This is a genomic window from Frigoribacterium sp. Leaf8 (assembly GCF_001421165.1).
In the GTDB taxonomy this organism is placed as follows: Bacteria; Actinomycetota; Actinomycetes; order Actinomycetales; family Microbacteriaceae; genus Frigoribacterium.
This window is the reverse complement of sequence record NZ_LMKB01000005.1, coordinates 470223-585565: the sequence shown is the minus strand read 5'-3', so window position 1 is coordinate 585565 and position 115343 is coordinate 470223. Positions and strand designations below refer to the sequence as shown.

110 protein-coding genes and 1 tRNA gene (1 of these 111 only partly in view) are annotated in these 115343 nt (G+C 71.4%); 79 read left to right on the top strand and 32 right to left on the bottom strand.

The genetic code is table 11. From position 1 onward, the window contains the following. On the bottom strand, positions 1 to 660 hold the start of the coding sequence (locus ASL10_RS07475) for a cell wall-binding repeat-containing protein (RefSeq protein ID WP_056046028.1). The gene continues 1401 nt to the left of window position 1, outside the view; 660 of the gene's 2061 nt are visible here — the first part of the coding sequence; its start codon is at positions 658 to 660; its stop codon lies off the left edge, out of view. Positions 661 to 912: 252 nt separating this feature from the next. On the opposite strand from ASL10_RS07475, the gene ASL10_RS07470 reads away from it, so the two are divergent. Next, positions 913 to 2163, top strand: a complete 1251-nt coding sequence (locus tag ASL10_RS07470) for an MFS transporter (protein ID WP_235452567.1) — start codon at positions 913 to 915, stop codon at positions 2161 to 2163. A gap of 112 nt (positions 2164 to 2275) precedes the next feature. Here the strand turns inward: ASL10_RS07470 and ASL10_RS07465 are convergent, their stop codons facing one another. From ASL10_RS07465 to ASL10_RS07445, 5 genes are all read right to left on the bottom strand, one after another. Beyond that, the gene (locus tag ASL10_RS07465) at positions 2276 to 2953 is read right to left on the bottom strand and encodes a response regulator transcription factor (protein ID WP_043593728.1); all 678 of its coding nucleotides are present in this window, start codon (positions 2951 to 2953) and stop codon (positions 2276 to 2278) included. A gap of 86 nt (positions 2954 to 3039) precedes the next feature. Next, positions 3040 to 4290, bottom strand: coding sequence for a hypothetical protein (locus tag ASL10_RS07460; protein WP_056046027.1), 1251 nt, complete (start codon positions 4288 to 4290; stop codon positions 3040 to 3042). Beyond that, entirely contained in the window at positions 4287 to 5444 is a 1158-nt protein-coding gene (locus ASL10_RS07455; RefSeq protein WP_056046025.1) for a sensor histidine kinase, read from the bottom strand. Before ASL10_RS07455 ends, ASL10_RS07460 begins: the two co-directional genes overlap by 4 nt. A 175-nt stretch (positions 5445 to 5619) precedes the next feature. After that, positions 5620 to 6819, bottom strand: a complete 1200-nt coding sequence (locus tag ASL10_RS07450) for a homoserine O-acetyltransferase (RefSeq protein WP_056046023.1) — start codon at positions 6817 to 6819, stop codon at positions 5620 to 5622. 102 nt (positions 6820 to 6921) lie between these two features. Next, entirely contained in the window at positions 6922 to 8253 is a 1332-nt protein-coding gene (locus ASL10_RS07445) for a bifunctional o-acetylhomoserine/o-acetylserine sulfhydrylase (protein WP_056046021.1), read from the bottom strand. Positions 8254 to 8437: 184 nt separating this feature from the next. On the opposite strand from ASL10_RS07445, the gene ASL10_RS07440 reads away from it, so the two are divergent. Next, the gene (locus tag ASL10_RS07440) at positions 8438 to 9214 is read left to right on the top strand and encodes an SDR family oxidoreductase (RefSeq protein ID WP_056046018.1); all 777 of its coding nucleotides are present in this window, start codon (positions 8438 to 8440) and stop codon (positions 9212 to 9214) included. Here the strand turns inward: ASL10_RS07440 and ASL10_RS07435 are convergent. After that, the gene (locus tag ASL10_RS07435) at positions 9201 to 9791 is read right to left on the bottom strand and encodes a hypothetical protein (RefSeq protein ID WP_056046015.1); all 591 of its coding nucleotides are present in this window, start codon (positions 9789 to 9791) and stop codon (positions 9201 to 9203) included. The two genes, ASL10_RS07440 and ASL10_RS07435, sit on opposite strands and share 14 nt — an antisense overlap. Before the next feature lie 557 nt (positions 9792 to 10348). Here ASL10_RS07435 and ASL10_RS07430 point away from each other — a divergent pair. The 7 genes from ASL10_RS07430 to ASL10_RS07400 all read left to right on the top strand — a co-directional run bounded on the left by ASL10_RS07430 (position 10349) and on the right by ASL10_RS07400 (position 16095). Then, the gene (locus ASL10_RS07430; protein WP_162234599.1) at positions 10349 to 11341 is read left to right on the top strand and encodes a glycosyltransferase family 2 protein; all 993 of its coding nucleotides are present in this window, start codon (positions 10349 to 10351) and stop codon (positions 11339 to 11341) included. 62 nt (positions 11342 to 11403) lie between these two features. Then, a complete protein-coding gene (locus ASL10_RS07425; protein WP_056046009.1) occupies positions 11404 to 12600 on the top strand; it encodes an FAD-binding domain-containing protein in 1197 nt (398 codons plus the stop codon). 80 nt (positions 12601 to 12680) lie between these two features. Continuing rightward, complete coding sequence (locus ASL10_RS07420; RefSeq protein ID WP_235452558.1) at positions 12681 to 13445, top strand: YqjF family protein; 765 nt, start codon at positions 12681 to 12683, stop codon at positions 13443 to 13445. 34 nt (positions 13446 to 13479) lie between these two features. After that, on the top strand, positions 13480 to 14028 hold the full coding sequence (locus tag ASL10_RS07415) for a phosphoribosyltransferase (RefSeq protein WP_056046006.1): 549 nt from the start codon (positions 13480 to 13482) through the stop codon (positions 14026 to 14028). Beyond that, a complete protein-coding gene (locus ASL10_RS07410) occupies positions 14025 to 14768 on the top strand; it encodes a Type 1 glutamine amidotransferase-like domain-containing protein (RefSeq protein ID WP_233568344.1) in 744 nt (247 codons plus the stop codon). The genes ASL10_RS07415 and ASL10_RS07410 overlap by 4 nt, the downstream gene beginning before the upstream one ends. After that, positions 14765 to 15469, top strand: coding sequence for a uracil-DNA glycosylase (locus ASL10_RS07405; protein ID WP_056046001.1), 705 nt, complete (start codon positions 14765 to 14767; stop codon positions 15467 to 15469). Before ASL10_RS07410 ends, ASL10_RS07405 begins: the two co-directional genes overlap by 4 nt. A 32-nt stretch (positions 15470 to 15501) precedes the next feature. Continuing rightward, positions 15502 to 16095 carry a GNAT family N-acetyltransferase gene (locus ASL10_RS07400; protein WP_056045998.1) on the top strand — a complete coding sequence of 198 codons (594 nt, stop codon included), beginning with the start codon at positions 15502 to 15504 and terminating at the stop codon, positions 16093 to 16095. A 3-nt stretch (positions 16096 to 16098) separates the two neighbouring features. Here ASL10_RS07400 and ASL10_RS07395 read toward each other — a convergent pair whose 3' ends face one another. Together ASL10_RS07395 and ASL10_RS07390 are read right to left on the bottom strand one after the other, a co-directional pair. Beyond that, positions 16099 to 16749 carry a TetR/AcrR family transcriptional regulator gene (locus tag ASL10_RS07395; protein WP_056045995.1) on the bottom strand — a complete coding sequence of 217 codons (651 nt, stop codon included), beginning with the start codon at positions 16747 to 16749 and terminating at the stop codon, positions 16099 to 16101. Positions 16750 to 16753: 4 nt separating this feature from the next. Beyond that, the gene (locus ASL10_RS07390) at positions 16754 to 17092 is read right to left on the bottom strand and encodes a multidrug efflux SMR transporter (protein WP_056045992.1); all 339 of its coding nucleotides are present in this window, start codon (positions 17090 to 17092) and stop codon (positions 16754 to 16756) included. A gap of 121 nt (positions 17093 to 17213) precedes the next feature. Here ASL10_RS07390 and ASL10_RS07385 point away from each other — a divergent pair, with 121 nt between their 5' ends. After that, positions 17214 to 18638, top strand: a complete 1425-nt coding sequence (locus tag ASL10_RS07385; RefSeq protein ID WP_056045988.1) for an amidase — start codon at positions 17214 to 17216, stop codon at positions 18636 to 18638. A 30-nt stretch (positions 18639 to 18668) separates the two neighbouring features. Here ASL10_RS07385 and ASL10_RS07380 read toward each other — a convergent pair whose 3' ends face one another. Genes ASL10_RS07380 through ASL10_RS07360 form a run of 5 tightly spaced genes read right to left on the bottom strand, consistent with a single transcriptional unit; the run spans position 18669 to position 23647 of the window. After that, positions 18669 to 19475, bottom strand: a complete 807-nt coding sequence (locus ASL10_RS07380) for an ABC transporter ATP-binding protein (protein ID WP_192123352.1) — start codon at positions 19473 to 19475, stop codon at positions 18669 to 18671. Continuing rightward, positions 19472 to 20251, bottom strand: a complete 780-nt coding sequence (locus tag ASL10_RS07375; RefSeq protein WP_056045985.1) for an ABC transporter ATP-binding protein — start codon at positions 20249 to 20251, stop codon at positions 19472 to 19474. The genes ASL10_RS07380 and ASL10_RS07375 overlap by 4 nt, the downstream gene beginning before the upstream one ends. Further along, entirely contained in the window at positions 20248 to 21201 is a 954-nt protein-coding gene (locus tag ASL10_RS07370; RefSeq protein ID WP_056045982.1) for an ABC transporter permease, read from the bottom strand. Before ASL10_RS07370 ends, ASL10_RS07375 begins: the two co-directional genes overlap by 4 nt. Beyond that, on the bottom strand, positions 21198 to 22151 hold the full coding sequence (locus tag ASL10_RS07365) for an ABC transporter permease (RefSeq protein ID WP_056045980.1): 954 nt from the start codon (positions 22149 to 22151) through the stop codon (positions 21198 to 21200). Before ASL10_RS07365 ends, ASL10_RS07370 begins: the two co-directional genes overlap by 4 nt. Further along, positions 22148 to 23647: an ABC transporter substrate-binding protein gene (locus ASL10_RS07360; RefSeq protein WP_056045977.1), complete on the bottom strand. Its 1500-nt coding sequence runs from the start codon at positions 23645 to 23647 to the stop codon at positions 22148 to 22150. Before ASL10_RS07360 ends, ASL10_RS07365 begins: the two co-directional genes overlap by 4 nt. A 285-nt stretch (positions 23648 to 23932) precedes the next feature. Here ASL10_RS07360 and ASL10_RS07355 point away from each other — a divergent pair, with 285 nt between their 5' ends. After that, entirely contained in the window at positions 23933 to 24361 is a 429-nt protein-coding gene (locus ASL10_RS07355; protein WP_056045975.1) for an SIP domain-containing protein, read from the top strand. A 12-nt stretch (positions 24362 to 24373) separates the two neighbouring features. Beyond that, a complete protein-coding gene (locus ASL10_RS07350) occupies positions 24374 to 25330 on the top strand; it encodes a siderophore-interacting protein (RefSeq protein WP_056045971.1) in 957 nt (318 codons plus the stop codon). Positions 25331 to 25403: 73 nt separating this feature from the next. On the opposite strand, the gene ASL10_RS07345 is transcribed toward ASL10_RS07350, so the two are convergent. The 3 genes from ASL10_RS07345 to ASL10_RS07335 are packed head-to-tail and all read right to left on the bottom strand — an operon-like array spanning position 25404 to position 27975. Continuing rightward, on the bottom strand, positions 25404 to 26225 hold the full coding sequence (locus ASL10_RS07345; protein ID WP_056045968.1) for an SDR family NAD(P)-dependent oxidoreductase: 822 nt from the start codon (positions 26223 to 26225) through the stop codon (positions 25404 to 25406). Continuing rightward, positions 26222 to 26578, bottom strand: coding sequence for a Fe-S oxidoreductase (locus ASL10_RS07340; RefSeq protein ID WP_235452555.1), 357 nt, complete (start codon positions 26576 to 26578; stop codon positions 26222 to 26224). Before ASL10_RS07340 ends, ASL10_RS07345 begins: the two co-directional genes overlap by 4 nt. Further along, positions 26575 to 27975 carry an NAD(P)/FAD-dependent oxidoreductase gene (locus ASL10_RS07335; RefSeq protein ID WP_056045965.1) on the bottom strand — a complete coding sequence of 467 codons (1401 nt, stop codon included), beginning with the start codon at positions 27973 to 27975 and terminating at the stop codon, positions 26575 to 26577. The genes ASL10_RS07340 and ASL10_RS07335 overlap by 4 nt, the downstream gene beginning before the upstream one ends. 193 nt (positions 27976 to 28168) lie before the next feature. Here ASL10_RS07335 and ASL10_RS07330 point away from each other — a divergent pair, with 193 nt between their 5' ends. Continuing rightward, complete coding sequence (locus ASL10_RS07330) at positions 28169 to 28339, top strand: CsbD family protein (protein ID WP_043595102.1); 171 nt, start codon at positions 28169 to 28171, stop codon at positions 28337 to 28339. A gap of 81 nt (positions 28340 to 28420) precedes the next feature. Here the strand turns inward: ASL10_RS07330 and ASL10_RS07325 are convergent, their stop codons facing one another. From ASL10_RS07325 to ASL10_RS07300, 6 genes are all read right to left on the bottom strand, one after another. Continuing rightward, positions 28421 to 29257, bottom strand: a complete 837-nt coding sequence (locus ASL10_RS07325; protein WP_056045960.1) for a crotonase/enoyl-CoA hydratase family protein — start codon at positions 29255 to 29257, stop codon at positions 28421 to 28423. Beyond that, complete coding sequence (locus ASL10_RS07320) at positions 29254 to 30081, bottom strand: arginase family protein (RefSeq protein ID WP_369794378.1); 828 nt, start codon at positions 30079 to 30081, stop codon at positions 29254 to 29256. The genes ASL10_RS07325 and ASL10_RS07320 overlap by 4 nt, the downstream gene beginning before the upstream one ends. Positions 30082 to 30094: 13 nt before the next feature. Then, entirely contained in the window at positions 30095 to 31201 is a 1107-nt protein-coding gene (locus ASL10_RS07315; protein ID WP_056045952.1) for a DUF418 domain-containing protein, read from the bottom strand. Between the two features lie 29 nt (positions 31202 to 31230). Continuing rightward, a complete protein-coding gene (locus ASL10_RS07310; RefSeq protein WP_056045949.1) occupies positions 31231 to 31953 on the bottom strand; it encodes a PspA/IM30 family protein in 723 nt (240 codons plus the stop codon). 117 nt (positions 31954 to 32070) lie between these two features. Next, positions 32071 to 34080, bottom strand: a complete 2010-nt coding sequence (locus tag ASL10_RS16340; RefSeq protein ID WP_082460261.1) for a TPM domain-containing protein — start codon at positions 34078 to 34080, stop codon at positions 32071 to 32073. A 106-nt stretch (positions 34081 to 34186) separates the two neighbouring features. Continuing rightward, on the bottom strand, positions 34187 to 34594 hold the full coding sequence (locus ASL10_RS07300) for a hypothetical protein (RefSeq protein WP_043596924.1): 408 nt from the start codon (positions 34592 to 34594) through the stop codon (positions 34187 to 34189). Positions 34595 to 34644: 50 nt separating this feature from the next. Here ASL10_RS07300 and ASL10_RS07295 point away from each other — a divergent pair, with 50 nt between their 5' ends. From ASL10_RS07295 to ASL10_RS07285, 3 genes are all read left to right on the top strand, one after another. Beyond that, on the top strand, positions 34645 to 35535 hold the full coding sequence (locus ASL10_RS07295) for a DMT family transporter (RefSeq protein WP_056045943.1): 891 nt from the start codon (positions 34645 to 34647) through the stop codon (positions 35533 to 35535). A gap of 141 nt (positions 35536 to 35676) precedes the next feature. Then, entirely contained in the window at positions 35677 to 35892 is a 216-nt protein-coding gene (locus ASL10_RS07290) for a hypothetical protein (protein ID WP_148053617.1), read from the top strand. A gap of 105 nt (positions 35893 to 35997) precedes the next feature. Next, complete coding sequence (locus ASL10_RS07285; RefSeq protein WP_056045940.1) at positions 35998 to 36582, top strand: recombinase family protein; 585 nt, start codon at positions 35998 to 36000, stop codon at positions 36580 to 36582. 55 nt (positions 36583 to 36637) lie between these two features. Here ASL10_RS07285 and ASL10_RS07280 read toward each other — a convergent pair. Next, a tRNA-Arg gene (locus ASL10_RS07280) sits at positions 36638 to 36712 on the bottom strand. A gap of 77 nt (positions 36713 to 36789) precedes the next feature. Here ASL10_RS07280 and ASL10_RS07275 point away from each other — a divergent pair. Further along, positions 36790 to 37509, top strand: coding sequence for a pyridoxal 5'-phosphate synthase (locus tag ASL10_RS07275; protein WP_056045936.1), 720 nt, complete (start codon positions 36790 to 36792; stop codon positions 37507 to 37509). 101 nt (positions 37510 to 37610) lie between these two features. After that, positions 37611 to 38438: a gamma-glutamyl-gamma-aminobutyrate hydrolase family protein gene (locus tag ASL10_RS07270; RefSeq protein ID WP_235452552.1), complete on the top strand. Its 828-nt coding sequence runs from the start codon at positions 37611 to 37613 to the stop codon at positions 38436 to 38438. Between the two features lie 39 nt (positions 38439 to 38477). Here the strand turns inward: ASL10_RS07270 and ASL10_RS07265 are convergent, their stop codons facing one another. Next, positions 38478 to 39104 carry a hypothetical protein gene (locus ASL10_RS07265; protein ID WP_056045933.1) on the bottom strand — a complete coding sequence of 209 codons (627 nt, stop codon included), beginning with the start codon at positions 39102 to 39104 and terminating at the stop codon, positions 38478 to 38480. 64 nt (positions 39105 to 39168) lie between these two features. On the opposite strand from ASL10_RS07265, the gene argS reads away from it, so the two are divergent. The 21 genes from argS to ASL10_RS07160 all read left to right on the top strand — a co-directional run bounded on the left by argS (position 39169) and on the right by ASL10_RS07160 (position 61481). Further along, positions 39169 to 40830, top strand: coding sequence for an arginine--tRNA ligase (argS, locus tag ASL10_RS07260; RefSeq protein ID WP_056045930.1), 1662 nt, complete (start codon positions 39169 to 39171; stop codon positions 40828 to 40830). Positions 40831 to 40913: 83 nt separating this feature from the next. Further along, positions 40914 to 41693, top strand: a complete 780-nt coding sequence (locus tag ASL10_RS07255) for a DUF2993 domain-containing protein (protein ID WP_056045927.1) — start codon at positions 40914 to 40916, stop codon at positions 41691 to 41693. A 67-nt stretch (positions 41694 to 41760) separates the two neighbouring features. Then, positions 41761 to 43191, top strand: a complete 1431-nt coding sequence (gene lysA / locus ASL10_RS07250; protein WP_056045926.1) for a diaminopimelate decarboxylase — start codon at positions 41761 to 41763, stop codon at positions 43189 to 43191. 69 nt (positions 43192 to 43260) lie between these two features. Next, a complete protein-coding gene (locus ASL10_RS07245) occupies positions 43261 to 44592 on the top strand; it encodes a homoserine dehydrogenase (protein WP_056045923.1) in 1332 nt (443 codons plus the stop codon). Next, on the top strand, positions 44592 to 45674 hold the full coding sequence (gene thrC / locus ASL10_RS07240) for a threonine synthase (protein WP_056045920.1): 1083 nt from the start codon (positions 44592 to 44594) through the stop codon (positions 45672 to 45674). The genes ASL10_RS07245 and thrC overlap by 1 nt, the downstream gene beginning before the upstream one ends. After that, positions 45671 to 46624: a homoserine kinase gene (gene thrB / locus ASL10_RS07235; RefSeq protein ID WP_056045917.1), complete on the top strand. Its 954-nt coding sequence runs from the start codon at positions 45671 to 45673 to the stop codon at positions 46622 to 46624. Before thrC ends, thrB begins: the two co-directional genes overlap by 4 nt. A 290-nt stretch (positions 46625 to 46914) precedes the next feature. Continuing rightward, positions 46915 to 49248, top strand: coding sequence for a transcription termination factor Rho (gene rho / locus ASL10_RS07230; RefSeq protein WP_056045913.1), 2334 nt, complete (start codon positions 46915 to 46917; stop codon positions 49246 to 49248). Between the two features lie 2 nt (positions 49249 to 49250). Next, positions 49251 to 50333 carry a peptide chain release factor 1 gene (prfA, locus tag ASL10_RS07225; protein WP_056045910.1) on the top strand — a complete coding sequence of 361 codons (1083 nt, stop codon included), beginning with the start codon at positions 49251 to 49253 and terminating at the stop codon, positions 50331 to 50333. 29 nt (positions 50334 to 50362) lie between these two features. Continuing rightward, positions 50363 to 51220 carry a peptide chain release factor N(5)-glutamine methyltransferase gene (prmC, locus tag ASL10_RS07220; RefSeq protein WP_056047599.1) on the top strand — a complete coding sequence of 286 codons (858 nt, stop codon included), beginning with the start codon at positions 50363 to 50365 and terminating at the stop codon, positions 51218 to 51220. A gap of 39 nt (positions 51221 to 51259) precedes the next feature. Continuing rightward, positions 51260 to 51937 (top strand): L-threonylcarbamoyladenylate synthase, encoded by a 678-nt coding sequence (locus tag ASL10_RS07215; RefSeq protein ID WP_056045907.1) that lies wholly within the window; start codon positions 51260 to 51262, stop codon positions 51935 to 51937. Continuing rightward, positions 51934 to 53214, top strand: coding sequence for an MraY family glycosyltransferase (locus ASL10_RS07210; RefSeq protein ID WP_056045903.1), 1281 nt, complete (start codon positions 51934 to 51936; stop codon positions 53212 to 53214). Before ASL10_RS07215 ends, ASL10_RS07210 begins: the two co-directional genes overlap by 4 nt. After that, positions 53211 to 53636: a hypothetical protein gene (locus ASL10_RS07205; RefSeq protein ID WP_056045901.1), complete on the top strand. Its 426-nt coding sequence runs from the start codon at positions 53211 to 53213 to the stop codon at positions 53634 to 53636. Before ASL10_RS07210 ends, ASL10_RS07205 begins: the two co-directional genes overlap by 4 nt. Before the next feature lie 182 nt (positions 53637 to 53818). After that, positions 53819 to 54625, top strand: a complete 807-nt coding sequence (gene atpB, locus ASL10_RS07200; protein ID WP_043594504.1) for a F0F1 ATP synthase subunit A — start codon at positions 53819 to 53821, stop codon at positions 54623 to 54625. A 54-nt stretch (positions 54626 to 54679) separates the two neighbouring features. Further along, a complete protein-coding gene (atpE, locus tag ASL10_RS07195; RefSeq protein ID WP_043594505.1) occupies positions 54680 to 54913 on the top strand; it encodes an ATP synthase F0 subunit C in 234 nt (77 codons plus the stop codon). Positions 54914 to 54933: 20 nt separating this feature from the next. After that, positions 54934 to 55494: a F0F1 ATP synthase subunit B gene (locus ASL10_RS07190; RefSeq protein WP_056045898.1), complete on the top strand. Its 561-nt coding sequence runs from the start codon at positions 54934 to 54936 to the stop codon at positions 55492 to 55494. Between the two features lie 2 nt (positions 55495 to 55496). Beyond that, positions 55497 to 56291 carry a F0F1 ATP synthase subunit delta gene (locus ASL10_RS07185; RefSeq protein ID WP_056045895.1) on the top strand — a complete coding sequence of 265 codons (795 nt, stop codon included), beginning with the start codon at positions 55497 to 55499 and terminating at the stop codon, positions 56289 to 56291. 59 nt (positions 56292 to 56350) lie between these two features. Beyond that, a complete protein-coding gene (atpA, locus tag ASL10_RS07180; protein WP_056045891.1) occupies positions 56351 to 57988 on the top strand; it encodes a F0F1 ATP synthase subunit alpha in 1638 nt (545 codons plus the stop codon). Positions 57989 to 58032: 44 nt separating this feature from the next. Continuing rightward, entirely contained in the window at positions 58033 to 58932 is a 900-nt protein-coding gene (locus ASL10_RS07175) for a F0F1 ATP synthase subunit gamma (RefSeq protein WP_056045889.1), read from the top strand. A 41-nt stretch (positions 58933 to 58973) separates the two neighbouring features. Beyond that, complete coding sequence (atpD, locus tag ASL10_RS07170) at positions 58974 to 60434, top strand: F0F1 ATP synthase subunit beta (RefSeq protein WP_043594513.1); 1461 nt, start codon at positions 58974 to 58976, stop codon at positions 60432 to 60434. A 2-nt stretch (positions 60435 to 60436) separates the two neighbouring features. After that, positions 60437 to 60697 carry a F0F1 ATP synthase subunit epsilon gene (locus ASL10_RS07165; RefSeq protein WP_043594515.1) on the top strand — a complete coding sequence of 87 codons (261 nt, stop codon included), beginning with the start codon at positions 60437 to 60439 and terminating at the stop codon, positions 60695 to 60697. A gap of 28 nt (positions 60698 to 60725) precedes the next feature. Next, positions 60726 to 61481, top strand: coding sequence for a YaaA family protein (locus tag ASL10_RS07160; RefSeq protein ID WP_056045886.1), 756 nt, complete (start codon positions 60726 to 60728; stop codon positions 61479 to 61481). Between the two features lie 33 nt (positions 61482 to 61514). Here the strand turns inward: ASL10_RS07160 and ASL10_RS07155 are convergent, their stop codons facing one another. Then, a complete protein-coding gene (locus ASL10_RS07155) occupies positions 61515 to 62075 on the bottom strand; it encodes a methylated-DNA--[protein]-cysteine S-methyltransferase (RefSeq protein WP_082460259.1) in 561 nt (186 codons plus the stop codon). 211 nt (positions 62076 to 62286) lie between these two features. On the opposite strand from ASL10_RS07155, the gene ASL10_RS16705 reads away from it, so the two are divergent. The 9 genes from ASL10_RS16705 (at position 62287) to ASL10_RS07110 (ending at position 78722) form a co-directional block, all read left to right on the top strand. After that, positions 62287 to 62841, top strand: a complete 555-nt coding sequence (locus tag ASL10_RS16705) for an FHA domain-containing protein (RefSeq protein ID WP_056045883.1) — start codon at positions 62287 to 62289, stop codon at positions 62839 to 62841. Then, the gene (locus ASL10_RS07145; RefSeq protein WP_056045879.1) at positions 62838 to 63635 is read left to right on the top strand and encodes a PP2C family serine/threonine-protein phosphatase; all 798 of its coding nucleotides are present in this window, start codon (positions 62838 to 62840) and stop codon (positions 63633 to 63635) included. Before ASL10_RS16705 ends, ASL10_RS07145 begins: the two co-directional genes overlap by 4 nt. A gap of 175 nt (positions 63636 to 63810) precedes the next feature. Beyond that, entirely contained in the window at positions 63811 to 65232 is a 1422-nt protein-coding gene (locus ASL10_RS07140) for a serine/threonine-protein kinase (RefSeq protein ID WP_056045876.1), read from the top strand. Continuing rightward, complete coding sequence (locus tag ASL10_RS07135; protein ID WP_056045873.1) at positions 65232 to 71036, top strand: tandem-95 repeat protein; 5805 nt, start codon at positions 65232 to 65234, stop codon at positions 71034 to 71036. Before ASL10_RS07140 ends, ASL10_RS07135 begins: the two co-directional genes overlap by 1 nt. 34 nt (positions 71037 to 71070) lie before the next feature. Further along, positions 71071 to 72042, top strand: a complete 972-nt coding sequence (locus tag ASL10_RS07130) for a MoxR family ATPase (RefSeq protein ID WP_056045870.1) — start codon at positions 71071 to 71073, stop codon at positions 72040 to 72042. Beyond that, complete coding sequence (locus ASL10_RS07125) at positions 72039 to 73502, top strand: DUF58 domain-containing protein (protein ID WP_235452545.1); 1464 nt, start codon at positions 72039 to 72041, stop codon at positions 73500 to 73502. The genes ASL10_RS07130 and ASL10_RS07125 overlap by 4 nt, the downstream gene beginning before the upstream one ends. Next, positions 73499 to 75871: a transglutaminase domain-containing protein gene (locus ASL10_RS07120; RefSeq protein WP_056045867.1), complete on the top strand. Its 2373-nt coding sequence runs from the start codon at positions 73499 to 73501 to the stop codon at positions 75869 to 75871. The genes ASL10_RS07125 and ASL10_RS07120 overlap by 4 nt, the downstream gene beginning before the upstream one ends. After that, positions 75871 to 77766, top strand: coding sequence for a zinc-ribbon domain-containing protein (locus ASL10_RS07115; protein ID WP_056045865.1), 1896 nt, complete (start codon positions 75871 to 75873; stop codon positions 77764 to 77766). Before ASL10_RS07120 ends, ASL10_RS07115 begins: the two co-directional genes overlap by 1 nt. A gap of 95 nt (positions 77767 to 77861) precedes the next feature. After that, positions 77862 to 78722 carry a hypothetical protein gene (locus ASL10_RS07110; protein WP_157485312.1) on the top strand — a complete coding sequence of 287 codons (861 nt, stop codon included), beginning with the start codon at positions 77862 to 77864 and terminating at the stop codon, positions 78720 to 78722. Here ASL10_RS07110 and ASL10_RS07105 read toward each other — a convergent pair. After that, the gene (locus tag ASL10_RS07105) at positions 78719 to 79735 is read right to left on the bottom strand and encodes an asparaginase (protein ID WP_056047589.1); all 1017 of its coding nucleotides are present in this window, start codon (positions 79733 to 79735) and stop codon (positions 78719 to 78721) included. The two genes, ASL10_RS07110 and ASL10_RS07105, sit on opposite strands and share 4 nt — an antisense overlap. A 69-nt stretch (positions 79736 to 79804) precedes the next feature. Between ASL10_RS07105 and ASL10_RS07100 the strand changes: the two genes are divergently transcribed. From ASL10_RS07100 to rbfA, 20 genes are all read left to right on the top strand, one after another. Continuing rightward, on the top strand, positions 79805 to 80296 hold the full coding sequence (locus ASL10_RS07100; protein WP_056045857.1) for an OsmC family protein: 492 nt from the start codon (positions 79805 to 79807) through the stop codon (positions 80294 to 80296). A gap of 74 nt (positions 80297 to 80370) precedes the next feature. Beyond that, positions 80371 to 80931 (top strand): FKBP-type peptidyl-prolyl cis-trans isomerase, encoded by a 561-nt coding sequence (locus ASL10_RS07095; protein ID WP_056045854.1) that lies wholly within the window; start codon positions 80371 to 80373, stop codon positions 80929 to 80931. 36 nt (positions 80932 to 80967) lie between these two features. Continuing rightward, positions 80968 to 81981: an FKBP-type peptidyl-prolyl cis-trans isomerase gene (locus ASL10_RS07090; RefSeq protein ID WP_056045853.1), complete on the top strand. Its 1014-nt coding sequence runs from the start codon at positions 80968 to 80970 to the stop codon at positions 81979 to 81981. A 74-nt stretch (positions 81982 to 82055) separates the two neighbouring features. After that, positions 82056 to 83132: a 1-deoxy-D-xylulose-5-phosphate reductoisomerase gene (dxr, locus tag ASL10_RS07085; RefSeq protein ID WP_056045850.1), complete on the top strand. Its 1077-nt coding sequence runs from the start codon at positions 82056 to 82058 to the stop codon at positions 83130 to 83132. Positions 83133 to 83216: 84 nt separating this feature from the next. Further along, positions 83217 to 84548, top strand: a complete 1332-nt coding sequence (locus tag ASL10_RS07080; protein ID WP_199736192.1) for an RIP metalloprotease — start codon at positions 83217 to 83219, stop codon at positions 84546 to 84548. A gap of 80 nt (positions 84549 to 84628) precedes the next feature. Next, positions 84629 to 85777: a flavodoxin-dependent (E)-4-hydroxy-3-methylbut-2-enyl-diphosphate synthase gene (ispG, locus tag ASL10_RS07075; protein ID WP_171007237.1), complete on the top strand. Its 1149-nt coding sequence runs from the start codon at positions 84629 to 84631 to the stop codon at positions 85775 to 85777. A 230-nt stretch (positions 85778 to 86007) separates the two neighbouring features. Next, positions 86008 to 86931 (top strand): MetQ/NlpA family ABC transporter substrate-binding protein, encoded by a 924-nt coding sequence (locus ASL10_RS07070; RefSeq protein ID WP_056045848.1) that lies wholly within the window; start codon positions 86008 to 86010, stop codon positions 86929 to 86931. Positions 86932 to 87012: 81 nt separating this feature from the next. Then, on the top strand, positions 87013 to 88074 hold the full coding sequence (locus ASL10_RS07065) for a methionine ABC transporter ATP-binding protein (RefSeq protein ID WP_056045846.1): 1062 nt from the start codon (positions 87013 to 87015) through the stop codon (positions 88072 to 88074). Beyond that, on the top strand, positions 88074 to 88733 hold the full coding sequence (locus ASL10_RS07060; RefSeq protein ID WP_056045843.1) for a methionine ABC transporter permease: 660 nt from the start codon (positions 88074 to 88076) through the stop codon (positions 88731 to 88733). The genes ASL10_RS07065 and ASL10_RS07060 overlap by 1 nt, the downstream gene beginning before the upstream one ends. A 55-nt stretch (positions 88734 to 88788) precedes the next feature. Then, positions 88789 to 89820, top strand: coding sequence for a MoxR family ATPase (locus ASL10_RS07055; protein WP_082460258.1), 1032 nt, complete (start codon positions 88789 to 88791; stop codon positions 89818 to 89820). Positions 89821 to 89825: 5 nt separating this feature from the next. Continuing rightward, on the top strand, positions 89826 to 90713 hold the full coding sequence (locus ASL10_RS07050) for a DUF58 domain-containing protein (RefSeq protein WP_056045840.1): 888 nt from the start codon (positions 89826 to 89828) through the stop codon (positions 90711 to 90713). Continuing rightward, positions 90700 to 91182, top strand: a complete 483-nt coding sequence (locus ASL10_RS07045) for a hypothetical protein (RefSeq protein ID WP_056045838.1) — start codon at positions 90700 to 90702, stop codon at positions 91180 to 91182. Before ASL10_RS07050 ends, ASL10_RS07045 begins: the two co-directional genes overlap by 14 nt. After that, positions 91173 to 92171 (top strand): VWA domain-containing protein, encoded by a 999-nt coding sequence (locus ASL10_RS07040; RefSeq protein WP_056045834.1) that lies wholly within the window; start codon positions 91173 to 91175, stop codon positions 92169 to 92171. The genes ASL10_RS07045 and ASL10_RS07040 overlap by 10 nt, the downstream gene beginning before the upstream one ends. Continuing rightward, entirely contained in the window at positions 92168 to 93262 is a 1095-nt protein-coding gene (locus ASL10_RS07035) for a VWA domain-containing protein (RefSeq protein WP_056045832.1), read from the top strand. Before ASL10_RS07040 ends, ASL10_RS07035 begins: the two co-directional genes overlap by 4 nt. After that, a complete protein-coding gene (locus tag ASL10_RS07030) occupies positions 93259 to 94095 on the top strand; it encodes a hypothetical protein (protein ID WP_056045829.1) in 837 nt (278 codons plus the stop codon). The genes ASL10_RS07035 and ASL10_RS07030 overlap by 4 nt, the downstream gene beginning before the upstream one ends. A gap of 26 nt (positions 94096 to 94121) precedes the next feature. Continuing rightward, complete coding sequence (locus ASL10_RS07025) at positions 94122 to 95882, top strand: proline--tRNA ligase (protein ID WP_056045826.1); 1761 nt, start codon at positions 94122 to 94124, stop codon at positions 95880 to 95882. A gap of 163 nt (positions 95883 to 96045) precedes the next feature. Further along, complete coding sequence (gene nusA / locus ASL10_RS07020; RefSeq protein ID WP_056045823.1) at positions 96046 to 97035, top strand: transcription termination factor NusA; 990 nt, start codon at positions 96046 to 96048, stop codon at positions 97033 to 97035. 4 nt (positions 97036 to 97039) lie between these two features. After that, positions 97040 to 97531, top strand: coding sequence for a YlxR family protein (locus ASL10_RS07015; protein ID WP_369794377.1), 492 nt, complete (start codon positions 97040 to 97042; stop codon positions 97529 to 97531). Positions 97532 to 97619: 88 nt separating this feature from the next. After that, positions 97620 to 100412 (top strand): translation initiation factor IF-2, encoded by a 2793-nt coding sequence (gene infB / locus ASL10_RS07010; protein WP_056045821.1) that lies wholly within the window; start codon positions 97620 to 97622, stop codon positions 100410 to 100412. A 101-nt stretch (positions 100413 to 100513) separates the two neighbouring features. After that, on the top strand, positions 100514 to 101053 hold the full coding sequence (gene rbfA, locus ASL10_RS07005; protein ID WP_056045817.1) for a 30S ribosome-binding factor RbfA: 540 nt from the start codon (positions 100514 to 100516) through the stop codon (positions 101051 to 101053). A gap of 28 nt (positions 101054 to 101081) precedes the next feature. Here rbfA and ASL10_RS07000 read toward each other — a convergent pair whose 3' ends face one another. Further along, entirely contained in the window at positions 101082 to 101951 is an 870-nt protein-coding gene (locus ASL10_RS07000; RefSeq protein ID WP_056045814.1) for an A/G-specific adenine glycosylase, read from the bottom strand. A gap of 68 nt (positions 101952 to 102019) precedes the next feature. Between ASL10_RS07000 and ASL10_RS06995 the strand changes: the two genes are divergently transcribed. The 5 genes from ASL10_RS06995 to ASL10_RS06975 are packed head-to-tail and all read left to right on the top strand — an operon-like array spanning position 102020 to position 105370. Next, positions 102020 to 102574 carry a hypothetical protein gene (locus ASL10_RS06995; RefSeq protein WP_056045810.1) on the top strand — a complete coding sequence of 185 codons (555 nt, stop codon included), beginning with the start codon at positions 102020 to 102022 and terminating at the stop codon, positions 102572 to 102574. Between the two features lie 46 nt (positions 102575 to 102620). Continuing rightward, complete coding sequence (truB, locus tag ASL10_RS06990; RefSeq protein WP_056045807.1) at positions 102621 to 103520, top strand: tRNA pseudouridine(55) synthase TruB; 900 nt, start codon at positions 102621 to 102623, stop codon at positions 103518 to 103520. Next, entirely contained in the window at positions 103517 to 103885 is a 369-nt protein-coding gene (locus ASL10_RS06985) for a hypothetical protein (protein ID WP_043596125.1), read from the top strand. Before truB ends, ASL10_RS06985 begins: the two co-directional genes overlap by 4 nt. 46 nt (positions 103886 to 103931) lie before the next feature. After that, entirely contained in the window at positions 103932 to 104423 is a 492-nt protein-coding gene (locus ASL10_RS06980; RefSeq protein WP_082460257.1) for a hypothetical protein, read from the top strand. Positions 104424 to 104428: 5 nt separating this feature from the next. Next, positions 104429 to 105370: a bifunctional riboflavin kinase/FAD synthetase gene (locus ASL10_RS06975; protein WP_056045804.1), complete on the top strand. Its 942-nt coding sequence runs from the start codon at positions 104429 to 104431 to the stop codon at positions 105368 to 105370. 154 nt (positions 105371 to 105524) lie between these two features. On the opposite strand, the gene deoC is transcribed toward ASL10_RS06975, so the two are convergent. Then, complete coding sequence (gene deoC, locus ASL10_RS06970; protein ID WP_056045801.1) at positions 105525 to 106253, bottom strand: deoxyribose-phosphate aldolase; 729 nt, start codon at positions 106251 to 106253, stop codon at positions 105525 to 105527. A 26-nt stretch (positions 106254 to 106279) separates the two neighbouring features. Between deoC and ASL10_RS06965 the strand changes: the two genes are divergently transcribed. From ASL10_RS06965 to ASL10_RS06945, 5 genes are all read left to right on the top strand, one after another. After that, the gene (locus tag ASL10_RS06965; RefSeq protein ID WP_082460256.1) at positions 106280 to 107884 is read left to right on the top strand and encodes an SDR family oxidoreductase; all 1605 of its coding nucleotides are present in this window, start codon (positions 106280 to 106282) and stop codon (positions 107882 to 107884) included. After that, positions 107881 to 108087, top strand: a complete 207-nt coding sequence (locus ASL10_RS06960; protein ID WP_056045798.1) for a hypothetical protein — start codon at positions 107881 to 107883, stop codon at positions 108085 to 108087. The genes ASL10_RS06965 and ASL10_RS06960 overlap by 4 nt, the downstream gene beginning before the upstream one ends. A gap of 92 nt (positions 108088 to 108179) precedes the next feature. Continuing rightward, a complete protein-coding gene (locus ASL10_RS06955; protein ID WP_056045795.1) occupies positions 108180 to 108764 on the top strand; it encodes a GDSL-type esterase/lipase family protein in 585 nt (194 codons plus the stop codon). Between the two features lie 3 nt (positions 108765 to 108767). Next, a complete protein-coding gene (locus ASL10_RS06950) occupies positions 108768 to 109139 on the top strand; it encodes a DUF6804 family protein (RefSeq protein WP_056045790.1) in 372 nt (123 codons plus the stop codon). Between the two features lie 127 nt (positions 109140 to 109266). Beyond that, positions 109267 to 110922, top strand: coding sequence for a stealth family protein (locus ASL10_RS06945; protein ID WP_235452728.1), 1656 nt, complete (start codon positions 109267 to 109269; stop codon positions 110920 to 110922). Positions 110923 to 111057: 135 nt separating this feature from the next. Here ASL10_RS06945 and ASL10_RS06940 read toward each other — a convergent pair whose 3' ends face one another. Then, a complete protein-coding gene (locus ASL10_RS06940) occupies positions 111058 to 111534 on the bottom strand; it encodes an NUDIX domain-containing protein (RefSeq protein ID WP_056045786.1) in 477 nt (158 codons plus the stop codon). 38 nt (positions 111535 to 111572) lie between these two features. Here ASL10_RS06940 and ASL10_RS06935 point away from each other — a divergent pair, with 38 nt between their 5' ends. Next, positions 111573 to 112406 (top strand): oxygenase MpaB family protein, encoded by an 834-nt coding sequence (locus ASL10_RS06935; protein WP_056045784.1) that lies wholly within the window; start codon positions 111573 to 111575, stop codon positions 112404 to 112406. Between the two features lie 364 nt (positions 112407 to 112770). Here the strand turns inward: ASL10_RS06935 and ASL10_RS06930 are convergent, their stop codons facing one another. After that, entirely contained in the window at positions 112771 to 113739 is a 969-nt protein-coding gene (locus ASL10_RS06930) for a phosphodiesterase (RefSeq protein ID WP_056045780.1), read from the bottom strand. 231 nt (positions 113740 to 113970) lie between these two features. Further along, positions 113971 to 115146, bottom strand: a complete 1176-nt coding sequence (locus tag ASL10_RS06925) for an alcohol dehydrogenase catalytic domain-containing protein (RefSeq protein ID WP_056045778.1) — start codon at positions 115144 to 115146, stop codon at positions 113971 to 113973. Positions 115147 to 115343: the final 197 nt, after the last annotated feature.

Below are 115343 nucleotides of genomic sequence, written 5' to 3'. Positions count from 1 at the left end.
TGAGGGCCTGACCGAGGCGCGGATGCGGTAGCGGCCGGGGTCGACCGCGACCGAGTAGGCGCCTCTCGAGTCGGTCAGGGCCGACGAATGGTCGCCGGTGTCGACGTTGACGACCGAGATGTCGGCGTTGCCGACGGCGGCGAAGTCGTCACGACCCCCGCCGAGCCACACACGCCCCGCCAGGGCCTCCTGGACGACCAGGCGGGCGTCGACGTCGGTGACGGTCTGGCCGTCGGCCACGTCGAACCAGCGGGCTCCGGTGAGATCGTGGGCTCCACCCCAGTACTGGCTCCGGCGCGTGTCGCCGTCCTTGAACAGCACCGTGTAGCGACCGGCGGTCACGACCTCGAGGGTGTAGGCGCCCGTGGTGCGGTCGACGAACTGGGTCGAGCCCACCTCGGCTCCGTCGGGGCGGATCAACCGTGCCTCGGCGATGAAGTCGCTGCGCGAGGGATCGGTCCCCGTCAGGTGCCCGGTCACGTACCCCGTCGTCGCTGCGTGCGCCGGAGGGGGAACCGCCAGGCCGACCAGCGTGGAGACCAACACGAGCGCGACGACCGTCAGGGCCCCGACGAGGGTCCGCGTGGGAGGCCGGATCGGGTCGCCGGAGCCCCCGAGCCCTCGGAGGGTGGCGGCGGGGGAGGAGCCGGGTGTGGACATGCGAGAACCCATCGGGAAGGAACGGAACGCTCGAATCTAGCGGCACGGAGCGGCTCGACGCCAGATCGCTGGATGCGGGTGTTTCGCCGGACGGGTCGGAGTCCCGGCGGACGGTTGGCAACCGCCGGTCGAATCGATACGATCAGGAGGGAGGCGCGACGTGTCGCTCCTCCGCAGATGCCCTGCTCGATGACGAGCGAAGGTCGTTCCTCCCTTCTCCTCTGGCTCTTCTCGATCCGCAAAGGCCCGCTCGTGACCCACCTCTCCCGCCGTCGTCGCACGGCCGCCTTGATCGCCCTCGCCCTCGGCGGGTTCGGAATCGGCTCGACCGAGTTCGTGGCCATGGGCCTCCTGCCGAACATGGCGGGCGACCTGCTGCCCGATCTCTACTCGCGGTCGGCCGACGCCGGCATCGCCCAGGCCGGCTGGTTGATCAGCGCCTACGCCCTCGGCGTCGTCGTCGGGGCCCCGACCATCGCCGCGATGTCGTCGCACTTCCCGAAGAAGAAGTTGCTCCTGGCGCTCCTCGCCGCCTTCACGGTCGGCACAGTCGCGTCGGCCCTGCTGCCGTCGTTCGGCTGGGTGCTGGCCGCACGCTTCGCCGCGGGTCTGCCGCACGGCGCGTACTTCGGCATCGCATCCATCGTCGCCGCGTCGATCATGGGGCCGGGCAACCGGGGCAAGGGCGTCGCGCTCGTCCTCAGCGGCCTGACGATCGCGAACGTCATCGGCGTGCCCTCGATCACCTGGCTCGGCCAGCAAGCCGGGTGGCGCGTCGCCTACCTCGCCGTGGCCCTCATCTTCGCCCTGACCTTCGCCGCCGTCGCCCTCGCCGTGCCCCACCAGGACGGCGACGCGTCCGCCTCGATGAAGCGCGAGCTGCGGGCGTTCAAGCAGCCCCAGGTGTGGCTCGTGATGGGCATCGGAGCCATCGGCTTCGGCGGGTTCTTCGCGGTCTACAGCTACATCGCCAACGCCGTCACCGAGGGCGCGGGCGTCTCCCAGGGCGTCGTGCCCTGGGTGCTCGTCACGGTCGGCGTCGGCATGACCATCGGGAACCTGCTCGGCGGTTGGCTGGCCGACCGGTCGCTCAAGCTCGCCATGTACCTCGGCTTCGTCGGCCTCATCGCCGCGCTCTCGGCCTACGCGCTCACGTCGAGCTCGATCGTCGGCATCTTCGTCAGCACGTTCTTCGTCGGCCTCGTCGGCTCGAGCGTCGGCCCGTCGGTGCAGTCCCGCCTGATGGAGGTCGCAGGCGAGAGCCAGGTCATCGGAGCCGCCCTGAACCACTCGGCCATGAACCTCGGCAACAGCTTCGGTGCGTACCTCGGCGGCGCGGTCATCGCGGCGGGCCTCGGCTTCTCGGCACCCGGGTGGGTCGGCGTCGTGCTCGCCCTGGCCGGGGTCGTCCTGACCATGATCAGCTTCGGCATGCAGCGAGTCGACGACCGGCGCGGAGCGGCACGGGTCACGGCCGCCGACCGCGAGTCGGTCTCGGCCTAGCCCCCCGCGCCGCCGATGCGGGACGACGGGTCCCGAGGAGGCGCGGGTCGGGCAGACGACGAACGGCCCGGCCCCTGAGGGGGTCGGGCCGTTCTCCGCGTGGGGCCGGGCGTCAGAAGCTGGTCTGGGCCGGCGTGTCGGTCTGGAGGAGGATGCCGTCCTGGATGGCGCGCTTCCGGAGGGCGACCTTGGTGCCGACGTCGTAGCCGGCGACGCGGTACTTCTCGCGGATGCGCTTGAGGTAGCTCTTGGCCGTCTCTTCGCTGATGCCGAGCTGGTAGGCGACGGCCTTGACCGGCTCGCCACCGCCGTAGAGAGCCATGACCCGGCGTTCCTGCGCGCTGAGCTTCGGCACACCACCCACCTCGGCGGCGTTGAGGGCCAGGTCGAGTTCGGCCGAGATGTACGACTCTCCCTTGGCGGCCGAGCGGATCGCCTCGACGATCATCTCGGCGTCCTCGCTCTTGACGAGGTACCCCAGGGCGCCGGCGGCGAGGGCCTCGCGCACCACGTTGGGCTCGGAGTAGGTGCTCATCAGCACGGTCTTGACGCCCGTCGTCTTGAGCGTGTTGATCTTGAGCGAGATCGGGATGTTGTCCTTCAGGTCGAGGTCGAGCAGCACGACGTCGACCGGGAACTCGGGGTGCGTGAGCAGCTCGGGCCAGGACGCGACGGCGGCGACCATCGAGATGTCGCTCGCGGCACCACGGATCCACTCGCTGAGGGCGCCCAGGAGCATCTTGTGGTCGTCTACGAGGGCGAGGCGGATGCGGTCGTCGTGGTCTGACACGTCGGGACCTTCTTTCAGGACGGAGTGGGGTTCATGCTACGGGCGGGGGTGGTGATGGGGCCGGGCCACGCGGGGTGCTCGGCGGGTCAGGCCTCGGCGGGGTTGTCGACGATGCAGTTGACCGAGATCTTGACGCTCGACTCGTGGGTCGAGACGACGTACTCACCGGCGCGCTCGAGGGCGTTCCAGGTGGCGGGCGTGACGCGGTTGCGGCGGATGCCCGTGGTCGAGAGCACGACGGGCACGCAGACGCTGCGACCGGCGAAGGACTGGGACGCGGCGGTCACCGGGCCGAGGGTCAGCTGGATCGTCGTGCCCGGTGCGCGGCTCTTCGAGTCGCCGAGCAGCAACCAGACGCCCTGGAGCAGTCCGTCGCGCTGTGCCGGGGCGAGCAGGCCGGCGAGCGACGACGGGTCGACCAGCGCGACCGACCGGCCGAGGTACTCGGACTCGGTGACGGCGTGGTGCAGCCAGGTCTCACGCCGGCCCTCGATGAGGTGCAGGCGCAGTTCGGTGGCGAGCGACGCGGCCTGCGACGCGACCTTGGGCGACAGGGGCAGGGGCACGTCGCCGTTCGCGACGCCGTCGAGCAGTTTCTCGGCCGCGAGGTCGAGTCGTGCCAGTTCGTCGCTGGCGAGCATGCCCACCGCGAAGCGGGGCTGTGACACGTTGCTCTGCACGAGCACCCGGTCGAGTTCGACCTGCACCATGCGACGGAAGCGGTGCACGGCGAACGTGGCGATGGCGCTCGGCAGGACGGCCAGGGCCACGACGGTGATCTGCTGCGGGCCCGAGTCGCTGGTCACGGGGGTCGAGAGCGCCACCATGACGACGAACGCCACGAAGAGCAGGGCGGTGGCCGTGACGACCTCCCGCACGGGCCTGAGGGTGACGATGGGCAGCAGGCCGAAGCCGACGGCGACGCTCGACGTGGCATAGGCGCCCACGTCGTGCAGCGGCCAGATGGCGACGAAGTCCAGCGTGACGACGACGGCCAGGACGACCCCGATCACGGCGAACACGCCCGTGGTCAGCCGCTCGCCCCGGACGGTCACCAGCACGGCCGTGCCGATGAAGGTCGCCACGTAGAGCAGCCACGAGATCAGGACGGGGGCGACGTCGGGGTAGGCCGAGAGGTGGCTGAGGAAGAAGGCGAGGCCGTACACGGCCTGGAGCGCGGCGACCACGGCCGCGCCGACGCCCAGGTACCCGGTGCCGAGGGTGGCACCGGCCGCACGGGCCTGGCGCAGCGAACGCGCACCGGTCGAACTGATCGGCAGGCCGCGAGCGGCTCGGCGGCCCCGGACGATCCCGAAGGTGTTCTCGTCGACGCTCATCGCGGTGCCTCCAGGACGACGGTGGTGCCCGACCCGGGTGACGAGAACAGACGGGCGCTGCCGCCGACCTCGTGCAGGCGGCCGACGACGGACTCCTTGAAGCCCAGGCGCTCTTCGCTGATGCCGGCGAGGTCGAACCCGACGCCCGCATCCGTGACCATGGCACGGACCATCGAGTCGTCGTGGATGATCGTGACGTGGGCCTCGGTCACGCCGGCGTGACGCCGCACGTTCTCGAGGCACTCCGCGAGGGCCAGCAGGAACGCGTCGAGCACGTGGGTGGGCAGCAGGACCTGGCCGGTGCCGTGCCAGCTCACCTCGAGGCCCATGCGGCCGAAGCGTTGCTTGACCGACTCCAGGGTCTGGCCGAGCGGGGACTCCTCGACCGTCTCGAGGCTGTAGTCGCCCGACGCCTGCGGCTGCGGCGTGCCACCGAGACGGAGGTGGCGCAGCAGGCGTGCGTCCTCGGCGGCCTGGTCCTGGAGCGCCTGGGGCGTGACGCCGAACCCCGAGTGGGCGAGCAGGGTCAGCGTGGCCAGCACGGTGTCGTGCAGCAGGCGGGCGCCCTGCCGCCGCTGGGCCTCGGTCTCGCTGGCCTGACGTTCGGCCCGGTGGGCGTTGCCGATGCTGTAGATGCGGCGTGCCGCCAGGGGCACGGCGCGTCCGAGCCAGAGGCCCGTGACGAAGCAGGACACCCAGCCGAGCAGCACGGCCGCGACCGGGAAGGTGAACGGCGAGCCGGTCGCCAGGGCCACCAGGGTCAGTTCGACGACGAAGGCCACGACCGCCGTGGTCAGCCGTGGGCGACTGGACGAGAGCATGAGGCTGAAGGCGGCGGTCGCACCACCGGCCAGGGGGATGATCGCGGTGGCGAGCGGACCGTCGTCGGGGCCACCGGCGGGCAACAGGGCCACCACGGTCGCCGCGATGCCCGAGGCCAGCCCGACCGGGACCCAGACGCGGGCGCGCGGCCCGGTGACGAAGAGCAGCGACACGACGAGCAGAGCGGCGAGCGGGGCGATCGCCGCGAGGTGCAGGGGGTCGGTCACACCGGGGATGGCCAGGGCCACGACCGAGACCGCCGCGCAGGCGAGCCCCAGGGTGCGGGTCGTGCTGCTGAGCAGACGATCGCGCTCTTGGGCGAAGATGTCCATGATTCGTGAGTGGCTTCCGACGGTGGCGTCACGGCTGCCGGGTGGCTGGCGACTCCTCATGTTTTCACACCCAGCCCCCTCTCAGGGGGTCGTGCACGGCCCGAAACGCCGATTGTCGGGGTAACGATCCGGTCGCGATGCGGAACTGTACCCCGTGGTGTCCACCGAACTGGGGTCAGTCGAGCAGACGGCGCAGCTGGGCGCCCACCGCGTCGCCTTCGATGAGGAATCCGTCGTGCCCGTAGGGGCTCTCGACCACGGCCACGCCGTCGCCGTCCAGGCCGTGCCGCAGGTGTCGTGCGATGACCCGCTGGTCGGACACGGGGAAGAGCCGGTCGCTGTCGACGCCGAGCACCAGCGTCGGAGCCGTGATGCGGTTCAGCGCCGCCGCCACGCCGCCCCGGTCCCGCCCGACGTCGTGCGAGTTCATGGCACCGAGCAGGGTCACGTAGCTGCCCGCGTCGAAGCGGCGGGTGAACTTGTTGCCGTGGAAGTCGAGGTAGCTCTCGACCTGGAACCGTCCCGGACCGCCCAGCGGCGAGATCTCGCTCTGCCAGCTGCGACCGAAGCGGGCGTTCAGTTCGTCGGGCGAGCGGTAGTTGAGCAGGGCCATCCGCCGCGCGAGGGCGAGACCGCGGTACGGGCCGTCGACGGCGTCGTAGTAGTCGCCGCCGTCGAAGGCGGCGTCCATCCGGATGGCCTCGTACTGCACCGTGTTCAGGGCGATCTGGTCGGCGCTCACGACCGGCGGGGCGGCCAGCACCGCGAGCCGGGCGACGCGAGAGGGGTGCGTGATCGCCCACTCGAGGGCGTGCATGCCGCCCATCGACCCGCCGACGACCGCGGCCCACCGCTCGATGCCGAGGTGGTCGGCCAACGCCGCCTGGGCGGCGACCTGGTCCCGGATCGTCAGGTGGGGGAACCTCGACCCCCACTCGACGGCGTCCGGCGCGAAGGACGAGGGGCCGGTGCTGCCCTGGCAGCCCCCGAGCACGTTCGGTGCGACGACGAACCAGCGGTCGGTGTCGATCGCGAGTCCCGGGCCGACGACGCCGTTCCACCAGCCCGCCGTGGGGTGGCCGGGGCCGGCCGCGCCGACGACGTGGCTGTCGCCGGTGAGGGCGTGCGAGACGAGCACGGCGTTGCTCCGCCCGGCGTCGAGTTCGCCCCAGGTCTCGACGGCGAGCCGTGGTCGGGGCAGCGTGACGCCGCTCTCGAGCGCGAGGTCGTCCAGGGTCACGAACGACCGCCCGCCGGGGTCGTCGCCGTCCCGCCAGGCGCCGGTGACCGGCGGCCGGCCGAGCATCGCCAGGCGCGTGCGCTCGCTGATGACGCTCGACGGGACGGTGTCCTCGGGTGTGCTCTGCCAGTCCATGTGACGTCCATCCTGGACGAGCCGAGGAGGCGCGGTGCGTTTGTTACGCACACCGCGCCTCCTCGAGTCCACCGCGCAGGCCCCGACCGGCCGCCGCCCGTCCTAGCTGCTGCGGAGCGCCTCCCGGGTGACGGCGCGCGCCGCCTCGAAGCCCGCGTCGAGGTCGGCCTTCAGGTCGTCGACGTTCTCGAGGCCGACCGAGAGGCGGACGAGCCCCGGCGTGACGCCGGTCGTGAGCTGCTGCTCGGGGGTGAGCTGCGAGTGCGTCGTCGAGGCGGGGTGGATCACGAGGCTGCGCACGTCGCCGATGTTCGCGAGGTGGCTGAAGAGCTCGAGCGCGTCGACGAGCGCTCGGCCGGCGTCGACGCCTCCCTTGAGCTCGAAGGACAGCACGGCCCCGACGCCCTTGGGTGCGTACTTGTTCGCCGCCGCGTACCAGGGGCTCGTCGGCAGGCCCGCGTAGTACACCGCGGCGACGTCGTCGCGGGCGTCGAGCCACTCCGCCACCTCTTGCGCGTTCTGGACGTGTCGCTCGATCCGCAGGCTGAGCGTCTCGATGCCCTGGATCAACGAGAAGGCCGTGTCGGGGCTGTTGGATGCCCCGAGGTCGCGCAGCAGCTGCACGCGCGCCTTGATGACGTAGGCGAGAGCGTCGCCGACGGCCTGCGTGTAGACGGCCCCGTGGTACGACGGGTCGGGCTGCGTCAGACCGGGGAAGCGCTCCGCGTGGGACGACCACGGGAAGGTCCCGCCGTCGACGATGAAGCCGCCGATGACGGTGCCGTGCCCGCCGAGGAACTTCGTCGCCGAGTGGACGACGATGTCGGCCCCGTGCTCGAGCGGCCGGATCAGGTACGGCGTCGCGATCGTGTTGTCCACGATCAGCGGGACGCCCTCGGCGTGCGCCACCCCGGACACCTTCTCGAGGTCGAGGATGTTGATCTTCGGGTTGCCGATGGTCTCGGCGAAGAACAGCTTCGTGTTGGGACGCACGGCGCGGCGCCACTCGTCGGCGTCGTCCTGGTTCTCGACGAACGTCGTCTCGATGCCGAGCTTCGCGAGCGTGTACTTGAAGAGGTTGTAGGTGCCGCCGTAGATCGACGACGACGACACGATGTGGTCGCCCGCCTCGGCGATGTTCAGCACGGCGAAGGTCGACGCGGCCTGGCCCGACGACACCAGCAGGGCACCCGTCCCGCCCTCGAGCGCGGCGATGCGCTTCTCCACGACGTCGTGGGTGGGGTTCATGATGCGCGAGTAGATGTTGCCGTTCTCGGCGAGGGCGAAGAGGTCCTGCGCGTGTTGCGCGTCCCGGAAGACGTACGACGTCGTCTTGTAGATCGGCGTGGCGCGGGCATGGGTCGTCGGGTCGGGCTGGGCCCCGGCGTGGATCTGCTGCGTCTCGAACTTCCAGGCGGGCTGGGCGTCGGTCATGGTGTGCTCCTGCGGTCGGGGTGCGTGGGCCGGGGTCGTCGGCGGGGGTCTGCGGTGACAGCCACGGTACGGACCGTGCCCCCGACCGTCCACGATGCCGGACACGGGACGTAACGGGGCCGCTAGCGTGGGGCGGTGCGCCCGCAGCGGGCGCCGACCACGAACGAGGCAACAGGAGGCAGACGTGGCGAAGCGGGTCGTGGTGACGGGAGCGAGCTCGGGCATCGGAGCGGCGACGGTGCGGTCGTTCCGCTCGCGTGGCTGGGAGGTCCTGGCCGTCGCGCGACGCGAGGACCGCCTCCGGGCGCTCGCCGACGAGACGGGGTCGACCTGGTTCCGGGCCGACCTCACCAGCGACGACGACGTGGCCGCCCTGCGGGCCCACGTCGAGGAGACGGGACCGTTGCACGCCCTCGTCAACAACGCGGGTGGGGCGTTCGGACTCGACAGCGTCGAGAACGGCTCGATCGACGACTGGCAGCGCATGTTCGACGTCAACGTGCTGGGCACCAAGCGCGCGGTCACCGCCTTGCTGCCGTCGCTCCGCCGCGGAGCCGAGGAGGCGCGGGGTGCCGACATCGTGACCGTCACGTCGATCGCCGGTCACGTCGCCTACGAGAACGGCGGTGGCTACAACGCCTCGAAGTTCGCCGAGCACGCCCTCGTGGCCGTGCTGCGGCTCGAGCTGGCCGGGGAGCCGATCCGGGTGATCGAGATCGCGCCGGGCATGGTGCACACCGAGGAGTTCTCGCTCGTGCGCTTCGGCGGCGACCAGGACCGCGCCGACGCGGTCTACCGCGACGTCGAGTCGCCGTTGACGGCCGACGACGTGGCCGAGTCGATCGTGCACTCGGTCGAGCTGCCGGCCCACGTCAACCTCGACCTGGTGACCATCAAGCCCGTGGCCCAGGCGGCGACGTACAAGGTGGCCAAGGGCGAGTTGAGGGTCAAGAAGGACTGACCGAGCCGGCCCCGCCGTCCGCGCGGCTCTCGCGCAGGGCCGCGAGGTCGCCCTCGACGAGGTCGCGCAGGCGCTCGTGGCGCCCGTCGTCGTAGTCGTCGGCCGGGCGCGCGGCCCAGCCGAGCCGGTCGACGACCGTCTGCCCGACGTCGTCCCACGCTCGCGACCGGGCGTCCGCGACGACCTCGGCCACGAAGTCGTCGTCCTCCCGGCGGGCGGCCAGCGCCCGGGCCACGCCCTTCGACGCGGCCTCGCGGAGCTTCAGGGCGTCGGCGTCTTCGGGACGGTAGTCGAACTGGTGACGGGACTGACCGTACGACCGGCCGGTCATCCGACGCAGTCTGCGGACGCGCACCGCGGCCGACGTCTGCTCGGCCGTCAGGCGGTCCATCTCGTCGCGGGTGACCCGCGTCGCGACGTCCTCGTCGAACGGGAGGCGCTCTTGCAGGGCACGGCGGATGATCTGGTTCGTGACGGCCACCACCAGGGCCGCCCGGACGATCAACAGGCCTTCGTCGACCGCGCGCTCGAGCGCCGTACGTTCCGCGCGACGGCGCGTTCCCGGTCCGTGGGGCACTGGTCGACGTCCTCTCGTGGTGGCGGGTCAGGCCCCGACCCTACCGGCGCGCGGGGGAGCGACGACCGGGTGGGCGGCCCGCGCGACGGGTGGGCGGACGACGCGTCACACGGGTCACCAGCGGGTGGTTCCGGCGGGGGACGACCCGCTCGGCGACCGGGGGGACGTCGCCGACGGTGCCCGCGCCTCCTGCCGTGAGGGGCCCGGAGGGCCGCAGAACCGCGCGGGACGGCGAGCCTCACCCGGGGGGAGCCGACGCGGACCGGCCCCCACCCGGCCGCCACCCGGACGTCACCCGGACGAGGCCCCCTCGAACGGGGGACCCCCTCGTTCTTCGTCTTCCCAGGAGGGACCCGTACCGTTATGGAGGTCAGGACGTCCCGAACCCGAATCCGGGACGTGCCTCTGCCGTGGTCGCCCGAATCGACCGCCGGCCGACGACGTCGGGCCACCCCTCCCGACGACGCCACCCGAACGCACCCTCCGACGAGGGTCGCCCCCCGAACGCGACGCCCTGCGGCGCGACGGCGACCGTCGACGAACCCAGAGGAACCCCCGTGACCCTCCGCGTCCGCACCTCCCTGCCCTCCGTCCCCCCGGCCCCCCGCGTCAGCGTCGTCGTCTGCGCCGACGAATCCACCCCCTTCGACGGCCTGACGGCCGCGCTCGACTCCGTCCTCCGCGACGGCGACGTGCACGACGTCCTCGTGGTCGTCGATCGGGCACCGCGACTCCGCGACCACCTGCGCCACCGGTACGACGACCTGCTCGTCGTCGACAACACCCGCACCCCGGGGCTCGCGGGCAGCCGCGACACCGGCATCGAGTCGGCACGCGGCGACGTCGTCGCGTTCCTCGACGCGGACTGCGTCGCCCACGCCGGCTGGGCCCGCGCGCTCGCCGCCCCGTTCGACCAGGTCGACGTCATCGCGGTCGTGGGACGGACCGAACCGACCTGGCCCGGTAGGGCCTCGTCCGCCCTGCCCGACGACCTGCTCTGGGCCGTCGACTGCACGCCCCGCACGCGACCCGACGGCCTCGTCGGCCTCGACGACGTGGCGGGAGCGACCGTGGCCTTCCGACGGTGGGACCTGCTGCAGGTCGGTGGCCTGGCCAGCGGTGTCGACGCCCGTGAGGGCGTGCCCCGCGGCGCCGAGTTCGTCGAGCTGTGCCTGCGCCTCGCCGCGGACGAGCCGGAGGCGCGGGTCGTGTCGACCTCGTCGGCCAGGGTCTCGCGCACCGTGCGTCCCTCGCGGACGCGCCAGAGCTCGGTCGTCGGCGCCGCCGTGGACCGCGGCGTCACCCAGACCGCGCTGCGACGCTCCCTCGGCGGAGAAGCCGACACCGCCGTCCTCCCGGGCGTCACGGTCGCCCGCCTGGCCTCGGGCGCGTGGCGCTCGTTCGTCGGTCGTCGGCGCGGCACGGCGGTGCTGGCCGCCGCGGCCGTCGGTCTCGTGGCCGGTCGCCTGCTCGGGCTGCTGCGCGGAACGCGCGTCGGTCTGCCGATCGACCAGCTCGAACCGCTGCGTTCGGCCACCGTCCGCCACTGACGTCTCCTGGTCGCGACGGCGTTCCCCGGGCCCCCACGGGTCCGGGGTCGCACGATGGACGTGTGATCGTCCCGACCAGAGTCGCCGGCCTCGAGGCCCTCGACGAGTTCCTCCCCCTCGCCGGCTCCGCCTACGCCCGTGACCGGAACCACGACCTCGGGGTGTCACGCCGCACCGTCTCGGGGCTGTCGCCGTACCTCCGCCACCGTCTCGTGACGGAACGCGAGGTCGTCGACGCGGTCCTCGAGCGTCACACGCTCGGTGCCGCGGAGAAGTTCGTGCAGGAGGTGTTCTGGCGCACCTACTGGAAGGGCTGGCTGGAGCAGAACCCCGAGGTGTGGCGGCGGTACCGACGGGACGTCGACCGCGCCGTCGACGCCGGCGTCCCCGCGGGGTACGACGAGGCGGTCGCCGGCCGCACCGGCATCGTCGCGATGGACGCCTGGGTGCGCGAGCTCGTCGACACCGGGTACCTCCACAACCACGCGCGCATGTGGTTCGCCAGCATCTGGATCTTCACCCTCGGCCTTCCGTGGCACCTGGGCGCCGATTTCTTCCTCCGCCACCTGCTCGACGGGGACGCGGCCTCGAACACCCTGTCCTGGCGCTGGGTGGCGGGCCTGCAGACCGCCGGCAAGACCTACCTCGCGACGGCCTCGAACATCTCGCGCTTCACCGACGGTCGGTTCTCGCCCGAGGGTCTCGCCACCACGGCCAGGGCCCTCGACGAGGAGCCGTTGCCGCCACGGACGCCCGTCGAGGCCGCCGACGTCGTCGGCTCCCCGGGTGGGCGGGTCGGGCTGCTGCTCCACGAGGAGGACCTCGAGCCCGAGAGCCTGCTCGCCGAACGCCCCGGTCTCGTCGCGCGGCTGTCGGCCGTGGCCGTCTCCGCCGACCCCGGAGGCCGGTCCCCACAGGGCGCCTCCGCCGCCGTCGTGGCCTTCACGACGGGCGCTCGGGACGACGCGGCGACACGGACGCGGGACGCCGACGGTCGGCCCGCCCGGACGCTCAGCGACGCGGGGCCCGCCGCCGTCGTCGAGTGGGCGCGGTCCGAGGGGCTCGACACGGTGGTGACGCCGTACGCCCCGGTCGGTCCCGTCCAGGAGCGACTGACGTCCGTGCGCGGAGCCCTCGCTGCCGAGGGGATCGACCTCGTCACCGTCCGTCGGCGGTGGGACGGCGAGGCCTGGCCGTCCGCCTCCCGGGGCTTCTTCCCGTTCCGCGGTCGCATCCCCGAACTCGTCCGCCAGCTCTGAGGCGGCCCGGGGGAGGGTCGGGGGCGGCAGCTCGTCCGAGGCTGTGGACCGCCCAGGCGGTCGTCCGTACCGTGGGCCACATGGACCAGACCATGCCGGGGGCCGACGCCGATCCGGTGTCCCGCACCGCGCCTCCGTTGCTCCGCCCCGCGTTCATCCGACAGCACTGGGGCGGCCTGGCCTTCGCGCACTGGCGGGTCGAGCCCGATCGCGTCGCCCCGCTGCTGCCGCCCGGCACGCGGCCCGACGTGTTCGACGGGTCGACCTGGGTCGGGCTCATCCCGTTCAAGCTGACGGGCAGCGCCTTCGGGCCGCTGCCCGCGGTGCCCTGGGCCGGGGACTTCCTCGAGACGAACGTGCGGCTGTACTCGGTCGACGCCCTGGGCCGACGCGGCGTGGTGTTCCGCACCCTCGAGGCGCAGCGCCTCGTCTCGGTGCTCGCGGCGAACGTGGGCCTCGGTCTGCCGTATCGCTGGGCGTCGATGCGCGAGTCCCGGGTCGACGGGGTCGTGACGTACCGCAGCACCCGGCTCGGGCCGGGGACGAACCCGTCGTCGCGGCTGTCCGTCCGTCCCACCGACGAGGTGGTCGACGGCGACCCGCTCGCCGAGTTCCTCACCGCCCGCTGGGGCATGCACGTCGCGCGCGGCGGGCGCACCCGGTACTGGCCGAACCGGCACGACACCTGGTCGCTGCGCCGGGCCGAGCTGGTCGACCTCGACGACGAGCTCGTCGCCGACGGCGGCCTGCCGGGCGTCACCGACCGCGAGCCCGACTCACTGCTGTGGTCCGACGGCGTCGACACGGTCTTCGCGCCTCCCGGGGGTGCCTGGGTCCCGGCGTGACGCGGGGAGCCCTGCGCGCGTTACGGTTGTCGGCATGGTCACCCCACCCGACGACAGCCAGGCCGCCCCCGCACGACCCGAGGTCGAGGCTCCCGAGCGGGAGGTGCTGGGCTGGCTCGAGTTCGGTGAGGCCGCTCGCCACCTGGCCTCCGACGTCGTCCAGGCGGGGTTCACGCCCGACGTGATCGTCGCCGTCGCCCGCGGGGGGCTCGTGCTCGCCGGTGCCGTGGCCTACGCGCTCGACACCAAGATGTGCGGTTCGATCAACGTCGAGTTCTACACGGGCGTCGACGAGCGGCTGCCCGAGCCCGTGCTGCTGCCCCCGACCCTCGACGCCCCGTCGCTCGAGGGCAAGAAGGTCCTCGTCGTCGATGACGTGTCCGACTCGGGGCGCACCCTCGTGCTCGTGCGCGACCTGCTCGCCGAGGTGGCCTCCGAGGTCCGCACGGTCTGCCTCTACAGCAAGCCCCGCACCGTGCTCGAACCCGACTTCGTCTGGAAGCGCACCGACCAGTGGATCACCTTCCCGTGGAGCGCACTGCCGCCCGTCACGCGTGAGGTCGGAGCGGGGGCGGGCGAGTGAGCATCCACCTGGTGGGCGGCGGCTGGTCGCCCGACGACACCGAGCTGTACGACCTGTTCGTCGCCGAGGCCGCCGTCCGCGGTGCCGCCGTCGGTCGGAGCGTGCCGCGCATCGCCGTGCTGATCGTCGTGGCCGACGACTCGCCGTCCGCCGAGTTCCGTGACGGCTACCCCGCCATGCTGGCCGCCGGGGGGCGCTGTGAGGCCCTCACGACCATCGTCTCCGCCGGGGACGAGTTCGACACCCGCGTGCTGAGCGACGTCGACGGCCTGCTCGTGGCGGGTGGGCTCACCCCCGCCTACCTCGACGCCGTCGCTCCGTTGATCGACCAGGTGCGCCTCCTGGTGGCCGACGGGCTGCCCTACCTCGGTTTCTCGGCCGGCGCCATGATCGCCGCGGACCGCGCCGTGCTCGGCGGCTGGTTGATCGGCGACGTCCCGGTCTGCCCCGAGGACGCGGCAGAAGACCTCGACGAGGTCACCCTCGCCGACGGCCTCGGCCTCGTCGACCTCGCCATCGACGTGCACGCCGCCCAGTGGGGCACCCTGACCAGGCTCATCGCCGCCACCGAGGCGGGACTCGTCCGTGGTGGCGTCGCCATCGACGAGAACACCGCCCTGGTCGTCGGCGAGGGCGCCCTCGCGGTGCTCGGCACCGGCAGCGTCTGGCGGGTCGAACCGCAGCTCGACGACGACGGCGAGATCGTCGGCGTCTCGGTCGGCACGCTCGGGGTCGAGTGACCGTCGAGGCGCACGACCACCGTCGACCGCTCTCGGAGCAGATCGACCCCTCGTGGGCGACCGCGCTCGAACCCGTGGCCGACCGCATCACCGACATGGGCGAGTACCTGCGAGCCGAGGTGCGCGCGGGGCGCGGTTACCTGCCCGCCGGCGAGGACGTGCTGCGCGCCTTCCGACAGCCGCTCGACGAGGTGCGCGTCCTGATCGTCGGTCAGGACCCCTACCCGACGCCCGGCCACCCGATCGGGCTGTCGTTCGCGGTCGACCCGCACGTGCGCCCGGTGCCGCGCAGCCTCGCGAACATCTATCGCGAGCTGCACGACGACCTCGGCGTCCCCGTCGTCGAGCACGGTGACCTGACCTCGTGGTCGCGCCACGGCGTGCTGCTGCTCAACCGGGTGCTCACGGTGCGTCCGGGCGAGACGGCGTCGCACCGCGGCAAGGGCTGGGAGCCGGTCACCCAGCGCGCGATCGAGGTGCTCGCGGCGCGGGGAGGGCCCCTCGTGGCCATCCTCTGGGGCCGTGACGCGTCGGCGCTCAAGCCGATGCTCGGCGACGTCCCCTCGATCGAGTCGCCGCACCCGAGCCCCCTGTCGGCGTCGCGCGGATTCTTCGGCTCGCGGCCGTTCAGCCGGGCGAACGAGCTGCTCGTCGCCCAGGGCGGCGACCCCGTCGACTGGACGCTCCCGCCCGCCGTCTGACGGTCCCGCACCCGGCGTGGCAGAGTGATCCCGTGCTCGAAGAGGAATACCAGCCCCGGCGTCGGCTTCCCCGAGCCCTCCGCCCCCCGGCCCCGGTCGAGCCCGGCTTCACGTTCGAGATCCGACCCGCGACGCCCGCCGACCTGCCCTACGTCCAGGAGATCTACAACCACTACGTGGCGAACTCGTCCGTCACCTTCGACGAGGACGCGATGACCCTCGCCGAGTGGCGCCGCAAGTTCGCCTTCGTCACGACGCTCGGCATGCCGTTCCTCGTCGCGGTGAACCCGTCCGGCGAGGCCCTCGGCTATGCGCTCGCGACCCCGTGGGGCGGCAAGGCGGCCTACCGCTACACCGTCGAGAGCTCGATCTACCTGCGGGCCGCCTCGACCGGCAAGGGCCTCGGCCGTGCCCTGCTCGAGGCGCTCGTCGAGGCCTGCCGGGACGCGGGCATCCGCGAGATGATCGCCGTGATCGCCGACAAGAACGCCGAGGCGTCGATCGGCCTGCACGAGCGCCTCGGCTTCACCGAGGTCGGTCGCATGGGCCGGGTCGGCTTCAAGTTCGGCCGCTGGCTCGGCACGATCACGATGCAGAAGTCGCTCAAGAAGCGCCGCCGCGCCTGAACCTCAGGGCAGCGGGCCGACGATCTCTCGCAACATGCGTTCGGTCGCGTCGACGGTGCCGGGCTCGCCGCGCCAGAGCATGCGGACGATCAGGCCGTCGACGGCGAGGGCCACGACGTCGAGCCGCTCGCTCGGCACGCCGGTCCGCCTCAGCACGTGTTCGAGCGACGAGTACCAGAGGTCCGCGTCCTCGCGCAGCGACTCGTCCCGCATGGCGGTGAAGAGCAGCTCGTACTGCGCCCGGGCCGACCCGCGCTCGGTGATCGCGTACCGGACGAGCGTCTCGGCCAGGTCGGCCAAGGAGGCGCGCTCGAGGCGGTCGAACGACCGCACCCAGTCCGTGGTCGCGTGGCGCAGCGCCGCCCGCAGCAGGTCGTCGCGTCCGGCGAAGTAGTACGTGGCCGCCGAGACCGGGACGCCGGCCGCGCGGGCCACCGCGCGGTGCGTCACGGCCGAGGGGCCGCCCGCCTCGAGGACGGCCAGGACGCCGTCGAGCAGCGCGCGCCTCCTGGTCTCGCCCTTCGGGGTCAGGGCCTGGCCACCGGGGCCGACGGACCGCTCGCCCGGCCCCGGGGCGACCGACGCCCGCGCGCCCGAGGTGTCCGGGGCAGGGGCGTCCGGGGCTGGACGGTCACCCGACGTGGTGTCCGTCACGGGGTCAGGCCGCGGCCTCGTGGCGACCGCCGAGCTCGAGCATGGTGACGCCGCCGATGACGAGGACGATGCCGCCGAGCTGGACGAGGGTCAGGGGCTCCTTGAAGAAGATCCAGCTGATGAGGGCGACGAGGACGACGCCGACGCCGGCCCAGATCGCGTAGGCGATTCCGAGCGGCACGCCCTTGCTCAACGACTGCGAGAGCATCGCGAACGCGAAGACGTAGCCGACCACGACAGCCGCGTACTGCCACCACTTGGCGTCGGGGCCGCTGGTGACCTTGAGGAAGCTCGTGGCGAAGACCTCGCCGACGATGGCGAGCGCGAGGAAGAGGTAACCCATGACGGCGTCCTGTCGAGACGTGCGACGGTCCCGGAGGCGACCTGCGGCCGGGGGAGCACGAATGGGACAAATGTACCAGAAAGCGAGATCCGTGGCCGGAGCCGCGGCCTAGGCTCGACGGGTGTTCGAACTCCACCACCTGAGCGCCCACGAGCAGTGGGACTGGCTGCGTCGCGGCGAGGTCTCGCCCCGTGAGCTGACCACCCACTACCTGGAGCGCATCGCCCGCCTCGACGGCGACGTCGGCGCGTTCGTGACGGTGACCGGCGAGGCCGCCCTCGCGCGGGCCGACGCCCTGGCCGCCGGAGGCCCCTCGGTCGCGCCGCTCTGGGGGCTGCCGCTGGCCGACAAGGACCTCAGCGACCGCGCGGGCGTGCCGACCTGGTCGGGCTCACGCCTCAGCAGGGGCCGGGTGCCCGAGACGTCGGCCGAGATCACCGAGGCGCTCGACGAGGCCGGCGCGATCAGCGTGGGCAAGACGGCCACGCCCGAGTACGGGTTGACCGCGTACACCGAGACGCTCGTGGGCCCTCCGACGCGCAACCCGTGGGCGCCCGAGACGGGCGCGGGCGGGTCGAGCGGCGGCGCCGCGGCCGCCGTCGCCGCGGGGTTGCTGCCGTTCGCGCCCGGGTCCGACGGCGGGGGCAGCATCCGCATCCCGGCCGCCGCCACGGGCCTCGTCGGGCTCAAGCCCTCCCGGGGACGCGTGCCGGCGCAGTCGGGCCTGACGAGCCTCGCAGGCCTGCCGGTCGGCGGGGCCCTGGCCCGGTCGGTGGCCGACGCCGCCCTGCTGCTCGACGCGATGGTGTCGCCCGACGGGCGCGAACCGCGGCACCACCAGGCCCTCTGGGCACCTCCGTCACCCGACGGCGCCTACCTCGGCACGGCCGTGCGGGGTGAGGGACGCTTCCAGGTCGCCGTCATGACGACGAGCCCATGGGACGACGCGTTCGACGTCCGGGTCGACCCGCGCCTCCTGGGGGTCCTCGGCGAGACCGCCGACCTGCTCACGAAGATGGGGCACGGCGTGGACGAGACCACCCTGCCGGCGTCCGACTACCCGGCCCTGTTCCGCACGATCTGGCAGGCGGGGGCGGCGGGCATCCCGGCCGAGACCGAGGCCGACCTGGCGCTGCTCGAGCCCGTCACCCGGTGGCTGGTCGAGCAGGGGCGACGCGTCACGGCGCGAGAGCTGTCGGCGGCGCTCGTCGGGCTCGCGGCGTTCGAACGAGTCGTCGTCGAGCGGTTCTCGGCCTTCGACGCCGTCCTGACGCCGACCCTGGCGATGCTGCCGCGCCCGCTCGGCTGGTACGACGCCGAGGACGCCGAACGCAACTTCGAGCAGCAGTGCCTGTACTCGCCGTTCACGTCGTTCGTCAACGTGGCCGGGCTGCCGGCGATCAGCCTCCCGGTGGGCGAGGTCGACGGCGTGCCCGCGGGCGTGCAGCTGATCGGGCGACCGGGGCGCGAGGACGTCCTGCTCGCGCTCGGCGCCCAGCTCGAGCGGCGGCTGCGGTGGCAGCGTCGGCACCCGCCGATGTGGTGAGCCGCGTGGGCACCGCTGACGAGCCGGGGCTCAGTCGAGCGTCGGCACCGAGTCGACCAGCGTCCGCGTGTAGTCGTGCCGCGGTCGACGCAGCACGTCGTCGGTGAGGCCCTGCTCGACGATGTGACCGTCTCGCAGCACGGCGACCCGGTCGGCGAGGTGCTGCACGAGTCCGATGTCGTGCGACACGAGCAGCAGCGACAGCCCGCGTTCGTCGCGCAGCTCGCGCAGCAGCTCGAGGATCTGCGCCCGCACGGTGACGTCGAGCGCACTCATGGGCTCGTCGCCGATCAGCAGCCGCGGCCCGTGCACGAGGGCCCGGGCCAGGGCGATGCGCTGCCGTTGGCCCCCGCTGAACTCGTGGGGCCAGGCCTCGGCGTCGTGCGCCGAGAGGCCAACCCGTTCGAGCATCTCTGCGACCAGGCGGTCGTGGTCGCCCTCGACGCGTAGGGCGCGCAGCGGCTCGGCCACGGTGTCGCCCACGCGCATGCGGGGGTCCAGCGAGGCGTAGGGGTCCTGCAGGACGATGCCCGTCTGGCGCCGCAGCCAGCGCAGGCGCGAGGCGCGGTCGGGGGCGACCGTGCGCCCGTCGAAGGTCACCGTGCCGGACGTCGCCCTGTCGAGGGCCAGCAGCAGGCGCACCAGCGTGGACTTGCCCGAGCCGGACTCACCGATCAGCGCGACGCTCTCGCCGGCGGCGACCTCGAGGTCGGCGTCGACCAGGGCGTGGCGCACCGGGCCCGGTCGGAAGGGCGAACGGCGCGGCAGGGTGAAGGTGCGAGTGAGGCCCCGGGCGACGAGCAGAGGAGGCGCGGGTGCGGTGGTCGGGTCGCTCACGAGGCCCTCCAGGTCGTCGCTCTCGTGGCCTCGACGAGCCCGCGGGTGACCTCGTGCTCGGGGCGGTGCAGCAGCTGCTCGACGGGGCCCCGCTCGACGACGCGCCCGTGCGACAGCACCGCCGCGTGGTCGGTGATGCGCGAGAGCACGGCGAGGTCGTGCGTGACGAAGAGCAGCGACGTCCGCTGCTCGTCGACCAGGCGCTGGAAGAGCGCGAGCACCTCGGCCTGCGTCGTGACGTCCAGCGCGGTGGTCGGCTCGTCGGCGAGGACGAGCGCCGGCCGGTTGATCAGCGCCATGGCGATGCCGACGCGCTGCCGCTGACCGCCCGAGAGCTGGTGCGGGTAGAGGTCCACGACGGTCTCGGGGTCGGGCAGGCCGACCTCGGCGGCCGCGGCCACCGCTCGCGAGCGGGCGTCCCGGCGACCGACGCGGCCGTGCAGGCGGAGGGGCTCGGCGATCTGTCGCCCGACGGTCACGACGGGGTCGAGGGCCGTGCGGGGGTCCTGGAAGACCGTGCCGACGACGCGGCCGCGCAGGCCGGCGAGGTCGCGCTCGGACGCCCCGAGCAGTTCGCGTCCGTCGAGCCGGATGCTGCCCGTCGCGCGGGCGCCGTCGGGCAGGAGGCCGAGCACGGCCAGCGTCGTCATCGACTTGCCCGAACCGGACTCGCCGATCAGTCCGACCCGCGCACCGTCGGGCACGTCGAGCGAGAGGCCGTCGACGACCCGGCGGCCGCCGACGGTCACCGTGAGGTCGTCGATCACCAGGCTCACGAGACGACCCCCGGGGTGGTCGGGGTGCCTGCGGCGCCCGGGGCGGTGGCTCGCGGGCGAGTGGTGGACGGAACCGGCGTCGTGGGGGAGCCCGGGGTGCCACGTCCCGTCCGCCGGGACCGCAACCGGGGATCGGAGGCGTCGCGCACGGCGTCGCCCAGCAGGTTGAGCGCCAGGACGGTCAGCGTGATGGCGAGCCCGGGCCAGACGACCGACCCCGGGTGCACGCCGATGAACTTCTGCAGGTCGCTCAGCAGACGCCCCCACGAGGCGGTGTCGGCCGGGGCGCCGTAGCCGAGGAACGACAGTCCGGCCTCGGCGAGCACGCTCGTGGCCATCGACAGCGAGAGCTGGACGACGAAGACGGGCGCGATGTTCGGCAGCACGTGGCGACGCAGCACGGCCCCGGTGCCGAGCCCGTTCGCCCGGGCGGCGAGCACGTAGTCGGTCCGCGCCACCTGACGGATCTCGGACCGGCTGACCCGGGCGATCGTCACGCCGTAGCCGATCCCCACGGCGACGACCACGACGGTGAGGGACCCGCCGAACGCCGCCGCGAGGGCCATGGCGATCAGGAGCGTCGGGAACGCCACGAGCACGTCGATCAGCACGGCGACCGACTCGCGCACCCAGCGGGACGTCAACGAGCCGAGGGCGGCCAGCCCCACCCCCACCACGGTGGCGACCACGCCCGAGGCGACGGCGACCACGACCGTCGTTCCGGTCGCCGCGACGACGTAGCTGAAGATGTCGCGGCCGATCGAGTCGGTGCCGAAGGGGTGACCGAGCGAGGGCGTCAGCCAGGCCGAGTAGGGGTCGGTGTCGAAGGGGTCGAGCGGGGTCCAGAACCGGCTGACCAGGGCGGACAGGACGATCAGGGTCAGCCAGCCGGCGCCGAACGCGCCCTGCGGTCGACGCAGCAGCTCGCGGACGAACGCGCCGCGCCTCATCGGTCGCCCTCGCGGAGGCGCGGGTCGAGCCGCCGGTGCACGACGTCGATCATGAGGCCGATGAACAGCACGAGCGTGGTCAGCGTCATCAGTTCACCCTGCACCTTGGTCAGGTCGCGGCGGCCGACGTCGGTCACCAGCATGCGGCCGAGCCCGGGCAGCGTGAACAGCTGCTCGACGACGACGGCCGACACGATGAGGCCCGCCACCTGCAGGCCGAGGATCGACACGATGCTGAGCATCACGTTGGGCAGCCCGTGTCGCACGAGGGCGCGCGACCGGGTCATGCCGTTGGCGGCGGCCGTCCGCACGTAGTCCTGGTCCAGGGCCCCGAGCGCCGCCGACCGGGTGAAGCGCAACAACACGGCCCCCTCGACGATGCCGATGGTGAGGGCCGGCAGCACGAGCGAGCGCAAGGCCCGCCCGGGCTCGCTCCAGCCGTCGGCCGGGAACCCCTGCGTCGGCAGCAACCGCAGCGTCACGGCGAAGACGGCGATCAGCAGCATGCCCGCCCAGACGACCGGCACGGCAGCGAGCAGCTGGGCCCCGGTGCCGAGGACGACCCCGGAGGCGCGGCCACGGCGGAGCGCGCTCGTCACGCCGAGCGGGATGCCGATCAGCAATCCGAAGACCAGGGACAGCCCCGCGAGCGGCAGGGTGACGGCCAGCTTGTCGAGCACCTCGTCGACCACCGGCGTCCCCGTGACGAGCGATTCGCCCAGGTCGAGCCTCAGCAGCCCGCCGGCCCAGTCGAGGTACTGCACGACGACGGGACGATCGAGGCCGAGCTGCTGACGGAGGGCGGCGACCTGCTCGGGTGAGCCGGTCGTGCCGGCGATCGCCTGGGCGACGTCGCCCGGCAGCAACCGCAGCGTCGCGAAGATCAGCACGCTGGCGACGGCTAGCCCCCCGACGAAGAGGAGCAGGCGGCCGACGACGAAGCGGGTCACTCCGTCGTGGCCAGGTCAGCCAGGTCGAGGCGGGTCGTGGTCGAGCTCGTCGGGAAGCCGGTGACGCCGTCGTGGATCGCCGTCAGCGTCGTGGCCGTGTAGAGCCATTCGGCCGGTGCGTCGTCCGAGACGATCGTCGCCGCCTCGGCGAGCTTCTCGTCGGCCACCTCCGGGTCGGTCGCCGCGATCGACTCGGCGTAGAGCTGTTGCACGGGGGCGCTGTCGTAGCCCCAGTAGTAGTCCGGGTTCGCCCAGTTCGCGAAGTCGTGCGTCTCGGCGTGGTTGACCATGCTGAGCTCGAAGTCCTTGTTCACGTAGACGTCGTCGAGCCAGGTGCTGAAGTCGACCTGCTGCACCGTCAACGTGACGCCGACCGCCTTGAGTTGCGTGGTCAGCACGTCGCCGATGGCGGCCGGGTAGACGTTGGGGTACTCGAGGGTGAGCGAGAGGTCACCGTCGTGACCGGCCTCGGCCAGCAGGCCCTTCGCCTCGTCGGGGTCGTAGGAGTCGACGCTCGTGAGGTCCTCGTAGCCGGGGTCGAGCTCGGGGATCGGGCCCCCCTGGTCCACCGCCGACCCGCCGACGGCGGCGATCAGGGCATCGTTGTCGATCGCGAGGCGCAGGGCCTTGCGGACCTTGGCGTCGGTGAAGGGGGCGACGGCGTTGTTGAACGCGAGGGTGTACTTGTCGGTCGTCTTGCCCTTCTCGAGGGTGATGCCGTCCACGCCGTCGAGCTGGGTCGACAGGGTCGCGTCGACCGCGGTCTGCACGTCGACGTCACCCGAGATCGAGGCGTTGATCGCCGCGGACGGGTCGGTCACGTAGCGGAAGGTCACGCCCGCGACCTTCGCCGGGGTGCCCCAGTAGTCGTCGAAGCGCCCGAGCTGCAGGTTGTCGCCCTGTCGCCAGCTCGTCAGCTCGAAGGGGCCGGTGCCGTTCGCCGTCGTCGAGAGGTCGTTCGTCGCGGACTGCTGGAGCACGAGGCCCGCGCGACCGGTGAGGTCGAACAGCAGGGACGAGTCGGGTCGCGAGAGCGTCAGCACGACGGTGTCGGCGGCGGGCGCCGTGATGGTCGAGACCGCGGCGAGGTCGGAATGGCTCGCGAGCGAGGCGTCGTCCTTGACCTGGGACAGCGACCAGACGACGTCGTCGGCCGTCATCGCGGCCCCGTCGTGGAAGGTCACGCCGTCGTGCAGCGTGAACGTGTAGGTCAGGCCGTCGTCGCTGACCGTGTGGCTCGCGGCCAACACGTCGCGGATCTCGTTGTCCTGCGTGCGGCCGACGAGGCCCTGGTAGACGTTGTCGATCAGCACCTGGTCGAGCGCGATGCCGGCCGTGGTGCGGATGTCGAGGTCGCTCGGCTCGAGCACGAGGCCGACGGTGACGGTCGCGTCGGGGTCGGGGGTGCCCGACCCGTCGGGGGACGAGGCGGACGAGCAACCCGTCGCGAGCAGCAACAGCGCGGCGACGGCGGCGGAGAGGGGGAGGGTGCGCACCTGGTGGGGCCTTCCGGGGATGGCCGTGGCGGATCGTCCACGGCGACGGGGGACCGGGGGCGCGGGAGAGCCCCTCGGTCGTTCGGCGGGGGAGTCCCGGTCGCTGCTGAACCGGTCCACGCGATCCGTCACCGTGTTGCTGTCGGACACGGCACGGCCCCTTGCGCCGGGCGTCGCTGACGGACTCCCGAACCCGTCAGAACTTACCATCACGGCAGCGAGGTCGCTGTCAATCGAGAGACCCGTGTGGCGGATGAGGCAAGCCTTACCTATATTGAAGGGGTCATGCTCTTCGTAGACCAGAACCCGCCCCTGCCGCACGACGCCTTGCGCGTCCTGTTCGCCGCCGACGCGACCTCGATCCCCGTCCTGCGAGAGATGCTCTCGGTCCTGCCGATCTGCGCGAGGGGCCAGGTGTTCGTCGAGGTCGAGAGCGCTGCCGACGTCGTGCCGCTCGCCTCGCCGGGTCGCGTCACGGTCACCTGGCTCGCGCGGGACCGCCGCTCGGGCGTGCCCGGCACCGGCACCGCCTGCGCCCCCGGCCAGGCCCTCGAGCGGGCGGTCCGTGCGTGGCTCGGCGAGATGTACGTCGAACCCGAGACCGTCGCGACGGGTGACCACGTCGTCTGGATCGGCGGCCCGCCCTCGTTCGCCTACGACCTGCGGCACGACCTGCACCAGCTCTTCCACGTCGGCACCCCCGCCGCGGCCTGACCGGCTCCCTCGATGACGATCACGTCCCCGGGCACGTCCACGTCCGCCGCCACCGTCGAACGACCGGCGAAGCCGGCCCACCGCCCCTACCGCGTCCGGGTCGCGGCCGTGCGTCGGCTCGCTCCGTCGTTCGTGCGCATCACGTTCACCGGTGACGACCTGGGCGACTTCGGCGTCGACGGCCTCGACCAGCGCATCAAGGTCGTCCTGCCCCTCGAGGCCACCGGCTACGACACGTTCCCGACCGACGACTGGTACGCCTCGTGGCGCGCCCTGCCGCCCGAGCAGCAGAACGCCTTCCGCACCTACACGGCCCGGGCCGCCCGCCCCGAGCGGCGCGAGGTCGACGTCGACTTCGTCTGCCACGGCGACACCGGCCCCGCCTCGGCCTGGGCCGGGCGCGCGCGCGTCGGTGACGAACTCATGCTGATCGGGCCGGACGCGACGAGCGGCGTCACCGGCAGCGGCGTCGAGTGGTCACCGGGTGACGCGCGCACCGTGCTGCTGGCCGGCGACGAGACGGCGGCCCCGGCCATCTGCTCCATCGTCGAGGCCCTGCCGGTCGACGCCCGGGGGTGCGTCTTCATCGAGATCCCGACCGCGGCCGACGAGCTCGACCTCGTCGCGCCTCCCGGGGTCGACGTCCACTGGCTGCCGAGGCGTGACGCCACGTCCGGTCACGGCGAGGCCCTGGTGGTCGCCGTCCGCCGCTGGACCGCCCGCTACGTGACCGCCTGGCACCACGGCGTCGAGGTGAGCGAGGTCGACATCGAGCACGACATCCTCTGGGACGTCCCGCAGGGCGACGATCCGCGCGGCACCGCCGTCAGCTCCGACCTGTACGCCTGGTTCGCCGGCGAGGCGGGGGCGATCAAGACGCTCCGACGCTTCCTCGTCAGCGAGGTCGGCATCGACCGGCGCCAGGTCGCCTTCATGGGCTACTGGCGGGTCGGCAAGTCCGAGTCCTGAGGCGAGGCCCTCGACGACGAAGGAGGCGCGACCACGTCGGTCGCGCCTCCTTCGTCTCGTATCGTGGTCGCGCCTAGACCTCGGCGGGCACACCGACGAGCTCGGAGGTGCGCTCCCAGAGGGCCTCGGCGAGCAGGGGATCGGTGGCCTGGCGGTGCAGGCGACCGTGCGGCGACAGCTGGTCGAAGTAGGTGCCGCTCTCGACCGAGATCGTCGTGGGCCCGGCGAGCTGGATCAACGGCACGGCGCCGGCCGACGCCGAGATGCCGTAGTTGCCGTTGGTCAGGACGTTCGCGACCCGCATCGAGCGTGAATCCGAGCCGAAGCCGGTCATCACGATGCCCGGGTGGAACGAGAACGCGTCGAGGCCCGTGCGCTTCGCCAGTTCACGGATGAACAGGACGGTCTCGATCTTGGTCGTGCCGTACTGACGCCAACCCCCGGCCCATCGACGCTTCGACCAGTTGATGTCGTCGAGCCGGACGTGCCCGAGCAGGTTGGCCGCGCTGGCCGTCGACACGACCCGGCCACCGCTCTCGACGAGGCGGGGCAGGAGGAGCCTGGTCAGGAGGAACGGTGCGAGGTGGTTCGACTGGAGGGTGCGCTCGAACCCGTCTGCGGTGAGGCCTCGTTCGCTGACGAGACCTCCGGCGTTGTTGGCGAGGGCGTCGATGCGGGGATAGCGCTCCAGCAACCGGTCGGCCAACGACCGGACGTCGTCGAGCCGGTCGTAGTCGACCAGGAAGGCCGTCCCGCCCACCTCGTCGGCGACCGCCTGGGTGCGTTCCGGGTTGCGTCCGACGACGCCGATCTCGGCGCCGCCCTTCGCGAGCTCGCGGGCGGCCTCGCGGCCGATGCCGCTGCTCGCCCCGGTGATGATCACGGTGCGGGTCATCGATATCCGCCCTTCTCGAGGCCGGCCTCGATCTCGAATCTGTTCGACAGCGGGTCGCTGCCGGCCAGGAAGTACAGTACGGGCATCAGCATGCCGTACCTCTGCCACTGACGGACGTGCACGGCCTCGTGTTCGAGGACGCGTGGCCCGTCGTTGTCCCGGGTCAGGTAGACCCGACCGACACAGGTGCCTCCCCGCTTGAACGCCCAGCGGGGCAGGCCGCTGCACACGATCAGGTCGCCGACCATGCGGACCCGCCCCACGCTGAGCGGCACCCCGACCGCGAGACCGACGGCCGTCGCCCAGGCGCAGCCGAGTCTCGAGATCGGGGAGTCGAGCAGAGGGTTCTTCACGGACGGCCGTAGGCGTCGAGCAGGCGCAGCCAGACTTCGCTCACCGTCGGGTACGACGGGACGGCGTGCCACAGCCGGTCGATCGGCACCTCGCCGACGACGGCGATCGTGGCGGCGTGCAGCAGGTCGCTGACGTCCGGGCCGACGAAGGTCGCGCCGACGATCACCCCGCGCGACTCGTCGACGACCAGCCGCGCCTGTCCCGCGTACTCGTCCGAGTGGATCGCCGAACCGGCGACCGCGGCGAGGTCGTAGTCCACGACCTTGACGTCGATGCCTCGCTTGCCGGCGGCGTCGGCCGTGAGGCCGACGCTCGCGACCTCGGGGTCGGTGAAGGTGACCTGCGGCACTGCTGCGTCGTCGGCGGTCGCGACGTGTGCACCCCACGGCTCGGCGTGCACGGGCTTTCCGAAGGCGCGCGCGGCGATGACCTCGCCGGCGGCGCGGGCCTGGTACTTGCCCTGGTGGGTGAGCAGGGCGCGGTGGTTGACGTCGCCGACGCCGTAGAGCCAGTCGGTGCCCTTGACGAGCATGGTGTCGTCGACGTCGAGCCAGTCGCCCGGGGTGAGCCCGACGTTCTCGAGGCCGAGGTCGGAGGTGCGGGGAACACGGCCGGTCGCGACGATGATCTCGTCGGCGACGACCGTGGAGTCGTCGTCGAGGGTGACCTCGACCGTGTCGTGCTCGGTGCGCAGCACGGTCGAGGGCGAGGCCCCGAGGCGCACGTCGACGCCGAGACCCCTCAGCGAGTCGGCCACGAGTTCGCCGGCGAAGGGCTCCTGGCCACCCAGCAGACCACTGCGGGCGATCAGGGTGACGGTCGAGCCGAGCTGCTGGTACGCCGTGGCCATCTCGGCGGCGACGACGCCACCGCCGACGATGACGACGCTCTGCGGCATCGACTCGACGCTCGTGGCCTCACGGCTGGTCCAGGGCTTCGCCTCGGCGAGGCCGGGGATGTCGGGCAGGAGCGCCGACGAACCGGTCACCGCGGCGACGGCGTACGTCGCGTGGTGCACCTCGCCGTTCACCGTCACCTCCTTGACGCCGGTGATGGTGGCGTGCCCGCGGATCAGGTCGATGCCGGCGCCCTCGACCCAGTCGGCCTGGCCCGAGTCGTCCCAGTTGCTGGTGAACGAGTCGCGGCGACGCAGCACGGTGGCGACGTCGACGTCACCGGTCACGGCCTGCTTGGCCCCGTCGAGCGACTTCGCCGCACGGACGACCGCGCTCGAGCGGAGCAGCGCCTTCGACGGCATGCAGGCCCAGTACGAACACTCGCCCCCGACGAGCTCGGCTTCCACGAGCCCCACCTTGAGCCCGTTGCGGGTGGCGTAGTCGGCCACGTTCTCGCCGACAGCGCCGGCTCCGATCACGATGAGGTCATAAGTCGTCATGGCCCCGACGCTAGTCGCCCGGGGCCCGGCGTTCTCAGGCGGGTCCCCGGGCGGGCGTGGCCGTTTCGTGAAACCCTGCTGGGTCTTTCCTGAACGGCACGAGCGAGATCCGGGAGGCACGGGTAGCGTCCCTCACATCAGCGCACCATCGCGATCGTTGCGGGGGAGCGCGTCAACCTACGAGGAGGCACACATGGGACTCGACGACAAGATCAAGAACGCCGCTCAGGACATCGCCGGCAAGGCGAAAGAAGCTCTCGGCGACCGCAAGGGCGACGACGAGCTGAAGGCCGAAGGTCAGAAGGACCAGGCCGGTGCCTCCGCCAAGAAGGTCGGCGAAGACGTCAAGGACGTCTTCAAGTAGGCCGATCCGCCTCGTTCTCGGGCCCGTCCACCCCTCGGGGTGGGCGGGCTCTTTCGTGTGCCCACGACCGAGGAGGCGCGGTCAGCGTCCCGTGAACTCGGCGGCGGTCCGCGAGACGAAGGCCTCGAACCCGATCCGGGCGTCGTCCGAGGCGAGCAGCCGCACGAGCTCGGGCTGCAGGCGGGCCTCGGCCGCGGCGTCGCCGTCACGCACTGCGAGCCGGGCGTTCGCCAGGGTGGCCTGCACGGCCAGGGGTGCCTGGGCGGCGATGCGACGGGCGAGGTCGAGGGCGTGGTCGAATGCCGACCCGACGTCCACCAGGTCCTGCACGAGTCCGATGCGCCGCGCCTCCTCGGCGTCGAGGAGGTCGCCGGTCAGCAGGTACCGCATGGCGTCGCCCCAGCCGACCCGGCGGGGGAGGCGGATCGTCGCGCCACCGAAGGGGAGGATGGCGCGGCTCACCTCGATCTGGCCGAAGCGGGCGTCCCGGCTCGCCACCACGACGTCGCTCGCCAGGGCGAGCTCGACCCCGAGGGTCAGGCAGGTGCCCTGCACGGCCATGACCACGGGCTTGCCCACCTGGTGACCGTGGACCTGCCACGGATCGAGACCACCCTCGGGGACCACGTCGAGGCCCTCCGCGGTGACCGCGGGCACGACGTCGCCGAGGTCGAGTCCGGCGGTGAAGTGGTCGCCGTGGGCGAAGAGCAGTCCCACCCGCAGGTCGGGGTCGCGGTCGAGTTCGCCGTAGGCCAGGGCCAGTTCGCGCAGCATCCGCAGGTCGGCCGCGTTGCGCTTCTCGGGCCGGTCGAGGCCGATGAGCAGCACGTGGCCGTCTCGCTCCACCGTGACGCGCGGACGGTCGTCGGCGGAGGTGGCGGGGTCGGCCGGGGCGGCGCTCGGGGGGCCCGCGCTCATCGGGACAGGGCTCCGAGGATGCGCAGGATCGGGCCCATGTCGTCGGAGGCGGCCGCGGCGTCGACCGGCGCGAACGAGCACAGGCCCGCGCCGACCAGGGAGAAGCGCTCCTTCAGGGCCGTGATCGTCTCGATCAACACCCCGAGCTCGAGACCGAACGGCTGCGGGTCGAGCAGGCCCTCGATCACCCCCGGGTCCAGCACGTCGAGGTCGACGTGGAGGTACACCTCGGTGGCGCCGGACGCCTCGACGGCGGCGACCACCTCGGCCGGGTCGAAGTCCAGAGACGACACCGTGGGGACGTGGCGGCTCTCGATGTAGCGGTCTTCCGCGTCGTCGTAGCTGCGAGCCCCGGCGAGCACGACCCGGGCGGGGTCGAGCGGCTCGGGCGTCGGACCGGGGCCGATGGTCGGGAGGTCCTCGGTGGCGTCACCGATCAGGGCCCGCAGCACCATGCCGCTGAAGGCACCGCTCTCGCTGCTGCGCGGGCTGTGGAGGTCGGGGTGCGCGTCGAACCAGACCACGGCGGTGCGGGGGGTGACCGCGTGGCGGACCGCCGCGAACTCGACGCCGCAGTCGCCGCCCACCACGATCGCGGGGGCGTCGTCGGTCCGCAGCTCGCGTCCGACCGACTCGGCGATCGTCAGCACCGACGAGAGCCGGTGCACCCGCGTGCCGAGCGAGTCGCCCGCACCCACCGGGACCTCGACCAGGGTGGTGGCCGTCGACGGCAGGTCTCCGAGGACGGCGTACGCACCCTCGGCGAGCCGCATCGCGCGCGACGACGGAGAACCCTGCCACTGTGGAACCACGACGAACCTCACGGGCGTCAGTCTGTCACGGGCGGGGGCCCGTGCTCCAGGCCCAGGGACGACTCAGCGCCCCGACGGCGCGCTCCAGCGGCCCGCGCCCGACGTACCGTTGCCAGAGGGTGGCGTAGACGAGCGTGAGGACGACGGCGACGACCAGGTGGCCCAGGGGCAGACCGTAGGCGGCCGTCGGGTCGGACAGCCGGTACACGGTGAACAGCGGCGCGGTGATCAGCACGTGGGCCGTGTAGACGGTGAGCGGTTGCGCGCCCGTGGCCGCGAGGGGTCGGAGGACGGTGCGGACGACCGCAGCCGCGCCTCCTCGTCCCCGACCCTCGGGCGTCAGGGGACGACGCGGGGTGGTGGCGAGCAGGAGCAGTCCGAGCACGGCGGCGGCGACGCCGCCCGAGCCGACGATCTCGGCGGGCATGCCTTCGTGGTCGGCCGGGTCGAACCAGGGGATCGAGGAGGCGCCGGGCAGGAAGCGCGCCGCGTACCCCACGATCGCGGCCGACGTCCCGGCGACGATCAGCGTGACCTGGGTCCGGGTGCGGATCAGGTCGGAACGAGCCGCGACGAGACCGACGAGCAGGAAGGGCGTCCAGACCAGCGCCGGGTAGGCGCCGACGAGCAGGGCCTGGGTCGCCAGGCCGGCGGCGCCGGACACCGCGGTGTCGCCGTAGGCGTCGACGGGGACGGACGAGGCCAGCCACGGGGCCACGACGGCGAGCAGGGCGGCGGCCGCCAACAGTACGGCCCGGGGGGCGAAGAGCAGACCCAGTGCCAGGACGAACATCACGCCGTAGTAGGGCAGGATCACCAGGAGGTACGGGTTCCAGGCCTGCAACGCGAGGCCCAGCACGACGAGCAGGCCCGCCCGGATGGCGATCCCGCCGACGACCCGCCCTCGACCGCCACGGGGCGTCGGCCGGGCGCCTCCCGACATCAGACCGAGCGAGACGCCGGCGAGGGTCGCGAAGAGGATCGCCGACCGCCCGTCGAAGACGCGCTCGTCGAGCAGCGGCCGAGGCCACATGTGGGCGGCGAACATGCCGAGCACGGCGAGGCCGCGGGCGACGTCGACGCCCATCAGGCGGGGTGCCGCCCGGCGCGCCTGCACCGGCGGGACGTCCACCGGCGCAGGCGTGACGGGCGGCGGCTGGCTCACTTGTCGAGCGCGCCGAGCTTGAGGGCGGCGAGGCGGGCGTCGACCTCGGTCTGCTCCCCGAGGTCGTCGAGGCCTTCGAACTGGGCGTCGAGGCTCGAGGCCGCGAGCTCTTGACGACCGAGCATCTTGGCCTCCTCGCGGCGGACCTTGTCCTCGAAGCGGCTGATCTCGCTCGTCGGGTCGAGGATGTCGATGCTCTGGACGGCGTCGGCGACCTTGGTCTGGGCCTCGACGGTCTTCGAGCGCGCGTTCAGTTCGTCGCGCTTGGCGGCGAGCTGGTCGAGCTTGGACCGCATGCCGCCCAGCCCCGTCTTGAGCTTGTCGACGACGTCCGTCTGGGAGGCGATCTGCGGCTCTGCCGTCTTCGCCTCCTTCTCGCTTTGCAGTTGCTTGCCGAGGGCCACGCGAGCGAGAGCGTCGAACTTGTCGGCGTCGACCGTGTTGCCCGACGAGCGCAGCTCGTCGGCCTTGTTGCTCGCCGCGAGGGCCTTGCGCTCCCAGTCCGCGGCGGCGGCGACGTCCTCGGCGTGGTCCTGCTCGAGGAGGCGCAGGTTGCCGATGGTGGTCGCGACGGCTTCCTCGGCCTCGGCGATGCTGTTGGTGTAGTCGCGGACCATCTGGTCCAGCATCTTGCTGGGGTCCTCGGCCTGGTCGAGCAGGCTGTTGATGTTCGCGCGGGTCAGTTGCGCGATGCGTCCGAAGATCGACTGCTTTGCCATGGTGCGTCCTTTCGAGAGGTGGTGCCGTGGAGTGGTGCTCGTCTTGTCGGTCGTGCTGCTGTCTCGGGGTGGTGGGGGGATGGGGAGGAACGGGGCGTGGACCGTGACGGGCGGACCCTAGAACCGTCCGCCGCCCGAGCTGCGGCCGCCTCCGCCGCCACCCCCGCCGCCGAAGCCACCGCCCCCACCGAAGCCGCCGCCACCCCCGCCGAAGCCTCCGCCGCCACCGCCGAAGCCGCCGCCACCCCCGCTGAAGAGTCCACCGAGCAGCATGCCGGTGACGATGCCGCCGAGATCGGCCCCGGCCGACCCCCGCGTGCCGACTCCGCCGCCGAACGGGCTCGCCTGCTGGTAGGACGAGACCTCGGCCTCGGCACCGGCGGCTGCGGCCTGCGACAACTGGACGGCCTGGTGGGCCTCGAACAGGGCGGCGTCGCGGTCGGACGTCGCGAGCGACACCGCGGTGGCCAGGTGACGTTCGGCCTCGGACAACCGGGTGCGCGGCTGCGGGCCGATGCCGCCGCGACGGGTCTCGATGAAGTCGCGGGTGGCGCTGATCTGACTCCGCGCGGTCAGCAGCGCCTGGTCGAGGGCCGCCTGGGCCCGGCGCTGCTTCTCGGAGTCGTCGCGCACGGCCGCCAGCACCTGGTCGATGCGGTCGTTGGCAGCACCGAGCGAGGCGACGACGGCGAGCGGGTCGTCGGTCGTCGTCTCGGCCAGCGCGATGGAGGCCCGTGCAGCCGAGACGGAGCCGGCGACGTCGACGCCCTGCGGGGCCGAACCGTCGGGCAGCCCCTCGGCCGTCGCGATGTCCTGCCGCAGGTCGAGGGTCATGGCCGAGATGGTGCTGCCCGCCGTCCGCAGCGACTCGGCGGCCCCGTCGACCGCGCTGAGCAGCTGGTCGACCTGCGCCAGGGCCTGACGGGCCTCTCGGACGGCGATGACGGCCTCCGACGTGGAGGACGACGCCAGCGCGGTCGCCGCCGTACCGGCCCTCTCGTCGGCGAACTCGAGCAGACGGTCGGCCTGGTCGTCGTTCTGGTCGATCGACGCGACCGCCCGCGCCGAGTAGATCGTGGTCAGCTCGCCGATGAGGGTGCGGGCCGAGGCGAGCCGGGCTCGTCGGGTCGCGACCTCGCCGGGGAGGGCCGCCACGTCGCTCGGCGCCCGCCCCTCGGCCTCACGCAGCTCGTCGAACGCGGCGGACTGCTCGGCGAGCGACGCGTCGGCCGCCTCGCACAACTCGATGATGCGGGTGGTCCACTCGAGGCGTTGTTCGGGGGAGTCGGGGACGGAGTCGTCCAACTTCTGCTGCAGGGCGAACGCCTCGCGGGCGTGCACCCGGGCCGCGTCGAGCGCCTCGGCGAACGGCCGGGCCGCGTCGTCCCCGAACTGTGCCGCCGCGAAACCGACCTCGTGTGCGCCTGCGGTCAACTCGTCGTCGAGGGCGACCAGCACCCGTGCGGCACGCTTGTCGAGTTCGTCCTGGCGGGCCTCCTGCGCGTCGGACTCGCTGCGTCGACGTCGTGCCCGGCGGACCACGACGACGACGGCGACGGCTGCCGCGACGAGGACCAGCACGAGCAGCGCCCAGAGCACCCAGCTGAGGTCGGGCCCGGCCTCGTCGCTGCGGATGCCGTCGGCCAGGGCGACGGCGGCACCGGCCCAGTCGCCGTCACGCAGCTCGGGCATGACGACGTCGGTCTGCAGCGCCTGCCGGTCCGATTCCGAGATCACGGACGTGTCGGCCGAGAGGTCGTAGAACTGGTCGTCGACCGCCACCGAGAGCAGCACGTCGTTCGCACCCAGTTGGTTCAGGGACGCCGTCGCCTCGCCCCAGGCCGTGCGGTCGGAAGGCGAGGAGAAGGAGTCGACGTAGACGACGAAGAGGTTGACGCCGGTGTCGGTCGCGAGCCGGTCGAGTGCGTCGGTCACCTCGGCCTCGTCCGCGCTCGACAGCACGTCGGCCTGGTCGACCACGTAGGCGCCCGAGAACTCGACCGGTTCGACGGCCTGGGCCGGGACCGCACCGAAGGCGATCGTGCCGACCACGGCCAGGACCGCCGCGGCGACGGCGGCCACCGTTCGTCTCGTCGGTCGTCGGCCGGTCGTGGATCTCGTGCTCACGACGCTCCCCTCGCTCGTTGCGGGGGAGTCTATCGACGGCCCCCGTCAGACCGCCCGGGGTGCCGTGCACGCTCAGGAGGTGACGTCGAACCGGCCGCCGGACGGGTCAGGAGACGAAGAGCAGGCCCACCGACGCGACGGCGCAGACCGCCCCGACGGCGTAGAGCACGACCCCCACGGTGCGGGGAGCCCGTCCGTCGTCGTGCGGGGGGTGGACGCGGGCCCGGTGGGGTCGGTCGGGGTCGTAGTGCACGGTGAGCTCGGTCTCGAGCGGCGTCGTCACCGGGACGTCGCCGAACTGCGTCTCGTGCAGCTGCCCGTCGACGTCCATCCATCGGGCGGTGGCGGCACGGGCCCAGTCGGGCGGCGGGATGACCACGCCGACGGTGCTCTCGAGGCGGGTCGCGCGGCGCCGGAGCACCCACCCGGCCAGGAGGAAGGGCGTGCCGACGATGAACCCGAACCAGCCGAAGAGCTCCACCACCGGCGAGATGACGGAGAAGGCGTCGCTCATGCCACGATCGTACTGTGCCGCCGCGCACCCCGTGACGAACCCGGAGCCCCGTGAACCCCAGCCCCCTCGGCCGTGTGCCGTCGCCCCTGCTCGCCGTCGCGGCGATCGTCTCGGTGCAGTTCGGGGCCGCCCTCGCCAAGACGCATTTCGAGGCCCTGGGACCGCTGGGCGCCGCCAGCCTGCGCCTCGCCTTCGGCGCGACGCTCCTGGTGCTCGTCTTCCGACCGCGCCCCTGGCGGTGGCCCCGCCGAACGTGGCTGGGCGTGGTCCTGCTGGGCCTCGCCCTCGCCGGGATGAACTCGCTCATCTACCTCGCGATCGACGTCGTGCCGCTCGGGGTCGCGGTCACCCTCGAGTTCCTCGGTCCGCTGGTCGTGGCACTCGTGCAGACGAGACGCTGGTGGGACGCGGCCTGGGCCCTGCTCGCCCTCGCCGGGGTCGTGTTGCTCGGCTCCGACTCGACCGGGGCGATCCCCGTCGTCGGCGTGCTGCTCGCCCTCGGCGCCGGGGCGTTCTGGGCCTGCTACATCCTCGCGAACGCCGCTCTGGGGCGAGGTCGTGACCCGATGGGAGCCCTCGCGACCGCGATGCTGGTCGCCGCCCTCGTGGTCGTCCCGTTCGGGGCGCACGACGCGACGGTGGCCGTCCGGGCCGACCCGCGCCTCCTGCTCGTCTTCCTCGTGGTGGCCGCCCTCACCTCCGCGATCCCGTACGCGCTCGAGTCGGTGGCGCTGCGGAGGCTGCCGACGCGCGTGTTCGGCGTCCTGTCGAGCCTGGGGCCGGCGGTGGCTGCCCTGGCCGGCCTCGTCGTGCTCGGCGAGGCACTCGGGGTGCGCGAGGTCGTCGCCCTCGCCTGCGTCACGGCGGCGAGCGTCGGCGTCACGATCGCGGCCGGTCGCCGGCGGCGTCGTGGGGCCCTGCCCGAGGCTCCGCCGGCCTGATCGGACGGCGAGGCCTCGCGCCTGTCCGAGGAACGAGTCAGAGGACCAGTCTGACAACTCCACGGGGACTTGTACCCCACATGCGGGGTACGCTGCGATGACGGCCCGGTACGAGGGCCGGAGAACGAAGAAGGAGACATCATGGGTGCTGTCTTGGAGCGCACGTCCCGAGCGGAGGTCGTCCCCCTGGGTGACGGATTCCACCGCGTGTCGACGCCGACCGCCGGGGTGATCGGGTTCGTGCACGAGTCCGACGGGTTGTTCGAGGTGTTGCGGGGGCGCGTCCGCACCGCCGTCCGGCGTGAGGGTTCGTATCGCACGCTCGACGTCGCGGTGATCGCGCTCACCTACAGTTGAGTCCGACCCACCACTGACGCACGCCTCCGGGCGGACGTCCTCGAGGCCTCGCCGTCGGCGGGGCCTCACCTCTCTGTCCACCCTCGCCTCGCCGGAAGGCCCACCGTGACCGTCGTCGGGTACGCCCGCATCTCGCGAGACGACCCGTCGTCGGATCGCCAGGCGGAGCGCCTGCGGGCGGGCGGGTGCGAACGGGTCTTCGTGGACCACGCCACCGGCACCAGGCAGTCCCGCCCCGAGTTCGCCAAGGCGATCGGCAGCCTGCGGGAAGGCGACGTCTTCGTCGTGACGAACGTCGACCGGATCGGCCGCTCGGTGGCTGAGCTGGTGGGGGTGATGGCGACCCTCGACGCCCTGGGCGTCGCCTTCCGCTCGATCGACGAGCAGATCGACGAGCTCAACGCCTACGGCCGCTTCTTCTTCCGCGTCACCGCCGCCCTGGCCCGCTTCGACGAGCAGGTCGGCGGTGAGCTGCACCGTGCCGAGACCCGCAAACGGCAGGAGGCGCGGGTGGCGCAGACCCCGAAGCCCCCCGTCTCGAGACGCCGCCTCGACGCGGCCCGTCAGCTGCGGGCCGGGGGAGCGAGCATGCGCGAGGCCGCCGAGCACGTCGCCGTCCCCGAACGCGTCCTGCGTCGCGAGCTCGACCGCGACGACGCCGACCGCGCCCGCCGCCAGCAGTCCGACTGACCTGCCGGCTCCGTTCGACCGCGGCATCGGAAGGCCGTCGCATCGAGAGAACAAGTGGTGCCCCCAGGCAGATTCGAACTGCCGCCCCTGCCTCCGGAGGGCAGTGCTCTATCCCCTGAGCTATGGGGGCCCGGGAACGTCGTCCAGGTTAGCAGCGAATCGGTCCGGGCTGGGACGGCCCCGCCGCGGGAGGTGCATCGTGGGGGAGTGACCGACGACACCCGCACCGACCGAGCCGACTCCGGCACCCGTTCCGACCGCACCGACCCCGAGGGGCCGACGCTGCGCGAGCGTCTCCGCTCCGCCAAGGTCTTCCACCCCGAGTTGCCCACCTTCGACGTCGACGACGTGGCCGACGACGCGGTCGACCAGTTCGTCGCGTGGCTCGTCGAGGCCGTCGACCAGGACGTCGCCCAGCCGCACGCCATGGTGATCTCGACCTCGTCGTCCGACGGCGACGTCACGGCCCGCACCCTGCTCCTCAAGGACGTCGACGACGGTGCGCTCTGGTTCGCGACCTCGTCGATCAGTCCGAAGGGACGGCAGATCGCCGAGAACCCCCGGGTGGCGCTCACCCTGTACTGGCGCGAGCAGGGCCGCCAGGTCCGCGTGCTCGGCCGGGCGACGCCCGGTCCGCGCGACGTCAGCGAGAAGGACTTCACCGCTCGCCACCCCGACTCGCGCGCCGTCGCGATGACGCAGCCGCAGAGCAGCCCGATCACCGACGAGGCCGAGACGCGGCGTCGCCTCGCCGAGGCCAAGGCCACGATCGAGTCCGACGACACCTTCGTCCCCGACGACTGGACGGCCTGGCGGGTCGACCCGACGTCGATCGAGTTCTGGCAGGCCACCACGGGCCGCGACCAGGTGCGCCTGCGGTACGACCGCGACGGCGACGGCTGGACCCGCGCCTCCTTGTGGCCCTGACCACCCCTGAGGGAGCCGGCGGCGCGACCGCTGCCGCCGCAGCGGCGTAACGCGACGACACGCACCTGGCAGGGCGCCCGTCGCGACGGCAGCATGGAGGCATGACCTCGTACGCCGCCCCGTCGACCCGCCCGAGCGACCCCGCCGTCGCCTCGATGCGTCTCGCCGTGGTCGAGGTCACCCGGCACCGGCCGCACGCCCCCGAGTACCACGCCTACGTCGACGACATGAACTCCCGTGTCCGCGCGACCGCCGAGGCCGCGGGCTGGCAGGCGACGCGCTTCGCCGCGGGCGACCTCGGCACCGACGAGCTGCTGCGCGTGACCGCCGACGCCGATGCGATCGTCATCCTCGGTGGCGAGGACCTCTCTCCCCGTCTCTACGGAGGCGCGACCGGCTACCCGGGGGAGGGTCGCCACGACCCCGTGGCCGACGAGGCCCAGCTCGCCGTCGTGCGCCGCGCCGTCGCCCGCCGCACTCCGCTGCTGGGTATCTGCCGCGGCCACCAGCTGATCAACGTCGCCCTCGGCGGAGACCTCGTGCAACACCTGGACGACCACGACGGGGTGCACCGCACCCCCGACGCGCCGGTCGACCAGCTCATGCACCCGCACGCCGTCGGGCTCGAGCCCGGTAGTCGCCTCGCGCGGGCCCTGGGCACCGAGCCCGTCGTCCAGAGCGCGCACCACCAGGCCGTCGGCCGCCTGGGCCAGGGCCTGTGCGTCGTCGGCCGCGCCTCCGACGGCACCGTCGAGGCCGTCGAGCACGACTCGGCCCCGGTCGTCGGCGTGCAGTGGCACCCCGAAGACAGAGGAGCTCCGGTCGGCCAACTCGAGGCACTGTTGGCGTCCCTGGCCGCCTCCGTCGAGGTGGGTCGCCTCGCCGCGTCCGCCGCCTCGCGAACGGACCAGGAGGCGCTGGTCGCCTAGGCCGCGCCCCTCACCCGAGCCCGCCTCTCGCCCTCGGTCTCAGTCGACCTGACTCAGTGCGGACAGCACGGCCGACACGACCGGCTCCGCGTCGCCGGGCTCGAGGAAGGTCGTCGAACGGGCGACGACGAACGCCGGCGACGAGAACGCCTCGGCCGTGCCGATCTCACCGGGGGTGTCGAAGTAGCCCTCGACGCCGAAGGTCGGCACCGAGTTGCTGGTCGCGACGAGGTCGTTGGCCAGCTCGTCGAGGCTGTCCGCGTCGAAGTGCGCGACACCGACCGTGACGGTGGCGCCGCTGGAGTCCTGCCACGTGCACGTCGTGCCGTCCGCGTCGGCGACCTGCTGCAGGGCCTCGCCGTCGCGGCTCGCGTCGCCGCTCGCCTCGTCGTCGGCGACGGCCGTCATCCCCGGGTACCAGGCCGCGAGCGAGCCGGGATCGAGCAGCTCGCCGCAGTCGACGTCGAAAGGCGTGCTCACGAGCTCGGGCGTGGCCGCCGCCGTCGGCGTGGCGACGGGGGTGGAGGGCGACTCCTCGACCGAGGTCGGGGTCGCGCTCGGCGCGGCCTGCGACGGTGCCGTGCAGGCGGTCAGCGTCAGGGCGAGGGCACCCGTCACGACGAGGGTGCGCAGGACGACGGGGGAGCGGGTCGAGGCGGGGCTCATCCCTCCATCATCACCGACGGCGGGCTCGCCGTCGTCTCCGTGCCTCCCGGTAAGATCGACCCTCGTGACTCCCGCCGAACTCTCCACGTCCCTGCTCGCCGTCGTCCAGGGCGTCCTCGAACGCCGAGGCACCCTCGACGTGGCGGTGACCGAGGGCGACGTGGCGCTCGAGCGTCCGAAGAACCGCGAGCACGGCGACTGGGCGTCGAACGTGGCCATGAAGTTCGCCAAGCGCGTCGGCACGAACCCCCGTGAGCTCGCCACCGACATCGCGGCCGACCTGGCCGAGGTCGACGGCGTCGCCGACGTCGACGTCGCGGGCCCCGGGTTCATCAACATCCGCCTCGACGCCGCGGCCGCGGGCCTCCTCGCGCGCTCGATCGTCGAGCAGGGCGAGTCCTACGGTCGCGGCGACTACTACCGAGGCGTCACCATCGACCTCGAGTTCGTCTCGGCGAACCCCACCGGCCCGATCCACCTCGGCGGCGTGCGCTGGGCAGCGGTCGGCGACAGCCTCGCCCGCGTGTTCCAGGCGCAGGGCGCGCTCGTCACCCGCGAGTACTACTTCAACGACCACGGTGGGCAGATCGACCGTTTCGCCCGCAGCCTCCTGGCCAGCGCGCTCGGCGAACCCACCCCCGACGACGGCTACGGCGGGCAGTACATCGGCGACATCGTCGAGCGAGTCGTGGCCTCGACCGGCGTCGACGCCGCCGCCCTGCCGCGTGACGAGGCGCAAGAGGTCTTCCGCGCCGCCGGCGTCGACTTCATGTTCGCCGACATCAAGTCGTCCCTGCACGACTTCGGCGTCGACTTCGACGTGTACTTCCACGAGAACGAGCTGCACGAATCCCAGGCCGTCGAGCGCGCCATCGCCCGGCTCCGCGAGCTCGGGCACATCTACGAGTCCGAGGGCGCCACCTGGCTGCGCACCACCGACTTCGGCGACGACCGCGACCGCGTCATCGTCAAGAGCGACGGCGAGGCCGCCTACATCGCCGGCGACCTGGCCTACTACCTCGACAAGCGCGAACGTGGCTTCGAACGCAACCTCATCATGCTCGGCGCCGACCACCACGGCTACGTCGGTCGAATGATGGCGATGTGCGCGGCGTTCGGCGACGAGCCGGGCGTCAACCTCGAGATCCTCATCGGCCAGATGGTCAACCTGCTGCGCGACGGCGAACCGATGCGCATGTCCAAGCGTGCGGGCACCGTCGTCACGATGGAGGACCTCGTGGACGCCGTCGGCGTCGACGCCGGCAGGTACTCGCTGGTCCGCAGCCCGGTGAACAGCTCGATCGACATCGACCTCGACCTGCTCACGAAGCGCAGCAACGACAACCCCGTCTTCTACGTCCAGTACGCCCACGCGCGCACCCGTGCGGTCGGGCGCAACGCCGAGGCGGCCGGCGTGACGCGGGACGCGTTCGACGCGTCGCTGCTCACGCACGAGACCGAGAGCGCCCTGCTCGGCGCCCTGTCCGAGCTGCCCCGCGTCGTCGTCCAGGCCGCCGAGTTGCGCGAGCCGCACCGCGTCGCCCGCTACGTCGAAGAACTCGCCGGCACCTACCACCGCTGGTACGACACGTGCCGCGTCACACCGCTCGGCGACGACGAGGTCACCGACCTGCACCGCACCCGTCTGTGGCTCAACGACGCGGCGGGCCAGGTCATCCGCAACGGCCTCGGACTGCTGGGCGTCTCGGCACCCGACCGCATGTGACCTCGCGCGCCGCGCCTCCTCGGTCTCGACCGCAGGAGGCGCGGCGTGAGCGTCCCTCGCCACCCGGCTGACAAGATGGCCCGATGAGCGACATCGACTCCGACTTCTTCGAGGCCAAGCCCGTCGCCCGTCGCCGAGGCCGGGGCTTCGGCATCGTCGTCTTCGTCCTGCTCGGGATCGTGGTCGTGCTGGGGATCCTGGCCGTGGTCGCCGACCTCGTCGTGCGGACGGTCGCCGAGGACCAGGCCGAGAAGCAGATCTCGCAGCAACTCGGCGACGCGGCCGGTCCCGTCGACGTGCAGATCGGCGGCTTCTCGATGCTCTGGCAGCTGGTGCAGGGCACCATCGACCAGGCCACCATCTCGTCCGCCGGGTCCTCGGATGGCCTGTCGTTCGACTTCGACGTCCGCGACGTGCCGACCGACCTGAGCGGATCGACCGGGGCCATCACCGGCACGGTCACCGCCGACGCGGCGACCGTCAACGGGCTCGCGGCCGTGCAGGAGAGCGGAGGAGCGATCTCCTTCGGCGAAGGACAGGTCACCTACGCCCGCGACTTCACGATCCCGCTGGTGAACACGGTCGTCCCCGTGGACGTCGTCGCGACCCCCTCGATCACGAGCGAGGGCCGGGTCATCTCGCTCACCCCGACCACGGCGTCGCTGCGGGACACGTCGGTGTCGCTCGACCTCGCCCCCTTCATCGGCGGCTACGCCTTCGACGTGTGCGCCGCGCAGTACCTGCCCCAGGGCACCACCCTCACCGCCGTGGACGTCACGCCGTCGGCGGCGACCCTCGACGTCACGTCGCCGGGCCTGCCGATCTCGTCGAGCGGCATCGGCACCAAGGGGTCCTGCTCCTGACCTCCGGTGTGGCGACGAGGTCGCCCCGACCCTGGCCGTCACGCACCTCGGCGGTCGGTAGGCTCTGATGTCGTTCCCCGTCCTTCGAACCCCCGAGGTCCGCGTGTCCCCGAACCCCCTGGCCCCCGCCTGGCTCCACGAGCCGACCGATGCCGACGCCCTCGACCCGGCCGTCTGGTCGGCCACGGCCCAGCGGTCCTCCGACGGCGAACTCGTGCTCGGCGGCGTCACCGTCTCCGACCTCGTGGCGTCGTACGGCACGCCGCTGTACGTCCTCGACGAGGACGACGCCCGTGCCCGCGCGGTCGAGGCCGTCCGCTCGTTCGAGCGCGAGGCGGCCCGCATCGGAACGACGGCGACGGTCTACTACGCCGCCAAGGCGTTCCTCTCCGCCGAGGTCGCCCGCTGGGTGGCCGAGGCGGGCATGGCCGTCGACGTCTGCACCGGCGGCGAGTTCGCCGTGGCCCGGGCCGCCGGGGTCGACCCCGCCCGCATGGGGTTCCACGGCAACAACAAGTCGCTCGCCGAGATCGACCGCACGGTCGAGGCCGGCATCGGCACCGTCGTGCTCGACAACGCCGCCGAGGTCGGACGGGTCGCCGCGGCGGCCGAACGGCACGGACGCGTCCAGCGGGTGCGTCTGCGGGTCAACTCGGGGGTCCACGCCTCCACGCACGAGTACCTCGCCACCGCCCGCGAAGACCAGAAGTTCGGCGTCCCGCTCTCCGAGACCGCCGACATCGTCGACTGGATCCGCCGGCAGCCGTCGCTCGAGTTCGTCGGCCTGCACTCGCACATCGGCTCGCAGATCTTCGGCTCGGACGGCTTCGCGGAGGCCGCCCGCCGCCTGCTCGCCGTGCACGCCGACCTGCTGGCGTCCGGCCCGGTCCCCGAACTCAACCTCGGCGGGGGCTTCGGCATCGCGTACACGAGCGCCGACGACGCTCGTCCCCTCGACGACCTCGCCGTCGCCCTGGCCGACATCGTCCAGGCGGAGTGCCTCCGCCTCGGCGTCGACGTGCCGCTCCTCGCGGTCGAGCCCGGACGCGTCATCGTCGGCCCGGCCGGCACGACGCTCTACGAGGTCGGCACGATCAAGGACGTCTCGGTCGCGATCGACGAGGGCAACGCGGTGCGCCGCTACGTCAGCGTCGACGGCGGGATGAGCGACAACGCGAGGACGGCCCTCTACGCGGCGGACTACTCCGTGCGCATCGCGAACCGCACCTCCTCGGCCCCGCCCGCCCTCGTGCGGGTCGCCGGAAAGCACTGCGAGAGCGGCGACGTCGTCGTGCTCGCCGACTACCTCCCCGGCGACGTCGTCCCCGGCGACCTGCTCGCGGTGCCCGCCACCGGGGCCTACTGCCACAGCCTCGCCAGCAACTACAACCACGTCGGGCGTCCGCCCGTCGTGGCCGTGCGCGACGGCCGGGCACGCGTGATCGTGCGGGGCGAGAGCGAAGCCGACCTGCTGGCCCGCGACGCCGGCCTCGACTGAGCGATCCGCGCCTCCTCACCTCGTGCGAGCACCGCACCCCGCCGACGAAGCACCCGAGAACGGACTGACATGATCGAATACCGCAACGTGAGGGTCGCCCTGCTGGGCGCCGGCTCCGTGGGGTCGCAGGTGGCGCGGTTGCTGCTCGAGCAGGGCGACGACTTCGCCGGGCGCGCAGGTGCCGGGCTCGAGCTGGTCGGCATCGGGGTGCGCGACGTCGACGCGCCGCGCGACGTCGACCTGCCGCGCGAGCTGTTCACGACCGACGTCGAGTCGCTGATCGTCGGCGCCGACATCGTCGTCGAGTTGATCGGCGGACTCGAGCCGGCCCGCAGCTACGTGCTGCAGGCGCTCAACTCGGGGGCCGACGTCATCACGGGCAACAAGGCCCTGCTCGCGAGCCACGGTCCCGAGCTGTTCGACGCCGCCGAGCAGGTGGGCGCGCAGGTGTACTACGAGGCCGCCGTGGCCGGTGCCATCCCGATCATCCGCCCGTTGCGCGACAGCCTCGCCGGCGACCGCGTCCAACGCATCATGGGCATCGTCAACGGCACGACGAACTTCATCCTCGACCGCATGGACACCGACGGCTCGAGCCTCGAGGACGCCCTGGCGACGGCCACGGCCCTGGGCTACGCCGAGGCGGACCCCACGGCCGACATCGAGGGCTACGACGCGGCGCAGAAGGCGGCCATCCTGGCCGGCCTCGCCTTCCACACGGCCGTGCCCCTCTCCGCCGTGCACCGCGAAGGCATCACGTCCGTCACGCACGACCAGGTGGTCGCGGCTCGCAAGGCCGGGTACGTCGTGAAGATCCTGGCGATCTGCGAGCGCCTGGTCGACGACGACGGCGTCGAGGGCGTCAGCGCACGCGTCTACCCGGCGCTCGTCCCGCTGAGCCACCCGCTCGCGGCCGTGCACGGTGCGAAGAACGCCGTCTTCGTCGAGGCCGAGTCGGCCGGAGACCTCATGTTCTACGGCGCCGGCGCCGGGGGAGTCGAGACGGCGTCCGCCGTGCTGGGCGACCTCGTCTCGGCCGCCCGACGCCACGTCATCGGCGGTCCCGGCGTCGCCGAGTCCACCCACGCGAACCTGCCCGTCCTGCCGATCGGTCGCGTGTCCACGCGGTACCAGATCACGCTCGACGTGGCGGACCAGCCGGGGGTCCTCGCCGAGGTCGCCGGGGTGCTCAGCGACCACGGCGTGAGCGTCCACAACGTCGAACAGACGTCGGGCGCGACGCCGGGCGTCACGGGCGAGGGCGACGCCGTGGCCACCGCTACGCTGATCATCGGCACCCACCGGGCGCGCGAGTCCGACCTCGCCGCCACGGTGACCGCCCTGAAGAACGCCACGGTCGTGAACTCCGTCACGAGCGTGCTGAGAGTCGAAGGAGCCTGATGGCCCACCAGTGGCAGGGTGTCCTGCGCGAATACGCCGACCGTCTCGACGTCACCGACGCCACCCCGATCGTCACCCTCGGCGAGGGCGGAACGCCGCTCATCCCGGCTCCGGCCCTGTCGAACCGCACGGGCGCGAAGGTCTACGTCAAGTACGAGGGCATGAACCCGACCGGTTCCTTCAAGGACCGCGGCATGACGATGGCGATCTCGAAGGCCGTCGAGCACGGAGCCAAGGCCGTCATCTGTGCGTCGACCGGCAACACGTCCGCCTCGGCCGCCGCCTACGCCGCCCACGCCGGCATCACGGCCGCCGTGCTCGTCCCCGAGGGCAAGATCGCCATGGGCAAGCTGAGCCAGGCCGTCGCGCACGACGGTCAGCTGCTGCAGATCCAGGGCAACTTCGACGACTGCCTCGACATCGCACGCGACCTCGCCGCCAACTACCCGGTGCACCTCGTCAACTCGGTCAACAACGACCGCATCGAGGGCCAGAAGACCGGGGCGTTCGAGGTCGTCGACGTGCTCGGCGACGCCCCCGACTTCCACTTCATCCCGGTCGGCAACGCCGGCAACTACACGGCCTACACGCGCGGCTACCGTGAAGACCTCGAGATCGGCCGCGCCACCAAGCTGCCGCGCATGTTCGGGTTCCAGGCCGCCGGCTCGGCGCCGATCGTCGCCGGTGAGGTGGTCAAGGCTCCCGAGACCATCGCCAGCGCGATCCGCATCGGCAACCCCGCCTCGTGGCAGCTCGCCCTCGAGGCGCGCGACCTGACCGACGGCTGGTTCGGGGCCATCACCGACGAAGCGATCCTCGCCGCGCAGAAGATCCTCTCGGCCGAGGTCGGCATCTTCGTCGAGCCCGCGTCGGCCATCAGCGTGGCGGGTCTGCTCGAGCGGGCGGACGCCGGGGTCATCCCCGCCGGGGCCACCGTCGTGCTCACCGTCACGGGCCACGGACTGAAGGACCCCCAATGGGCCCTGCGGCGCGCCGACGGCAGCGACGTGCAACCGACCGTGGTCGCGAGCGACACGGCCCGGGTGGCCGAGGTGCTCGGTCTCGCGCCGGCCTCTGCATGACCCCCGGGGTCGTCGGGCGTTCGGTGCTGGTCAAGGTCCCCGCGACCTCGGCCAACCTCGGTCCCGGCTTCGACACGCTGGGGCTCGCGCTGTCGCTCTACGACGAGCTCGAGGTCACGGCGACCCGTGAGCCCGGGGTCTCGGTCGAGGTCACGGGCGTCGGGGCCGGTCAGGTGCCCACCGACGGCTCGAACCTCGTCGTCCAGGCCGTCGCCGCGGCCTTCGCGTCGGTCGACGTCCCTCTGCCGGGGCTGCGGCTCCGGGCCCGCAACGCGATCCCGCACGGCCGGGGACTCGGGTCGTCCGCAGCCGCGATCGTCTCGGGCATCATGGCCGCCAAGGGACTGCTCGAGGGCACGGTCGAACTCGACTCCGCGGCTCTGCTCGCCCTGGCGACCGAGATGGAGGGTCACCCCGACAACGTGGCACCCGCGCTGTTCGGCGGCCTCACGATCGCCTGGATGAACTCGCACGGTCCGTCCCACAAGCGACTGCTCGTGCACCGAGGCGTGTCGCCCGTCGTGTTCGTGCCCGAATCGACGCTCTCGACGAAGCTGGCGCGGAGCCTGCAGCCCGCCTCCGTTCCGCACGAGGACGCCACGTTCAACGTGTCGCGGTCCGCTCTGCTGGTGGCGGCCCTCGTGCAGAGTCCAGAGTTGTTGCTCGCGGCGACCGAGGACCGCCTGCACCAGAGCTATCGCGCCAGTGCCATGCCCGAGACCGACGCCCTCATCCGCATGCTCCGCGACGCCGGTCTCGCGGCCGTCGTGTCGGGGGCCGGCCCCTCCCTCCTGGTCCTCGGCAGCGACCCGGCACAGCGCTTGTTCGCCGCCGAACTGGTGCGCGAACACGCCGTCTCGGCGTGGCGTCCGTTGATGCTGGCCGTCGATCTCAAAGGTGCTACAGTGGTGCCGCACCCGGTAGAAAACTCAGATTTCCTGGGCATCTAGCATCGTCCCCGCAGTTCTTCGCGGGGATTACCGCGTGGGGTCACAAGTCTTCGAGTCCCCGGGTCGCACATCCCGTAGTGCACATCTAGCAGTGTTCGTCTGCCGATCCGGTCGGCGCGCACCGCACCTCCCAGGCCTCCTGCTCATCCCGGGCAGCTGCTCGTTCAGGGCAGAGCCGGCACAGGGTCGCCCCCTCGGGGCGAACCCGTTCAGTGCAGGTGAGAGTCCACGAGGTGTGACCAGCTCTGCCCCGCCGATCAACGCGGGGGAGCGAAAGGAACCCATCACTCGTGACTGACGTACAGAACGGCGCCGCTGCGCCGTCCACGCCCGAACTCACCGCCATGCGCCTGCCCCAGCTGCAGGCCCTCGCCTCGTCGCTGGGCATCAGCGGCATCTCCAAGCTGCGCAAGGGCGACCTCGTGGCCGCCATCGCGGCGAAGCAGGGCGAGGGGGCGGCCGCCGAGGTCGCGCCCCAGCCGACGCTCGACGGAGTCGTCGACGCCGGTGTCCAGGCCTCCGTCGAGACCGCCGTCGCCGAGGGTGCCGAGGCCCCCGTCGTCGAGACGGGCACCGAGCCCACCGAGCCGACCGAGGCACCGACCCGTGCCCGCCGGGGCTCGCGCCGCGCCACGTCGGCCGCCGGGGCTCCCGAGTCCCGGGCCGCCGGCGCCCACGTCAACGCCGGCGAGATCGGTGTCACTCCTCTCGTCGAGGTGCCCGCCACCGAGGCCGTGGCCGTCAAGGTCGCCGACGCCGAGCAGGGTTCGACCGAGCAGGCTCCGACCGAGAAGGCCGCCTCCGAGCGCCCGTCGCGTCGTCGCGGCTCGCGCCGCGCCTCCGACGCGTCCGTCGCCGCCGACGCGGCGCAGCCCGGTGCGTCGGTCGAGTCCCCGGCCGCCGACGGCTCGGCTTCCCTCGAGACCTCCCCGTCCGCGCCCTCCGACGGGGCCGGTTCCGAAGCGCAGGGCCAGTCCGACCAGGGCCAGTCCGACCAGCAAGGCCAGTCCGACCAGCAGGGCCAGTCCGACCAGCAGGGCGGCGACCAGCAGAACGGTGGCCAGCAGGGTGGGGGCCGCCGGAGCCGCAACCGCAACCGCGGCAAGGGCGGTCAGCAGCAGACCCAGGCCGACCAGAACGGTGGCCAGCAGAACGGCAACCAGCAGAACGGTGGCCAGAAGGCCGACGCTCCGCAGAACGGTGGCCAGAAGGCCGATGCCCCCCAGAACGGCCAGCAGCGCGGCGACCAGCAGCGCGCGGACCAGAGGGCCGAGCAGCAGGCCCAGCGCGAAGCCGGCGAGAAGAACGACGCCGCCCGCGGCGAGCAGTCCGGCAACGGCCCCCAGTCCGGCGGTCAGAACGACGAGGGCGGCCGACAGGGCCGTGGTCGTCAGAGGGACCGCAAGCGCGGTCGTGGGGCGCAGAACGACGACGTCGAGCCCGAGATCGGCGAGGACGACGTCCTCATCCCCGTCGCGGGCATCCTCGACGTGCTCGAGAACTACGCCTTCGTGCGCACCACGGGCTACCTGCCCGGTGCCAGCGACGTCTACGTCTCGCTCGGTCAGGTCAAGAAGTACCACCTGCGCAAGGGCGACGCGGTCGTCGGTGCCATCCGTCAGCCCCGCGAGGGCGACCAGGGCCAGGGGCGCCAGAAGTACAACGCGATCGTCAGGATCGACTCGATCAACGGTCAGCCCGTCGACGAGGCCGCCAAGCGCGTCGAGTTCAGCAAGCTGACCCCGCTCTACCCGCAGGAGCGCCTCCGTCTCGAGACCGAGCCCCAGAAGCTCTCGACCCGCATCATCGACCTCGTGTCGCCGATCGGCAAGGGTCAGCGTGGTCTCATCGTCTCGCCGCCGAAGGCGGGCAAGACGCTGGTGCTGCAGTCGATCGCCAACGCCATCGCGATCAACAACCCCGAGGTCCACCTCATGGTCGTGCTCGTCGACGAGCGCCCCGAAGAGGTCACCGACATGCAGCGGACGGTCAAGGGCGAGGTCATCGCCTCGACGTTCGACCGTCCGGCGGAGGACCACACCACCGTCGCCGAGCTGGCCATCGAGCGCGCCAAGCGCCTCGTCGAGCTGGGCCACGACGTCGTCGTGCTGCTCGACTCGATCACGCGTCTCGGCCGTGCGTACAACCTGGCCGCACCCGCGTCGGGCCGCATCCTCTCGGGTGGCGTCGACTCGTCGGCCCTGTACCCGCCCAAGCGCTTCTTCGGTGCCGCGCGCAACATCGAGAACGGTGGCTCGCTCACCATCCTCGCGACCGCGCTCGTCGAGACCGGTTCGAAGATGGACGAGGTCATCTTCGAGGAGTTCAAGGGCACCGGCAACATGGAGCTCCGCCTGTCGCGCCACCTGGCCGACAAGCGCATCTTCCCCGCGGTCGACGTCAACGCCTCGGGCACGCGACGTGAAGAGATGCTGCTCAGCCCCGACGAGGTCAAGATCACCTGGCGTCTGCGCCGCGCCCTGGCCGGGCTCGACCAGCAGCAGGCCCTCGAGATCGTCCTGCGCAACCTGCGCGAGACGCAGTCGAACGTCGAGTTCCTCGTCCAGGTCCAGAAGTCGGTCCCCGCGTCGAACGGACACGACTCCGGCCACAAGGAGCACTGAGCGTGTTCGAGTCGGTGGCCGTGCTGCTGGCCGAGCACGACGACCTGCAGACGCAGCTCAGCGATCCGGCGGTCCACGCCGACGCCGCACGCGCCAAGAAGATCAACCGCCGCTACGCCGAGCTCAGCCGCATCGTGGCTGCTCACTCGACGTGGCAGCAGGCGGCTGAAGACCTCGAGGCCGCGCGCGAACTCGCGAAGGAGGACGAGGCGTTCGCCGACGAGGTGCCCGTCCTCGAGCAGGCGCTCGACGAGTCCCAGGAGCGCTTGCGGCGCCTCCTGATCCCGCGCGACCCGGACGACGGGCGCGACGTCATCATGGAGATCAAGGGCGGCGAGGGCGGGGCCGAGAGCGCCCTGTTCGCGGCCGACCTGCTGCGCATGTACCTGCACTACGCCGAGTCGAAGGGCTGGAAGTCCGAGATGATCGCGAGCGACGACTCCGACCTCGGTGGCTACAAGAACGTGCAGGTCGCGCTCAAGTCGAACGCGTCCGACCCCTCGCAGGGCGTCTGGGCGCACCTCAAGTACGAGGGTGGCGTCCACCGCGTGCAGCGGGTGCCGGCGACCGAGTCGCAGGGCCGAATCCACACCTCGACCACGGGCGTGCTCGTGTTCCCCGAGGTCGACGAGCCCGAAGAGGTCGACATCAACCAGAACGACCTCAAGATCGACGTCTACCGGTCGAGCGGCCCCGGCGGCCAGTCGGTCAACACGACCGACTCCGCCGTCCGCATCACCCACCTGCCCACGGGCATCGTGGTCGCGATGCAGAACGAGAAGAGCCAGCTGCAGAACCGCGAGGCGGGCATGCGCGTCCTGCGGGCCCGTATCCTCGCCCGTCAGCAAGAAGAGCAGGCGGCCATCGCGTCGGACGCCCGCAAGAGCCAGATCCGGGGCATGGACCGGTCGGAACGCATCCGCACCTACAACTTCCCCGAGAACCGCATCGCCGACCACCGCACCGGCTACAAGGCGTACAACCTCGACGCCGTCATGGACGGTGCGCTCGACGCGGTCGTCGAGTCGTGCATCCAGGCCGACGAAGAGGCACGTCTCGCCGAGATCGGTGACACCGCGTCGTGACCGATGCGATCGCCACGGCCTTCGACGGCGTGACGACGGTCGACGTGGCCCTCCGGGTCGCGTCGACCGTCCTCGTAGACGCCGGGGTACCGTCGCCCGACGTCGACGCCGAACTCCTGCTCGGCCACGTCACGGGCCTGACCAGGGGAGCCGTGCGGGCGAGGGCCGTCACGGCCGCGTCGTTGACACCGAACGAGCAGGAGGCGCTGGTCGCCGCGATCACGCGCCGCGCCTCCCGCGAGCCCCTGCAGCACATCACGGGGCGGGCGTCGTTCCGCCACCTCGAGTTGCGCGTGGGGCCGGGTGTCTTCGTCCCGCGACCCGAGACCGAAGGCGTCGCCCAGTTGGCGATCGACGCCCTGCGCTCCGTGGCGGACGCGTCACCCGTCGCCGTCGACCTCGGGACCGGGAGCGGCGCCCTGGCCCTGGCGATGGCCTCCGAGGTGCCGACGGCCACGGTCGTCGCCGTCGAGCTGTCTCCCGAGGCGGCCGTCTGGACCCGTCGCAACATCGACGCGGTGGGGGTCGACAACGTGCGCCTCGTCGAGGGCGACCTCGCCGACGCCCTGCCCGAACTCGACGGCACGGTCTCGGTCGTGGTGTCGAACCCGCCGTACGTGCCCGTCGGCATGGTCCCGCGCGACCCCGAGGTGAGACTCCACGATCCTGCGCTCGCCCTCTACGGCGGTGAGGACGGCCTCGACCTGGTCCGCGCACTGTCCCTCACGGCCCGGCGGCTGCTGCGCCCGGGCGGAGCGCTCGTCATCGAGCACGGCGAGCTCCAAGGAGGCGCCATCCGCGACCTCCTGACGGCCGACGGTTGGCGCTCCCCGGCCACGCATCCCGACCTCACCGGCCGCGACCGGGCCACGACGGCGGTGCGCTGACCGGGTTCTCCCGGTCCGTCGCACTATCATCGTCAGGTCATGGCCACTTTTCACGACTGCTCCGTCGACTCCGAACTCCTCGCCGGCATGCGCATGGCGCGCGGTGCCATCGGTCGAGGCGAGCTCGTCGTCCTGCCGACCGACACGGTGTACGGCGTCGCGGCCGACGCGTTCGACCCGACCGCCGTGCAGCGCCTGCTCGACGCCAAGGGTCGTGGTCGCCAGTCCCCGCCTCCGGTGCTGATCAAGGGCCAAGAGACCCTCGCCGCTCTCACCGACCGGGTGCCCGAGGTCGTCCGTCCGTTGCTCGACGAGTTCTGGCCCGGCCCGCTCACGGTCATCTTCCGTGCGCAGGCGTCGCTCAGCTGGGATCTCGGCGAGACGCGCGGCACCGTCGCCCTGCGCGTGCCGAGCCACCGCATCGCCCTCGAGCTGCTCGAAGAGACCGGCCCGCTCGCGGTGTCGAGCGCCAACCTCACGGGCCAGCCCGCGGCCGAGACGGCAGGCGACGCCCGCCGCATGCTCGGCGACTCCGTGTCGGTGTACCTCGACGACGGCCCCGCGGGCGCCACGTACGAACACCGGGCCGGCGCCAACACGGGGTCGACGATCGTCGACGCGACGGGCGGCGCCGACGGGGTGTTGCGCATCGTGCGCCACGGGGTCCTGTCCGACGCCGAGATCATCCGCGTCGTCGGGGTCGACGCCCTCGCGTGAGGTACTACCTCCTCGCGCTGGCGATCTCGGCGGGGGTCAGCTTCGTGTTGTCCGTCGTCGTCTGGCGGGTGGGCCTCAAGTACCGCCTCTATCCCAAGATCCGCGAGCGGGACGTCCACCAGACGCCCACGCCGCGTCTCGGAGGAATCGCGATGTGGGCCGGCATCGTGGTCGCGCTGCTCGCGGCGTGGTTCGTCTTCCCCTTGATCTCGGGTGTCGACTACTTCCGTCTCGTCTTCGCCGACGCGGGGCCTCCTCTGGCCATCATCGGCGCCGCCACGATCATCGTCGTCATCGGAGTCGTCGACGACCTGTACGACCTCGACTGGATGACCAAGCTGGCGGGCCAGATCGTCGCCGCGGGAGTCCTCGCGTGGCAGGGCGTCCAACTCGTCTCGTTGCCCATCGGGGGCAGCCTGGCCATCGGCTCGCCCTACATGTCGCTCGTCCTCACGGTCCTCACGATCGTCCTCGTCATGAACGCCGTGAACTTCATCGACGGACTCGACGGTCTCGTGGCCGGGGTCGCGATCATCGCGAACGGCGTCTTCTTCGTCTACAGCTTCGTGATCTCGATCACCATCGGCCAGACCGAGTACTTCAACCTCGCCGCCCTCCTCTCCGCCGTGTTGATCGGGGCCTGCCTCGGCTTCCTTCCGCTGAACTGGCACCCGGCCAAGCTCTTCATGGGCGACGCGGGTGCGCTCCTCACCGGACTCGTCATGGCCACGAGTGCGATCTCGGTCACCGGGCAGATCGACCCGGCCGGGATCTCCCGGACGGCACTCCTGCCGGCGTTCATCCCGATCGTCCTGCCCTTCGCGATCCTCGTCGTGCCGTTGCTCGACTTCGGCCTGGCCGTCCTCCGCCGACTCAGTGCCGGGAAGTCCCCCTTCACCGCCGACCGAAAGCACCTGCACCACCGCCTGCTCGACATGGGACACTCGCACTTCCAGGCCGTCCTGATCTTCTACGCCTGGACGATCGTGGCGGCCGTCGGGGGCCTGATGTTCCTCTTCGTGAAGCCGACCTACCTGGTCGCCGTCTTCCTCGGCGTCGGCCTGGTCGCGTGCACCGCCGCCACGTTGTCTCCGCTCAGCCGTCGCAAGAAGGTCGAGATCGCCGTCCAGACGACCCGCACGGGTGACCTGTCGACGACGGAGTCCGACCGGTTCGACCCACTCGACGCCGCCGCGGACGTCCTCGACCCGCACGACACCGACACCGCGGCCAAGGCCGAGGTGCCCGAACTGACGAACCCGAAGGACCACCCATGAACGCCAGCTCGATCTTCACCCAGATCCTCAAGTACACGGGTGCACTCGCCCTCGTCATCGCCGTGGTCGGAGGAGGGCTCGGCTACCTCTTCGCCGGCACCGACGGGCTGTGGAGCGCCCTCGTGGGGGTGGGGCTCGCGATCCTCTTCGCGGCGATCACGGCCGCGAGCATGCTGGTGGCGATCCGCTTCACCCTCGGTGCGTTCTTCGGCATCGTGATGGGTGCCTGGCTCCTCAAGCTGGTCATCTTCATCGTGTTGCTCGTCGTGCTGCGCGACCAACCGTTCGTGGACGACGTCGTGCTGTTCCTGGCCCTCGTGGTCTCGATCATCGGCACGCTGGCGGTCGACGCCCTCGTGGTCGTCCGGGGGCGCCTGTCGTACGTGAGCGACGCCACGCTTCCCCCTGCTCCGCAGGACTGACGACCATGCGTGCACACGGTGAAAATACCTCGACCGATTCGTGGAAGCAACCATTACCTTGATAGGGTTGACGACGTTCCCCGGCCGCGTCTCCAGCGTGCACGGATGACAAACCCCACCAATCGTCGCGACACTTCAGGGTGCTCGCCCCGACACAGGAGATAGCGCTGATAGCGAACGCTGTGAACCTGCTCTCCGCTGCCGAAGCCGGCCACGGGGACGGGGGATTCCATGCCCCGACTCTTGACGAGTTCTTCCCTCCCGCCATCTTCTTCGAGGGCACCCCCTTCGAGCTGAACCGCATCATGCTGGTCCGCCTCTTCGCGATCGCCGTCATGTTGCTGCTGTTCTGGCTGGCCCTGCGCAAGGGGCGGCTCATCCCGTCCCGCGGGCAGAGCATCGCCGAGCTGGGCCTCGACTTCGTCCGCATCCAGATCGTCGAAGAGATCCTCGGCGAGAAGCTCGGACGCAAATACCTGCCGTTGCTGGCCGCCATGTTCTTCGGCATCTTCGCCATGAACATCACGGGCATCATCCCCGGCCTCAACATCGCAGGCACGTCGGTCATCGCCATGCCCCTGCTGCTGGCGGTCGTGGCCTACATCATGTTCATCTACGCGGGCTTCCGCGAGGCCGGTGGCGCGACGTTCCTGCGCAACGCCCTCTTCCCGCCCGGTGTGCCGTGGGTCATGTACATCCTGCTGACGCCCATCGAGTTCATCAACATCTTCATCGTGCGGCCGATCTCCCTGGCCCTCCGACTCCTGTTGAACATGATGGTCGGCCACCTCTTGCTGGTGCTCTGCTTCGCGGCGACGCACTTCTTCTTCTTCAGCATGAGCGGGGGCTTCATGGCCTTCGGTGCTCTCACCCTCATCGGTGGCTTCGTGATGACCATCGTCGAGATGGCCGTCGCCGTGCTGCAGGCCTACGTCTTCACGCTCCTCGCCTCGGTCTACATCCAACAGGCCGCGGCGAAAGAACACTAAATACAGACGACGCACGTCATCCGACGTGCATCGCCCAACCGGAAGGAAACACAAGTGGACACCACCACGATCCTCGCTGAGATCAACGGCAACATCGCGACCGTCGGCTACGGCCTCGCTGCGATCGGCCCCGGCATCGGTATCGGCATCGTCGCGGGCAAGACCGTCGAGGCCATGGCCCGCCAGCCCGAGCTGGCCGGCCGCCTGCAGGTCACGATGTTCCTCGGCATCGCGTTCACCGAGCTGCTGGGCTTCATCGGCCTCGCCGCCGGCTTCATCTTCTCCTGATCAGTTAGGACGACACACCGATGATCGAGACGATCCTCGCGGCCGAGGGTGGTGCGCCCGAAGGCGCCGCCATCTTCTTCCCCGCTGGTTACGACATCCTCTGGTCCTTGGTCGTCTTCGTGGTCATCGCCGCGTTCTTCGGGCTCTTCGCGATCCCCAAGTTCCGCAGGATCCTCGACGAGCGTGCCGAGCGCATCGAAGGCGGCATCAAGCACGCCGAGGCCGCACAGGCCGAGGCTGCCAAGGCCCTCGACGAATACAAGAAGCAGCTGGCCGACGCTCGTGCCGAGGCCGCTCGCATCCGTGAGGCTGCGCGCGCCGAGGGCAACGAGATCATCGCCGAGCTCAAGCAGCAGGCGCAGGCCGAGGCCGACCGCATCACCGCCTCCGCCCACGCGCAGATCGAGGCCGAGCGCCAGGCCGCCGTGGCCTCGCTCCGGTCCGAAGTCGGATCGTTGGCCATCGACCTCGCCTCCGGCGTCATCGGTGAGTCGCTGAGCGACGACGCGAAGGCGTCGGCCGTGGTCGACCGCTTCCTGGCCGACCTCGAGGCGGACGAGAACGCTAAGGCGGGCAACTGACGATGGGTTCCATGTCCCGAGAAGCACTCGGTTCGGCGCGGTCGGTCTTGTCCGACCTCGGCGGGTCGGTCGACCTGACGACCGGCGAGCAGTTGCTCGACGCCGGTCGGGTCATCGGCGGCTCCGTTCAGCTGCAGTCGTACCTCGCCGACCCCGCTGTCGACGTGGCGACGAAGAAGCAGCTGCTCGACCGGCTCTTCGGGTCGTTCTCCGAGTCGACGCGAGCGGTGCTCGTATCGGTCGTCGGCAGCCGCTGGTCGTCGTCCGACGATCTGCTCGCCGGCATCGAAGAGGTCGCCTTCCGAGCGATCGCGACGACCACGCCTGCCGACAGCAGCATCGAGAACGAGCTCTTCGCCTTCGATGCCGCCGTCCGCACGGATTCGCAGCTCGAATTGGCCCTCGGCTCCAAGCTGGGCGATCCCGCCGCCAAGGCGGACCTCGTCGAGCGCCTGCTCGGAGGGAAGGCCAGTCGTCAGACGGTCGCCATCGTGATGCACCTGGTGCAGCAGCCCCGTGGCCGTCGGATCGGTGAGCTCCTCCGTCACGCAGCCGACATCGTCGCCGACCAGTCCGATCAGCTCGTCGCCACCGTCACGAGCGCCGTCCACCTCGACGACGCCCACGTCACTCGGTTGCAGCACGGTTTGGCCAGGCAGTTCGGGCGTAGCCTGCGCATCAACCAGGTCATCGACCCCGCCGTCGTCGGCGGCCTCCGCGTCCAGGTGGGCGACGAGGTCATCGACGGCACCGTTGCGACGAAGCTCAGCCTGCTCCGCCTGCAGCTCGCCGGCTAGTCACGCTCTCACACACAGACTCGAGGCCTCCCGAAGCCTCGCTACGAATAGGAATCACAATGGCAGACATCAAGATCAGCCCGGATGAGATTCGCGACGCGCTGAAGGACTTCGTCTCGTCGTACGACCCTTCGAAGGCCTCCACCACCGAGGTCGGCCACGTCACGGACGCAGCCGACGGCATCGCCCACGTCCAGGGGCTCCCCGGCGTCATGGCCAACGAGCTCATCCGCTTCGCGGACGGCACGCAGGGTCTCGCTCAGAACCTCGACGAAGACGAGATCGGCGCCATCGTCCTCGGCGAGTTCTCCGGCATCGAAGAGGGCATGGAGGTCACCCGCACGGGTGAGGTCCTCTCCGTCCCCGTCGGCGACGGCTACCTGGGTCGCGTCGTCGACCCGCTGGGCGCACCCATCGACGGTCTCGGCGACATCGCCACCGAGGGTCGTCGTGCCCTCGAACTCCAGGCCCCCGGTGTCATGCAGCGCAAGTCGGTCCACGAGCCCATGCAGACCGGCATCAAGGCGATCGACGCCATGATCCCCGTCGGTCGTGGGCAGCGCCAGCTCATCATCGGCGACCGCCAGACCGGCAAGACGGCCATCGCGATCGACACGATCATCAACCAGAAGGCCAACTGGGAGTCCGGCGACGAGAACAAGCAGGTCCGCTGCATCTACGTCGCCATCGGCCAGAAGGGCTCCACGATCGCCTCGGTCAAGGGTGCCCTCGAAGAGGCCGGAGCCATGGAGTACACGACGATCGTCGCCGCTCCCGCCTCGGACCCCGCCGGCTTCAAGTACCTCGCTCCGTACACCGGGTCTGCCATCGGTCAGCACTGGATGTACAGCGGCAAGCACGTCCTCATCATCTTCGACGACCTGTCGAAGCAGGCCGAGGCCTACCGTGCCGTCTCGCTCCTCCTTCGTCGTCCGCCGGGACGCGAGGCCTACCCGGGTGACGTCTTCTACCTGCACTCGCGTCTTCTCGAGCGTTGCGCGAAGCTGTCCGACGAGCTGGGCGCCGGCTCGATGACGGGTCTGCCCATCATTGAGACCAAGGCCAACGACGTCTCGGCGTACATCCCGACCAACGTGATCTCCATCACCGACGGCCAGATCTTCCTGCAGTCCGACCTCTTCAACGCGAACCAGCGTCCCGCGGTCGACGTCGGCATCTCGGTGTCGCGCGTCGGCGGTGACGCCCAGGTCAAGTCGATCAAGAAGGTCTCCGGCACGCTCAAGCTCGAACTGGCCCAGTACCGCTCGCTCGAAGCGTTCGCGATGTTCGCGTCCGACCTCGACGCGGCGAGCCGTCGTCAGCTCGCACGTGGTGCACGTCTCACCGAGCTCCTCAAGCAGCCGCAGTACTCGCCCTACCCGGTCGAGGACCAGGTCGTCTCGATCTGGGCCGGCACCAACGGCAAGCTCGACGAGGTCCCCGTGCCGGACATCCTGCGTTTCGAGCGCGAGTTGCTCGACTACATGGGCCGGAACACGTCGGTGTTGTCCGATCTCAGAGAGAAGAACGTGCTGTCGGACGACATCGTCGCGGCTCTAGAGAGCGGCATCGACTCGTTCAAGCAAGAATTCCAGACCGGTGAGGGCAAGCCTCTCGCTTCGGTGGGACGTGAAGAGTTCGAGGCCACCGACGCCGACGACGTCAACCAGGAGAAGATCGTCAAGACGAAGCGCTGACGCGCCCGTTCGACGTTCACGACTGACGAGACAACAGGAGAGTAATGGGAGCCCAACTCCGGGTCTACCGGCAGAGGATCCGCTCTGCGCAGACGACCAAGAAGGTCACTCGCGCGATGGAGCTCATCTCGGCCTCGCGCATCCAGAAGGCGCAGGCCCGGATGAAAGCCTCCGGGCCGTACTCGCGAGCCATCACCCGCGCGGTGTCGGCCGTGGCGACGTTCTCGGACGTCGACCACGTGCTGACCACCGAGCCCGAGACGGTCGAGCGTGCCGCGATCGTCGTGTTCACGTCGGACCGCGGCCTCAACGGTGCATTCAGCTCGAACACGCTGAAAGAGAGCGAGCAGCTCGCGCAGCTGCTGCGGAGCCAGGGCAAAGAGGTCGTCTACTACCTCGTGGGTCGCAAGGCCCAGGGGTACTTCGCCTTCCGTCGTCGTGACGCCGAGCAGGTGTGGACGGGCAACACGGACCAGCCCGAGTTCGTCACGGCGAAAGAGATCGGCGACGCCGTCGTCTCCAAGTTCCTCACCGAGGCGGCCGAGGGCGGCGTGGACGAGATCCACATCGTCTACAACCGTTTCGTGAACATGGTCAGCCAGGTTCCCGAGGTCGTCCGTCTGCTTCCCCTCGAGGTCGTCGAGGGCATCGAAGAGCCCGGAGAGGACGAGGTCCTGCCGCTGTACGACTTCGAACCCGATCCGACCGAGGTCCTCGATGCCCTGTTGCCGGTCTACATCGAGAGCCGCATCTTCAACGCCATGCTGCAGTCGGCCGCCTCCGAGCACGCCGCCCGTCAGAAGGCCATGAAGGCTGCCAGCGACAACGCCGACACCCTCATCCGCGACTTCACCCGTCTGGCCAACAACGCGCGTCAGGCCGAGATCACGCAGCAGATCTCCGAGATCGTGGGCGGCGCAGACGCCCTCGGGTCGGCCAAGTAGAGCTCTGCACCACAGCATCATCATCCGAAGAGAGAGAAGCCATGACTGACACCGCAACCGCACCGGTCGCGACCGAGTCGGCTCCCGGCGTCGGGCGCATCGCCCGGGTCACGGGCCCCGTCGTCGACATCGAGTTCCCGCACGATGCCATCCCCGGCGTCTACAACGCGCTGACCACGAAGATCACCATCGGTGACACGACCACGCAGATCACGCTCGAGGTCGCCCAGCACCTCGGTGACGACCTCGTCCGTGCCATCGCCCTCAAGCCCACCGACGGCATCGTCCGTGGGCAGGAGGTCATCGACACCGGCGCGCCCATCTCGGTGCCCGTCGGCGACGTCACCAAGGGCAAGGTCTTCAGCGTCACGGGCGAGATCCTCAACCTCGAGGGTGACGAGACGGTCGAGATCACCGAGCGCTGGCCCATCCACCGCAAGCCCCCGAAGTTCGACCAGCTCGAGTCCAAGACCCAGCTGTTCGAGACGGGCATCAAGTCCATCGACCTCCTCACGCCTTACGTGCAGGGCGGCAAGATCGGTCTCTTCGGTGGTGCGGGTGTCGGCAAGACCGTCCTCATCCAGGAGATGATCCAGCGTGTCGCGCAGGACCACGGTGGTGTGTCGGTCTTCGCCGGCGTCGGTGAGCGTACCCGCGAGGGCAACGACCTCATCGCCGAGATGGACGAAGCGGGCGTGTTCGACAAGACCGCGTTGGTCTTCGGCCAGATGGACGAGCCGCCGGGAACCCGTCTCCGCGTCGCGCTGTCGGCCCTCACGATGGCCGAGTACTTCCGCGACGTGCAGAAGCAGGACGTGCTCCTCTTCATCGACAACATCTTCCGCTTCACGCAGGCCGGTTCCGAGGTCTCGACCCTTCTGGGTCGCATGCCCTCGGCCGTGGGTTACCAGCCCAACCTGGCCGACGAGATGGGCGTCCTCCAAGAGCGCATCACCTCGACGCGCGGTCACTCGATCACCTCGCTGCAGGCGATCTACGTGCCTGCCGACGACTACACCGACCCGGCTCCCGCGACGACGTTCGCGCACCTCGACGCGACCACCGAGTTGTCGCGTGAGATCGCGTCGCAGGGTCTCTACCCCGCGATCGACCCGCTGACCTCGACCAGCCGCATCCTCGACCCGCGTTACCTGGGCCAGGCGCACTACGACACGGCGATCCGGGTCAAGGCCATCCTGCAGAAGAACAAGGAGCTGCAAGAGATCATCGCCATCCTCGGTGTCGACGAGCTCTCCGAAGAGGACAAGATCACGGTGTCGCGTGCGCGCCGCATCCAGCAGTTCCTCTCGCAGAACACCTACATGGCCAAGAAGTTCACCGGTGTCGAGGGCTCGACCGTCCCGCTGAAGGACACCATCGAGTCCTTCACGGCGATCGCCGACGGCGAATTCGACCACGTGGCCACGCAGGCATTCTTCAACGTCGGCTCCATCTCGGACGTCGAAGAGAAGTGGGCTCAGATCCAGAAGGAGAACGGCTGATCGTGGCTGCTCTCACTGTCAGCGTCGTCTCGGCCGACCACGAAGTGTGGTCGGGCGAGGCGTCGTCGATCGTCGCTCGCACCGCCGAGGGTGAGATCGGAATCCTTCCCGGTCACGAGCCGATCCTCGCCATCCTGGCCTCGGGTCAGGTCAGGGTCCGGTTGTCCGACGGCACCACCGTCGAGGCGACTGCCGACGACGGTTTCCTGTCCGTCGAGAACGACACCGTGACGGTCGTCGCGCGCAACGCACAGCTCAACTGAGCTCCGCCCGTCTGCACCACCGAACGACATGCTGTTCCTGCTGCCCCCGTCCGAGACCAAACTCGACGGGGGCAGCGTCGGTTCGCGGCTCGATGTGACGGCACTATCGTTCGACGAGCTCGACGGCCCTCGCCGCGCCTCCTTGGCCTTGCTCGACGAGATGTCGGCCGACGTTGCGGCGGCCGCCGCCGCCCTCAAACTCGGTCCCACGCAGGCTCACGAGGTCGAGCGCAACCGGCTCGTGACCGTGTCGCCCACGATGCCCGCTCTGTCGCGCTACACGGGGGTCCTCTTCGACCCTCTCGGTGTGGCAGGCATGAGTGCCGATGCGTGGACGTGGGCTCACCGGCACGTACTCGTTCATTCGGCCTTGTTCGGCTTGCTCCGGGCTGGTGACGAGATCCCCGCCTACCGGCTCTCGCACGACTCGAGGATTCCCCGGACGTCGTTGAAGAAACTCTGGCGAGGGCCGGTGTCCGCGGTCCTGGCAGGCGTCGGCGAACTCGTCGTCGACCTGCGATCCGAGGGTTACGTCGCTCTGGGGCCGGCGGGGACGCGGTCGACATACGTCCGTGTCGTCTCGGACGCGGGCGACCGACGCCGAGCCCTCAACCACTTCAACAAGAAGAGCAAGGGGTTGTTCGTTCGCGCCCTCCTGGCCGATCGTCCGGACCTGGCCGACATCGGCGACCTGACGGAGTGGGCCCGCGGTCGAGGCTTCGTGCTCGAACCCGGAGACGAGAGCGTGCTCGTGGCCGAGTCGGTCCTGCAGGCGTCCGTCTGATCGCCGGGCGGGCGGCGACGCTTCGGCTCTGTCTCAGTCCAGGGGCACGGGGCCCTCTCGGAACGCGATGCCCTCGTGGCGGAGGAGCCACTTCTTCGTCTCGACACCCGTGCCCACGGTGTAGCCGGTGACGCCGCCCGTCCGGCCCAGGACGCGGTGGCACGGGACGAGCAGGGGGAGCGGATTCGCCGCCACCGCTCCACCGACGGCTCGCCCGGCCCGAGGATTGCCGAAGGTCCCGCCGAGTCGTCCATAGGTCGTGGCCCGTCCCCACTCGACCTCGAGCAGCGCGGACCAGACCGAGCGCTGGAAGCTCGAACCGACCAGGCGGAGCGGAAGATCGAAGCGGGTACGCACCCCTTCGAAGTAGCCGTCGACCTGACGTCGGGCGGCGTCGAGCAGGTTGTCGGGCCGCTCGGGTTGACCGTCGTGAGGCAGGACGCCCTCACGCTCGATCGCGAGGCCCTCGACGGCGAAGTGGCGACTGACGATCTCGATGCGTCCCACGGGGGAGTCGAGTCGGACGAGCCCCGGTGGTTCGTCGTCGTCGGCACGGCCGGGTGGCAGCGGGGGTACGAGGACGAGGTCGGTCATGGCGTCACGCTAGGGCGGCCGCCCGGTCGGGACGCCGGAGAACGGGCCGGGTGTGCACCGGCGGCTGCCGCACCCGGCGTGGGGAGGAGACGTGCGGTGATGCAGCCTGGGCGCCGGTGTGGACGCGGCACCCGAACGGACCGGTCACCGGGCGCTAGCGTGGAGGTCGTGGTCGCCGACCCGCGTCAGAGCCCCCGGTGAGAGGAACGAGATGCCCACCGAACAGTCACCAGGATCGTGGCACCGAGTCGGCTCGATCGACGACACGGTCGTCGGTCGCCCTGCCCGCCCCTCGGGCGTCGACGAGACGGACGCGGACGACACGGTGCTCCGCGTCTCCCCACCGGCACGGCCGCCGACGAGCCAGGAGCCGAACCCGTCGGGCCGACCCACCCCGCGCCTCCACGGGGTGAGGGTCGCCGGGCAGGACCTGTCGCTCGACGTGCCCGTCATCGTGGGGCGTCGCCCGACCGGGCCGCGCGTGGGCTCTGGACCCCTGCCACGGTTGGTGACCGTGCCGTCTCCGCGACACGAGGTCTCGGGGGCGCACGTCGACGTGCGCCAGCACGGGGGCACCGTCGTCGTCACCGACCTGCGTTCGACGAACGGGACCCGGGTGATCGAGCCCGGACGCGTTCCCGTCGTTCTCCGGCAAGGCGAGTCGCTCGTCGCCCGTGCAGGCACGATAGTGGACGTAGGTGACGGGAACCTTCTCGAGATCCTGCCTCCCCAGCGCATCATCCCGACGAAAGAACCCCTCCTGTGACAGAGCTCGGCCGCCCCACGACCGCCCACGCCCTCGGCCTCGACGGCCCGGGGCTCACCTTCGACTGGGCGGGGGTGACCGACGTGGGTCGTCGCCGAGCGCACAACGAGGACAGCTACCTCGCAGAGGCGCCGCTGTTCGTCGTGGCCGACGGCATGGGAGGGCACAGCGCGGGCGACGTGGCGAGCGACGCGGTCGTGCGCCGCATGAGCGAGATCGCGTCACGCCCGTTCGCCACCACGGACGACGTCGAGACGGCCCTCCGCGTGGCCACGGAGGACATCGCGGTGGCGGCGGCCGACACCGAGCTCGGGGTCGGCACGACGGCCACCGGGGCGTTCCTCTCACGAGAGGGAGAAGGCGCCGAGGTCGACTTCACGGTCTTCAACGTGGGCGACTCCCGCGTGTACATGTTCGAAGACGGCCGTCTCCGCCAGGTGACCGTCGACCATTCCGTCGTCCAGGAGATGGTCGACGCGGGGCTCCTGCACGCGGACGACGCCGAGAAGCACCCCGACAGCAACGTGATCACCCGGGCGGTCGGGTTCGACGTCGACCCGCGTCCGGATTACTGGAGGGTGCCCGCCCGACCCGGCCTGCGCCTCCTCGTCTGCTCGGACGGCCTGACCAAAGAACTGTCCGCCGGGCGGATCTCCGAGCTCCTCGGTGGCGTCGACGGTGCCGAGCCGGCGGCGACGGCCCTCGTCGAGGCTGCCGTCGAGGCGGGTGGACGCGACAACGTCACGGCCGTCGTCGTGGACGTCCGGAGCGCCGAGACGACGGACGCCGAGTAGGCGCGACACGCGGACACGGACGGCCCCGCCCCCGAAATGGGGGGACCGGGTCCGTCCACAGGGGGGCCCACGGGCCTCTCGGGCGTCGGGGACCCCCACGTAGAATGGCTGCGGTCGGACCGACGCCGACCTGTTCCGCCCAGCCGACCCGGCATCGATCCCCAGAGGAGGCGACGTGGCTCGACGACTGCCTTCGGCGCCCCCCGTGCTGCCGGGATTCTCGCATGTGCGCGTGCTCGGGTCGGGCGGCTTCGCCGACGTGTTCCTCTACGAACAGAACATGCCGCGCCGGCAGGTCGCGGTGAAGGTCATGCTCAGCGAGGTCGTGAACGACCAGGTCCGCCAGATGTTCCAGGCCGAGGCGAACCTCATGGCCCAGCTGAGTGCCCACCCGTCGATCCTCACGGTGTTCCAGGCCAGCGTCTCGGCCGACGGCCGTCCGTACCTGGTGATGGAACTCTGTTCGTCGTCGTTGAGCGAGCGGTACCGGCGCGACCGCATCCCCGTCGCCGACGTGCTGCGCATCGGCGTCAAGATCGGCAGCGCGGTCGAGACGGCCCACCGGCAGGGCGTCCTGCACCGCGACCTGAAACCGTCGAACATCCTCATGACGGCCTACGGACACCCCGTGCTGTCCGACTTCGGCATCGCCGCGTCCCTCAGCGAGAGCGAGCCGCAGGAGGTCGTCGGCATGTCGATCCCGTGGTCGGCCCCCGAGGTGCTGCTCGACGAGACCAACGGCACCATCGAGTCCGAGGTGTGGTCCCTCGGGGCGACGGTGTACTCGCTGCTCGCGGGCCGGAGCCCCTTCGAGGTCCTCGGCGGCGACAAGAACGGCGCGTCCGACCTGATCGGTCGCATCGACAAGGCCAAGCTCGTGCCGACCGGACGGACGGACGTCCCTCCCACCCTCGAGCGACTGCTCGCGAGGTCCATGTCGCGGCGCCCCGAGAACCGCCAGGCCAGCGTCCTCGAGTTCGTGCGCGAGCTCCAGCAGGTCGAGAGCGAGATCGGCGTCGCGCAGACCCCCATCGAGGTGGCGGTCGACGACTGGGCCCTGGCGACCGTGGCCGACCTCGAGGACAAGACGCGCCTCCGGGGTGTGACCCCCGTGCAGGCCTCGCGACGTCGCCGCCGGCGCCGGGCGACCGAGGCCCAGGTCCAGGCGCAGAACGGCGGTTCGCTCCAGCAGAGCCGCGCCGTGCCTCGCAGCACGGGTACACGTCCGACGCGGCGTCGGTCGCTGCTCGTCGTGACGTGGGCCCTCGTGGCGGCGTCGGTGGTGGGGATCGGTCTCGCAGCCGCCGCGACGCTGGTGCTCGTCCGCTCGACGTCGACCGACATCCCCCGGGTGGCCGACGTCGCGTCGTCGAGCGACGGCTCCTCGGTGGTCTTCACCTGGAGCGACCCGGGGCTCCGGGCAGGTGACACCTACGTCATCTCGACCGGGGGGCAGACGAGCCAGCAATCCGCCGACCGGTTCGTCGCCACCCCTGCCGACCCGGGTGACGAGGTCTGCATCACCGTCTCCGTGAGCCGCGGTGGTTCGACCGGTCCGGAGAGCAACGAGAACTGCGCGACGGCGGGTCAGGGCTGATGGGGCGGCTGCTCGACTGGGCCTCCCGTCGTCGATCCGCCGTCGTCACCGGGGTCGGAGTGGTCGTGGTGGCCACGCTCGTGACGACCGTCGCCGTGGCGAGCGGTGGCTACGAGGCCCAGCGCGTCGACCTCTCCGACGGAACGGTCTGGGTCGCCAACGGAGAACGCGCCGCGATCGGTCGGGCGAACACCGACGTCCTGCAGCTCAACTCCGCCGTGCGCGGCACCGGTGCCGACCTCTCGGTCGTCCAACGCGAGCAGGACGTCCTGCTCGTGGATCGCAGCAACGCCACGGTCGGTGTCGTCGACACCGCCACGGCCGAGGTGGCCGAGAGCGTCCCGCTCCCGCCCGAATCGCCCGACGTGTCGATCGCCGGGGACCGTGTGCTCGTCGTGTCCCAGGGCACGGGGGAGGTCTGGAGCCAACCGCTCTCGGACCTGGCGTCCTTCAGCAACGAGGTCGACCCCGATCTCAGCCTCGGCAAGGGACTGGTCACCGACGTCACGCCCGACGGCCGTGTGGTCGCCTACTCGTCCGACACCGGCAGGGTGTCGATCTTCGACGGAACGGTGTCACCCGACGTCGCCGAGACGCACGACGTGCCCGCCTCGTCGTCCTCCGGGTACCAGGTGGCCTCGGTCGGCGGTCACTGGGCCGTGCTCGATGCCGTCACGGGGGAACTGGTCGTCGACGGACGGCAGGTCGACCTGTCCGACCGGGCCTCGGGCGGGCTCGCCCTGCAGACGGGGTCCGACACGGGCGACGAGGTCCTGGTCGCGACGTCCACCGGCCTCTTGTCCGTGTCGATCGACTCCTCACGGGTCGCCGAGGTCGTCGGCGGACGCGAGGGCAAGCCCGCGCGACCCGTCGTCGTCGGCGACTGCCGCTTCGGCGCCTGGGCGGGCGGGTCGGCGTGGAGCGACTGTGCGTCGGCCCGCGGGGGAGTCCTCGACCTCGACCAGGTCACCGGAGGGGCGAGCCTCCTCTTCGACGTCAACGCGCGCCGGGTCGTGCTCAACGATCCGGCGTCGGGTCGGTCCTGGGCGGTCCAGCGTTCCGGCGAGCTCATCGACAACTGGTCGGACCTCTTCCAAGAGGACCGCGACCAAGAAGAGCAACAGGAGAACGACGACCGGCAACCGCCCGAGCTGGATCTCGACCAGAAACCACCGGTCGCCGTGGACGACGCGTTCGGCGCACGACCCGGTCGAGCGAGCACCCTGCCCGTGCTGCTCAACGACTACGACCCGAACGGCGACCCGCTCGTGATCGACGACGTGTCCGCACTCGACGACGCCGTCGGCCGGGTCGACCTCGTCAACGACCGACAACAGGTGCTCCTCACCCTCACCGACTCGGCTTCCGGCACGTTCTCGGTCGACTACACCATCTCCGACGGACGTGGCGGTCAGGCCAGCGCGACGGTCGCCCTCACCGTGCGCCAACCGTCGGAGAACTCGCCGCCGCAGCAGGCGCGCAGGACGTCGGCGTCGGTGTCGTCGTCGGGGCGGGTCACCACCTCGGTGCTCGGCGACTGGATCGACCCCGACGGTGATGCCTTCTACCTGACCTCGGCAGGAGGGGCGGCGGGGCTCTCGTACAAGCCCTCGGGGGACGTCGTCTACCAGGACGCCGGTGCGGGCGACACGACCGTCGACGTCCCGCTGACGGTCTCGGACGGCCGTGACGAGGGGCGAGGATCGCTCGCGATCACGGTGATGGGGGCAGGGCAGGTGCCCCTCGAAGCCCTGCCCTTCTCGCAGCAGGCCTATGCGGGCCAGCAGATGACCGTGCGGCCGCTGACCTACGCTCGAGGCGGCACGGGCACCGTCAAGCTGAACAGCGTCCCGGCGAAGGCCGACGTCACCGTCACGCCGAACTACGAACAGGGCACGTTCCGGTTCCTCAGCGACGTGCCCGGGACCCACCTGCTCGAGTACACCGTGACGGACGGCGACCAGACGGCGACCGGCACGGTCAGGGTGGACGTCCAGTCCCCTCCGGACGCGGGCACACCCCCCGTCACGACGCCCAAGACGATCTTCGTCGAGACGTTGGGCACGCAGACGCTCGACGTCGTCGCGACCGATCGTGACCCGGCCAACAACGTCCTCATGCTCACGGCGACCGATGCCGTGCCCGCCGCATCCGGGGTCAGGGTCGAGACGCTCGACCAGCGCTACGCCCGCATCACGCTCGCGGCCCCGCTCGACGACGGGCCGGTCACCTTCGGCTACACCGTCAGCAACGGCCTCGCCTCCGCGACCGGCACCGTGACGGTGGTCGAGATCCCGCGCCGGGCGATCACCCAGCCGCCGATCGCGACCGACGACCAGGTGACCGTCCGGGTGGGGGACTCCATCGACATCGACGTCCTCGCCAACGACGAGCAGCCCGACGGCGACGAGTTGACGCTGGTGCCGCGACTCGAGAGGGACGTCCCGGCCGGCAGCGGGTTGCTCTTCGCGTCGGGTAACCGTCTCCGGTACCTGGCCCCCACCACCCCGGGCAACGTCACGGCGACCTACACCGTCGAGGGCCCCGACGGGCAGCGGGCCTCGGCCCAGGTCGCCATCGCGGTCCGCGAGGTCGACGCGGGCAGCAACGCCGCCCCCGCGCCCCAGTCGGTGACGGCGCGCGTCGTCGCAGGCGAGACCGTGCGCATCGGCGTTCCGCTCGACGGCATCGATCCCGACGGCGACTCGGTCCAGCTGCTCGGGGTGGGCACGAACCCCGAGAAGGGCAGCGTGTCGACCGTCGGCACCGACTACGTCGAGTACCAGGCGAACGCCAGCTCGGCGGGCACCGACAGCTTCACCTACGCGGTCGTGGACGGCTTGGGTGCCCGGGCCACCGGCACGGTCCGCGTGGGGATCTCGACCCGCGCCGACGGATCGCGCAACCCGATCGCCGTCGCGGACGCCGTGACGATGCGACCCGGGGGGTCCATCACGGTCCGGGTGCTCGACAACGACTCCGACCCCGACGGGGGCGCTTTGTCGGTCGACGCCGTCGAACCGAACGGCGAGGGTGTCGTCGCCAAGGTCGTGTCGGGGACGATGGTGTCGGTGACGCCCCCCGAGACCCCCGGGACGTACGGCCTCGTCTACACGGTGTCGAACGAGCGCGGCGGGCAGAGCTCGACCTTCGTCACCGTGACCGTCGATCCCGACGCACCACTGAACTACCCGCTCGCCGACGACACGGTCCTCGGACTCAGCGACATCGCCGGTCGGCAGACCGTGACGGTCAACCCCCTGACCAACGTGTTCTTCTCGGACGGCAGCACCTCGCAGCTCGACCTCGGACTTGCCCCGGGATTCGGCTCGACGGCCGAGGTGACGCCGAACTCGCGCGTGACCGTCCGCATCACCGATTCGAGCCAGATCGTCCCGTTCTCGGTCTCGAGGAAGGACGACCCGGGCGTCCGCTCCTACGCGTTCATCGTCGTGCCCGGTTTCGACGACGCCCTTCCGCAGGTCGACCGGACGGTCCGTCCGATCACGGTCGAGAGCGAGAAGGCCGTCACGATCGACCTCGACCGTTACGTGATCTCCGCCGGCACCAACGGAGTCAGACTGACCGACCCCGCGACGGTCCGGGCGACGAACTCGAACGGCGACGACCTCGTGGTCGACGACACGACCCTCCGGTTCACGTCCGCCGACCTGTTCTCGGGTACGGCCTCGATCTCGTTCCAGGTGACCGACGGTCGCTCGGCCGACGACCCGGACGGTCGGACGGCGTCGCTCGTGCTGCCCATCACGGTGACGTCGCGAGAGAACCAGCCACCCGTCTTCAACGGCACCTCGATCGACCTCGAACCGGGCCAGTCCCGCACGCTCGACCTCGCTCGGCTCACCACGTACCCCTATCCGGACGACGTCGACGAGCTCCGGTACTCGGTCGAACAGGGCGGCGTCGCGGGCGTCGGCTTCGACCTGTCCGGGTCGAAGCTCACCGTCTCGGCCGAGGCCGGCACCGCGAAGGGGACGAGCAGGTCGCTCCCCGTCGCCGTCAGCGATGCCCTCAACCCGGGCCGGAGCGGTGCCGTCACCGTGTCGGTCGTGGGATCGACCCGCCCGCTCGCTCAACCGGCCGCCGATCGTGCCGTCGTCAAGCGCGGGGCCTCGACCTCGGTCGACGTGTTGCAGAACGACCAGGCGACCAATCCCTTCCCCGGGCAGGCGCTGCGGGTGGTGGCCATCCGTGGGCTGAACGGGTCGAGCGTGCCGGCAGGCGTCTCGATCACGCCGAGCGGTGACAACCGGAGTCTCGCCGTCTCGGTCGCGGCTTCCGCGGCCCCCGGCGACACGAACCTCCAGTACCAGGTCGCCGACGTCACGGACGACCCCGACCGATACGTCTGGGGCACCGTCACCATCAGCGTGCAGGACGTCTCGAACGCCCCCAATGCCCCGGTCCGAACGGGCACCTTCACGGGGGGACAGCTCACCCTGAGCTACACGGCTCCCGCGGCCAACAACTCGCCGCTGACCGGCTACCGTCTGACCGGGGCGGGTTCGGCCGGGGGCTCGTACTCCAAGGCCTGCGGGCTGGCGACGGTCTGCACCCTGACCGACCTGCCCGCGGGCCAGCGGTTTTCCTTCACGGTCGTCGCCACCAACGGCGTCGGGGACTCCGCTGCATCGGCGCCGAGTCCCGCTTACAGCGCCGACTACGTGCCCGCCGCACCCACGGGCCTGAGCGCGACTGCGGTGCCGTCGGGCCAGGGCGACACCCGGATCACGTGGACGGACTCGCCGGATCCCCGGCCGGGCTCCGCGATCCAGTCGTACGTCGTCGAATGGTCCGGGCCCACGACGGGATCCCAGACCGTTCGCCGTGGGGTGCAGCAGAGCGTCATCCCCGGCCTCGTCCCGAACCAGAACTACACGGTGAACGTCTTCGCGAAGAACGACGCCGACGTCGACAGCGAGGCGGCGTGGGCCCGGGCGTCTCTGACGCGGGTGGTACCCGTCGGGAGCCCCGGGGTACCCCAGGTCACGGCCACTCCCGTGAGCGGCGGCGTGCAGATCACCTGGACGCCGTCGACCGCGAACGGCGGATCGGCTCCTACGTACCGGGTGGTCCGCGTCGCCGGCTCGGACGGGCCGGTGTCCTGCGACACCCCGGGTGACCCCGTTCCCCTCGCCGGCGGGGGAGCGACGGACTCGTCCGCGGAGGACGGCGTCACCTACCTCTACGTCGTGAAGGCGGACAACGGCACCTTCTGTTCCGCGGGTTCGGGTCGCACCACGGCACTCAAGGCCCCCGGTGCTGCTCGCGCGACCGTGGCGTCGATCGAGAACGGTGGGGGACGCTTCGACGTCAGGGTCTCCGCGACCGACGTGGTGTCGGGTACGGCAGCCCGATTCGAGTGGTCGCAGAACGGGCAGACGGGTTGGCAGCCCCTGGCCGCCGACGGCTTCGTCTCCACCGGGGGATACGGCACCGAACTCCAGGTCTACGTCCGAGGCTGTCGAGACGCTTCCGAGACGTTCTGTGGCGCCGCGTCCGATCGTCAGGCCGCGACGCCCGTGACGGTGCGGCCCGTCATCGTCTCGTGCGTCCCCGGCGAACCCCTCGTGGTCAACCCGCCGTCGAACGGTAACCTCGACTTCTCGGCGACGGTCGAGTTCAACGTGTCGCCCCTCATCCTGGACAACTGGCAGTCGGGAGACAGGAACGGCGCGTACACGACGACGTCCCGGGTCGATCCCTCGGCGACGGAGGTCCGCATCCGCGGGACGGTCGACGGCAAGACCGACAGCGGCTACGCACGGGTCACCTGCGGCTGAAGCCCATGAACGACACATCGAGGAACGAAGACACATGAGCATGACCCCCGAGCAGGCGACCTGGTTCTCCGACATCTTCGGGCGACTGGTGGCCAACGTCGACCAGGTGCTGCTGGGCAAGACCTTCGTCGTGCGGCTGTCGTTCACGGCTCTGCTGAGCGAGGGGCATCTGCTGCTCGAGGACTTCCCGGGCACGGGCAAGACCTCGCTCGCCCGCGCGATCGCCCAGAGCGTCCAGGGCTCGAGCAACCGTGTGCAGTTCACCCCCGACCTCCTGCCCGGCGACATCACCGGCGTCAGCATCTACGACCAGAAGGCCGGCGGGTTCGAGTTCCACCGCGGGCCGATCTTCTCCAACATCGTCCTCGCCGACGAGATCAACCGCGCCAGCCCCAAGACGCAGTCCGCCCTCCTCGAGGTGATGGAAGAGAGCCGCGTGACGGTGGACGGCGTCAGCCACCCCGTGGGGTCGCCGTTCATGGTGATCGCCACCCAGAACCCGGTCGAGCAGGCCGGCACCTACCGTCTTCCCGAGGCCCAGCTCGACCGGTTCATCATGAAGACCTCGATCGGCTACCCCGACCACGCGGCGACCGTCCGCATCCTCGAGGGCTCCGCCACGAGGGTCCACGAGGGCAGCCTCAACCCGATCGTCCAGGCCGGGGTCATCACCGAGATGGCGCAACTCGCCCGCACCGTGCACGTCGAGCCCACCATCAGCGACTACGTGGCCCGCCTCGTCGACGGGACGCGAACGGCCCAGGAGGTCCGTCTCGGTGTGAGCGTCCGCGGTGCGCTGGCCCTCGTCCGTTCGGCCAAGACCTACGCGGCGTCCCTCGGTCGTCACTACGTGATCCCGGACGACGTCAAGTCGCTCGCCGAGCCCGTGCTCGCCCACCGTCTGGTGCTCGACCCCGAAGCGGAGTTCGACGGGGTCACGCCGTCCAGCGTCGTCAGCCAGTTGCTCATCGAGACGGCGCCGCCCGCCGAACGGGTAGCCGTGTGAGCGAGCGTCCCCGAGGCACCGACCGGGCCGCCCGGCCCGTGCCGGGGTCGACCGTGGACGGGTCCCGCGCCGGCCGGACACGACCGAGGGTCGGCAGCCGCGGCACCGACCAGCGATTCGATTCCGCGTTCTCGACGGGAACGCAAGGACTGACCAACGCCCGGACCCGGATCGTCGGCGACCGTACCGGCATCGGAGCGGACCTGCTCGTCCTGCTGGTCAGGACGACGCGCGGGGCTCGCCGTTCCGTCCGCCGGGCGTTCACCAGCGCCTCCTCGGTGGTCACGCCCTTCGGGTGGTCGATGCTCGTCGCCGCACCGGTCGGGCTGCTCGTCGGCTACCTGCTCGGCTGGACCGAGTTGGTGGTGGTCGGGTTCGCCGCGATCGTCCTGCTGCTCGTCGCAGGGCTCGCTCTCGTCGGACGGAACACCGTCCGCATCACGCTCGAGATCCCGCACGAGCGCGTGGCCGTCGGCGCCCCGGCGGCCGGCACCGTGCGGGTGCGCAACGCGAGCGCCCGCCGCATCCTCGGAGTGTCCGTCGAGGTCCCCGTCGGACCGGGGCTCGCCGAGATCGGCCTGCCGAGCCTCCGCTCGGGAGACGAGGTCGCCGAGTCGTTCGACCTGCCCACCACCCGACGCGGCGTCGTGGCAGTGGGTCCGGTCAGCACCGTGCGAGGCGACCCGGTCGGCCTCGCCCGACGCGAGATCGAATGGACCGGCGTCACCGAGGTGTTCGTGCACCCCCGCACCATCGGCATCCCGAGCACGAGCACGGGTCTCATCCGTGACCTCGAGGGCAATCCGACGCGTGACCTCTCGCCCAGCGACATCTCGTTCCACGCCCTGCGCGAGTACCAGCCGGGCGACGAACGACGGAACATCCACTGGAAGTCGACCGCCAAGACGGGCACCTACATGGTGCGGCAGTTCGAGGAGAGCAGGCGCAGCCACCTGGTCATCGCCCTGAGCCTCGCGGCCGGTGACTTCGCCAACGACGACGAGTTCGAACTGGCCGTCAGCGTCGCGGGTTCTCTCGGTGCTCGCGCCATCCGTGACGCGCGTGAGGTCAGCGTCGTCGTCGGCGAGACCACCCCCGAGTTCGCCAAGCGGAAGAACCTCGAGATCCGCTCCCTGAGCACGCTGACCCGGAACCGCCTGCTCGACGAACTCGCGGTCGTCACGTCGGCGGAGTCGGCGCTGGCCATCACCGACGTCGCGCGGGTGGCGGGTGATCAGGTCGTGGGGATCTCGGTGGCGTTCCTCGTCGTCGGGTCCACGACGACGGTCACCGAGATGCGCGCCGCAGCCCTGCAGTTCCCCCTGGGGGTGGAGGTGGTGGCGATCGTGTGCGACCCCGAGACGGTCCCCGGCATGAGGCGCATCGCCGATCTCACCGTGCTGACCATCGGGTTCCTCGAGGACCTGCAGAAGTCGCTCGCCCGAACGGCGAGCGCATGAGCGTCGTCGACGGGGTCCGGACGCCCGCGGGGCCCGCGGCGCCTGCTCCGCGCGCACGGTCCCGCGCGCGGCCGTCACGACTGCGAGCCCCGTTCGTCGCCTGGGTCGTCGCGTTGTTCGCGGCCTCGCTCGGCGCCGCCACCGTGACCTTCTGGCCGGTGTACGAGAGCGCCGCCTTCGTCGTGCTCGTCGTCGTCGCCTTCGCCGTCGGCGTGGTCATCGCGCTGGGCACCGCCGCCCTCCGGCTGTCGAGCGTGTGGGTGTTCGCGGCGACGATCGTGGCGTACCTGTTGCTCGGGGTGCCGCTCGCCGTGCCGTCGCAAGCCTTCGGCGGCGTGCTGCCCACGGGTCGGGGCCTCCTGACGTTGGTCTCGGCGACCGCTCTCGGCTGGAAGCAGCTCGTCACCATCGCCTTGCCGGTGGGCAGCTACGAGGCCCTGCTGGTGCCGGTCTTCGCGCTGGTCCTCGTCGGCACGGTCGTCGGCCTGTCCGTCGCGCTCCGCAGCCGACGCGGAGAACTCGCCGTCGTCGTTCCCGTCGTCGTCTGGATCGCGGCGATCGTGCTCGGTCCGGGCGAGGCCTGGTGGCCCCGCGTCACCGGTCTCGCCGTGTTGGTGACGGTGGTCGCCTGGGTCGTCTGGTGGCGCCTCCGTCGACGTCGCCTCGCGCTCGGCGCCCTCACCACCCGTGCTGCCACGACGTCTGCCGGGCACCGCCCGGTGGCCGTCCGGGCCGTCGTCGGCGCGTTCGCCACGCTGGCCGTCGCGGGGACGGCCGGCACGGTCGCCGTCGCCGCGCTCCCGCCGGTCACCTCGCGGACCGTGGCGCGCACGGTCGTCGAGCAACCGTTCGACCCGCGGGACCACGTCAGCCCGCTCAGCGGCTTCCGGGCGTACGAACAGGAGCCGACCGTCGACCAGACGCTCCTCACGGTCTCGGGCCTCCGTGACGGTCAACGACTGCGCGTGGCCACGCTCGACACCTACGACGGTGTCGTCTACAGCGTCGGCAGCGGCCAGGTCGACAGCGCCTCCGGGTTCTTCACCCGCGTGCCGTCCGACGTCGACCAATCCCGGGTCGACGGGCAGGCGACCGCGGTGGACGTCACGATCGGTGCCTACGACGACCTCTGGCTCCCCACCATCGGTCGACTCGAATCCGTCTCGTTCGGAGGACCCACGGCGGATGCGCGGCGGGACGCGTTCTTCTACAACGACCTCACGGGCACGGCGGCCGTCCTCGGCGGACTGCGGCAGGGCGATTCGTACCGACTGGACGCGGTCGAGCCCCGCCAGCCCGGCGACGACGAGCTCGACGCGCTCACACCGGGGACCGCCACCGTGCCGACGCCGCGGGACGTGCCCGACGAGCTGACCTCCTCGCTCGAGGAGGACGTCGCCGGGGTCCAGGGCCCCGGGGCGCGCCTCCGGGCGGCGCTGAGCGCCCTGCGCGAGGACGGTTACGTGAGCCACGGCGTCACCGCCGACGAACCCGTCAGCCGATCCGGGCACGGTGCGGACCGCATCGCCCAGCTCTTCACCGATCCCGTCATGATCGGCGACGCCGAGCAGTACGCGACGGCCGCCGCGCTCATGGCCGACCGGCTGGGGTTCCCGGCGAGGGTCGTCATGGGATTCGCCCCCGAGACGGACGGGGGCCCCGTCGACGTCACGGGGTCGAGCGTGACCGCCTGGATCGAGGTCGACACCGCCCAGTACGGCTGGGTGGCGCTCGACCCGAACCCGGCTGAACGTCCCATCCCCGAGGACCAGGTACAGGACCCGACGCAGATCTCCCGGCCCGAGTCCGTCGTCCAGCCCCCACCCCAGGATCCTCAGATGCGGGACGACCAGACGCCGCCGCAGTCCGAGCAGGACGATCCCGAGACCCCTCCGGCCTGGTTGGCCATCGTCCTGGCGGTCGTGCGGGTCGTCGGCTGGAGCGCCCTCGTCGCCGGTCTGCTCGCGGCCCCGTTCGTGACGGTCGTGGTCCTCAAGGCGCAGCGGCGTCGTCGCCGCCGAACGGCGACGAGTCCCTCCGACCGCATCAGCGGCGGCTGGCACGAGTTCCAGGACGCCGTGGTCGACCACGGCATCCGCACCCCGCCCGCGGCGACCCGGAGCGAGGTCGCCGCCGTCGTCGGTGGCTCGCGTCCCGCAGTGCTCGCCCGGGTGGCGGACCGTGCGGTGTTCTCGCCGAACCCGCCCGCGGAGTCCGACGCCGACCGCGTCTGGACGGCCGTCGCCGAGATGAGACACGCCCTCGGCGTCGGGCTCACGAGGCGGCAGCGGTTCGCCGCGGCGGTCTCGCTCCGATCTTTGCGTGGTTACCATGGGCGCACCCCTCCCGAGCGACAGAGGAACGACTGATGTACTGCCCCACCTGTGCCAGCCCCCTGCCCATCGGCGCGATGTTCTGCGGCGAATGCGGTCGGGCGGTCTCGAGCGCAGACCTCGCGGCTGCCCGACGTCGGGCCGACGCCGCCACCGAGCACGTCGACGCCACCAGTGCGCCCGACCTGCCCGAGGCTCCTCCGCGTGCGACCTCGCACCCCCGCCGCAGCGATGCGCAACCCCCGTGGTGGGTGCGCGACCGTCAGGCCGACACCGGCGTGCCCGGGGTCGAGGTCGAGCCGGCCCGTGTCGATCACGCGCGGTCCGAAGCGCCCGCGTCGGCTCCCGAGCCCCCGGTGTGGCCGGTCGACGATCGAACCGTCGTGTCCACGGGCGAGGACGACCGCCCGACGGCCTCCGAGGAGGCGCGGGCCGAGTCCCCGAGGACCCCTGACCCCGGCAACCCCGCCGTCTCGGGCATCCCCGCCGTCCCCGACGGCCCGGTCGGGGCCCTCGCGACGCCGCTACCCGAGACGGTCGGATCGCCGACACCGCTCCGAGTGCCCTCCGAGCACCCCGACAACGGGCCCCGCCCCTCGTCCGCCCCGCTCTGGACGGCGTCGTTGACGCCTCTCGCATCGGACGAGTCCTCTCCCGACGTGGTGGCCGCCGTCGAACCCTCCTCCGCCGAGGCGTCCCACGGGCATCGAGACGACGAGGGCGAGGCCCCGTCAGGCGAGGTCGAGACGTCCACCGCCCCTGACGGAACCCGGCCGGTCGAGAACGACCACACCGAGGGCGCGACCGACCCCGAGGCGACGGCGATGCCGGACGAGTCCGCTCCCTCGTCCGACTCCGCCTCCGAGGTCGCCCCCGGCGACCGGGTCGCGCCTCCTGCGGGCCCGCCGCCTCTCGTGCGGCCGACGGCCGACGGGCCGCGGGACGGCGACACCGCCCCGGTGGCCGCCCTCGGCCGTGACCTCCGCCCGCCGGTCCCGAGCAGGTCCCGGCCCGCTCTCCCCGAGTCCGACCGCCCGGAGCCCGTACCGCTCGTCGAGCCCGCACCGCTCGTGGAGCCCGTACCGCTCGTCGAACCGGGCTCCGCCGTCGTCCCCGAACGGTGCACGCACTGTGGCGCACCCATCGACGAGGACGACATCTTCTGCGGCGAATGCGGTGCGGTCGTGCAGTCGGTCGCCTTGTCGTTCACGGGCCCGGTCGTCCCGCTCCCGCCCGAGTGGCGACCCGACGGCGAGTCCGTCCTCCGCCGTCGTCCCGCCACACAGGACCGTGAGGGCGCCGGATCGGGCTCCGACGACGCCGGGACCTCTCCGGACGGCCCGGGCTCCGGCGACGACGTACCCGTCCGAGACGAGGCCGACGACCGGCAGGACGCCACGCCACGCCCGGCACCCGAACCGATCGACCACGTCCCGGGCTTCCGCGCCGAACGACCGGCGGCGACTCCGACGCCGAGCGTCGCCGACCTCCCCCCTGCTCCCACGTCGTCGTCGGCTCCGTCCTGGCGCCCGCGTCGGGTGCCCGTGGACCTGCCCGACGACGCCGACGTCGACGAGACCCGGATCGTCCGTCGTGGTGCACTCGGAACCGAGTACGTGCTGCAGTTCAGCACCGGTGAGAGCATCACGGTCGACGGGACCGGCCTCGTCGGCCGTGCACCGACGCCCCAGCCGGGGGAGCGCTTCGACCAGCTCGTCCGCATCGTCGATCCCGGCAAGTCCGTGTCGAAGACGCATCTGGAGTTCGGTCAGGAGGCCGGAGCCCTCTGGGTCAGCGACCGGTGGTCCGGCAACGGGACGGTCGTCCGTCCTCGTGACCTCCCGCCCCGCCGTGCCGATCCCGGAGTCCGCGTCCGCGTGACGCGTGGCACCCGGGTCGAGATCGGCGAGCAGTTCTTCGTCGTGGTCTGACCCACGGCTCCTCCCCACGCGGCAGGGTGGTCGGTCCTTCCCCCGACCCGACCACCCGGTACCCGCCGCGGCCGGTGCTCCGCTCCACTGGAGTCATGAACTCCTCGACCACCGCGGCGTCACCGGTCCTGCCGTCCCGCGTCCGGCTGCCGTCCGGGCCGGCCAGACCCCGCCCGACGGCGACGCCCGTGGCGGCGATGTCGACGGGTGCCGTCGTGTCCGCGTGCGGTGCTCTCGTCCCGTGGACCGCGCCGCCTGCCGTCCTCGGGCTCTCGCTCGCGACGGCTCTCGCGGTCCTCGTCGGCTGGGCCGTCGACCGTGTCGTCGGGGCGACGCTCACGGCACGGCGCGAACGGTCGAGGTTCCTGGCCGCCCTCGACGACGTCGACGAGGTCGTCGCGCGCCTCCGGGCGGTGCGGTCGCGTGAGCTGGCCGACTGGTACCCGACGGCCGATCGGCTCGACGAGTGCGACGTCGCACGTCGTCCGACCCGGGTGCTGGTGCTCGGGGTGGGTCGCGCCTCCAGCGGGCTCGTCCTCGAGGGGCGTCCCGAGGACGACCTCGAGCCGGGCGACCCGGTCGCCGAACGTCTGGCACGCCTCCGGGCCGAGGCGGCCACCCTCGACGAGGCTCCGCTGTGCGTGCCCCTCTCGTCGGCCGTGAGGGTCGTCGGTCCACCCGTGGTGGCCGAGGCCGTCGCGTCGGGCCTCCGCCGTCAGCTCCGGGCCGCAGGGGCATCGTCGGTCGACGCGGCCGCGGCGATCGACTGCGTGGTGGTCCGGGCGCCGACCTCGGGCGGGGCACGGCCCGAGGCCGAGCCACCCCCGGTCGACACCGTCGTCGTGATGGGTCAGGACGGAGGAGCGACGGTCACCCTCAAGGACGGCCGGCCGTGCCGACAGAGCCTGCGGGTCGCCTTCGTGTCGGTGCTCGACGACGTCGCGCGGTGCGCCTAGCGGTCGACCCCGCTGCCCAGGCGGATGCGGCCCACCAGGCCGTCACCGCCGGTGACCTTCTCGAGCGTGCGCTCGACGACGCGAGCGGCGGCGGCGGCGTCGACGGCCCCTTCGTCGACCAGGAGGCGCAGCGCGACCAGGGTGCCGGCCCTCACGTTCCCGTCGAGCACCTTCACGGCCACCGCGACGCCGTCGGTCGTGCCCATCACCATGACGCCCTCGGCGCCGAGCTTGGCCAGCACGCCCAGCTCGTCGATCGTCACCGTGTTGGCTCGACCGGGACCGTCGATCGCCCAGGCGTCGCCCAGGACGGCCTCGACGAGATGCGCGGCGTGGCCGTCGCGTCCCGACCCGGTCGCGCCGACCGACCCGGTGATGCGCGCGATCGCCCGGGCCAGGCCGACCACGGTGGTCGCGATCACCGGGGCACCGCAGCCGTCGACGCCGGAGTGGTCAGCGGCCTCGCCGGTGAACTCGGCGACCGTCTCGCGCACCGCGGCCTGCAGGGGGTGGTCGGTGGCGACGTAGCGGGACGGGTCCCAGTCGTTCTCGGCACAGGCGAGGAGGAACGCGGCGTGCTTGCCCGAGCAGTTCATCGCGAGCCGGCGCGGCGCGGTGGCCTCGCGGGCGCTGGCCCGGTCACCGGGCCAGTCCGGCGGGCAGAGGAGGTCGTCCTCGGTGCTGCCTGACCGGCCGAGCAACGCCTCGACCACCTCGAGGTGGGCGGGCGTGCCCGCGTGGCTCGCCGTGGCCAGCACGGCCTGGGGGCCGTCGAGGGAGACCCCCGACCGCAGCACCGTGAGCGCTTGCAACGGCTTGAGGCACGAGCGCGGGTAGATGGTCGCGTCGGCGTCCCCGATCCGACGCAGTTCGCGTCCGTCGGCGTCCACGACGACACCGGCTCCGAGGTGACGGCTCTCGTCCCAACCCGAGCGCTCGAGCACGGCCAGCTCGACGCTGGCCGAGGCGGTCAAGGGGTGACGGGAGGGCGCGGCGGGGCGGGGGTCGGTCATGATGGGGAGTGTACCGAGGCCCGCCACGCGACCACGTCGCACCGACGAGGGGCCCGAGAGGGAGGCAGCATGCTCGACCACGACTACGCCGTCGACGTCCGTTGGACGGGCGACCGGGGCGAGGGCACGACCTCGTACCGTTCGTACGGCCGCGACGCCACGATCGTCGCCACCGGCAAGCAGCACGACGTCCTGGCGTCGGCCGACCGCACCTTCCACGGTGACGCGGACCGCTGGAACCCCGAGGAGCTGCTGCTCGCCGCACTGGCGCAGTGCCACCTGCTCAGCTACCTGCACGTCGCCGCGGCCGCCGGGGTGGTCGTGGTCGCGTACGAGGACGCCGCCGTGGGACGCATGACCCAGACGCACGACGGCGGTGGTCGCTTCACCTCGGTGACCCTGCGGCCCCGGGTGACCGTCGCCGACGACGACATGGTCGAGCGCGCCCTCGAGCTGCACGCCGAGGCGAGCCGCAAGTGCTTCATCGCCGCGTCGGTCGCCTTCCCGGTCGGTCACGAGCCCACCGTCGTGGCGGTGTCCAGAGAAGCCGACCCGGCGTGAGGCAGAATGGCACGGCACCTCCGCCGCGCCGAGTCCCACGGCACGACCCCCGTCACCCCGACCGAGAGATCCCCATGCGCCGTTCCCTCGCCCTCCTGGCCGTCCCCGCCCTCCTCCTGTCGCTCGCGGCCTGTGCCGGTGACGCCGGCGGGTCCTCCGATGCGGCGACGCCGAGCAGTTCGTCGCAGGCGACCTCCGACGTCCCGCTGCGCGCCTCCGGCGAGCCCCAGGCCCCGCAGGACGGGTTCCCGACGGTCGAGCTCGACGCCGACGGCCGCCCGACGGTGACCGTCCCCGACGCGGACGCTCCGACCGAACTCGGTGTCGAGACCCTGATCAAGGGCGACGGAGCCACGGTCCAGGCCGGTGACACCGTCACCGTCCAGTACCAGGGCGTCATCTGGAACACGGGCGAAATCTTCGACGAGAGCTGGTCGCGCGGTGCACCGGCCACCTTCTCGACCGACCAGGTCATCACCGGCTTCGCGGACGGCATGGTCGGGCAGACCGTCGGATCGCAGACCGTCGTCGTCATCCCGCCGGCCGACGGTTACGGCGAGGCCGGCGCCCCGCAGGCCGGCATCTCGGGCACCGACACGCTCGTCTTCGTCATCGACATCCTCGCCGTCTCCTAGTCGACCGTCGCCGCCGACCCCCGACACGATTCCCCGATGATCCGCACCGCGCCTCCTCGTCCGTCCGCCCGTGTCCGCCGAGGACGGTTCGCCGCCGTGGCGGCCGTTCCGCTCGTCGTCCTCGTGCTGAGCGGATGCACGGGGGGTTCCACCTCACCGTCGCCGACGGCGAGCGGCGCGGCGGGCGACTGCAAGGCGCCGACGCCGGGGGCGCTGTCCGACGGCGTCGACGTCACGGGCGAGGTCGAGAGCAAGCCCGAGGTCGTCTTCGACACCCCGCTCGAGGTCTCGTCGACCCAGCGCACCACCCTGGTCGAGGGCAGCGGCGAGGTCGCCGGGCAGGGCGCGGTGGCCAACGTCCGCATCGCGGTCTACGACGCGACCACCGGGGCCGAGGTCACCTCGGCCGGTTTCGACGAGGGTCAGCAGCCCACGCAGCTCACGGTGAGCACCGACTACTACGTGCCGGGCATCGTCGACGCCATCGCCTGCGTGCCCTCGGGCAGCCGCACGGTGACCGTCGCCTCGGCGGCCGACATGACGACCGCGACCGCGGGGGAGCAGGCGGCCGCACCCACGCCCGTGGTCATCGTCGCGGACGTCGTCTCGATCGTGCCGACCAAGGCGACGGGTGAGGCCCAGCCCCCGAAGGACGGTTTCCCGACGGTCGAGCTCGCCGACGACGGTCGGCCCACCGTGACGATCCCGCCCGGCACCGAACCGCCGTCCGACCTGCAGATCGAGGTCCTGAAGAAGGGCGACGGCCCCGTCGTCCCCGACCCCGCGAACGTCACCGTCCAGTACCAGGGCGTGAACTGGACCACCGGCGAGGTCTTCGACCAGAGTTGGGGCAAGGGCACGCCGACACCGTTCTCGACCGACCAGGTCGTGCCCGGGTTCGCCAAGGCCATGACCGGTCAGACGGTCGGCTCGCAGGTCGTGGTGATCATCCCGCCCGCCGAGGGCTACGGCGAGGCCGGTCAACCGTCGGCCGGCATCGGGGGCACCGACACGCTCGTCTTCGTCATCGACATCCTCTCCGTCGCCTAGCCCCCGGTCCGCCCGACCAGGGCTCGCCTCGCGGCGGTGGGCGGCCCTGACGACGCTCGCCCTAGGCTGATCCCATGCGTCGCATCACGATCCTCGGCTCCACCGGTTCGATCGGGGTCCAGGCCCTCGACGTCGTCCGGGCCCATCCCGACCTCTTCGAGGTCGTCGGCCTCTCCGCCGGTTCCGACCGTGAGGGCGTGGCCGCGCAGGCCGCCGAGTTCGGAGTCGAGCACACGGCGCTCGGCACCGACGAGTCGGTGCAGCTCGTCCGCGACGTCCGGGCCGACGTCGTCCTGAACGGCATCACGGGCTCGGTCGGCCTCGCGCCGACCCTCGCCGCCCTCGACTCGGGGGCGTCGCTCGCCCTGGCCAACAAGGAGAGCCTGATCGTCGGAGGCGATCTCGTGACGAAGCGCGCCGCCCCCGGCCAGATCGTGCCGGTCGACTCCGAGCACTCGGCGATCGCGCAGGCGCTGCGGTCGGGCTCCGACCGCGAGGTGCGTCGGCTCGTCCTGACGGCGTCGGGTGGGCCGTTCCGCGGTCGCACACGGGAATCGCTGGCCGACGTCACCCCGCGCGAAGCGCTCGCGCACCCCACCTGGGACATGGGCCTGGTGGTGACGACGAACTCGTCGACCCTCGTCAACAAGGGGCTCGAGGTAATCGAGGCGCACCTGCTCTTCGACGTCGACTACGACCACATCGACGTCACGGTGCACCCGCAGTCGATCGTCCACTCGATGGTCGAGTTCGTCGACGGCTCGACCATCGCCCAGGCCTCGCCTCCCGACATGCGCCTCCCGATCTCGCTCGGGCTCGCCTGGCCGGACCGCGTCGAGGGCGTGGGGGTCCCGCTCGACTGGACCCGCGCCTCCACCTGGACGTTCGAGCCCCTCGACGAACAGGCCTTCCCGGCCGTGCGACTCGCCAAGCAGGTCGGGCGCGCGGGGGGGACGTACCCGGCCGTCTTCAACGCGGCCAACGAGCAGGCCGTCCTGGCGTTCCACGCGGGACGCGTCGGGTACCTCGACATCCTCGACGTGGTCGAGGCCGTCGTCGACCGGCACACCGCGGGCGAGAGCAGCCTCGAGGGCGTGCTCGAGGCCGAACGCTGGGCCCGTGCCGAGGCGGACGCACTGCTGGCCCGCTGAGCCCGCCGCCCCAGTTCGGGGCTCCCAGCGTCGTCATGGCCCCGGCGCGGTGGACGTCCGGGCACGGGCGGCTACCCTTGCCCGGTGCAGACGATCCTCCTCTTCGTGCTCGGCGTCCTGGTCATGGTCGTCGGGCTGGCCGTGTCGATCGCCCTGCACGAGGTGGGCCACCTCGTGCCGGCGAAGAAGTTCGGCGTGAAGGTCGGCCAGTACATGATCGGCTTCGGGCCGACCGTCTTCTCGCGCAAGAAGGGCGAGACCGAGTACGGCGTCAAGGCCCTGCCGCTCGGCGGCTACATCTCGATGTCGGGCATGTTCCCCCCGGGAAGGACCGGGGGAGGCGCGCGCCAGTCGAGCACCGGCTTCTTCAACACCCTCGTGCAGGACGCCCGTACGGCCAGCGCCGAGACCGTCGACGAGGGCGACGAGTCGCGCACCTTCTACCGTCTGCCCGTGTACAAGCGCGTCATCATCATGCTCGGCGGCCCGTTCATGAACCTGCTCATCGCGATCGCCCTGTTCGCGGTGCTGCTCTGCGGCTTCGGCGTCCAGCAGGCGAGCACGACGGTCGGCAGCGTCAGCACCTGCGTCCTGCCCGCCGGCTCCACCGAGACGAGCTGCCCCTCGGACGCGCCCGAGGCCCCGGCCTACGCCGCGGGCATGCTGAACGGCGACCGCATCGTGTCGATCGACGGGACGACCGTGACCGACGGCGACCAGATCACGGGCATCCTGCAGCGTTCTCCCGGCGACACCCTCGACGTCGTGGTCGACCGCGACGGCACGGAGCGCACGCTCCAGGTGACTCCGGCCCTGTCCGAGCGCTACGTGACGACGTCGAGCGGGGCCGTGGCGACGAACCCCGACGGCAGCTCGCAGACGCAGGAGGTCGGTTTCGTCGGCATCGGGTTCGCCTACGAGAAGGTGCGCGAGCCCGTGACGGCCGTGCTGCCGGCGGTCGGCGACAACATCTCGCACGTCGTCGGTGTCATCGTCACCCTGCCGCAGCGACTGGTCGGGGTGGCCCAGGCCGCCTTCGGCGGGGCCGAGCGCGACCCGAACGGACCGGTCAGCGTCGTCGGCGTCGGTCGCATGGCGGGCGAGATCGCCAGCCTCGACACGATCCCGGTGGTCGACCGAATCAGCACCCTCGTCGGGCTGCTCGCGAGCCTCAACGTCGCCCTCTTCGTGTTCAACCTGGTGCCGCTGATGCCGCTCGACGGCGGTCACGTGGCCGGGGCCCTGATCGAGGCGATCCGCCGCGGCTTCGCCAAGCTCCTCCGCCGGCCCGACCCGGGCCCGGTCGACACGGCCAAGGCCATCCCCGTGACCTTCGCCATCGTGATCCTGCTCGGCGGCATGACCGTCCTGCTCACCTACGCCGACATCGTGAACCCGATCGACATCTTCGGCTGACGTCCGGTCGCGAGCGACCCGTGACGCACCGGTCACGCGTCCGTCACTCGGCGTCCAGCGCCGAGGTTTACGATGACTTCGTGCCAGCAGTCAATCTCGGAATGCCGAAGGTCCCCGAAGTCCTCGCCCCGCGCCGCAAGACGCGGCAGATCAAGGTCGGCAAGGTGCTCGTGGGTGGCGACGCCCCCGTCAGCGTGCAGTCGATGACCACGACTCCGACCCCCAACATCAACGCCACCCTGCAGCAGATCGCCGAGCTCACGGCCAGCGGCTGCGACATCGTGCGCGTCGCCGTGCCGAGCCGTGACGACGCCGAGGCCCTTCCGATCATCGCGAAGAAGAGCCAGATCCCGGTCATCGCCGACATCCACTTCCAGCCCAACTACGTCTACCAGGCGATCGACGCCGGGTGCGCGGCGGTCCGGGTCAACCCCGGCAACATCCGCAAGTTCGACGACCAGGTCGGCAAGATCGCCGCCGCGGCGAAGGCCGCCGGCGTCTCGATCCGCATCGGCGTCAACGCCGGCTCGCTCGAGCCCAGCATCCTGCAGAAGTACGGCAAGGCCACCCCCGAGGCGCTCGTCGAGTCCGCCGTGTGGGAGGCCTCGCTCTTCGAGGAGCACGACTTCCACGACTTCAAGATCTCGGTCAAGCACAACGACCCGATCGTCATGGTCAAGGCGTACCGCCAGCTCGCCGAACGCGGCGACTGGCCCCTGCACCTCGGCGTGACCGAGGCCGGGCCCGAGTTCCAGGGCACGATCAAGTCGGCCACGGCCTTCGGCATCCTGCTGAGCGAGGGCATCGGCGACACCATCCGCGTCAGCCTCAGTGCCCCGCCCGCCCAAGAGGTCAAGGTCGGCCTGCAGATCCTGCAGTCGCTCAACCTGCGCGAGCGCAAGCTCGAGATCGTCAGCTGCCCGAGCTGCGGTCGCGCCCAGGTCGACGTCTACAAGCTGGCCAACGACGTCACCGACGGGCTCGAGGGCATGACCGTCCCGCTGCGCGTCGCCGTCATGGGTTGTGTCGTCAACGGTCCTGGCGAGGCCCGAGAGGCCGACCTCGGCGTCGCCTCGGGCAACGGCAAGGGTCAGATCTTCGTCAAGGGCGAGGTCATCAAGACCGTTCCCGAGTCCGAGATCGTCCAGACCCTCATCGACGAGGCGAACCGTCTCGCCGCCGAGATGCCCCCCGGCGAGCTGGGCTCGCCCGAGGTCGTCACCGTCTGATCGGGTCCACCCCGGGGGCGACGCGACCCCCGTCAGGAGGCGCGGTGCGAGATCTCTCGCACCGCGCCTCCTTCGTGTGGTCGCGTCCGCGGCCGGGCCGACGGGGCCGTGTGTCGTCGTGTGACGCCCCGATGTGACGCGCCCCGGGGCGTCCGCCAGCATGGACGACGCACCGTGACGGCCCCGGCCCACCCCCGAGCGGTGCTCCCGCAGCGCCCCGAGAGGAACCCATGACCAGCAGCGCCCCCCTGATCGACGCCCCCAAGAAGGGCCCCGGTCGTCTGATCGCCGTCATCGTCGCGGTCGTCGTCGTGCTCGCCGCCGTCGGCATCGCGATCGGAGTCACCCGTGGCGGTGGCGACGACGAGACCGTCCGCATCGGCGTCGTGGGCGCGAGCGACCCGTACTGGGCCGACTTCGTGCAGGCCGCGGCCGACGAGGGCATCACGGTCGACCTCGTGGACTACTCGGACTACGAGCAGCCCAACCCCGCCCTCGCCGACGGCGAGATCGACCTGAACCAGTTCCAGCACATCGTCTACCTCGCGCAGTACGACGTGGCATCCGGCAACGACATCGTGCCGATCGGTTCGACGGCGATCTACCCCCTGCCCCTGTACTCGTCGAAGTACACCGAGCTGAGCGACTTCCAGGAGGGTGACACCATCGCGATCCCCGACGACTCGAGCAACCTGGCCCGCGCCCTGCTCGTCCTGCAGTCGAACGGCCTGGTCTCGCTGAAGGACGGCGGGACGATCTTCTCGGGCGTCAACGACGTCGACGAGTCGAAGTCGAAGGTGAAGGTCGCGACGGTGAGCGCCGACCTCGCCGCCACGTCACTGCCCGACTACGCCGGTGCGATCATCAACAACGACTTCGCGACGAAGGCCGGTCTGTCGACCGACGACGTCATCGCCCAGGACGACCCCAACGACCCCTCGTCGGTGCCCTACGCCAACGTCTTCGCCGCCCGGGCGGAAGACAAGGACGACGCCACCTACCAGAAGCTCGTCCAGATCTACCAGGACACCAAGGCCGTCACCGACGGCGTCGTCGACAACTCGGGTGGCACGGCGATCATCACGAAGATCCCCGCGAGCGACCTCGAGAAGTCGCTGACCGAGACCGAGAAGCTCGTCGAACAGAACGGCTGACCCACCAGGTCGCCACCCCGGCCCGGACCGCGCGCAGCATCCGCTCGCGGTCCGGGCCTCCGCCCGTGCCGAGGAGAACGCGTGCCCGCCATCACCCTGACCGACGTCGTCAAGACGTACCCGCCCCGTGAGAAGGGCGCCGCACCGCTGACCGCGGTCGACGGCGTCAGCCTCGAGATCGCCGAGGGCGAGATCTTCGGCATCATCGGCTACTCGGGCGCGGGGAAGAGCACCCTCGTCCGCCTCGTCAACGCCCTCGAGCCCACGACGAGCGGGAGCATCCGCGTCGACGGCCGCGAGATCACCGGCCTCCGTGAGCGCGAACTGCGCTCGGTCCGGGCCGGCATCGGCATGATCTTCCAGCAGTTCAACCTGTTCTCGTCGAAGACGGTCTGGGGCAACGTCGAGTTCCCGCTCAAGGCGGCGGGGGTACCCAGGGACGAGCACCAGCGGCGGATCAGCGACCTGCTGCACTTCGTCGGCCTCGGCGACAAGGCCCACGCGCGGCCGGACCAGCTCTCGGGTGGTCAGAAGCAGCGCGTCGGCATCGCCCGCGCGCTCGCGACAAATCCCCGCATCCTGCTCGCCGACGAGGCGACGAGCGCCCTCGACCCCGAGACGACCAGCGAGGTGCTCGCCCTGCTCAAACGCGTCAACGCCGAGCTCGGCATCACCATCGTCGTGATCACCCACGAGATGGACGTCATCAAGTCGATCGCCGACCGGGTGGCCGTGATGGACTCCGGCCGCGTCGTCGAGACAGGCCCCACCTTCGAGGTGTTCTCCGACCCGAAGCAGGCGTCGACCAAACGGTTCGTCTCGACGGTCATCGCGGGCACGCCGCACGGTGACGAACTCGATGCGCTGCGGGCCCGCCACCCCGGCGTCCTGGTGTCGGTGCGCATCGCCGAGGGTGGCGTCGACCAGCGCGACGTCTTCGCGCTGCTCGCGCGTCACGGCCTGTCGTTCGAGATCGTCTTCGGCGGCGTGAACGACATCCAGGGACGCACGTTCGGCACCCTGACCCTCGCCGTGACCGGCGACGACGCGGCCGTCCGAGCGGCCGTCGCCGAGCTGGGCGACGACGCGACCGAACTGCCCACCTCGCCGACGACGTCGGTCCGACCCACGGAAGGACGCTGATGGACTCCCTGATCGAACTGCAGCCGATGCTGTGGCAGGCGGCCGTCGAGACCGTCTACATCGTCGCCCTGACCCTCCTCTTCGGCGGCATCGGCGGACTCCTGCTCGGCTTGGCGCTCTACCTGACGCGGGGCGGAGCCCTCTTCGCGAACCGCGTCGTCTACGGCGTGCTGAACGTGGTCGTCAACGTGTTCCGACCGATTCCGTTCATCATCTTCCTGGCCGCGGCCCAGCCGTTGGCGAGGTTCGTCATCGGGTCGGGCAGCGGCAACCCGGCCATCATCTTCACCCTGTCGCTCGCCGCGTCGTTCGCCATCTCGCGCATCGTGGAACAGAACCTGCTCACCGTGCAGCCGGGCGTCATCGAGGCCGCACGGGCGGCGGGGGCCGGCCCGGCCCGCATCATCGGAACGGTGCTGCTGCCGGAGGCGCTCGGACCGCTCGTCCTCGGCTACACGTTCATCTTCGTCGCGCTGGTCGACATGTCGGCGGTGGCCGGCTACATCGGCGGCGGCGGGCTCGGCAACTTCGCCCTGCTCTACGGCTACCGGCAGTTCGACCCGGTCGTGACCTGGGCCGCGGTGCTGCTGATCATCGTGCTGGTGCAGCTCGTCCAGTTCCTGGGCAACTGGCTGGCGAGGCGCGCGCTCCGGCGATGAGGCGCGGTGCCCGGGGGCACGGGAGCTGTCGGGGGACTGGTTTACAGTGGGGCGCGTGACCGACACCGCCACCGCCAGCCCGACCCCGCCGCCGGCTCCGGCCCCCGTGACGCCCGCCGAGCTCGAGCGGGCTCGGCAGATCGTCGGGGCGGTGTCGCAGGCGTTCGGCCGCAAGGTCGTGGGTCAGACCGCACTCCGCGACACCCTGCTCGTCGCCCTGATCACCGGCGGGCACGTCCTGCTCGAGAGCGTCCCGGGGTTGGCCAAGACGACCGCGGCACAGACCATCGCGCAGTCGATCGACGCGAGCTTCCGGCGCATCCAGTGCACGCCCGACCTCCTGCCGAGCGACATCACGGGCACCCAGATCTACGACGCCCAGAAATCGACCTTCGTCACCCAGCTCGGGCCGGTCCACTCGAACTTCGTCCTGCTCGACGAGATCAACCGGTCGAGCGCCAAGACCCAGAGCGCCATGCTCGAGGCGATGCAAGAGCGACAGACGACCATCGGGGGCACGGTCTACCGACTGCCGTCGCCCTTCCTCGTCCTGGCCACCCAGAACCCGATCGAGCAAGAGGGCACCTACCAACTGCCCGAGGCGCAGCTCGACCGCTTCCTGTTGAAAGAGATCCTCGACTACCCGACCCCCGCCGAGGAGGCCGAGATCATCCGGCGCATCGAGAGCGGCGTCTACGACGAGGCCGCCGCACCGTCCACGGGCGTCGGCCTGGCCGACGTCGTCTACCTGCAAGACCTGGCCAAGCGCGTCTACGTCGACGCGTCGATCGTCAACTACATCGTGCAGCTCATCTACGTCACGCGGCACCCGCAGCAGTACATCCCGGCGACCCTTGCCGACTACGTCGAGTTCGGGGCCAGCCCCCGGGCCAGCATCGCCTTCATGCAGGCGGCCCGTGCCCTCGCCCTGCTGCACGGGCGCGACTACGTCATCCCCGAAGACGTCAAGCACCTGCGCCACTCCGTGCTGCGACACCGCATGATCCTCAACTACGAGGCCACGGCCGACGAGGTCGCGCCCGAGACGATCATCGACGCCGTGTTCGGCGCCGTCCAGACCCCCTGACGCCGGTGGCCAGCCTGTTGCTGCGCGTCAGGACGAAGATGGGGCTGTTCGCCCACCGACGCACGATCGACCTGCTCGAGGGCGGCTACGCCTCGGTGCACCACGGGCGCAGCCACGACTTCGACGACCTCCGGGCCTACGTCCCGGGCGACGAGGTGAAAGACATCGACTGGAAGGCCACGGCCCGTCACGGCGAGCCCCTGGTCAAGCGGTACATCGCGAGCCGCCGGCAGAACCTCGTCCTCGTGATGGACACCGGTCGCAACATGGCCGCGACGGCCACGAGCGGCGAATCGAAGAAAGACATCGCCCTGATGGCGGCCGGCGCCCTCGCCTACATCGCCGCCAAGCACGGTGACGTCGTGTCACTGGTGGCGGGCGATTCGTCGGGTACCCGCGCGCACCCGGCGGGCGCGACCGAAGCCCACCTCGAGACCCTCCTGCGGCAGGTCGACCGACGCGTCGACCTCGACGCCCCGACGAGCGACCTCGCGGCCGTGCTCGAGTGGGTCGCGCGGGGCATCCGGCGGCGCTCCATGCTGCTCGTGATCACCGACGACGTCGCGATCGACGATCGCATCACCCGGTTGCTCCGGCGTCTGCGCGCGCAGCACGAGGTCGTCTGGCTGACGATCGGCGACGCCGACCTGATGACGCGCGCGGGTCGGGCGGGCGAGGTCTTCGACGTCCGCGAGATGGCCGGACTGCCGGCGTACCTGCGCGAGAACGCGCAGCTCCGTCGAGAGTTCGACGACTCCTCCCTGCGGCGCGTCGGCGACACCGAGCGCGAGCTCCTGGCCCTCGGCATCAGCAGCCAACGGCTCGGCAGCCAGGCCGAGGTCGTTCCCGGGCTGTTCACCCTGATAGAGAAGCACCGTCGTGTCGGGCGCTGACGACTTCTTCGGGCCCTACCAGTACCCGCTCTGGGTGCTCTGGCTGGTGCTCGGCCTGGTCGGGCTGGCACTCGTGGCCGCCTGGTACGTCTTCGTGATCCGTTTCTCGGCCCGCCGCCTCCCTCCGGCCCAGCGGGCGGCCCGCGCGGCCTCCCGACCGGTCGCCCTCGCCGACACCAAGGAGAAGTACCTCGCCCTGATCGACGAGGTCGAGACGGCCGCCTCCTCGGGGCGGCTGAACGACCGTGGCGTGCACTCCCGGCTCAGCCTGCTCCTGCGGTTCTTCGCGCACGAGACGAACGGGGTCGACACCCACGTGATGACCCTCGCCGACCTCCGCGAGTCGAACCTGCCCCGGCTCGTCGGTGCGGTCGAGCAGTACTACCCGCCGGCCTTCCGGCTCGAAGCGCCCGGCGACCCGGCCCGTGCCGTCGCCACCGCGAGGGACCTGGTGTCGTCATGGGGCTGATCTTCTGGTGGGTCCCGTTGGTCGCACTGGCGGTCGTGGCGGTCGCGGCATGGCTCTACGTGCGGTGGAGGCGCCGCGACAGAGCGCGCCTCCGTCGCCTCGGCGTCCCGGTCGCGCACGGCGAGCGGCTGACCGCGCTGCCCGCGTACCAGCGCGTCGTCCGGCGCTACCGTGCCGCGCTCGCGGTCGTCCTCGTCGCCATGGTGGCGCTGACCGGCATCAGCGTCCTGCTCGCGGCCCGCGTCTCGAGCACCGACGTCGTCGAGCCCCAGTCGTACAAGCGCGACATCATGCTCTGCCTCGACGTGTCGGGTTCGATGACCGAGGTCGACTCCCAGATCGTCGACACCTTCTCGACCCTCTCGCAGGGGCTCGACGGCGAACGCGTCGGGCTGTACCTCTTCGACAGCTCGGCCGTGCAGGCGTTCCCGCTCACCGACGACTACGACTTCGTGCGCACGCAACTCGAGCAGTACCGCGACTCGTTCGACACCATGGGCGAGAACGGGACCCGCTACTGGACGGGCACCGACCTCGGTGACGGTGCGTCGCTGATCGGCGACGGTCTGGCGTCGTGCGTCCTCGGGTTCGGCGACGACGACAGCACGCGGCCCAAGTCGGTCGTGCTCGCCACCGACAACTACGTCAACGGCAAGGCCCTGCTCACGCTCACCGAGGCTGCCGACCTGGCGACCGAGCGCGACGTCCGCGTGTACGCGGTGAACCCCGCCGACCACGCCACGGACGCCGTGGCCGACCAGGTCGCCGCCGAACTGCGCACCGCGGCCGAGTCGACCGACGGTGGCTACTACGCCCTCGACGACTCGACGACCGTGCCGCAGATCGTCGACGAGATCGACGCCCGCGAGGCGGGGCTCTTCACCGGTGCCCGACGGCTCGTGGTGACCGACCACCCGCAGGCCCTGGCGATCGCCGCCCTGCTCGTCGCGATGGGCGGGCTCGTCTTGCTCTGGCGGGTGCGCCTGTGATCGCCCGGGCGCTGGTGTTCCAGCCCGTCCTGCCCTGGTGGCTCCTCGCCGTGGCCGCCGTCGCCCTGCTCGGGTTCACGGGCTGGCGCGTGGTGGCCGAGCGGGGCCGACGACGGGCCCTTCTCACCTGGGTGCGACGTCTGGTCATCGTCGCCCTGCTCCTCGTCGTCGCCGTGCGGCCGAGCCTGCCGGGCGGGTCGGCGCAGGCGTCGGTCGCCCAGCTCAACGTCTTCTTCGTGGTCGACACGACGTCGAGCATCGCGGCGGAGGACTGGGGCGACGGTCGGCGTCGACTCGACGGGGTGCGGGCCGACATCGCCGAGGTCACCTCGCAGCTGGCGGGAGCCCGGTTCTCGCTGCTGTCCTTCGACAGCACCGCCGTCCTGCGGACGCCGCTGACCGACGACGCCTCCGCCGTGGTCGCCGCGGCCGACGCCATGAACCAAGAGGTCACCTACTACTCGAGCGGCAGTTCCGTCAGCGAGGCGAACGACCTGCTGGCCGAGCGGCTGTCCGAGGCCCGGCAGAGTGCGCCCGAACGGGCCAACGTCGTCTACTACCTCGGCGACGGCGAGCAGACCAGCGGCACCGAGCCCGAGAGCTTCGCGGCATCCGCCGGCGACGTCGACGGCGGTGCCGTCTTCGGCTACGGCACCGAGCGGGGAGGCAAGATGCGCGTCTTCGACGGCTACGGCGACGAGTACTCGACGAAGGAGTACATCCAGGACCGCACACAGCCCGGCGATCCCGATGCCGTCTCGACGATCGACGAGGACGCCCTGCGGCGCATCGCCGATCAGCTCGGCGTGCCGTACGTGCACCGCACGGCCGACACATCCGTCGACGCTGCGGTCGCGGACGTCCGCGACGGCGCCGTGGCCTCCGACGAGGGACGGGCCGACAGCCTGATCGACCTCTACTGGATCGCCGCGATCCCCCTGTTCGTCCTGCTGCTCCTCGACGTCGCACTCGTGGCGAGGGCACTGGGCGAGGTCCGTCCACCACGGCCCGTCCGCGCCGGACGCGGTCGAGGGCGCGGTGCGCCGTCGGGACCCGACGCCTCACGACCCGAGAGGCGAGTCCGCCCGTGACCGACACCCTCGTCCCCCCGCCCGTCGACGAGATCCGCCGCGCCCACGAGGCCGAGGCCGGGCCCGACGTCGAGCAGTACCGGAGACGCCTCCGGCGTCGGCTGCTGCTCTGGTCGGCCCCGGTCGTGCTCGTGGTGCTGCTCGTGGCCCTGAAGCTGCTCAGCCTGCCCGCCTTCGCCGCCCTGACGCAGTGGTCGTACGGCGACAGGGAGTTCGAGCGCAGCGCCTCCTGGTCCGAACCCCTCGGCGTCGCCAACGTGGTCGAGCCCTGGGTGCACCACTTCGACCGGGGGACCGCCTACGCCCAGATCGGCGTGCTCGACGTCGCGCGTCAGGAGTTCGTCACGGCACTCGACCTCGCCCCCGACGACGCCACGATCTCGTGCGTCATCCGGGTCAACCTGGTGCTCACGATCGAGGCCCAGGGCGATGCCGCCCTGCTCGAACTGCGCTACGCCGACGCCGAGGCGCTGTACGAACTCGGGGCGAAGACCGTCGACGAGGCTCCCGAGGGGTGCTTCCAGCCGCCGGAGGACCCCCGGCAGCCCGACACCTCCCAGCCGCTCGACGACGCCCAGCAGCGCCTCGACGAGAAGGGGCAGCAGGCCCAGGGGGGCGAGGGCGACGAGCAGCAGCCCGGAGGGGACGACGGCAGCGATCCCGGCGCCGGGGGAGACGAGCCCGGCGAGGGCGAGGGGCAGGCCGAGTCCGACGACCCGCTCGACCAGCTGCAGCAGCAGGGCGAACAGAGCCAGCAGCAGCAACAGCAGGACACCGACCGCGACCGCTACTACGAGCAGAACCCGGGTGACTACGACGGCAAGCCGTGGTGACCCGGGCACGCCCCTAAGCTGGACGGGTGTCCACACGTCTCTCCCAGCTCTTCGTCCGCACCCTCCGAGAAGACCCCTCCGACGCCGAGGTGACCAGCCACCGGCTGCTCGTCCGTGCCGGGTACATCCGCCGTCAGGCACCTGGGGTCTTCGCCTGGCTGCCGCTCGGCCTGCGCGTCAAGGCGAAGATCGAGGCGGTCATCCGTGACGAGATGCAGGCCGCCGGCGCCCAAGAGGTGCACTTCCCCGCCTTGCTGCCTCGCGAGCCCTACGAGGCCACCGGGCGGTGGACCGAGTACGGCGACGGCATGTTCCGCCTCAAGGACAGGAAGGACGCCGACTACCTCCTGGCCCCCACGCACGAGGAAGCCTTCACCCTGTTGGTGAAGGACCTCTACTCGTCCTACAAGGACCTCCCGCTGACCCTGTTCCAGATCCAGGACAAGTACCGCGACGAGGCTCGACCCCGGGCCGGCCTGCTGCGCGGCCGCGAGTTCACCATGAAGGACGCCTACTCGTTCGACGCGTCCGACGCCGGCCTGGACGACAGCTACCAGAAGCAGCGCGACGCCTACGAGCGCATCTTCACGCGGCTCGGCCTCGAGTACGTCATCGTCAAGGCGGATGCCGGGGCCATGGGCGGTTCGCGCAGCGAGGAGTTCCTGCACCCCACAGCCATCGGCGAGGACACCTTCGTCCGCTCGGCGGGCGGCTACACCGCCAACGTCGAGGCCTTCACGACGATCGTCCCCGACACGGTCCCGCTCGAGGGCCTCGCCCCCTCCCGTCGCCTGGCACCGGCCGACACGCCGACCATCGACTCGCTGGTCGCCCAGCTCAACGCCGACGAGTCCCGCGACTCCGGGCCCTGGACGGCTGCCGACACGCTCAAGAACGTCGTCGTCGCCCTCAGCCACCTCGACGGACGCCGTGAGCTCGTCGTGGTCGGCCTGCCGGGTGACCGCGAGGTCGACATGAAGCGGCTCGAGGTCGCCTTCGCCCCGGCCGAGGTCGAGGCCGCCGGCGACGCCGACTTCGCGAAGAACCCCGTGCTGGTCCGTGGCTACCTCGGCCCCCAGGTGCTCGGTGGCGAGTCCGACTCGGGCATCCGCTACTTCGTCGACCCGCGCGTGGTCGAGGGTTCGGCCTGGGTCACCGGGGCGAACGAGAAGGGCGTGCACGTCGCCGACCTCGTCATGGGCCGCGACTTCACCGCGGACGGCACCATCGAGGCCGCGCAGGTCCGCGAGGGCGACCCCGCGCCCGACGGTTCCGGCCCCATCGAGACCGCCCGCGGCATGGAGATCGGTCACGTCTTCCAGCTCGGCCGCAAGTACGCCGAGGCGCTCGGCCTCAAGGTGCTCGACGAGAACGGCAAGCAGGTCACGGTCACGATGGGCTCGTACGGCATCGGCGTCACGCGCATCCTCGCGGTGATCGCCGAGGCGAACAACGACGCCAAGGGCCTGATCTGGCCGGCCAACGTTGCCCCCTTCGACGTCCACGTCGTGGCCACGGGCAAGGACCCCGTGGTCTACGAGGTCGCCGAGAAACTCACCGCCGACCTCGAGGCCCACCGTCTCGACGTCCTCTACGACGACCGACCCAAGGTCTCGCCCGGCGTCAAGTTCGGCGACGCCGAACTCCTCGGCGTGCCGCAGATCGTCGTCGTCGGCCGTTCGGCCGGCGAGGGCGTCGTCGAGCTCTGGGACCGCCGCACGGGCGAGCGCACGCCGGTCCCCGTGGCCGAGGCCGTCGCGACCCTGACGGCTCCGCGAGCGTCCTGAGCGCCGGCACCGCGCCTCCTCGTCCCGGTCGTGGCGACCCCGAGGAGGCGCGGTGTCGAGCTCGCGGACGGTCCGCCGTCCACCCCGCTCTCGGGTACCGTAGGGGGATGCTGCGCGCGCCATCGTGCGTGCAGCCTGCAGATCTGAATAGTGGAGGCCCTCAGTGGACATCGACCTGAGCGTGCTGCGTCTCATGGAGCGCGAGCGTGAAATCCCCTTCGACGAACTCGTGCGCATCATCGAGCAGGCCATCCTCACGGCCTACCTCAAGCACACGAACCAGCCCGAGAGCCGCATCCCGGTCGCTCGCGTCGAACTCGACCGCAAGACCGGGCACGTCTCGGTCTTCGCCATCGAACGCGACGACGAGGGCGAGGTCGTGGGCGAGTCCGTCGACAGCCCCAGCGACTTCGGCCGCATCGCGGCCTTCGCGGCCAAGCAGGTCATCAACCAGCGCCTGCGCGACATCGGTGACGACAAGGTGCTCGGCCAGTTCAAGGGCCGTGAGGGCGACATCGTCGCGGGCGTGATCCAGCAGGGGCCCAACCCCCGCATGATCCACGTCGACCTCGGCACCGTCGAGGCGATCCTCCCGCCCGAGGAGCAGGTGCCGGGTGAGAAGTACGCCCACGGCTCGCGCATCCGCGTGTACGTCACGGGTGTCAGCAAGGGCACCAAGGGGCCGCAGATCACGGTCTCGCGCACCCACCCGTCGCTCGTGCGCAAGCTCTTCGCCCTCGAGGTGCCCGAGATCGCCAGCGGCGTCGTCGAGATCGTCTCCCTGGCCCGCGAGGCCGGCCACCGCACCAAGATGGCCGTCCGTGCGACCGAGCCCGGCGTCAACGCCAAGGGTGCCTGCATCGGCGAGATGGGACAGCGCGTCCGCGCCGTCACCACCGAGCTCAACGACGAGAAGATCGACATCGTCGACTACTCGAGCGACCTCCCCACCTTCGTCGCCAGCGCCCTGTCGCCGGCCAAGGTGTCGTCGGCCTTCGTGATCGACGCCTCCACCAAGGCCGTCCGGGCACTCGTCCCCGACTACCAGCTGTCGCTCGCCATCGGCAAGGAGGGCCAGAACGCCCGCCTCGCCGCGAAGCTCACGGGCGCGCGGATCGACATCCAGCCCGACAGCATCCTCGAAGACGACTGAGTGGATGTCGATCCGCGCGCCGGGTCGACGACGCGCCAGCGTCGGCGGCCCGGTCACGGGAATGACCCATCCAGCCCGACAGCATCCTCGAAGACGACTGATCGCCCCGACGAGAACCCGGGTGGTCGAGGGCGACCGGCGCACCACGCCGTTCGCCCTCGGCGTCTCCCGTCCGACGACCCGAGGGGGTAAGGTGGAACCCGTCAGAACGTGCATCGGTACTCGAGCGCGCGCTCCACGGTCCGCACTCGTGCGGGTCGTCGCCCGAAACGGACGTCTCGTGGTCGATCCGACCGCGACCCTTCCCGGGCGGGGTGCGTGGTTGACGCCGTCGATCGACGCGTTCGAGTCGGCAGTGAAGCGCAAGGCCTTCCGCCGTGCACTCCGCCTCGACTCCGAACCCGACGTCGACGAGCTCCGCGCCCACCTCACGCGGATCACCACTTCACGACCCATCGCCACGACAGAACAGGCTGAACGGCACATGGACAACTAATGAGCAACCACTAATGAGCGGCTCGAAATGAGACCCGTCCAGAACTAAGGCTCTTCCCGTCTCGGGAAGGGCCCGAGACAGGAGAACTGTGGCTAAACCACGCGTACACGAGATCGCCAGCGAGCTGGGGATCGACAGCAAGACCGCACTAGAGAAGCTCAAAGAGATGGGCGAGTTCGTCAAGGGACCGTCCTCCAGTGTCGAGCCTCCCGTCGCCCGCAAGCTGCGCCAGGCCTTCGCCGGTGCCGCGAAGCCCGCGACCCCCGCCGCCAAGGCCCCCTCGGCCGGTGCCGCTGCGCAGCCCGCGAGCTCGGCGCCCAAGCCCGGCGGCCCCCGTCCGGCAGCCCCCAAGCCTCCCGTCGCCGAGCCGACGCCCGCCCCCGTGGCGGCTGCCGAGCCCGACGTCGACGCGGCACCCGCACCCGTCGCCCCGCTGACGGTCGCCGAGCGCCAGGCCCAGGCCGAGGCACAGCGTGCCGCAGCAGCCGCCGCAGCCAAGGACGACGCGGCAGCTCCGGCCGACGACGCCGCCAAGCCCGGCGCCGCGGGTCCCAAGCCCGGCGGCCCGCGCCCCGGTGCCCCTCGTCCCGGCAACAACCCCTTCGCCAGCAACCAGGGCATGGGGCGCCCCAGTGCTCCTCGTCCCGGCGGCTCCGGTGCGGCCAGCAGCATGCCCCGTCCCGGCGGCGCCGCGGGCCCGCGCCCGCAGGCTCCCCGTCCCGGTGCTCCTCGTCCGGGCGCTCCGCGTCCCGGCGTCGGTGCCGGCCCCCGTCCCAACGGCTTCGGTCAGCGTCCCGCCGGTGGCGGCGCGGGTCGTCCCGGTGGTGCCGGCGGTGGCTTCCAGCGTCCCGGCGCCGGTGCCCCCGGCGCGGCCGGTGGCTTCCGTCCCGGCTTCAGCGGGCCCCGTCCCTCCGGTGGTGGCGGTCGAGGCCGCGGCCCCGGTGGCGGAACCGCCGGTGCGTTCGGTCGTGGTGGCGGCAAGAGCAAGGCACGCAAGTCGAAGCGGACGAAGAGGGCCGAGTTCGAGATGCGGTCGGCCCCGTCGCTGGGTGGCGTCAGCGTCCCCCGCGGCGACGGCAACACGATCGTCCGTCTGCGTCGTGGTGCGTCCATCAGCGACTTCGCCGACAAGATCGACGCGAGCCCCGGCAACCTGGTGACCGTCCTGTTCCACCTCGGTGAGATGGCGACGGCGACCGAGTCGCTCGACGAGGCCACCTTCCAGGTCCTCGGCGAAGAGCTGGGCTACAACATCCAGGTCGTCTCGCCCGAGGACGAAGACAAAGAGCTCCTCGAGGGCTTCGACATCGACCTCGAGCAAGAGCTCGAGGACGAGGACGAGTCCGTCCTGCAGATCCGCCCCCCGGTCGTCACGGTCATGGGCCACGTCGACCACGGAAAGACGCGTCTGCTCGACGCGATCCGCAACGCCAACGTGGTCGCCGGCGAGGCCGGTGGCATCACGCAGCACATCGGCGCCTACCAGGTGTGGGCTCCGCACGAGGGCGTCGAGCGCGCCATCACCTTCATCGACACCCCCGGTCACGAGGCGTTCACCGCCATGCGTGCCCGTGGTGCCCAGGTGACCGACATCGCGATCCTCGTGGTCGCGGCGGACGACGGCATCATGCCGCAGACCGTCGAGGCGTTGAACCACGCCCAGGCGGCCGGCGTGCCGATCGTCGTCGCGGTCAACAAGATCGACAAAGAGGGCGCGAACCCGGCGAAGGTGCGTCAGCAGCTCACCGAATACGGCCTCGTCGCCGAGGAGTACGGCGGAGACGTCATGTTCGTCGACGTGTCGGCCCGTGACAACAAGAACATCGACGCCCTCCTCGAGGCCGTCCTGCTCACGGCCGACGCCGGTCTCGACCTGCGCGCCAACCCCGACAAGGACGCCCGCGGCGTCGCCATCGAGGCCCGTCTCGACAAGGGTCGCGGTGCCGTCGCGACGGTCCTGATCCAGTCGGGCACGCTGCGCGTCGGTGACGCCATCGTCGCCGGTACGGCCTACGGCCGCGTCCGCGCCATGGTCGACGAGAACGGCGACTCGGTCGACGAGGCCTACCCGAGCCGGCCCGTGCTGGTCCAGGGTCTGTCGAGCGTTCCCCGGGCCGGTGACACCTTCCTCGTCACCGAGGAGGACCGCACCGCCCGTCAGATCGCCGAGAAGCGCGAAGCCGTCGAGCGCAACGCCTCGCTGGCCAAGGCCCGCAAGCGCATCTCGCTCGAGGACTTCACCCGTGCTCTCGAAGAGGGCAAGGTCGAAGCCCTCAACATCATCATCAAGGGTGACGTGTCCGGTGCCGTCGAGGCGCTGGAAGAATCGTTGCTCAAGATCGAGGTGGACGACAGCGTGCAGCTGCGCATCATCCACCGCGGTGTGGGTGCCGTCACCGAGAGCGACGTCAACCTCGCCACGGTCGACAACGCGGTCATCATCGGGTTCAACGTCCGTCCCGACACGAAGGCTCGTGAGCGCGCTGCTCGCGAGGGCGTCGACGTCCGGTTCTACTCGGTCATCTACGCGGCCCTCGAGGACATCGAGAACTCGCTCAAGGGCATGCTCAAGCCCGAGTTCGAGGAGAAGCAGTCCGGTGTCGCCGAGATCCGCGAGATCTTCCGCTCGTCGAAGGTCGGCAACATCGCCGGTGTCATCGTGCGCTCGGGAACGATCACCCGCAACGCTCGTGCCCGCGTGATCCGCGAGGGCGTCGTCGTCGGCGACAACCTGGCGATCGACTCGCTGCGTCGCTTCAAGGACGACGTCACCGAGGTGCGGACGGACTTCGAGGCCGGCATCGGTCTCGGCAAGTTCAACGACATCCAGATCGGCGACGAGATCGAGACCATCGAGATGGTCGAGAAGCCCCGGGGCTGACCCGGCGTCGTCGCAGTACACGAGGCCCCGCTCCGACTACGGTCGGGGCGGGGCCTCACCCCTCTCGCCACGGCGGCGAGCAGCACGAACAGGAGTGAACAATGGTTGACGCGCAACGCGCCCGCAAGATGGCCGACCGCATCCACGAGATCATCGCGCGGCGTCTCGAACGCGGCATCAAGGACCCTCGACTCGGGTTCGTGACGATCACCGACGTCAAGGTGACGGGAGACCTGCAGCACGCCTCGGTCTTCTACACGGTCTACGGCACCGACGAGGAACGGCGCGACACGGGTGCCGCCCTCAAGTCGGCGACCGGCATGTTGCGCAGCGAGGTGGGCAAGAACATCACCGCGCGGCTCACCCCGAGCCTCGAGTTCATCCTCGACGCACTCCCGGAGAACGCGGCCTCGATCGACCGTCTGCTGCAAGAAGCTCGCCAGCGCGACCACGAGAGCCAGACCATGGCCTCGTCGGCCGAGTACGCCGGCGACGCCGACCCGTACGTCAAGCCCCGCGACCTGGACGCGGACGACGACCTCGACGCGGACGACGATCTCGACGACGACCTGGCGATGGACGACGAGCTCGAGGCACCCGCCGCAGGCGAATCGACCGAGCCCGACGGCTCGACCCGCTAGCCAGAGCACCCGTCAGGACGCCCCCGCCTCAGTCGGGCAGGCGATAGCCCTCGTCGGGCGACCCCGTGGCCAGACCGTCACGGAGCAGCCCGGCGAGGGCTCTCGCGCGTTGCACGTCGTCCGGCCAGACGGTCGCGATCTCGGCCGCCGTGACGGGGACGTCGCTGGCCCGCAGCTCGGCCAGGATCAATCCGCGCACCTGGCGGTCCGATCCCTCGAAGCGGGCCTGGGTCCGGAGGCGCGGCCCGGTGTGCGCAGGACGACCCGCCAGCACCCACGCGCACCGATCGACCAGCGGGCAGACGTCGCACTTCGGTGACCGCGCCGTGCAGACCAGGGCACCCAACTCCATGACGCCCGCGTTCGTGACCCGCGCCTCCTCGAGGTCGTCGGGCAGCTGCGACTCCATCAGGGGGAGGTCCCGCGAGGCCTTCGGCGCCCACGGTTCGGCGAGTCCCTCGACCGCACGGGCCAGGACCCGGCGGACGTTCGTGTCGACGACGGGGTGCCGGTGGCCGTAGGCGAAGACCGCGACGGCCCGTGCGGTGTAGTCGCCGATGCCGGGCAGTGCCAGGAGCGAGGGGACGTCCTCCGGCACGACCCCGTGGTGTCGCTCGGTGATGGCCACGGCGGCGGCGTGGAGGGCCAGGGCCCGACGCGGGTAGCCGAGGCGTTCCCAGGCGCGCACGGCCTCGGAGGCCGGTGACGCCGCCAGGTCGCGTGGTGTGGGCCAGCGGTCGAGCCACTGCTCGAGTCGTGGCACGACGCGGGCCACGGGGGTCTGCTGGAGCATGATCTCGCTGACCAGCGTGCCCCAGGCCGTGAAGCCGGGACGCCGCCACGGGAGGTCGCGACCGTTCTCGCGGAACCAGGCGGCCACGGCGGGGGAGATGCTCACCGTACGAGCCTACGGCTCGTCGAGGGCGTGCCCGGCGAGGTCCCGGCCGTCGGGCGTACGGTGGCCTCATGACCACCCGATGGGCCCCTGCCAAGAAGGACACGCTGCGCGAACTCGCCACCGAGATCGTGCACAACTACGGGCGCGGACGCGTGCTCGTCGCGATCGACAGCGATGGAGGCGCGGGTGCGGCCGGTCTCGCCGACGACCTCCTCGAGGCCTTCCGCGAGCAGGGCCAAGCGGCGTTCCGTGCCTCGCTCGCCGGCTTCGAGAAACGGCCCGCAGGGGCATCTCGTGACTCCGCTCCGGTCCTCGACGAGAGCCTCTTCCGACGGGTGCTCGTCGAGCCGTTCCGGATGGGCGGCAGCACGGGCTGGGTCGACCGGGCCTGGGACGCCGACGCCGACCGTGCGGTCGAGTCCGCCTGGGTCACGGGCCCCGCCGACGCGGTGCTGCTCGTCGACGGCACCGACCTCGCCCGCCCCGGCCTCGCGGGGCTGTGGCACTACCGGGTGTGGGTCACGGCCGACGACTCGCGACTCGACGCCCGGGCCAGGGCCTCGGCCGTCGTCGACAACTCCGACCGCGAGCACCCCCGTCGACGTTTCGACGACGCGTGCTGAGCGCGTCCCCGGCTTGGTCGCGGTCCTGCTGCGCTAACGTCATCAGGTGAACAGCGGTCTCCTCCTCGTCGACAAGCCGCAGGGCATCACCAGCCACGACGTGGTCTCCCGTGTGCGGAAGGCCGCGGGCACGCGCAAGGTCGGCCACGCCGGCACGCTCGACCCGCTGGCCACGGGGTTGCTGGTCTTGGGCCTGAACTCGTCGACGCGCCTCCTGACCTTCCTGGTCGGCCTCGACAAGGGCTACGACGCCACCATCCGCCTCGGCGTCTCCACCACCAGCGACGACAGCGACGGCGAGGTCGTCTCGACGACCGCGGCCGGAGACGTCACCGACGACGCCGTCGACGCCGGCATCGCGCGACTGACCGGGCCGATCAGCCAGGTGCCCACCACGGTCAGCGCGATCAAGGTCGACGGCCGTCGCGCCTACGACCTCGCCCGTGCCGGGGTCGAGGTCGAGTTGACGGCCCGCGACGTGACGATCTCCGAGTTCACCGTGCTCGAGCGACGCGACGCCGTCGTCGACGGTGTGCCCGTGCGCGACCTCGACGTGCGGGTCTCGTGTTCGTCCGGCACCTACGTCCGGGCCCTCGCCCGCGACCTCGGAGCCGACCTCGGCGTCGGGGGACACCTGACCGCACTGCGTCGGACGCGGGTCGGGCCGTTCGACGTGACCCGCGCCTCCGTCCTCGAGGGCATCGACGTCGCCCCGGCGCTGCTCCCTCCGGTCGACGTCGCCCGTACCCTCTTCCCCGAGTGGTCGATGACCGCTGCCGAGGCCGTCGACCTCGGGCACGGCAAGCGCGTGGCCGTCGAGTTGGCCGACACCCCGGGGCCCGTCGCCGCGGTCACCCCGACGGGCGCCCTCGCCGGCCTGGTCTCGGTGCGGGGCGGGGCCGCGAAGCCCATCGTGAACTTCCCGACCGACGAGGTGCAGGCATGATCGAGTGGTTCACCTGGGTGCAGGTCGTGGTGGCCGTGGTGGCCGGCATCGTCTGTGTGGTCGCCTGCTTCGCCAAGCGTCAGCCCGACGACATCACCGTCGGCACGGGTGCCGTCGTGCTGCTGCTCCTGCTGGTGCAGCTGGTCGTCGCGATCGTCGCTCCCTTCGTCGGCAACGCACCGACGGGCAACCTCGTCGAGTTCTACATCTATCTGGTCTCGGCCATCCTCCTGCCGCCCCTCGCGACGGTCTGGGCGCTCGTCGACCGGACGCGCTGGAGCAACCTCGTGCTGGCGACCTCGTCGTTCGCGATCGCGGTGATGGTCTACCGGATGTTCCAGATCTGGACCGTCCAGGGCCTCTGACCCACCCGGTCGGCGGTGGAGGCGTCGGAGTCCTATCCTTGACGAGATGGTCACTCAGAAGTCAACGCGCGCGGTCGGCCTCGGCCGGGTCCTCATCGCCGTGTACGCCCTCCTCGCCCTCGCCGCCACCGGTCGGTCGGTCTTCCAGATCGCGACCCAGTTCTCCGAGGCTCCGCTGGCCTACACCCTGAGCGCGTTGTCGGCCGTCGTGTACATCGTCGCCACCGTGGCCCTCATCGGCCGTGGCCAGGGGTGGTACGCCGTGGCCTGGGCGACCATCAGCTTCGAGCTCGCCGGCGTCCTGATCATCGGTCTCGTGACCGTGCTCGACCCCGAACTCTTCCCGCACGACACCGTGTGGTCGTTCTTCGGTCGCGGGTACGGCTTCGTGCCGCTCGTCCTGCCCGTGCTCGGCATCCTGTGGCTGCGCCGGCAGGGCCGCGTGGCCCGGGCCGTCGACGCCTCGGGGGTCGACGGGGCGGGTGCCGACGGCGTGGGGGCCGGTGGGGTCCCTCGCGACCCGGGCACGACGAGGTAGCGCGCGTGCAGTTCTACGACCTGGTCGGCGACGTGCCGCCCGACTTCGGGCCGAGCGCCGTCACCATCGGCAAGTTCGACGGGGTCCACGTCGGGCACCGCGCCGTGATCGACATGCTCGAGGGGGTGGCGCGCGACGAGGGTCTCGTGTCCACCGTGGTCACGTTCGACCGGCACCCGTTGGCGGTCCTGCGACCCGACGACGTGCCGACGGCTCTCGTCAGCAACCGTCAGAAGCGCGAACTGCTCGACGAGGCCGGGGTCGCCGCGACCCTCATGCTCACCTTCGACGCCGAGCTGCGGGCGCTGACGCCCGACGAGTTCGTCGACCGCATCCTCGTCGGGGCCCTGCACGCCCGCGTCGTGTTCGTGGGTGACGACTTCCGGTTCGGCGTGCGCGGCAGCGGCACCGTCGACACCCTGCGTGGACTCGGTGCCTCGCGCGGGTTCCGGGTCGTGTCGATCGACGACGTGAGGCCGAGTGGCGGCCGCCGAGCCTCGTCCACCTGGATCCGCGAGCTGATGGACGCGGGTGACGTCCGTGAGGCCGGCGTCCTGCTCGGTCGCGAGCCGTCGGTGCGCGGCATCGTCGTCCACGGAGAACAGCGGGGCCGCGAGCTGGGGTTCCCGACGGCCAACCTGGCCCGCGACAGCGAGGGGTTCGTCCCGGCCGACGGCGTCTACGCCGCCCGGGTCTCGGTCGGCGACACGCTCTACCCGGCGGCCGTGTCGGTCGGCAACAACCCGACGTTCGAGGGGGTGCCGGCCAAGCAGGTCGAGGCGCACCTGCTCGACGTCTCGCTCGACCTCTACGGGCTCGAGGTCACCGTCCACTTCGTCGACTGGGTGCGCGGCAACGTGCGCTTCGAGGGGCTCGACGCCCTGATCGCGCACATCCGGGCCGACGTCGTCCGCACGCGTGAGATCCTGGGGCTGCCGACCGCCTGAGGCGTCACGCGTCACGCGTCTCGCGTCGAGCGCCGAGGAGTCGATCGTCCGGCGCATGTCGACGGTGGGACGCCGAACCGTGCGAGGGTGCGGCCCGACGGCCCCGAGGAGGCGCGGGTCACGTCGTCGACGTCACCCGCGCCTCCTCGGCTCGTCAGTACGACGTCGTGTCGTCGCCGGCGCCCGAGGCGCGGCCCGTCTCGAGGCGGTGCGCCAGGTCGGCGAGGATCGTGCCGCTGGCGCTCGTGCCGAAGCGCGTGACGCCGAGGTCGAGCATCTCGAGCACGGTGTCGAGGCCGCGCACGCCGCCCGAGGCCTTGACCTGCACCGAGTCGGAGACGGCCTCGCGCATGAGGCGCAGGTGCGGGAGCGTCGCCCCGCCACCCGCGAAGCCCGTGGACGTCTTGACGAAGACGGCCCCGGCGCGCTCGGCAGCCGTCGAACCCGCGACGATCTGATCGTCGTCGAGGTAGGCCGTCTCGAGGATGACCTTGACGAGCGTGTCGCCCGCCGCTTCGACCACGCCGCGCACGTCGGCCTCGACCTCGTCGGTCATGCCGCTGCGCAGCCAGCCGATGTTGACGACCATGTCGAGTTCGGCGGCGCCGTCGGCGATCGCCTGGCGCGACTCGGCGGCCTTGGCCGCCGTCGAGGTCGTGCCGTGGGGGAAGCCGATGACGGTGCCGACGAGCACGCCGGTGCCCTCGAGACGCTCGACGGCGTGCGCGATGTCGGAGGGCCGGACGCAGACGCTGAAGACGTGGTTCGCGGCGGCGTCGTCGAGGGCCGCGTCGACCTCGGCGCGGGTGAGCTCGGGCTTGAGGATCGCGTGGTCGATCATGCCGGCGACGGCGGAGACGGTGGGGAGCTGCTGGGTAGTCATGATGGGGTCCAGCGTAGCTTGGGCCCATGTCAGCGAACACTCCCGACGCCGAGCCGTCGAGCGTCCCCGTCACGAGCGACACCGACCACGCCGTGGCCTCCCGCCGGGTGCTGGTGACCGGGGCGACCGGGTACATCGGCGGGCGGTTGACGCCGCGGCTCGTGGCCGCCGGGGCGGACGTGCGGGTGCTGGTGCGATCGCCCGAGAAGCTGCGGGACGTGCCCTGGTCCGGCGACGTCGAGGTCGTCCAGGGCGACCTGACCGACCCCGAGACGGTGCGTCCCGCCATGGAGGGCGTCGACGTCGTCTACTACCTCGCCCACGCGATGGGTGGCAAGGGCGACTTCGAGCGCGCGGAGGCCGATGCGGCGCACACCGTCGCCGACGCGGCGCGCGACGCGGGTGTCCGCCGGATCGTCTACCTCGGCGGACTGCACCCCGAGGGCGACCTGTCGAAGCACCTGCAGTCGCGCAAGGACGTCGGCGACGTCCTGCTGGCGAGCGGGGTCCCGACCGTCGCCCTGCAGGCCGGCGTCGTCATCGGGTCGGGCAGCGCCTCGTTCGAGATGGTGCGCCACCTGACGGACGTGCTGCCCTACATGCCGGCACCGAAGTGGGTCCGCAACTTCATCCAGCCGATCGCCGTCCGCGACGTGCTGCACTACCTGCTCGGGGCGGCCGACGTGCCCGACGACGTCAACCGCACCTTCGACATCGGCGGTCCCGACGTGCTCCGGTACGGGCAGATGATGAACGGGTACGCCCTCGAGGCCGGCCTCAAGCAGCGGCCGATCGCGTCCCTCCCCGTCTTCACCCCGTGGCTCGCCTCGCAGTGGGTCAACCTCGTCACCCCCGTGCCCCGCGCCCTCGCCGTGCCGATCATCGCGTCGCTGCAATACGATTGCGTCGTGCGCGAGCACGACATCGACGCCGTCGTGCCCCCGCCCGCCGAGGGGCTGCTGCCCTACCGTCGCGCCGTCCGCCTCGCCCTGCAGCGTGAACAGGACGGCGACGTCGAGACCAGCTGGCAGGACTCGTCGGTCGCCGGCGCGCCGAGCGACCTGTTGCCGAGCGACCCCGACTGGTCCGGGCACATCGTCTACACCGACGACCGGCAGACCGACACCTCCGCTCCGGCCGCCGAGCTCTGGAAGGTGCTCGAGAGCATCGGCGGCGAGAACGGGTGGTACTCGTTCCCGCTGGCGTGGTCGGCCCGCGGCTGGATGGACCGACTGGTCGGGGGAGTGGGCCTCCGTCGCGGCCGCCGCAGTGCGACCACCCTGCGCGTCGGGGACGCCCTCGACTGGTGGCGGGTCGAGAAGCTCGATCGCGGCCACCTGCTGCGGCTCCGGGCCGAGATGAAGGTCCCCGGAGGCGCGTGGCTGGAACTCACGGTCGAGCCGCGTCCCGACGGCGGCTCGCACTACCGCCAACGCGCGGTGTTCTTCCCGCAGGGACTCGGCGGGCGCCTCTACTGGTTCGCGATCCTGCCGTTCCACGGCGTGATCTTCTCGGGCATGCTGCGGCGCATCACGGCGACGGCCGAGCGGGAGGCGGCCGCCCGGGCGACCGACGAGCCGGTGGCCGGTGCCGCGGGCGGGGCCACGACCGACGCGACGGCCGTGGCGTGACCGACCCGCGCCTCCTCGTCCTGGCGTCGTCGCCGGTGCCGCTGTACCCGGCGGGCGACGAGGCCATGTCGCCCGTGCCGTTGTGGCTCGGGGTGCTGTTCGGGGTGCTCGTCGTCGTGTCGTCGTTCGTGGTGCTGCTGCCGCGCGTCCGCCACGCGCTCGACCGCGTCTGGTCGAAGAGGCCGCGGCGCTTCCGACAGTGAGGTCGGGGCGGCGCGCACGCGCGCGCCGGTTCGCGGCTCCCAGCGGGTGATGGCACGATGGGGGCACTTCAGCAGACCACCAGGAGGTCGTGATGACACACCGAGAGACCGTCGCCTTCGTCGGCGACAGCTTGACCGAGAACGGCGACTGGGCGGCGTGGTTGCCCGACGAGCAGGTCGTCAACCTGGGCGTCGGGGGCGACACGGTCGCCGGCCTGACCGAACGGCTCCACGACGTCGTGGCCGCGAACCCCGACTCCGTCGTGCTCATGATCGGCACCAACGACTTCACCGCGCGACGCTCGGTCGAACAGGTGGTGCGCGGCATCGAGAACCTCATGGTGGCGATGCGTCGTGAACTGCCCGGCACGCGTCTGCTGTTGCAGTCGATCGCGCCGCGGGGGGCGGAGTTCGCACCCCGCCTCAAGGACGCCAACCGCCACCTCCGTCAGTTCTCCTCGACGGTCCGGGCGCAGTGGCTCGACCTCTGGCCCGCCCTCGCCGACGAATCCGGTGACGCGCTGCGACCCGAGTTCGCCGCCGACCACGTCCACCTCAGCGACGCCGGCTACCAGGCCTGGCTGGGCGAACTGCAGCCGGCCCTTGAGCGCCTGCGTGACGAGCCGCCGATGAGCCGTCCGATCAGCGTCCTCGACGTCGCCTACGACATCGAGTAGGCGGTGCCCACCCCCACCGCCCCCGCGTTCACGCGTCCGGCCCTGGCGCCCGGCCTGATCGCGGCCATCGCCCTGCTGGCCGGCACCGCGTTGCTCGGCTCCGACGTCTTCACCGTGTTCCGGTACGTGGTGTCGATCTTCGCCCTGATCGTCCTCGTCTTCGCCTACCGGGGGCGTGCCTGGTGGGCGCTGCCCCTGCTCGCCGCCGTGGCCGTCCTCTGGAACCCGGTGTTCGTGGTGCCCGTCCAGCCCGACCTCTGGCAGGGGCTGCAGTTCGTCGCCGCGGCGCTCATGATCGCCGTCGGGGTGCTCGTGAAGGTGCCGACCGCCGCCGCGACGACCACGGGGGCCGCTCCGGTCCGAGGCCGCCGCTGACCGTCGTGGGCAGCGGATCCGCCGAGGTGCCTCCGACCCCGTAAAATGCCGAGGGTGCGTCCGCCCGCCCGAGGCCCGCACGGAAGGTTGAGTCTGCATGGCCACGGAGATCCCCGGTACGTCAGAGATGGTCGGCACGTCCGAGAGTCCTCTCCTGACCCCTCGTCACCGAGCCGGTGGTCTCGACCGAGAGGACGTCGTGGTCCGCAAGGGCCAGTTCACGCTCCTCAACGGTCACCTCACGCCCCAGCAGTCGATGATCGAGGACCTGCTCTACATCCGGCGTGTGCTCGACGCCGCCCAGGTGCCCTTCCTGCTCGTGCGCGGCAACGACGTCCGCCCGGTGATCGCCGTCGATACCGTCCACCGTGACCGCTTCACCGCCGCCATGGTCGCGGCCTCGGCCACCGAGCCCTTCTACGCCAAGCCCCGCAAGGGTCAGGCGTCCCTCGTCGTCGAGGGCGGGCTCGAGCTCGAGACCGAGCGGGTCTTCCGCGTCTACCGGCCCCGTGTCGAGCCCATCGGCCGCCTCCGCTACGGCGCGGGCACGGCCGTGCAGGTCGAGTTCTGGATCATCACCGACGACGAGATCCTCGCCCCGACCGAGAACGCGCTGATGCGCACCGAACTGCCCCGTGCCGAGGCCGTCGAACAGACGGTCGAGCGGTACGGCATCGAGTGGCCCACCCTCGAGCACATGTTCGACGACCACGCCACCGACATCACCTTCGACATCGACATCGTCTTCTCGTGGGTCGACGGCAACTCCATCGAGTACCAGCGTGCCCGGGCCGCCCAGGCCAAGCGTCACGTGGTCGGCGAGGGCGACGACTCGGCGGCCCGGTTCCGTCAGATCGACGAGCTCAAGTACGCCCTGCGGTCGGTCTACATGTTCGCCCCGTGGGTCCGGAACATCTACATCGCGACCGACTCGCCCGTGCCCGAGTGGTTGGGCGAGCACCCCCGCGTCCGCGTCGTGCGCAGCGAGGAGTTCTTCAGCGACCTCTCGATGCTCCCGACGCACAACTCGCAGGCCGTCGAGTCGCAGTTGCACCACATCGAGGGGCTCAGCGAGCACTTCCTGTACTCGAACGACGACATGTTCTTCGGGCGACCCGTCGCGCCGAGCATGTTCTTCTCCCCGGGCTCTGTCACGAAGTTCATCGAGGCCGACACCCGCATCGGGCTCGGGCACAACAACATCGACCGCAGCGGGTTCGAGAACGCCGCGCGGGTCAACCGTCGCCTGCTGCAGCAGCGCTTCGGCCGCGTCCTGACGCGTCACCTCGAGCACACCGCTGCGCCGCTGCGCCGCAGCGTCCTGTTCGAGATGGAGCACGAGTTCGCCGACGAGTTCGCCGCCACGGCCGGCAGCCCCTTCCGTGCGAAGGAGAACATCTCGGTCACCAACTCGCTCTACCACTACTACTCGCTGATGACGGGTCGGGCGATCGTGCAGGAGAACGCGAAGGTCAGCTACATCGACACCACGATGGTGTCGGGGCTGGCGTCGTTGTCCGAGGTGCTGAAGAAACGCGCGTTCGACTTCTTCTGCCTCAACGACGGCAGCTTCCCCGAGGTCACCGACGACGAGCGGACCGCGACGGTCACGGACTTCCTCGAGCGGTACTACCCGTTCCCCGCACCGTGGGAGAAGGACGAGATGCAGCGCGTCGCCCTCGAGAACGCCGAGCAGGACAGGCGGGCACTCGGGGCCGAGGCGGCGCAGTCGGGCGAGGCGACCGGATCGTCGTCCCAGCGGGGGCTCGAAGGGTCGGACTGACGCCGGCCGTACCCGCGTCGCGGGTGTGACGGGCGTCGTCGGTCACCGGTCACCGGCCCCGGGTGCCGATCACTGGCCCCGGGTGTCGACGCCGGGCGCCGGCGCGGTGGCCGTCGCCGTCGTCCGGACGGCCGCTCAGCTCGACGAGGTGCCGAAGCGGGCGGCCTGTTCGCCCGCGAGTGCGGCGTCGAGACGAGAGAGCATGTCCGGGCCCATGGGCGGCAGGGCGTCCAGCCGGAACCACCGGGCCTCGGTGTTCTCGCCGTCCGCAGGGGAGGGCTCGCCCGAGACGTAGCGCATCACGAAGGTGTGGTCGAGGTACTGCGCGCGGTCGCCGTTCGGGTAGACGACCTCGTCGGTCACTCCGATCGAGGCCAGCCGTTCGGGGACGACGTGCAGGTCGGCTTCCTCGAGGGTCTCGCGGACGGCGGCGTCGGCGGGGTGCTCGCCCGGGTCGACGATGCCCGTCACCGGCGTCCAGGCGCCGGTGTCGGCTCGGCGCACCATCAGCGTCTCGTCACCGCGCACCACGACCGCGGTGACGCCGGCGAGCCACAGCGGTGCCGTGCCGATCTTCTCGCGCAGGGACAGGACGAAGTCGGGGGTGGCCATGTCAGCACCCTACCGACGGCCCGCCGTAGGCTGACCGCATGCGACTGCCCTGGACCCTTCACGGCTCGGACGTGCGGCGCATCTCCGACATGGCGGGCGAGTCGCTGCTCCTGGCCGGTGGGGGCAGGGCGATCCTGCTGCAACTCGCGAACCCCGGGGTGGGGCACGGCGTCGCCGAGCACAGCGACTTCGTCGAGCGCCCGCTGTCGCGGCTGCACGGCACCATGACGTACCTCTACGCCATCGTCTTCGGCACCCCGTCCGAGGTGGCCCACGTCCGCCGGGTCGTCGGGCGGGCGCACCGTCCGGTGCACGACGGCGGGTCCTCGTCGGTGCGGTACGACGCGTTCGACCCCGATCTGCAGCTTTGGGTCGCTGCCACGCTCTACGACTCGGCCGTGCAGCTGTTCGAGCGGGTGCACGGGCCGATCGACCCGGCCCACGCCGAGACCGTCTACCAGGACTACGCCCTCGTCGGCACGTCGCTGCAGATGCCGCGAGAGTTGTGGCCGGCCGATGCAGCGGCGTTCCGGCGCTACTGGGACGACGCCGTCGCGCACCTCGTGGTGGACGACGTCACGCGTCGGGTCGCCCACGAGTTGTTGCACCCGACGACGGGGCCGTGGTGGTTGAGAGCGGTGATGCCGCTCGCCCGGCTCGTCACCGCGGGGTCGTTGCCGGATCGAGTCCGTGACGACTTCGGCCTGCCCTGGTCGCCGGCCGTCCAACGCCGCTACGACCGGGTGATGCTCGTCACGGCTGCGGTCGTCCCACATCTGCCACCGCGCCTCCGTCACGTCCTCCGCGACGGGTACCTGCGTAGGCTGCGTGCGGCCATGGCCGCCGAGGCCCGCACCCCCGCCCACGGCTGACCCGGTCCGCCGTCGCCGGCGCCCGGGTCGGCACGTCTGGCTTCCTGTCACGGCGTCCTCGTCCCTCGTCGGCAAATCCTGACTCGCGTCACGGCGATCGCAGGCGGGGGCGTGTCGGCGTCGTTCGAGCGACGTGAAGCAGGAATTGCCGACTCGCGCGGGCCGTGTTCGGGGCGGTCGGTCGTCCTCGGCGTGGCTGCGTCGGGACGGGCGGCGTCGACGGCACCGAGTGGGTCGGCAACTCCTGCTCCGTGCTGCACGACGGGCCAGGGAAGGGGGCACCGGCCGTAGCGCGCAGCATGAGCCAGGAGTTGCCGACGGTGCACGAGACCGGCTGCGGTGGTGCGAGGGCCCGCCCGCCCGGTCAGAGCGTGTCGATCGGCCCCGTCAGCGCGAGGTCACGCGGCACCACGGGCACCGGTGCCGTGTCCGTCGCGCGGTGGCGGGGGGCGGCGGGGGCGATGCGCACGCCAGCGACGGCGAGCCGCTCGGCCACCACGTCGGCCGGCACGTACTCGCCCACGGTCTCGTAGGTGCCGATCGGCACGACCGAGTGCACGACGGTGCCCTCGTAGACGTGCACCAGGTTGAACGCCTGGGCACCGTCGCGGCCGCGGGTTCCGCCGCCGGCGACGTTGAGGTCCTGCGTGTAGCAGGTGGCCGACGCGACCGAGACGGGGACGCCCGCGAAGGTGGCGTTGGTCGAGTAGTGCAGGTGCCCGGCGATGATGGAGCGGACGTCGCTGCCCTCGATCACCTCGGCGAGGGCCGCCTGGTCACGCAGCTCGACGAGGGCCGTCAGGTCCTGCACGCTCGGGACCGGCGGGTGGTGCATGGCGATGATGGTGCCGTCGGGGGCATCGGTCGAGAGCTCCTCGGCGAGCCAGTCGAGCTGGTCACCCGAGAGCCGGCCGAAGTGGTGGCCGGGCACGGTCGTGTCGAGGGTGATGACGCGCAGGCCGTTGACGTCGTAGACGAGATCGACGGGTCGCTGCGACGGCAGCTGCCCGAAGAGCTCGGACCGGAACGCGCTGCGGTCGTCGTGGTTGCCCATGGCCCAGATGACCTGGGCTCCGAGTCGCTCGGCGACGGGCTCGATCAGGGCGCGGAGCTTGCGGTAGGCGTCCGGCTCGCCCTTGTCGGCGAGGTCGCCCGTGAAGACGATGGCCTCGGGCCGCCCGTCGGACGCCTCGATCTCGTCCATGATCTGACGGAGCCGGGCCTCGCTGTCGACGGCGCCGTAGAGGTCGCGGTCCCCGCCGACGAGGTGCGTGTCGCTGAGGTGCAGGATGAAGTGGTTCGGCCTGGGGTGTTCGGCCGTCCGGAGATCCATGGTTCTCTCAATCGATGTCGCCGACGTGGGCTCGGGACGAGACCCTCGTTGTTGATTCGTCACCAGTCCATCACCCGTTTGCCATGAGTGGGGTGAACGTGCGCGCGCGTTTCGGTGAACGGTCGTCGAACAGGCCGCATTCCCGAGCGACGACGCTAGCCCGCCTCACGGGACGACGCGACCCCCAGGAGGCGGGGGTCGCGTCGTCGAGGTCTCTGACGTGTCGAGGCGTCAGGGCTTGAGGACGACCTTGATGCAGCCGTCCTCCTTGTTCTTGAAGACGTCGTACATGGCGGCGGCCTCGGAGAGCGGCACCGGGTGGGTGACGAGGTCCTCGGTGCCGAGCGGGTCGGTCGGGTCCTCGACGAGGGGCATCAGGGTGTCCATCCACTTCTGGACGTTGCACTGGCCCATCTTGATGGTGATCTGCTTGTCGAAGAGCGTGAGGAAGGGCGTGGGGTCGGCCGTGCCGCCGTAGACCCCGCTGAGCGAGACGGTGCCGCCACGGCGCACGATCTCGAAGGCGAGGTGCATGGCGCCGAGGCTGTCGATGCCGGCCTTCTGCATGACGGCCTGGCCGATCGCGTCGGGCAGGGCGGCGGCGAACTTCTGCACGAGGCCGATGCCGGCGTGCTCGTGTGCCTCCATGCCGACGGCGTCGACGACGGAGTCGGGTCCGCGGTCGTCGGTCATGCCCTTGACGACGTCGGCGACGTCCTTCGTCAGGTCGAGGACCTCGACGCCGTGGCGCTCGGCCATGGCGCGACGCTCGGGCACCGGATCGATGCCGATGACGCGGTAGCCGCGGTACTTGCCGATGCGCGACGCGAACTGGCCGACCGGGCCGAGGCCCAGGACGACCAGGGTGCCGCCTTCGGGCACCTGGGCGTACTCGACGCCCTGCCAGGCGGTCGGCAGGATGTCGCTGAGGAAGAGGTAGCGCTCGTCGGGCAGGTCGGCGCCGACCTTCACGAGGTTGGCGTCGGCACGCGCGATCCGCAGCTGCTCGGCCTGGCCACCGGGCACCTGGCCGTAGAGCTTGCTGAAGCCGTAGAGGGTGGCGCCCGAGTCGTACTCGGTGACCTGGGTGGTCTCGCACTGCGAGAAGAGCCCGCGGTCGCACATGAAGCAGTGGCCGCACGCGATGACGAAGGGGACGACGACGCGGTCGCCGACCTCGATGCGGCTGACCTCGGAACCGACCTGGGTGACGATGCCCATGGTCTCGTGGCCGAGCACGTCGCCCTTGTCGAGGAACGCGCCCAGGGCGTCGTACAGGTGCAGGTCGCTTCCGCAGATCGCGGCCGACGTGACCTTGATGACCGCGTCGCTCGGGTCGATGATCGTGGGATCGGGGACGTCCTCGACGGAGACGTTGGTGACGGACTGGTACGTGAGTGCCTTCATCGTTCCCGTCTACGCGTCCTCGCCCCGTGCCGCCTGGACGAGGGGTACAGCGGGCACGGAAAAGCCTCGGGGCGGCCGGGCCTGGGCCCGACCGCCCCGAGGCGGATGACGCGTGTGCTGTCGCCTAGGCGACGGCCGTCGCGGAGGCGACGATGTTGACGACCTTGCGGCCGCCCTTGTTGCCGAACTCGACCGAG

Excerpts from the sequence above, each read along its gene's own strand:
- ASL10_RS07325 (WP_056045960.1), bottom strand. The coding sequence starts at position 29,257 with ATGAGCGCGGGCCCCCCGAGCGCCGCCCCGGCCGACCCCGCCACCTCC.
- ASL10_RS07105 (WP_056047589.1), bottom strand. The coding sequence starts at position 79,735 with ATGACCGACCCCCGCCCCGCCGCGCCCTCCCGTCACCCCTTGACCGCC.
- ASL10_RS07155 (WP_082460259.1), bottom strand. The coding sequence starts at position 62,075 with ATGACCGACCTCGTCCTCGTACCCCCGCTGCCACCCGGCCGTGCCGAC.
- ASL10_RS07300 (WP_043596924.1), bottom strand. The coding sequence starts at position 34,594 with ATGAGCGACGCCTTCTCCGTCATCTCGCCGGTGGTGGAGCTCTTCGGC.
- ASL10_RS07420 (WP_235452558.1), top strand. The coding sequence starts at position 12,681 with ATGGACCAGACCATGCCGGGGGCCGACGCCGATCCGGTGTCCCGCACC.
- ASL10_RS07015 (WP_369794377.1), top strand. The coding sequence starts at position 97,040 with ATGTCGATCCGCGCGCCGGGTCGACGACGCGCCAGCGTCGGCGGCCCG.
- ASL10_RS07415 (WP_056046006.1), top strand. The coding sequence starts at position 13,480 with ATGGTCACCCCACCCGACGACAGCCAGGCCGCCCCCGCACGACCCGAG.
- ASL10_RS07215 (WP_056045907.1), top strand. The coding sequence starts at position 51,260 with ATGGCCACTTTTCACGACTGCTCCGTCGACTCCGAACTCCTCGCCGGC.
- ASL10_RS07330 (WP_043595102.1), top strand. The coding sequence starts at position 28,169 with ATGGGACTCGACGACAAGATCAAGAACGCCGCTCAGGACATCGCCGGC.
- ASL10_RS07265 (WP_056045933.1), bottom strand. The coding sequence starts at position 39,104 with ATGAGCCCCGCCTCGACCCGCTCCCCCGTCGTCCTGCGCACCCTCGTC.
- thrC (WP_056045920.1), top strand. The coding sequence starts at position 44,592 with ATGGCCCACCAGTGGCAGGGTGTCCTGCGCGAATACGCCGACCGTCTC.
- ASL10_RS06930 (WP_056045780.1), bottom strand. The coding sequence starts at position 113,739 with ATGGATCTCCGGACGGCCGAACACCCCAGGCCGAACCACTTCATCCTG.
- ASL10_RS07115 (WP_056045865.1), top strand. The coding sequence starts at position 75,871 with ATGTACTGCCCCACCTGTGCCAGCCCCCTGCCCATCGGCGCGATGTTC.
- ASL10_RS16705 (WP_056045883.1), top strand. The coding sequence starts at position 62,287 with ATGCCCACCGAACAGTCACCAGGATCGTGGCACCGAGTCGGCTCGATC.
- ASL10_RS07120 (WP_056045867.1), top strand. The coding sequence starts at position 73,499 with ATGAGCGTCGTCGACGGGGTCCGGACGCCCGCGGGGCCCGCGGCGCCT.
- ASL10_RS07205 (WP_056045901.1), top strand. The coding sequence starts at position 53,211 with ATGAACGCCAGCTCGATCTTCACCCAGATCCTCAAGTACACGGGTGCA.
- ASL10_RS07450 (WP_056046023.1), bottom strand. The coding sequence starts at position 6,819 with ATGGACTGGCAGAGCACACCCGAGGACACCGTCCCGTCGAGCGTCATC.
- ASL10_RS07110 (WP_157485312.1), top strand. The coding sequence starts at position 77,862 with ATGAACTCCTCGACCACCGCGGCGTCACCGGTCCTGCCGTCCCGCGTC.
- ASL10_RS07040 (WP_056045834.1), top strand. The coding sequence starts at position 91,173 with ATGGGGCTGATCTTCTGGTGGGTCCCGTTGGTCGCACTGGCGGTCGTG.
- thrB (WP_056045917.1), top strand. The coding sequence starts at position 45,671 with ATGACCCCCGGGGTCGTCGGGCGTTCGGTGCTGGTCAAGGTCCCCGCG.
- ASL10_RS06965 (WP_082460256.1), top strand. The coding sequence starts at position 106,280 with ATGTCAGCGAACACTCCCGACGCCGAGCCGTCGAGCGTCCCCGTCACG.
- ASL10_RS07270 (WP_235452552.1), top strand. The coding sequence starts at position 37,611 with ATGACCTCGTACGCCGCCCCGTCGACCCGCCCGAGCGACCCCGCCGTC.
- ASL10_RS07335 (WP_056045965.1), bottom strand. The coding sequence starts at position 27,975 with ATGACGACTTATGACCTCATCGTGATCGGAGCCGGCGCTGTCGGCGAG.
- ASL10_RS07185 (WP_056045895.1), top strand. The coding sequence starts at position 55,497 with ATGGGTTCCATGTCCCGAGAAGCACTCGGTTCGGCGCGGTCGGTCTTG.
- ASL10_RS07460 (WP_056046027.1), bottom strand. The coding sequence starts at position 4,290 with ATGAGCGTCGACGAGAACACCTTCGGGATCGTCCGGGGCCGCCGAGCC.
- ASL10_RS06925 (WP_056045778.1), bottom strand. The coding sequence starts at position 115,146 with ATGAAGGCACTCACGTACCAGTCCGTCACCAACGTCTCCGTCGAGGAC.
- ASL10_RS06995 (WP_056045810.1), top strand. The coding sequence starts at position 102,020 with ATGACCACCCGATGGGCCCCTGCCAAGAAGGACACGCTGCGCGAACTC.
- ASL10_RS07455 (WP_056046025.1), bottom strand. The coding sequence starts at position 5,444 with ATGGACATCTTCGCCCAAGAGCGCGATCGTCTGCTCAGCAGCACGACC.
- ASL10_RS07060 (WP_056045843.1), top strand. The coding sequence starts at position 88,074 with ATGGACTCCCTGATCGAACTGCAGCCGATGCTGTGGCAGGCGGCCGTC.
- ASL10_RS07310 (WP_056045949.1), bottom strand. The coding sequence starts at position 31,953 with ATGGCAAAGCAGTCGATCTTCGGACGCATCGCGCAACTGACCCGCGCG.
- ASL10_RS07290 (WP_148053617.1), top strand. The coding sequence starts at position 35,677 with ATGGGTGCTGTCTTGGAGCGCACGTCCCGAGCGGAGGTCGTCCCCCTG.
- ASL10_RS07070 (WP_056045848.1), top strand. The coding sequence starts at position 86,008 with ATGACCAGCAGCGCCCCCCTGATCGACGCCCCCAAGAAGGGCCCCGGT.
- ASL10_RS07355 (WP_056045975.1), top strand. The coding sequence starts at position 23,933 with ATGCTCTTCGTAGACCAGAACCCGCCCCTGCCGCACGACGCCTTGCGC.
- ASL10_RS06945 (WP_235452728.1), top strand. The coding sequence starts at position 109,267 with ATGGTCGGCACGTCCGAGAGTCCTCTCCTGACCCCTCGTCACCGAGCC.
- rbfA (WP_056045817.1), top strand. The coding sequence starts at position 100,514 with ATGGTTGACGCGCAACGCGCCCGCAAGATGGCCGACCGCATCCACGAG.
- ASL10_RS07370 (WP_056045982.1), bottom strand. The coding sequence starts at position 21,201 with ATGAGGCGCGGCGCGTTCGTCCGCGAGCTGCTGCGTCGACCGCAGGGC.
- ASL10_RS06985 (WP_043596125.1), top strand. The coding sequence starts at position 103,517 with ATGATCGAGTGGTTCACCTGGGTGCAGGTCGTGGTGGCCGTGGTGGCC.
- ASL10_RS07130 (WP_056045870.1), top strand. The coding sequence starts at position 71,071 with ATGAGCATGACCCCCGAGCAGGCGACCTGGTTCTCCGACATCTTCGGG.
- ASL10_RS07245 (WP_056045923.1), top strand. The coding sequence starts at position 43,261 with ATGATCGAATACCGCAACGTGAGGGTCGCCCTGCTGGGCGCCGGCTCC.
- ASL10_RS07095 (WP_056045854.1), top strand. The coding sequence starts at position 80,371 with ATGCGCCGTTCCCTCGCCCTCCTGGCCGTCCCCGCCCTCCTCCTGTCG.
- ASL10_RS07100 (WP_056045857.1), top strand. The coding sequence starts at position 79,805 with ATGCTCGACCACGACTACGCCGTCGACGTCCGTTGGACGGGCGACCGG.
- ASL10_RS07445 (WP_056046021.1), bottom strand. The coding sequence starts at position 8,253 with ATGACCGACGCCCAGCCCGCCTGGAAGTTCGAGACGCAGCAGATCCAC.
- ASL10_RS06940 (WP_056045786.1), bottom strand. The coding sequence starts at position 111,534 with ATGGCCACCCCCGACTTCGTCCTGTCCCTGCGCGAGAAGATCGGCACG.
- ASL10_RS07160 (WP_056045886.1), top strand. The coding sequence starts at position 60,726 with ATGCTGTTCCTGCTGCCCCCGTCCGAGACCAAACTCGACGGGGGCAGC.
- dxr (WP_056045850.1), top strand. The coding sequence starts at position 82,056 with ATGCGTCGCATCACGATCCTCGGCTCCACCGGTTCGATCGGGGTCCAG.
- ASL10_RS07255 (WP_056045927.1), top strand. The coding sequence starts at position 40,914 with ATGAGCGACATCGACTCCGACTTCTTCGAGGCCAAGCCCGTCGCCCGT.
- ASL10_RS07390 (WP_056045992.1), bottom strand. The coding sequence starts at position 17,092 with ATGGGTTACCTCTTCCTCGCGCTCGCCATCGTCGGCGAGGTCTTCGCC.
- atpD (WP_043594513.1), top strand. The coding sequence starts at position 58,974 with ATGACTGACACCGCAACCGCACCGGTCGCGACCGAGTCGGCTCCCGGC.
- ASL10_RS07350 (WP_056045971.1), top strand. The coding sequence starts at position 24,374 with ATGACGATCACGTCCCCGGGCACGTCCACGTCCGCCGCCACCGTCGAA.
- ASL10_RS06935 (WP_056045784.1), top strand. The coding sequence starts at position 111,573 with ATGCGACTGCCCTGGACCCTTCACGGCTCGGACGTGCGGCGCATCTCC.
- lysA (WP_056045926.1), top strand. The coding sequence starts at position 41,761 with ATGTCGTTCCCCGTCCTTCGAACCCCCGAGGTCCGCGTGTCCCCGAAC.
- ASL10_RS07190 (WP_056045898.1), top strand. The coding sequence starts at position 54,934 with ATGATCGAGACGATCCTCGCGGCCGAGGGTGGTGCGCCCGAAGGCGCC.
- ASL10_RS07090 (WP_056045853.1), top strand. The coding sequence starts at position 80,968 with ATGATCCGCACCGCGCCTCCTCGTCCGTCCGCCCGTGTCCGCCGAGGA.
- ASL10_RS06980 (WP_082460257.1), top strand. The coding sequence starts at position 103,932 with ATGGTCACTCAGAAGTCAACGCGCGCGGTCGGCCTCGGCCGGGTCCTC.
- ASL10_RS06955 (WP_056045795.1), top strand. The coding sequence starts at position 108,180 with ATGACACACCGAGAGACCGTCGCCTTCGTCGGCGACAGCTTGACCGAG.
- atpA (WP_056045891.1), top strand. The coding sequence starts at position 56,351 with ATGGCAGACATCAAGATCAGCCCGGATGAGATTCGCGACGCGCTGAAG.
- ASL10_RS07345 (WP_056045968.1), bottom strand. The coding sequence starts at position 26,225 with ATGACCCGCACCGTGATCATCACCGGGGCGAGCAGCGGCATCGGCCGC.
- deoC (WP_056045801.1), bottom strand. The coding sequence starts at position 106,253 with ATGACTACCCAGCAGCTCCCCACCGTCTCCGCCGTCGCCGGCATGATC.
- ASL10_RS07175 (WP_056045889.1), top strand. The coding sequence starts at position 58,033 with ATGGGAGCCCAACTCCGGGTCTACCGGCAGAGGATCCGCTCTGCGCAG.
- ASL10_RS07135 (WP_056045873.1), top strand. The coding sequence starts at position 65,232 with ATGGGGCGGCTGCTCGACTGGGCCTCCCGTCGTCGATCCGCCGTCGTC.